This window comes from Streptomyces sp. NPDC051940 (assembly GCF_040680895.1).
Classification (GTDB): Bacteria; Actinomycetota; Actinomycetes; order Streptomycetales; family Streptomycetaceae; genus Streptomyces.
The window spans coordinates 1-85,397 of record NZ_JBFAXR010000017.1 but is presented as its reverse complement, the minus strand read 5'-3'; the positions used below and the strand labels follow the sequence as shown (position 1 = coordinate 85,397).

The window sequence follows — 85,397 nt, the reverse complement described above, 5'->3', positions numbered from 1 at the left end:
TCGGGGGGGGGCGCGCCCCGCGCGCGCGCGGCCCGGGGGGGGGCGCCCGCGGGGGGGGGGGCGCCCCCCCCCCGGCCGCGCCCCCCACTCCCGTGGGGTTACGCCGAGGGGGTGGTCGTCAGGGTCCACGCCCAGCGGTACGTGCCGGCGCCGAGCCGGTAGCCGGGCAGCGTGTCCGGACCGCAGGACGCGGTGCCGACGCCCCGGTGGGCGGCGTCGACGTGCACGACGCAGGTGGCGCGGGGGGCCAGCTCGTCGTGGTGGGTGGCGGCGGTCAGGTCGGCCGCCCGGTAGCGGGTGACCGAGACCTGGCGCGGCTCGTCGAGGGTGATCCGCAGCGTGCCGTCCAGGGTGAGGTGGCGTACGCCGTGCCGGCCGCCGCTCTCCTGGGGGCGCAGGTACGGGGTGAACAGGTCGTCCACGGCGGCCTCGTGGTGCCCGACCGGCCCGCCGTGGCGGCGGTCCGGGTAGGTCTCCCAGGGGCCCTGCCCGTACCAGGCGAGCCGGTCGTGGCGGGCGGCGGTCTCGAAGACCGAGCCGATCCGCGGCACGTCCGTCAGGCCCTCGGGCAGCTCGGCGGTCTCCTCGACGAGGATCCCGTCGGGCAGCGGGTGCAGCACCTGGGTGTGGACGACCGGCCCGGCGGCGGTCTCGTAGCTCGCGACGACGGTCTGCCGGCCGTCCTCGTCCCGGTGGTACGACAGGGGCTTGCGGACCAGGGCATCGAGCCCGAGCTTGCGCCACCGCTCGGCGAACCCGCCGAGCTCGTCGTTGTCCGTCGGCGCCCGCCACAGCGACAGCACGGGCGGCGCGGCCAGCGCCGGGTGCACCAGCAGGGCCTGCTCGTCGACGTCGGCCGGCTCGCCTCCGGCGGCGGGCGCGGCGAAGGACGGCGCCCCGCCCACCCGCACCTGCGGCGTGCACACCTCGAACCCGGCGGGCGCCCACGCCTCCTCGGCCGCGGTACGCACCCGCAGCGTCAGCCACGCCTCGCCGTCGTGCCCGTCGAGCAGCCCCGCCGGTACGGCGATCGGCGCGCTGCCGCCCGCCGGCACGGACGGCAGCTCGGCCGGCACGGGCTCCCGGTCGGCGTCCTCGCCCGCGACGGACAGCACCCACTCGGCGGTCAGCCACGACAGGTCGCGGAAGTGCTGCCGGTTGTGCACGGACAGGGTGTCGCCGTCGCGGGTCAGCCGGACGGGGGCGGCCAGCTCCCGGTGCTCGTACATCACGGGCTTGGGCGTGCGGTCCGGGAAGACGACGCCGTCGGCGATGAACGCGCCGTCGTTCGGCGTGTCCCCGAAGTCGCCGCCGTACGCCCAGCGATGGCCCTCGCCGGCGGCCCCGTCCGCGTACAGCCCGGCGCCCGCGGGTCCGGCCGGGCGGCCGTCGTCGAGGCGCTGCAGGATGCCGTGGTCCCAGAACTCCCAGACGAAGCCGCCCTGCAGGCCGGGCGTGGACTCGATGGCGGCCCAGTAGTCGGAGAGGGTGCCGTTGCTGTTGCCCATGGCGTGCGAGTACTCGCACAGGATCAGCGGCTTGGTCTGCTCGCCGGAGACGGCGTGCGCGACGATCTCGTCGATGGACGCGTACATCGGGCAGATGATGTCCGAGACGCTGTCCTTCGCGGTCCAGCCGGCGGTGCGCACCGCGCCCTCGTACTGGATCGGCCGGGTCCTGTCGTGGCGGCGCACCCAGCCGGCCGCGGCGTCGTGGTTGGCGCCGTAGTCGGACTCGTTGCCGAGCGACCAGACGATGACCGACGGGTGGTTCTTGTCGCGCAGCACCATCCGGGAGATGCGGTCGGTGAACGCGCCGAGGTAGCGCGGGTCGTCGGCGATCTCGTGCGCGTGGTCGTGCGACTCGATGTCCGCCTCGTCGACGACGTACAGGCCCAGCTCGTCGGTGAGGTCGAGGAGGGCGGGGTCGTTGGGGTAGTGGGAGGTGCGCACGGCGTTGAAGCCGAAGCGCTTCATGGCCACCAGGTCGGCGCGCAGGTCGTCGTACGACAGGACGCGGCCGGTGAGCGGGTGGAAGTCGTGCCGGTTGACGCCGCGGATGTACACCCGCTCGCCGTTGACCAGCAGATCCCGGCCGCGTATCGCGACGTCGCGGAAGCCGATCCGCTGGTACGACGTGTCGGCGACGGACCCGTCGGCGCGGTGCAGGCGGACGGTGAAGCCGTACAGGTGCGGGGTCTCCGCCGTCCAGGTGCGCACGTCGGACACGGTGGCGCGCAGCCGGGCCTCGCCGAGGAAGTCCGACACACGGCCGTACTCGGCGCACTCCGCGGCGAACTCCTCGTCCTGGCCCAGCTCGCCGACGCCCTCCAGCTCGCCGGTGACGTACCAGCCCTCGGGCAGGGCGCCGTCGTCCGCCACGCGCACCCGCACCTCGGCCAGCAGCTCGCCGTCGGCGGGGGCGGTGATCCTCACGTCGTCGAGGTGGAGGGGGTCGGTGGCGCGGAGGTACACGGATCGCGTGATACCGCCGTGCCACCACTGGTCCTGGTCCTCAATGTGCGAGGCGTCGGACCATTTGACGACGGTGAGCCGGAGCGTGGACTGCTCCCCCGGCCGCACCGCGTCGGTGATGTCGAACTCGCTCGCCAGATGCGAGTCCTTGCCCATGCCCACCGGCCGGCCGTCGACCTCGGCGAGCAGCACGCTCTCGAACGCGCCGACGTGGAGCACGACGCGCCGGCCCGCCCAGTCCGCCGGGACGGCGACCTCGCGTTCGTACACACCGGTCGGGTTCTCCGCCGGGGAGGCCGGCGGGAACTCCGGCCACGGCATCTGGACGTTGGTGTAGTGCGGCAGGTCGTCGGTGCCCTGCATGGTCCAGCAGCCGGGCACCGCGGCCGTACCCCAGTCCTCGGACAGGGGTGCGTCCGGTGCCGGCTTCAGCTGGAAGCGCCAGTCGCCGTCGAGCGGCAGCCGGGCGGTGTCCTCCCGGCGCACGGCGTGCATCGGCAGCCGGCGCCAGGACGTCAGCTCCGGGGACTCCCAGGGGCGGGCGGGCATGGGCGGGTGGTGCATCAGTCGTTGCTCCCTCGGCTCTGCGGGCGGCCCGTCACCGGATGGCGCCCTTGGCCAGGTCGGCGATGAAGTGGCGGGCCGCGAAGACGAACATGATCAGCAGTGGTATCAGGGCGAGCAGGGCCCCGGCCATGACCATTCCGTAATCCGTCATGCTGTGCACGCCGTTGAGCTGGGACAGGGCGACCTGGAGCGTGACGTTGTCCGGGTCGGTGAGGGCGATCAGCGGCCAGGCGTAGTCGTTCCACTGGCCCATGAAGGTGAAGATGCCGAGGAACGCCAGGCCCGGGCGGACCACGGGCAGCGCCACGTGCCAGTACTGGCGCAGGAAGCTGCACCCGTCGAGGCGGGAGGCGTCCATCAGCTCGTCGTGGATGGCGCCCTTCATGTACTGGCGCATCCAGAAGATGCCGAACGCGTTGGCCGCGGCGGGCACGATCAGCGCGGTGAGCGAGCCGATCCAGCCCAGCTTCGCCATGATCACGAACTGCGGGATGGCGGAGAGCTGCGCGGGCAGCATGAAGATCGCCATCATCGTCCCGAACAGCACCTTGCGGCCCGGGAACTCGAACTTGGCGAAGACGAACGCCGCGAGCGAGTCGAAGAACAGCACCAGCACGGTGACGCTGACCGCGACGATCAGCGAGTTGAGCATCGAGCCGAAGAAGTCGACGTTGTCGAAGAGGTTGCCGACGTTCTCGCCGAGGTGCGAGCCGGGCAGCAGCTTCGGCGGGTACGAGAAGATCTCGCTGGTCGTCCGGGTGGCCATCACGATGGCCAGGTAGAACGGGAATACCGAGCACAGGACGCCGATGATCAGGCCGGCGTGCAGCGTCGCGCCGCGGGCCGCGGCACCTTTCGTCTTGGGCATGACGGCCTCCTAGTCCTTTTCCCGGCGCTGGACCAGGCGCCAGTTGATGATGGAGAAGACGACGACGATCATGAAGATCGCCCAGGCGATGGCCGCTCCGTAGCCGAAGTCGTTGTTGTCGAAGGTCTGCTGGAAGAAGTAGAGGACCACCGTCTGGCCGGCGTGCTCGGGGCCGCCGGAGAAGGTCGATCCGCCGTTGTTGGCGCCCAGCAGCACCTGGGACTCGGAGAAGGACTGCAGACCGGTGATGGTGGAGACGACGATGGTGAAGAGGATGACCGGGCGCAGCATCGGCACGGTGATCTTGAAGAAGGTCTTCACCGGCCCGGCGCCGTCGACCTTCGCGGCCTCGTACAGCTCGCCCGGGATGGTCTGCAGACCGGCGAGGTAGATGATCGCGTTGTAGCCGGTCCACTGCCACGTCATCAGCGCGGCGACGGCGACCTTGATGCCCCACGGCTCGTTGAGCCAGGCCACCTCGCTGATGCCGACGGCCTTCAGGGCGCCGTTCATCAGGCCGAAGCTGGTGGAGAAGATGGAGCCGAAGATGATCGCGACGGCGACCACCGAGGTGACCGACGGCACGAAGTAGGCGAACCGGTAGAAGCCCTTCAGCCGCACCGCGGAGTTCAGCATCACGGCGCTGATCAGCGCGATGAAGAGCATGGGGAGCGTGCCCATGGCCCAGATGATGAGCGTGTTGCCGACCGCGTCCCAGAACTGGGTGTCGGTGAGCAGATAGCGGAACTGCGACAGCCCCGCGTACTCCATGTCACCCAGCCCGTCCCAGCGCTGGAAGGCCAGGAAGAGTGAGAAGCCGGCCGGGATCAGGCCGAAGCAGAGGAAGAGCAGATAGAACGGGGAGATCGCCGCGTACAGCCGCCAGTGGCGGCGCAGCGCGCCCTCGGGACGGCGGCCGGGGGCGGGCTCGGGCGGCCGGGGCGCGGCCGCCGCCGCTGCGGCCGGAACGGTCGTGGTCTCGGCCATGGCTCAGCTCACCCCCAGGTGGTCTGCGATACGTCGGCACTGGCTCATGGCGTCCCGCCACGCCTGCTTGCGGTTCTTGCCGGAGATGGAGACGGAGGTCAGCTCGTCCTTGATCGGTGCGCCGAGCGCCACGTCGTACGGGCTGTTGTAGGCGACGGGGATCTGCTGCGCCGCGGGTCCGAAGACGTCGATGGTGACCTGCCCGCCGAAGAACTCGTCGGGCTTGCGCATGTCGGGCATGCCGAACGAGCCCGGGGACGACGGGAAGAGCGAGGCGTCGACGAACCCGCGGGTCTGGTTCTCCGGGCTCAGCAGCCAGGTGATGATCTCGAAGGCGGTCTCGGGCTCGCGGCAGTACCGGGTGATCCCGAGGAACGAGCCGCCGTCGTTGGCGGGCTTGTCCGGCATGGCGGCGACCCGCCACTTGCCCTTGGACTTCGTCAGCTGCGACTTGAAGTCGCCGGCCACCCAGGAGGCGCCGAGCTGGCTGGGCAGATGCCCCTCCTCCAGCGCCGCGTTGATGTCGACGGTGCCGGACTTGTACGGGGAGTCGATGCCCCGGTCCATGCACTCCAGGGCCAGGTCCCAGGCGCGGGTGATGTGCTCCTGGTCGCCGATGAAGCGGCGGTCCTTGTCGACGTAGCGCGCGGTCGACTGGCCGACGGCGAGGCCGAAGATGGCCAGCGGGTCGTTCACCATGTAGGCGCCCTTGACCCGCTTGACCAGCTGCTCGCCGGCGGCGAAGTAGTCGTCCCAGGTGCTCATCGCGGCCGCGACGTCGGCCGGTTCGGTGGGCAGGCCGGCCTTGGCGAACACGTCGGGCCGGTAGTAGTGCACGCACGGGCCGGTGTCGATCGGGAAGCCGATCTGGCGGCCGTCGTCGGCGGTGCCCTGGTTCCACTTCCAGTCCAGGTACTGGCTCTTGAGCTTGTCGGCGCCGAGGGTGTTGAGGTCGATGAACTGGTCGGCGTTGGGCAGCAGCGAGGCTATGTCCTCGCCCTTCAGGCCGGTGATGTCGGGCGCGTGGGCGCGGGCGGTGAGGGTCGTCAGCAGTTTGGAGCGGAAGTAGCCGCCGATCTGGGTGGCCTTGAGGTCGACCTGGGTGAAGCGCTTGGCGGCGTCCGCCACCAGCGCGTCGCTCAGCCCGCCGCCCCAGTACCAGAGCGTCATGTTCCGCCCGGTTGATCCGGCCGGGACGCTGCAGCCGGCGGCCGCGCCGCCCAGCAGTGCGGCCGAGGTGGTTGCCAGGCCCGCGCGAAGCAGTCCTCTGCGCGAGAGGTGCACTGCTCCCACCGCCTTTCGGTGTCTCGTCGTTGAGTGGATCGGGGGTGTAGCCGTGGGGGGTGGTCCTTCGGGTGTTCGGGTCCTTCGGGTGTTACAGCGGGGAGACCGGTGCCTCCGGTGGAGGCGGACCGGGGTCGGTGGGGATGCGGTCGGCGAGGAAGCCGTAGGTGCGGAGGAGGTCCGCGGCGGCCGGGTCCTGCGACACCTGCCGCCACCACGCGGCGACCCCGCCCCAGCCGGGCGCGCCCAGGGCGCCGCCGTGCCGTCGTACGGAGAGCCCCGAGGCGAGCACCGCGAAGCGCAGCCGCTCGGCGAGGGGCCAGCCGGCGAGGGTCGCGGCGACGAAGCTCGCGCCGAAGACGTCGCCGGCGCCGGTGGCGTCCAGGACATCGATGTCGAGCGCGTCGGCCTCGGCGTACTCCCCCGTCGTCTGGTCCACGGCGATCGCGCCGTCCCGGCCTCGGGTGACCACGGCGACGGGCACCAGCTCCGCGAGCACGCGCAGGGCGGCCTGCGGGGTGTCGGTGCGCGTGTACGCCATGGCCTCGGCCTCGTTGGGCAGGAAGGCGTGGCACAGGGTGAGCTGCCGCAGCACCTCCGGGGACCACTGCCGGGTCGGGTCCCAGCCGACGTCGGCGAAGATCCGGGTGCCGGCCGCGGCAGCCTTGCCGAGCCAGTCCTGCGGCTCGGCGCCGATGTGCACGAGCGCGCTACGGGCGGCAGGGGGGTCGGTTATCAACTGGTCCTGGGTGTACGGCGGTTCGTGGCCGTTCGTCACCAGGGCCCGGTCGCCGCCCAGCGCCAGCGAGACGGTGACGGGGGTGTGCCAGCCGGACGGGGCCGTACGGGACAGCGAGAGGTCGATGCCCTCCCGGGCGGCGAGCACCTCGCGGCAGTAGCGGCCGTAGAAGTCGTCGCCGAAGACGGTGGCCAGCGAGGTGCGCAGACCGAAGCGGGAGGCGGCGACCGCGAGGTTGGCGATGCCGCCGGGTCCGCTGCCCATGCCCCGGGTCCAGATCTCCTCGCCGGGCACGGGCGGCTGCCCGAGGCCGGTGAAGATCAGGTCGTAGAAGAGCAGACCGGTGAGCAGGACATCGGGGGCGTCGTCGCCCGTCGTCCGGCCCGGGGTGGGGAGCGGCTCGCTCACGAGCGCGTCCTCTCGTCAAGAGTGTGCAAGTTCTGACACTGGATCGTGGGGCAAGTGAGCAAACTTTTCAAGACTCGTTCATCAGCGAACGTAGATTTGAAGGATTTTGCAGAGTAGTGTTCACGCCATGCTGGCAGAGCGACGACACCAACTGATCCTCCGGGCGCTGCGCTCCGGAGGGCCCGCGTCTGTGGCCGACCTCTCCTCCGAGCTGGGCGTGAGCGCCGCCACCGTGCGCCGCGACCTGATCAAACTGGAGGAGGACGGGCTCCTCACCCGGGTGCACGGGGGCGCGGTGGTGGAGGAGGGCGATCAGCCCTTCGCCGAGGTCGCCGAGGTCCGGGTCGCCGAGAAGGACGCCGTGGCGGCCCGCGCCGCGGAGATGATCGAGGACGGCCAGACCGTCCTGCTCGACATCGGCACGACCGCCTACCGGCTGGCCCGGCAGCTGCACGGCCGCCGCCTCACGGTCATCACCAGCAATCTGGTGGTGTACGAGGAGCTGGCCGAGGACACCGGCATCGAGCTGGTCCTGCCCGGCGGGGTGGTGCGCCGCGAGTACCGCTCGCTGGTGGGCTTCCTCACCGAGGACAGCCTGCGCCAGCTGCACGCGGACTGGCTCTTCCTGGGCACGAGCGGTATCCGCCCCGGCGGCCAGGTCATGGACACCACCGTGGTCGAAGTGCCGGTGAAGCGGGCGATGATCGCCGCGGCGGAGCAGGTGGTGCTGCTCGCCGACGGCACGAAGTTCCCCGGCCACGGCATGGCCAAGGTGTGCGGTCCGGAGGAGCTGGACGTAGTAGTGACCAACGCGTCCGCGGACGCGGCGACCGTCGCCGCGCTCACGGAGGCAGGCGTAAAGGTGATCACAGCGTGAAACTGACCATTCTCGGCGGCGGGGGCTTCCGGGTGCCGCTCGTGTACGGGGCGCTGCTCGGGGACCGGGCGGAGGGCCGGGTCACCCACGTGACCCTGCACGATCTCGACAGCGGGCGGCTCTCCGCGATCGCGCGGGTGCTGGCCGAGCAGGCCGCCGGCGTGCCCGACGCGCCCGCCGTGACCGTCACCACCGACCTGGACGAGGCGCTGCGCGGCGCCGACTTCGTCTTCTCCGCCATCCGCGTCGGCGGCCTGGAGGGCCGCGCCGCGGACGAGCGGGTGGCCCTGGCCGAGGGCGTGCTGGGCCAGGAGACGGTCGGGGCGGGCGGTATCGCGTACGGGCTGCGCACGCTGCCCGTCGTCGAGCACATCGCGCGGCGGGTGGCCGACGTGGCCCCGGACGCGTGGTTCATCAACTTCACCAACCCGGCCGGCCTCGTCACCGAGGCCATGTCCCGGCATCTCGGCGACCGCGTCATCGGCATCTGCGACTCCCCCGTGGGCCTCGGCCGCCGCGTCGCGCGGGTCCTGGGGGCGGCGCGCCCGCAGGACGCCTGGATCGACTACGTCGGCCTGAACCATCTGGGCTGGCTGCGCGGCCTGCACATCGACGGCCGCGACGAGCTGCCGCGGCTGCTCGCGGACCCGGCGCTGCTGGCGTCCTTCGAGGAGGGCAAGCTCTTCGGCGCGGAGTGGATCCGGTCGCTGGGCGCGGTGCCGAACGAGTACCTGCACTACTACTACTTCAACCGCGAGGCGGTGAAGGCGTACCGGGAGGCGGCCCGCACCCGCGGCGCGTTCCTGCGCGACCAGCAGGCCGGCTTCTACGACCGTATGCGGGACCCGTCCGCGCCGGCGCTCAGGGCCTGGGACGACACCCGGGCGGAGCGCGAGGCGACGTACATGTCGGAGAACCGCGAGGCGGCGGGGGCGGGCGAGCGGGACGAGGCGTCCCTCTCGGAGTCCGGCGGCTACGAGAAGGTGGCGCTGGCCCTGATGCGGGCGATCGCCCGCGACGAGCGCACCACGCTGATCCTCAACGTCCGCAACCGGACGACGCTGTCGGCCCTCGACGCGGACGCGGTCATCGAGGTCCCGTGCCTCGTCGACGGCAACGGCGCCCACCCGGTGTCGGTGTCCCCGCTGCCGACGCACGCCACGGGGCTGGTGTGCGCGGTCAAGGCGGTGGAGCGCGAGGTCCTCGAGGCGGCGGCCTCGGGCTCCCGCACGGCGGCGGTCAAGGCGTTCGCCCTGCACCCGCTGGTCGACTCCGTCGGGGTGGCCCGCCGCCTGGTGGCCGAGTACCGGGAGGTCCACCCGGGCCTGTCGTACCTCAGGTAGGCCACCCCCATGCCTGAGCTGTCGCCCGGCGCCCGGCACAGTCGGCGCTGCGCGCCTCGTCCTCAAACGCCGGACGGGCTGGAACGGGGCCCAGTCCCGCTCCTTGCCTGCGGCGCACGCAGCGAACGGCTGGCGCCCCGGTGCGAGGGCGTGGGCACTGGCTTTGGCGAGGGCTTGGGCAAGGACTTGGACTTGGACTTGGGCCAGGCCTTGGGCCAGGGCTTGGACTTGCGCCAGGGCTTGGACATGGGCCAGGGCTTGGACTTGCGCCAGGGCTTGGGCTTGGACATGGGCCAGGGCTTGGACTTGCGCCAGGGCAAGGGGCCCAAACCCAGCCCGGCCGGCCACCAGGCGCCAGGGCAAAGGTCCCACACCCAGCCCGGCCGGCGCCTGAGGCCGAGGCGCGCAGCGCCGATGACACCCGCCACCAGGCACCACGGCAAGGACCCGAACCCCAGCCCGGCCGGCGTTTGAGGCCGAGCGCCGCCAGGCGCGATGCGGGTGCAGCCCGCAACGGGGGCCCGGGGGCGGAGCCCCCGCAGCGCAACGCAACCACGAACCCGAAAAGAGAGCACCGTGCATGACGAGCGCCGCCGCATCGAAGAGCGCGTAGAACGCATCCACGACCAGCGCATCAAGCCCGCGATCTACTCCGCCACCACCCCCCTGACCGTCGAGGCCTGGCAGGCCCCGGGCGAGCCCGTACCGTTCGAGGAGGCGGCGGCCGCCCCGTACGAGCCCTTCGACATGGGCACCCCGTGGGGACCCCCGTGGGGCACCACATGGTTCCGCATGCGCGGACAGGTGCCCGCCGCATGGGCGGGCAAGCGCGTCGAGACGGTCATCGACCTCGGCTTCGTCGGCGACTGGCCCGGCAACCAGGCCGAAGCCCTCGTCCATCTGACCGACGGCCGCCCGCTGAAGGCCGTCAACCCGCAGAACCAGTACGTCCCGGTGGCCCGCGCCGCGCAGGGCGGCGAGGAGGTCGACTACCTCGTCGAGGCCGCCTCGAACCCCGACATCCTGGCCAACGACTTCATCGGCCCCACCCCCCTCGGCGACCGGCTGACGGCCGGCGACAAGCCGCTGTACACCTTCCGGCGCGCCGACCTCGCCGTCCTCGACGAGGAGGTCTGGCACCTATCCCTCGACGTACAGGTGCTGCGCGAGCTGATGCTGGAGCTCGACGCCCACGACCCGCGCCGCCACGAGATCATGACGTGTCTGGACCGCGCCCTGGACGCGCTGGACCTGGACGATGTCTCCGGCACCGCGGCCGACGCCCGCGCCGTACTGAAGACCGCCCTGGACAAGCCCGCGCACGCCAGCGCCCACCGCATGTCGGCCGCCGGCCACGCGCACATCGACTCCGCGTGGCTGTGGCCGATCCGCGAGACGAAGCGCAAGACGTCCCGCACGTTCTCCAACGTCACCGCGCTCGCCGAGGAGTACGAGGAGCTCGTCTTCGCCTGCTCGCAGGCCCAGCAGTACGAGTGGGTCCGCGACAACTACCCGCACGTGTGGGCCCGTATCCAGCAGGCCGTGAAGAACGGCCAGTGGGCGCCGGTCGGCGGCATGTGGGTGGAGTCGGACGGCAACCTCCCCGGCGGCGAGGCGATCGCCCGCCAGCTGATCCACGGCAAGCGTTTCTTCATCGAGCACTTCGGCATCGAGACCAAGGGCGTGTGGCTGCCGGACTCCTTCGGCTACAACGCGGCCTACCCGCAGCTGGCACGGCTGGCCGGCAACGAGTGGTTCCTCACCCAGAAGCTGTCGTGGAACCAGACCAACAAGCTCCCCCACCACTCCTTCTGGTGGGAGGGCCTGGACGGCACGCGCATCTTCACCCACTTCCCGCCCGTCGACACTTACAACGCCGAGTTCTCCGGCAAGGAGATGGCGCACGCGGTGCGCAACTACCAGGACAAGGGCGCCGGTACGCGCTCCCTGGCGCCGTTCGGCCACGGTGACGGCGGCGGCGGCCCCACCCGGGAGATGATGGAGCGGGCCCGGCGCCTCGCGGACCTGGAGGGTTCGGCGCGGGTGACGGTCGAGCACCCGGACGTGTTCTTCGCCGAGGCGGCGAAGGAGATCCCCAAGGACCAGGTGTGGTCCGGCGAGCTCTATCTGGAGCTGCACCGCGCCACGTACACCTCGCAGGCCCGCACCAAGCAGGGCAACCGCCGCAGCGAGCACCTGCTGCGCGAGGCGGAGCTGTGGGCGACGACGGCCGCGCTGCACGCGCCGGGCTACCGCTACCCGGCGCAGGAGCTGGACCGCCTGTGGAAGACGGTCCTGCTGCACCAGTTCCACGACATCCTGCCCGGCTCCTCCATCGCCTGGGTGCACCGCGAGGCGGAGGCGGAGTACGCGCGGGTGGCGGCGGAGGTCGGCGCGCTGACCGCCGAGGCGCTGGACGCGCTGGCCGGGGCGGGCGGCGAGGGCGGGCTCGCGGTGTTCAACACCAGCCCGCGGGACCGCGCCGAGGTCGTCCGCGTGCCGGAGGGCGCGGCGGCCGACGGGCAGCAGCTCGCGGACGGTTCGGTCGCCGTGTGGACGGAGGTCCCGGCGAGCGGAGTCGCCCCGCTGGGCGCCGCGCGCACCTCCCCGCAGCCGGTCACGGTCGACGGACGGGTCCTCGACAACGGACTGGTACGCGTCGAGCTGGCGGAGGACGGCACGCTCGCGTCCGTACGCGACCTGGTGGCGGACCGCGAGGTGCTGGCCGCGTCCGGCAACGCACTGCGCCTGCACAGCGATCTGCCCAACTACTGGGACGCCTGGGACATCGACAAGCACTACAAGAACCGCTTCACCGACCTCACCGCGACCGACTCGGTGACGGTCGCCGAGGACGGTCCGCTGCTGGGCGCGCTACGCGTGGAGCGTTCCTTCGGCAAGGGCTCGCGGATCACGCAGACCGTCGTCGTACGGGCGGGCAGCCGCCGTATCGACGTCGAGACGGAGATCGACTGGCACGAGGCGGAGAAGATCCTCAAGGCCGCCTTCCCGGTCGACGTGCGCGCCGACCACTCCCGCGCGGAGATCCAGTTCGGCCATGTGCAGCGCCCCACGCACACCAACACCAGCTGGGAGGCCGCCCGTTTCGAGGTTTACGGCCATCGCTGGGTGCACGTCGGCGAACCGGGCTACGGTGTCGCAGTGATCAACGATTCGACGTACGGCCACGACGTCTCGCGCACCACGCGCGAGTCGGACGGCGGTACGACGACGACGGTCCGCCTCAGCCTGGTCCGCGCCCCCCGGGTCCCGGACCCGGAGGCCGACCAGGGCCGGCACCGGTTCACGTACGCGCTGCTGCCCGGCGCGACGGTGGCGGACGCGGTCGCCGAGGGCTACGCCCTCAACCTGCCGCTGCGGGTGGCCGCCGCCGCATCGGCCGCCCCCGTGATCACCTCGGACGATCCGGCGGTGACGGTGGAGGCGGTCAAGCTGGCCGACGACGGCTCGGGCGACGTGGTGGTCCGGCTGTACGAATCGCAGGGCGGCCGCGCGCGGGCGCGCCTGCGTCCCGGTTTCCCGGTGAGCGGAGTGCGGGTCACCGACCTGCTGGAGCGCCCGCTCGCGGGAGAGTCCGCGGAGGTGTCGCATAGTGGAGGGGAGGAACTCGCCGTGGCGCTACGGCCGTTCCAGATCCTCACGGTCCGGCTGACACCGGCGGGCTGAGAGGCCGAGGGCCCCGCCCGGTTGCGCTCCCTGTGGGCCGGGTGGGGCCTTCGTGTGTCTCTGCTGTGGCGCCGTCACGCCCCACCGCACGGCGTCGTCCGTTTCGCGGCGTCCAGCCGCGGGAGCGCCCGTTGGGCGGGGCTGTAGGGACCGCGGGCAGCGGCGCAGAGGGTGCGGTGCCAGACGGACGGGGACAGGCTGAGCGTCAGGGCGACCTCCTCGCTCGCCAGCCTCAGCGCGGTGCCGGCGACCTCCGCGGCCCGGAGCGTGGTGTATCCCGGGAACTCCAGGAGGCCGAGCGGCTTCCCCGTCGCCGGGGCGAACAGCCGGACGTCGTCGACCGCCGCGGCGACCAGCGTTCCGTCGGCCGCCACCCCCAGCAGTCCGGTCGCGTCCGTTAGGGGCCGGGTCTGCCCGTCGCGGGCCTCGTCGTCGACCCGCCACCAGGTGACGCGACGGTCGCCGAGGGCGCCGAGCGCCGCGAGCCGTTCACCGTCCGGGGAGAACGCCACCCAGCGCTCCGCCGGGTCGTCGCCGTTCGTCAGCGGCGCGTTCCCGAGGCGCGCCGTCTGCGTGCCGCGCCGCAGGTCCCACACCTCGATGCGGCCCCGGTCGCGCCAGTCGTCGGTGACCACCGCCACCTGGTCGCGGTGGCCTGGGCGGGGCGTGAGCCGGCCGGGCACCGAGAACTGCGCCGGTTCCCGCGGGGTCCGTTCGAGGCGGATCGGGCCGCCGTTCTGCAGACCGGTGCGGGGGTCGACGCGTACGAGCGAGTCGCCTACGCACAGTACGGCCAGCGAGCCGCCGGCGGTCTGGGCGACGTCCTGCGGCCGGTTCCAGACGGTGCCGTCACCGCGGCCGCAGTCCCAGGTGACGGGGGTCCTGGCGAACGTGTCCGCGTTGTACAACATGGCGTCCGGCATCGTCCTCGACCAGAGGAGCAGTGCGTCGGCTCCCTTCCGGGTCACCCACAGCAGACCCAGTTCGAGGTCCGTGTCCTCGGCGGTCCCGGCCTTCAGCGCCCGAGTGCTGTGCACCGCCCGGCCCCGGATCCGTACCTCCAGCCTGTTCCGGTGCAGGCGTGCGACGCCCGCCCCGTCCGGGGCGAGGGCGAAGGTGGTGGGGCCCGGCGCCGCTTCGCGGTCGGGCGCAGGTGCGGGGAGCGCGCGGGCGTACAACAGGGAGTCACCGACAGCCGCGAGCACCGTGCGGGGTCCGTCTCCCCCACCGGTCACCACGAGTTCCGCGGCGTCCGGCCGGCCGGGCAACGTGGCCGTCCGGTAGCGGGTGCCGTCACGGACGTCGAGGAGGGTGACGCGTCCGTGGCCGCCGCCCCGTTCCGACTCCGTCGTGCTCACGTCCGTCAGATGCGTGCCGGTCAGGTCGTGGAACAGGGGCGCGCCGTGGAACGCACCCGCGCGCGGTCCGTCCGCGCCGGGAGTCACGGCATACCACCGCCGGCCGCCCGCACCGCCGAGCAGGACGCCGCGGCCCCGGTCCACGGGGGTCGGCGTGCTCTCGGGCACCGCGCCGTACACCTGGCGTACGAGGGCGCCGGTGGCCGTGGTGTGGACGGTGAGGTAGGCGTCGTAGCGCGGGTCCTGCCCGCCGCGGACCTTCCGGCTGACGGCCACGGCGACCTGGTCCCCGTCGCCCAGCAGCCAGGCGGCCACCGGCCCGTACGAGGTCACCGGCCGCTGGGAGACGGGCAGGCTCCGCCCGGTGTCCGTCCGCCACAGCCGCAGCAGCCCCTGGCGTCCGTCGTCCTGGGGGCGGGGTGTCACGAAGCCGAAGGCGTGCAGCAGTTCGCCCCCGTCGTCGGAGAAGTCGAGCTGGGGGTGGTACACGTCGCCCAGGCCGGACAAGGGGCCCGACAGACGGCGCGGGGCGCGGCCGGGGTGGGTCAGGTCCCAGAGCAGGACGTCGCCGTCCGGCATCGTCACGGCGTAGCGCCGGCCGTCGTCGCTGACCGCGTGCCGGACGTCGTCCACGCGCCGGCCGCCGGGGAAGCCCTTCAGCCGCACACCGCGCGGCGTGCCGCCGAGCGCCCCGGTCACCACCGACGCCTCGACGGAGGCGCTGCCGTCCGGCAGGGACACCACGACCAGGGTGCGGCCGTCCGGGGTGGCGGCCGTCCGCTGGGCCGCGCCCCGCCAGAGCCCGCTGTACGAGGCCGTGGTGTCGTGCGCGCGGACGTACTGCTCGAACAGCGCCTGCCGGGCTTCCGGGGTACGGTCCGCCGACCAGGCGGCGGCCGCGTAGCGGAGCGCGCTGTCCGGTGACCGCCCGCCCGTCTCGACGGCGAGTTCGGCCAGTTCCACGGAGGCCGCCGTCCGCAGCTGCCGGTCGGCCTCGCGGCCGTCGAGGTACAGCTTCACCGCCCCGCCGGTCACGAGCAGCGCCAGGGCGGTGATCAGGCCGACGACGCCCCGCAGCCGCCGCAGTCCGCGCCGCTGCCACCGGGCGCCCGCCGCCAGATACGCGCGCTCGCCGGTGGTGAGGTCCTGCGGCCGGGTCCGCAGCCACTCCAGGCCCTGCGCCAGGCGCACCCCGTGCGGGAGCATCCCGGCGGGGCGGCCGGCCGCCTCCCACTCGGCGGCGTCCTGGGCGGTGCGCTCCTGCCAGGCGCGGAACTCCGCGCCGTCGGACAACCAGGCGGCCAGGCGCGTCCATTCGCGCAGCAGCGCCTCGTGGACGACCTGGGTCGTGCCGCCGGACGTGCCGGGGCCGGTGACCCGATCCGTACCGCCGGACGTGCCCGGGCCGGTGACCGTCCCCGGCCCGGACTCCGCGCCCGTACCGACGTCCCACACGAGGAGCCGTTCCCGGGCCAGTGCCCGCGCGAGCTCCTGCTGTTCCACGGGAAGCTCCGCCGTGGCGACCGCGCTGCGGACGAACCCGCCCCCGCCGTCCGGCCGGGCCAGCCGCTGGAAGAGGCGGCGCGCGGTGTCGGGCGGTACGCCCGTCTCCCGCAGGCACGCGTCGAGCGTCTCCTCGGCGTACGCCCCCAGCGCGCCGCCGACGAGGCCGATCTCCTCGTACGCCGCGTGCGTGAGGGTGTGGGCCTTGCGGCGCTGCCACAGCTGGGTGAGCGTGAACTGCAGCAGCGGCAGGCACCCCGGCTCGTCCACCGCGTCGCGCACCACCCGGGCCGCCAGGCCCGCCTGCAGCCGCAACCCGGGTACGGCGCGGACGGGTTCCTCCACCGCCCGCGTCAGCGCCTCGGCGGTCATCGGCGCGAGGAACGCCACGGCGCGCGCCAGCGGCGCGGTGGTGTCGGCGGCGGTGAGCGCCTCGAGGGTGGCCGGCCGTGCGGTGAGGACGACGCGCAGACCGCCGCCCTGTGCCGGGTCGGGCGCGGCGGCCAGTGCGGACAGCACCCGGAAGGCCCGCAGCGCTCCGTGCGGGGAGGCGACGGCGTACTCCTCGAACTGGTCGAGGAGCAGCACGGCGCCCCGCGCGCCGAGTTCGTCGCGGAGCAGTCCGCGCAGGGCGAGCCGTTCGCCGTCCGCCCCCGCGCACGCCGTACGGACCGCGGCGGCGCGTTCCGCGCGGGCGGATCCGTCGGGTGCAGCGGCGTGCCAGGCCGCCGCGACGGCCTCGGCGACCCAGGCGTCGGCGTCGGCGCCCGGCTGGGGCACGCGCAGCACCGACGGCGCTCCCCGGCGCCGCAACTCCGCGAGCAGGCCCGCCCGCAGAAGGGACGACTTCCCGCTGCCCGAGGGGGCGGTGACGACGGTGACGGGCCGCTCGGCGAGCGCCCGGCCCAGCAGCCGCAGTTCCTCCTCCCGGCCGTGGAAGTAGCGGGCGTCACCCTCCTCGAACCGTTCCAGGCTGCGGAACGGGCACGGGAGCCGCGCGTCCGCCCCGAGCAGCCGCTCCGCCGGGATCAGATAGGCCGTGCCGCTCACCCCGCGCCGGCCGCGGGTGACGAGCATCCCGACGACCGCGTGCCGCCGCACGTCCCACACCGCGGACCCGCTGAACCCGGGCCCGATCGGCACCCCGTGCGCCGCCAGGTCGAGCTGGAGCCGGTCGGCGCGCTGCCGGCCGCGCAGCACCCCGGTGGCGTTGACGCCGCGCGGCGCACCCTCGGGGAAGCCGAACGCCCGGATCTCCCCGCCCCATTCCTCGCCCGTGCCGTCCGCGAGCGGCAGCGGCAGCGTGCCCGGCACGGGCCCGGCGAGGCGCAGCACGGCGATGTCGTCCTCCGGCCGCCACTCCTCGACCTCGGCGGCCACCGCCGTACCGGGGTCCACTCCGCCGAGCAGCGGGAAGTCGACGGTGACGGGACGCGTGGGCCGGCTGCCGTCGGGCTCGCACACGACGTGCACGCAGGTGCACACCAGGCGCTCGCCGATGAGGAACCCGGCCCCCGCCACCTCGCCGCCGGGTTCGAACACCCGCGCCGCGCCCCGCTCGTACAGCGCCCGCGCCGGCAGCTCCTCAGACGTCATCGGCGCCGCTCCGCCCGCTCGCGGCCTCCCACTCCACGCCGACGGTGAAGTGGGCCTCCGCCGCGGTCCGGGCGACCACGGCCCCGGCCTCGGCGGTGACCTTGACGCCGAACTCCAGGCTGATCCGGTCGGGCCGGCGCGGCAGTCCGCGCAGCGAGTCGACGAGGTCCTGGACGGCGGGCCGGACCCGGTCCACGGCGTCCCGCAGCGAATCGGCGGCGTCCCCCGCGGCGTGCGCGGCGCGCGGTCGCCCGATGGGCTCGTACGCGTCGTCGTCGGCCGCGGGACGCGGGTGGGCGGGGGCGGCCGTCTCCACGCGGAGGAGCGTGCCGTCGTCGAGTTCGAACGGGGTGGATGTCGCCATGGAGCGCCTGGCCTGCCCTCGGGGTGATCGTCGGTGGGGACAGGTCGGTCAACGAGCGCCCCGGGAACGGGAGTCGGAGCCGACCGGAATCGACGACAGGCGGTCCGGTCCCGCACGCGGCCGATCGGAATTCTCCGGTATCCCGGCGCAACCGGTCCGTGCCCGACGGCGTCGCCACTTGATGCCGGCCCCGACCGGGCCGCACGTCCGCAGGCGCAGGGGGCACACGCATGTCAGGTTCCAGGTCTCTGCCGCTCCTTCCCGACGACCCGGACCGGCTGGGGCGTTACTGGCTCGCCGCCCGGCTCGGGGCGGGCGGGCAGGGCGTGGTGTACGAGGCGTACGACGACGCCGGTCACCGCGTCGCCGTCAAGGCGCTGCGGCCCGCGCTCGCCGCCGCCGACGGGATGCGCGACCGGCTGGCGCGCGAGGTCAGGGCGGCGCGCCAGGTGGCCGCGTTCTGCACCGCGCGGGTGCTCGACGCGGACCTGGACGGACCCCGCCCGTACATCGTCAGCGAGTACGTACCGGGACCCAGCCTGCGCCAGGCCGTGGAGCGTGACGGGCCGCTGGAGGGGGCGGCGCTGCACCGGGTCGCGCTGGGCATCGCCACCGCGCTGGCGGCCGTGCACGCGGCCGGCGTGGTGCACCGGGACCTCAAACCGGACAACGTGCTGCTGGCCGACGGCCCCCGCGTCATCGACTTCGGCATCGCGCGCACCGACGACATGACCCGCACCGAGACCGGGGTCATGGTCGGCACGCCCTCCTACATGGCGCCCGAGACCGTGACCGGTGGCCGGGCGGGACCGGCCGCGGACATCTTCGCGTGGGGCGCGGTGGTGCTGTACGCGGCCACCGGCGAGGATCCGTTCCGGGGGGCGTCGGCCATGGAGTCGGCGCTGCGCGTCGTGTCCGAGGACCCCGATCTCGGCGTACTGCCCGAGGACCTGCGGGCGCAGGCGGCCCGCGCGCTGGCCAAGGACCCGGCTGAGCGGCCGTCGGCCACGGACCTGCTGACCGGGCTGCTGGGGCTCCAGGGCTCCGCGATCACCCCGCACGAGGGCTTCGGGCCGCCGCGGTTCAGCCGCTTCACCGAGGCGACGAAGGACCTGCGCCGCCGGGAGGACGGGCCCGACCCGCGCATGCCGGACCCGGCCGGGGCGGCGCCCGTCGACCCGCTCCCGGGCCCGGCCGTCGACCTGCCCGCGATGGCGGCGGCCGCCCAGGCGGCGGCGGGCCCGCTGCTCCCGCGGAGCACGGCCGCCGACGATCCGGTGCTCGGTGAGCGGGCCGAGGAGGTGTACGCGGCGCTGGACCCGTCGAGCCGCGAGGCGGTGCGGGAGCTGCTGCTGCGCCTGGTGGCGCCCGGCACGGAGCCCGACGGCTCGGAGGACGCGATCCGGGCCGTGGGCGAGGAGGAGGTCCTGGCCGGCCGGACGGAACACGAGTCGGCGGCGCTGGCGCACGCGCTGCGCTCCTTCGAGGCGGTCGGCGTGCTGCGCCGGTCCGGCGGCCGGATCCGGCTGGCCGCCCCGGCCCTCCCGCGCGCGTGGCCGCGGCTGCGCCGCTGGGTGGACCTCGACCGCGCGGCCCTGCGCGAGCGGCTGCGCCTGCTGGAGTCGGCCCGCGGCTGGGACACGGCCGGGCGCACCCCGGAGCACCTGCTGACCGGCACCGGGCTGCGGGCCGCGGCGGCCTTCGTCCAGTCCGCGCCGCGGCATCTGCGGTCCAGCGAGCTGGAGCGGACCTACCTCGCCGCCGCACAGACCGCGCAGACCCGGCGCAGGCGCCGGGTCCGGCAGGTCAGGGCGGGGGTGGCGCTGGCGGTGGTGCTGACGCTGCTCGGGTTCATCGCCCTGCAGCAGTTCAACAACAGCCGGCTCGCCGACGAGCGGGACCGGGCCGAGAAGCAGGCCCGCGCCGCCAACCTCGCCTCGCTGGCGAGTGCGCTGCGCCTCGACGACTCCCAGGCGGTGCAGCTGTTCAGCGTGGCCGCCTGGCGGCAGTTCGAGTCGTACGAGTCGGAGTCGGCGCTCCTCACCACGCTCGGCCAGCTCCCGTACCAGGCGAGGCGACTGCCCGGCGGGGCCGATCCCCGTGGGGTGCGGGTGACCCAGAGCGGTGGCGACGTGCTGCTGGGCGATGAGGACTTCACGCTGTGGGACGCCGGAACGGGCGAGCGGTTCGACGTCGTCACCGCGGCCCGGGACGCCGGTCTGAAGGGGCTCGCGGACCTGTCCACGGACCCCGACACGAACGATCCCTCCCCGGCCATGACGCCGGACGGCAGGGTGTTCGCCGCCGTGACCGGGGACGGCATGCTCGAGGCGGTGGACATGGGCTCCCGCAATCCCGCGTTCGAGAGCTTCGAGGTGGGGAAGGGCATACTGCGCGACCTCGCGCCAGGGGCGCGGTACGCCGTCGTCCAGCGGGGCGACGACGTGTTCGCCGAACAGGCCGAGGTGGACGTGTGGGACACGGCGACGGGACGCCGCTCCGGACCGTTCCGGGCGGGCTCCGACAACCCTCCCGCCGTCTCACCCGACGGGCGGTACCTGGTCGACTGCACGCGGGACCCGGCGGGGGGCGTGGTGACCCGGGCGTGGTCGGTGGCCACACGGAAGCCGGCGCTGCGGGACGCGGTCGCAGGCGTCGGGTGCGAAAGACCCGTGTTCTCTCCCGACGGCCGGTGGCTGGCCCTGACCGACTTGGAGACGGTGGTCGTCGACCTCTCCGCCGAGGGGGCCGGCGCCCGCTCGAGCCCGTTCGAGAAGTACAGCGTGGACACGGTGGTGTTCAGCGAGGACAGCCGCTACCTCGCCTCGCTCGGCGCGTCTCAGTTGGGGCTGGCACGTCCCGGCGAGGCCAAGGCGTACTTCACCTACCCCTTCGGTTCGGACGACGAACGGCTGGAGTCCGTGGGCATCGGCCCCCGGGGCGGCTATCTGCGTGCCGCCACCGACACGGGAAGGCTCGTCACCATTCCGGTGGACGCCCCGCAGGACGTGGTCCCCGCGGATCCTCCGGTCGAGGTCCTGGCGGCTTCCCCGGTTTCCGGACTGGCGGCCGTGCGGCCGCGGTCCGTCGAGTCGGAGGCCGAGGGTTCCGAACGTCCCACGGCCATCGGCGTACGCGACACCGACGACGGCGCGTCCGTCGGCTCGCCGCTGGACGTGCTGGGCTGCACCTGCGTCGACCAGGTCGGCGCCTTCTCCGCGAACGGCCGCTATCTGGCGTACGGCGGAACCTCCGCGCAGGAGGAGTACTCGATCACCGTCCGCGACGTCAGGGCGGACCGGACCGTCGAGGAGCCGGTCGTGTACGGCCCCGACGGGGCCGGGGTGAGGGACGTGGCCGTCTCGTCGGACGGGCGGACACTCGTGGCGACCGTGGAGACGGAGGACGGTGCGGAGCGGTCGCTGAAGACCTGGAAGTCCCCCTACTCCCGCTACGGCGCCGACGAGCCGGAGATCAAAGCGGACCGGGAGGACCGCAACGTCTCCGGCAGCGTGGCGATGAGCCCGGACGACCGCTGGGTCGTGACGTCGTCCGGCGTCCTGGTCCAGCTCGACAGCGGGCTCATCCGCAGGGACGTGTTCGGCAACGAACCGATCCGTGCCATGGCCTTCGCCGACGACAGCGCCCGGCTGGCGCTCGCCCGGGTCTCGGGAGCGGTCGACGTGTACGACACGGGGACCTGGCGACGGCTGCAGACGCTGCCCGCCGCCGCGCACGAGGGCGGCGACGTCGAGGAGTCGGAGGGCCACGGTCTGCTGGACTTCTCCCCCGACGGGTCGACACTGGCCGAACTGCGGGACGGCGCCGTGCAGTTGTGGGACCTGGCGGCGGGCCGCACCCTCGGTCCCACGCTGGCCCTGTCGGGCGCGGCCCTGGAGACCACCGACCTGGCGTTCTCCCGCGACGGGGCGTCCATCGTCCTCTTCGGCGGCAGCGCGCTGGCGTACCGGCTGGCGATCGCGCCGGAGAAGGTGGCGGACGCGATCTGCGAGCGGCTGCTCGGCCAGCACGGGGGCCGTGCGGGGCTCGACCGGTATGTCGCGGACATGTGGCGCCGCTACATCCCGGACCAGCCGCAGGTGGAGGTGTGCCCGGGCCCGGGGCGGCGGGACTGACGCCGTACGACGCGGGTGGCCCTTGGTAGCCCCCGCAACGCCCGCAGGCGGTGGGTGTGGTGCTCAGTCGCCCGCGAACGCCCGCAGGCGGTGGGCGATCGCGGCCGCCTCGCCGCGGCTGGACGCGCCCAGCTTCGCCATCATGTTGGAGACGTGCACGCTCGCCGTCTTCTGCGAGATGAACAGCTCCTCGGCGATCTGCCGGTTGCTGCGGCCGTCGGCGACCAGCCGCAGCACCTCCCGTTCGCGGGCGGTGAGGCCCGCCGCCGCCAGCGGGTCCGGGGCGGGGGCGGCGCTGTCCGGGCTCCCGGAGAGGGGGATGCGGGCGCGGGCCGCCAGGGCCTCGACGTCCCTGCGGCGCGGGACCGCGCCGAGGCGGACGGCCAGGGCGTGCGCCCCGGTCAGCAGCCGGGCCGCCTCGTCGCGCACGGCCGGGTCGCCCGTGCGCAGCAGCGCCTCCGCGCGGCGGTGGTCCAGGCGTGCCTGGATGTGCGGGTGGGCGCCGGGGGTGAAGGCCGCGGCGGCCGACGCCCACAGCGCCGGGTCGTCCGCGCCGCGGGCGGCGGCGAGTTCGGCCGCCAGCCACGGCAGCAGCGCGCGCCAGCCGGGGTCGAGGCCCCGGTCGGCCTCGGCCGTGAGCCGGGTGAGCAGCGCGCCGTGGACCGCGGGGTCGATACCGGGCAGGCCCGCGGTGTCGGCGGCGATCTGGGCGGCGTTGATGAGCAGTTGGGTGACGTACCCGTCCTGCCCGGGCAGCGGCAGCAGGTCGAGCGCGGCGTCCAGCATCGTGAACGCCTCGGCGTGGCGGCCCCGGCCGGCCGCCGCGCACATCTCGACCGCGGCCAGCGGCAGTTCGTACTGCGGCTCCGCCAGCCGGCCCACCCGCTGCCGGGCGGCGGCGACCAGGGCGGGGACCGCGTCGTAGTCGCCGCGGCAGGCGGCGATGCGGGCGGCGAGCAGATCCATGGAGGCGCGGCTGCGGGCCAGGGCGCGGGGGCGCCACTCGGCGATCAGCTGCCCGGCCCGGTCCCACTCCCCCAGGCAGAACAGCGATTCGGCGGTGTTGGCGGCCGTGAAGGACGCCGAGCCGGTCAGCCCGCGGCGGCTCAGCTCCTCGACGCCCTCCAGCCCGGCCCGTACCGCCTCGGCCGAGCGGCCGAGCTGCTGCAGCGCGTCGGTGAGGTTGACGTTGGCGCTGCCCAGCAGTTTGGGCGCGTCGGCACGGGCGGCGGCCTCGCGCAGCTCGTACAGCGCGGCGATCGCCTGCGGATCGCCGGTCTGCACCCGCAGGTGCGCCAGCGTGGCGCGGGCGGTGAGCTCCAGCTGGGCGGCGCCCATCCGGTGGGCGTACGCCACGGCGCGCTCGGCGAGTTCGACGGCCTCCGCGTCGGCGTGGCGGGTGCGCCGCCACGACGCGAGCCGGTTCAGCAGGTCCGCGTGCACCGGGGCCGGCGGGGTGTCCCGTACCAGCTCGTGGGCGCGGTCGAGTTCCGCCCGGCCGTCGCCGGCGCCGTGGAACGCGGTCAGCCGCGAGCACTCCATCCAGAACCAGGCGGCGCGGTGCGGGTCTTCGCCCCTGTCGGAGTCCGGGCCGCCCGGCTCGTCGATCAGACGCAGCGCCTGCCGGACGAGCCGCAGTCCGCGCTCGGCCGCCCATTCGAAGAAGGCGGCGCGTACGGTCTCCGCCAGGAGGTCCAGGTACTCCGGGCCCGCGCCCGGCTCCCGCCGGGGGTACGACTCGAGGGTGGAGTGCCAGACGAGACGGCGGCGCGTCTCCTCCGGCACCCGGTCCCACAGCTCCAGCGCCCGCTCCAGCAGGTCGAGCTGGCCGTCGTACACGCGGCGTTCACGCATCCGCGTCACCGCGTCGAGGATCGCGGGCAGCGCCCGCTCCGGCTCGCGGGCGTGGTACCAGTAGCCGGCCAGGCGCACGTGCCGCTCCTCGGGGCGGACCAGGGCGGGGTCCGCGGCGAGGGCCTCGGCGTAGCGGCGGCTGAGCCTGCGGCGGTCGCCCGGCAGCAGGTCGTCGAGCACCGCCTCGCGCAGCAGGGCGTGCCGGAAGGCGTAGCCGTCCGTGCCGGGGGTCCGAACGGGGGTCAGCACGCCGGCGGAGACGGCGGAGCGCAACGCGTCCAGGAGCGCGTCCTCGGGCAGGCCGGCGACCGCGGCCAGCAGATCGTGTTCGGCCACCGCGTCCAGGGCTGCGGTCCGCACCACCTCCCGGGCGGCACCGGGCAGCGCCTCGACTCGCAGCAGGAGCAGTGAGCGCAGCGACTCGGTCAGGCCGGGGCCGGCGGCCAGCTCCTCGACGAGGAAGGGGTTGCCCCCGGAGCGCCGGTGGACGGCTTCGGCCACGTGCCGCTCGGGGGCGGTGCCGCCGCCGATGCCGGTCAGCTGGGCGTGGACCTCGTCGGGGGTGAGCGGGGGCAGTTCGACGCGGCGGACGACGCCGCGCAGGCGCTCCAGCTCGGTGAGGAAGCGGCGTGGTTCATGGCCCTGCAGGGCGTCCGTGCGCACGGTCGCCAGGATCAGGAGGCGGGCGGCGGGCGGCAGGTTGCGTACGAGGTAGCCGAGCAGCTCGCGCGTGGGGCGGTCCGCCCAGTGCAGGTCCTCCAGGACGAGTACGACGTCGCGGTCGGCGGCCGCCCGGGCCAGCAGGCGTACGGCCGCCTCGAACAGCCGGGTGCGGTCGCCGGGTTCGGGGGTGTCGCCGTCCGCAGGGTTCCCCAGCTCCGGCAGCAGGCGGGCCAGCGCGCCGTCCGCGCCGCCGGCGGCCTCGCCCGCCCGGCTGCCCATCGCGCCGCGCAGGGCCCGCAGGGCGCCGGCGAAGGGCGCGAACGGCAGCGCCTCGGCGCCCTGGTCCAGGCACGCGCCGACGGCGACGACCGCCCCGCCGCTCCGGGCCCGCGCCGCGAACTCCCGTACCAGCCGCGACTTTCCGGCCCCGGCGTCCCCGGCCACCAGCACCACACCCGGCTCACCCGCCCCGGCCCGCGCGAACGCGGCACGGATCACCTCGAGCTCGGCGACGCGACCGGCGAACAGGGGACTTATGTGAGCGGTGTCCACGAAAGGGGATGATGGCACAGCCGCGATCTCCCGGGGGCCGCCCCCCGGACCCGCGCCGAGCCGAGAGGCCGCACGCGCCACAGCCGGGCATTCAGTCCGGCCACGCATCGGCAGACGCACATCGCCCTGCGAGGCGGGGCGGCCATGCGGCGCAGTCGCCCCGGCGCCGCCACCGCGCTCCCCTTCCGCGGACGCGCGCACGCCGCCAGGCGCGGGAGCGCGCCGACCCCGGCGGAGCGCGCCCGCCCGGGAACGGGGTGAGGCGTGCGCCGATCCGCCGCCGGGCACGGGCGGCGCTCCCGGGAGGCACGTGCGCCACAGCCGCCCCGCGGCGCACCACCGGACGCCCGGACCCGCGCCCCCGGCGCCCGCATATGCCCGTGGCCACTGCCGATTGGCGGAGAGTGTGCCATCCGGGCCCGCTGGACCCGTGGGGTTGCTATCACTGGCTGCAACCGGTCATCGCAGCCCGGAAGGGGAGTCACCGTGTCGTCACGGCAGCCGAAGCACCACACGGGGAACGTACCCCCCGAGACCGGCGAACTCGTCGGCCGCGAGCGGGAGCTGGCACGTCTGCAGAGCCAGATGGAGCGCAGCCGGGTGGTGACCCTCACCGGCCCCGGCGGCGTCGGGAAGACGAGGCTCGCGCTGCACGCCGCGCGCCGGCTGAGGTCCGCGTTCCCGGACGGCGTGTGGTGGATCGAGCTGTCCGGCCTGCGCGACGGGGCGCTGCTCGCGCACACCATCGCCGAGGCGCTGCCGCTCGCCGACCAGTCGGCCCGGCCGATGACCGGCGTACTCGGCGACTACCTGAGCGAGCGGCGGCTGCTGCTCGTGCTGGACACCTGCGAACACCTCACGGACGCGTGCGCGTTCACCCTCGGCCTGCTGCTGCGGGCCTCACCCGGGACACGCGTGCTGACCACCAGCCGCCGCCCGCTGGGCATGGCGGAGGAGGACACGCTGGTCATGGAGCCGCTGCCGGTGCCGGACGAGCACCCCTCCGTGGTGGAGGCGGACGCCATGGTGCTGCTGGCCGAGCGCGCGGCCGAGGCAGTGCCCGGCTTCGCGGTCACGCCCGACAACCGCGCGGACCTCGCGCAGCTGTGCCGCCGCCTGGAGGGGCTGCCGCTGGCGATCGAACTGGCCGCGCCCCGGCTGCGCGACATGTCGCCCACCGACCTCGCGGCCCGGCTCGAGGACCGCTTCGCGGTCCTCGGCGACACCGGCGGCCCCGTGCACGACGCGGACCCCCCGTGGCACCAGGCGCTGCGCACCGCGATCGGCTGGAGCCACCAGCTGTGCACGCCGGCCGAACGGCTGCTGTGGGCCCGCCTGTCGGTCTTCGCGGGCACCTTCGACGCCGAGAGCGCCCGTCTGGTGTGCTCCGACGCGCATCTGACCGGTGAGGACGTGGAGCGCCTGCTGCCCGGTCTCGTCCGCAACTCCCTCGTCACCTGGGTGCCCACGGCGGCCGGCGAGCGCTACCGGATGCTCGACACCATCCGCGAGTACGGCGAGGGCTGGCTGCGCCGGCTCGGCGAGGACGCGGAGTTCCACCGCCGCCACCGCGACCGCTATCTGGCCCTGGCCCGGGAGGGCAACGCGGCCTGGCTGGGCCCGGACCAGTTCTCCTGGTACGACCGGGTGCACGCCGAGGCCGGCAATCTGCGCGTGGCCCTGGACTTCACCCTCGCCCAGGCGGACGGCGGCCCCACGGCCCTGGAGTTCGCGGGGGACCTGTACTTCCTGTGGTACGCCTGCGGGCTGGCCAGGGACGGCCGCCACTATCTGGAACGCGCGCTGTCCGCGCATCCGGCCCCGGGCCCGGAACGGGTGACGGCCCTGTTCGCGCTCGGCCTGGTGCTGACGGAGCTGGGCGACGTCGCCGTCCTGCAGGAGCGCTCCGCGCAGCTCACCGCGGCCGCCTCGCACTACGGTGCCACCGAGGCGGACCTGGCGACCTGCGTCGCGATCTGCGCGGCGGCCCTGCGGGGCGATCCGCTGGCGGTGCTGTCGCTGGCCGACGCGCATCTCGCCGAGCACCAGCACGACGACCGCTTCACCGTGGCCGGACTGACGGCGCTGGCCGTCGGCTCGCACGCGCGGATCGCCATGGGCCGGTCCGAGGAGGCCCTCGGCGTCCTCGACGAGCTGCGCGCCGTCTGCGACAAGGCCGGCGAACGGTGGATGCGCGCGTGGGGCGACTCCCTGCGCTCCCAGGCGGAGCTGGCGCTGGGCCGCTTCCCCGACGCGCGGCGCTCCGCGCGGGCGTCGCTGGAGGTCAAGCAGCGGATGCACGACAGCTTCGGCATCGGCATGTGCATGGAGGCGCTGGCCCAGGCGGCGGTCGCCGTCGGCGAGGGCGACCACGCGGCGTACCTCCTGGGGGTGGCCCAGCAGCACTGGGACACCCTCGGCCGGCCGCAGATCGGCATACCCACCTGGGTCGCCGCCCACGAGGAGTGCGAGCGCCAGGTCCGCGAGGCCCTCGGCGAGCTGGCGTACGGCATCGCCTTCGACGCGGGCTGCGCCGCGGAGGCGGACACGGGTGTCGCGCTCGCTCTGTCGGGGACGGGGGAGGAGGACGCGCCGGAGTGACGCGGGCGGGTCCGAGGCGGGGGCCAAGGACGAACTGAGACGGGGACCAAGGGCGATCTGAGGCGGCAACCGAGGACTTCTCCCCATGTGGGTGAGGCGCCGCGCCGCCACCCTGTGACCATCACAACCACCCACGTCACAGGGGAGAACGACCGTGTCCGACACACCGTCCGAATCCGAGGCGCCGCGGCGCTGGGCCGCGCTGTTCTTCATCGGTCTGGCACAGCTGATGCTCGTACTGGACGTCACCATCGTGAACATCGCGCTGCCCTCCACCCAGGCGGACCTGGACATCGGGGACGGCGACCGGCAGTGGGTGATCACCGCGTACACCCTCGCCTTCGGCGGGCTGCTGCTGCTCGGCGGCCGGATCGCCGACCTCGCCGGGCGCCGGCGCTCGTTCGTGATCGCGCTGGCCGGGTTCGCCGCCGCGTCCGCCCTCGGCGGGGCCGCACCGGACTTCGCCACGCTGCTCACCGCCCGGGCCGCGCAGGGCGCGTTCGCCGCGCTGCTGGCGCCGACGGCGCTGTCGCTGCTGACCATCAGCTTCACCGAGGCGAAGGAACGGGCGGCGGCGTTCGGCGTCTTCGGCGCCATCGCGGCGGGCGGCAGCGCCGTCGGGCTCGTCACTGGAGGGGCGCTGACCGAGTATCTCGACTGGCGCTGGTGCCTGTACGTCAACGTGCCCATCGCCGCCGTCGCGGCGGCCGGCTGGTGGGTGCTCCCCGCGGACACCCGCGTGCGGCGCGGCTCGCGGATCGACGTGCCCGGCGTGCTGCTCTCCGTCAGCGGTCTGACCGCCGTCGTCTACGCCTGCAGCGAGGCCGAGTCCGAGGGCTGGGGCTCGCGGCTGGTGACCGGGCTGCTCGTCCTCGGCGTGGTGCTGCTGACGGCGTTCGTGCTGTACGAGCGCACCGCCCGGCATCCGCTGCTCCCGCCGCGCATCCTCACCAGCCGCACCCGCGGCAGCGCGTATCTGGCGGTGGCGCTGGCGATGGTGGGCATGTTCTCGATGTTCCTGTTCCTGACGTACTACATGCAGGTCGTCAAGGGCTACTCGGCGATGCGGACGGGCGTGGCGTTCCTGCCGATGACGGCTGGCGTACTGGCCGGGGCGGGCGGACTGGCCACCCGGCTGCTGCCCCGGGTGCCGCCGCGCGCGCTGATCGCGCCCGGGCTGCTGCTGGGCGCGGCGGGCACGGGGTGGCTGGCGACCGTGGAGGCGACGACCTCGTACGCGGCGGGGGTGCTGCCCGCGCAGCTCGTACTCGGCGTCGGGATGGGCATGGTGATGGCACCGGGCATGAACTACGCCACGCACGGCGCGACGGACGACGACGCGGGCGTCGCGTCCGCGACGGTCAACACCTCGCAGCAGATCGGCGGCTCGATCGGTACGGCGATCCTGAACACGGTCGCGGCCAGCACCACCGCCGGCTACCTCGCCGACCGCCTGCCGGGGGCCGGTGAGCTGCGCGAGCACGCCGCGCCGGGCACCCCGGTGCCGCCGGTGGTCAAGGACGCGCTGGTGGAGGGCTTCGGCGACGCGTACGCGATCGCGTCGGCGGTGCTGCTCGCGGCGGCGGTGGCCGTCGCCGTCCTGATGAACACGCCGCGCCCGCGCGGCGAGCAGGCGGCGGAGGGTGTCCGCCCGGCGCTGGCGCACGTGGGCTGAGGGTCCGGGGCGCTCGGCCCATGCGGGCTGGGCGTTCCGGCGCCCCCAGGGCCGTCAGTCCCACAGCCTCCGCTCGTCGCCCCGCGGATCGTTTACGACCCCGGACGCCGGCTCGTCGAAGACCATCACGGGCCGGCGCACGGGGTCGTACGGCTCCCAGCCCGGATCCCCGTCGGCCGCGAACCGCACCCACGCCCCGTGCATCCGCCGCGCCAGCTCCTGCGGCGCGCCCCCGCCGGTGAGGCCGCCGGTGGCCGGGGCGGCGAGGGTGTCGAAGACGAAGCCGAGCTCCAGGGCGTGGCAGGCGCCGAGGTTCTCGTGCGCGGTCCGCCAGGCGAACTCGTACATGAACGTGCGGGCGGGACCGCCGGCCCGGGCCTCGGCCATCCGGATCGACGGGATACGGAAGTAGCGGTCGGTGAGCACCGCGGCGAGGACGTCGCCGGGCGAGTCGTCCGGCCGGGCGGCGCCGTACACGGCGGCCGCCTCCGGTCCCGCCAGGGCGGCCAGGGCCTGGGCGTCGACGAACCCCGTGACGCCGCTCGGCACCAGGAACAGCCGCTGCTCGTCCGTCGTGGTCCCGGTCAGCAGGGTCACGTCGCGGCCCGCGCCGGCCGCGATCGCCTCCAGCGGCGGACGTTCGAGGAACGCCCCGTCGACGACCGGCGGGAACGCCATCGCCGCGGCCACCACGCTCGGCCCGAAGCGCTCGGCGTCGCGGTGCACGGCCAGCTCACCGGCGACGGTCTGCTGCGCCTGGACGACCCGCTCCGGCGGCAGCTCGGCGAACGCCCGCGCCGTCGCGTCCACGCCCAGCAGCTTCGCCGTCTCCCCGATCACCAGCCGCGCGTCCTGCGCCCGCACCACCCCCTGCCCCGCACCACTCTGGGTCACGGCCTGCCGGAACAGGCCCGCGGACTCCCGCATGGACAGCAGCGCGGTCACGCTCATCGCGCCCGCCGACTCCCCGGCCACCGTCACCCGCCCGGGATCGCCGCCGAAGGCCGCGACGTTCTCCTGCACCCAGGCGAGCGCGGCCAGCTGGTCGGCCAGCCCCCGGTTCGGCGCGGCGTCGGGGAAGAGGCCGAAGCCGGGGACACCGAGCCGGTAGTTGAGGGAGACGAAGACGACCCCGTCGCGGGCGAAGGCCCGGCCGTCGTACGTCGGCACCGCCGTCGACCCGTTGCGGAAGGCACCGCCGTGGATCCACACGAACACCGGCAGCCCCGAGCCGCCCGGATCGGGCGTCCAGACGTTCAGGTTCAGGAACTCCTCGCCCGGGATGTCCGGGTCCGCCAGCAGCTGGTCGTACGGGGGCTGGTACGGCGGTTTGGGCGCTGTCGGCCCGAACTCCGCGGCGTCGCGCACCCCCTCCCACGTGGGCGGCGTGCCCGGTTCGCCGTACAGCGCCGCGCCCACGGGTGCGGGGGCGTAGGGGATGCCGCGGAAGACGGCGACGCCGTCCTCGACGCGGCCGCGCAGGCGGCCCTGCTTCAAGGTGACGACGGCGTCCATCGCGTTCCTCCCAAGGCAGATCGCGTTCCTTCCGCGACAGATGGACGCTCAACGTACCGGCCGGTCGGTCTGCTGCACCAGGGGTGTGCGCGGACCTGGTGGCGCGGGGCCTGCCCCTGCGACATCCCCTGCGACCTCGAGCGCACCGCCTGCGACACCGGGCTCGCGCTGCCCGCGGGGTGCCCTCCCTGGCGAGCGCGCTGCCCGCGGCGTGCCCTCCCTGGCAAGCGCACCGCCCGCGGCGTGCCCTCCCTGGCGAGCGCACCGCCCGCGGCGTGCCCTCCCTGGCGCCACTTCCCTCCCGCACCTTGCCGCCGCCCGTGCCGCCCTGCTGGGATGCCTCAGAGCAACTCGGCGGAACGGCACCGGACTTCGCCGGTGGTGTACCGCGCACATCCGTCGCGACCACAAAGGGGTGGGGACCATGCAGGCCGGCCGACGCAGACCCGGGGCGCGCGCACTCGGCGCGCTCCTGTCACTGTTCGCCTTGCTCACCGGGCTAGCGGGCGCCGCGCCCGGCCACGCCGCCGACCCGCCGGCGCACGCGTCGCGCCTGGTGGGCACGGCCTCGTACAACCTCTATCTCGGGGCCAACCTCCAGCCCCTCTTCGGCGCCACGAGCCAGCTGGAGCTGATCCAGCGCGCCGGCCAGGTCTACAAGGACATGGAGGCGACCGACTTCACCGAGCGCGCCGGCGCCGTCGCCGACCTGCTGGCGGAGCGCGCGCCCGAGGTCGTCGGGCTGCAGGAGGTCGCCCTGTGGGAGAAGGGTCCGCTGAACGGCGACGTCGCGGTCACCTACGACTTCCTGCAGTTGCTGCTCGACGAGCTGGCCGCGCGCGGCACGCCGTACCGGGCTGTCGCCGTGAACGCCAACTTCACCGGTCAGCTGCCGATCTCCGCGACCGAGCAGGCGCGCTTCACCGACCGTGACGTGATCATCGTCCGCGAGGGGCTGCAGGTCTCGCGGCTGCGGACGGCGAACCCGCAGTCCCACACCTTCTCCGTGAAGCTGGAGATCCCCAGCGCGATCCCCGGTCTCACCTTCACCGTGCCGCGCGGCTGGTCCGCGGTCGACGTCACGGTGCGCGGCAAGACGTTCCGCTTCGCCAACACGCATCTGGAGGCGTTCGGCCCGGCGGCCGTCCGCAACGCGCAGGCCCAGGAGCTGGCGGCGGCGCTCGGCACCTCGCCGCACCCGGTGGTGCTGGCCGGCGACCTCAACTCCCGTCCCACGGACACCGCGGGCGCCTACGGGACCATGGCCGCGGCGGGCCTGGCGGACGCCTGGCTCGGATCCGGCGGCGACCCGGACGGCGGCTGGACCTCGGGCCAGACGGACTCCCTGCTGGACCCGAGCCGCATCACGCACCGCATCGACTACGTCCTCGCGGATCCGGACGGCATCGGCTTCGTCTCCGCCGAGGTGATCGGCGAGGAGGAGTCGGACCGCTCGTCCCCGACGGGCTTCTGGCCCTCGGACCACGCGGGCGTGGTGGCGGTCCTGCGGCTGGCGAAGCCGTAGGACGGCACGCGCCGTGACCTGGGCCGGGTGGCGCGTCCGCGCCGCCCGGCCCGGGTCACGGACGCCGCCCGTCAGGCATCACCCGTCACCGTCACCGGTCACCCGGCGGCCAGGAACTCCCGCAGTCCGTCCACCTCCCCGTCCCGCAGTGCGTCGAGGAACCGCCCGGCCAGCTCCCTGCGCTCCGCCCCGTCGGCCTGGAACCGGGGCCGGCCCGCGTCCATATGGCGACGCGCCCGCACCGCGAGTTGACGGCAGGCCGCCTCCGAGCGGCCCAGCGCCGCGGCGATCTCCGGGAAGCCGAAGGCGAACACCTCGCGCAGCACGAACACCGCCCGCTCGAGCTCGGACAGCCGCTCCAGCAGCACCAGCGCCGCGGCCGACACCGAATCCGCGAGCTGCACCGCCTGCTCCGGATCATGCGGGGAGCCGGACGCAGGCGGCACCGCCTCGGGCAGCGGCGACCCGAGGCACTCCTCCCGCCGCCGCCGGTCCGCGCGCAGCATGTCGATCGAGACCCGGGTGACCACGACCGACAGGTACGACTTGGACGACCGCGGCTCGGTCGGCGCAGCCTGCCACCGCAGCCAGGACTCCTGCACGGCGTCCTCCGCCTCACCGCCGCAGCCGAGTATGCCGTGGGCGATCGAGAGCAGCAGCGGCCGCAACGACTCGAACTCCTCCGTCCTCCGGCTCCGGCCGGCGCCTCTTCGAGGCATGACGGAGGTATCGGCGGCGTTCAAGGGCATGGCACTGTCCCGTCTGGTGAAGACTGTGGAGAGCGCCGGCCGGGCTCCTCCATGATCTGCCGGACGCGCTCGCGGGAGCAATGACAGTCGGGGAAAGACCCGTTCAGCCAGGCTTAACGGCCGCCGTCGAGCCCCGACCGACCCCCCGTCACGGGCCGAGGGCTCCGTGCTACTTCTCCGCAGAAGGTGCGGGCGCGACGGCGGGCGACTCCGTCCCCGTGCGCAGCTGAAGCCACAGGCCCACGATGGCCGCGGTCTGGGCCACGACGAACGCCAGCCCGGTCTGAGCGGCACCCAGCCGGTAGACGGAAACCAGTGGGCTCCAGAACGTGGCCCAGGAGGGCCGCTGACGGCGCAACGCCCGTCCGTCCATGAGGATGCCGGTCACCGTCAGCCCGATGATCAGCAGCCCGGTGACGCCCCAGCGGTAGGGCGGCTCCGGCTGGTCGAACACATGGCAGAGAAATCGGTCGACCACCATGGCCGAGGTGAACGCGGCGGCGACGGACAACACCTTGACCGGCCCCCGCTTGCCCGGCAGTTCCCGCCAGAAGAAGCCGAGCAGGAACCCACTGGCCGCCCAGGGCAGTGCACAGAACAGGAGGTTGTACACCAGCCACATGGGCCCGAACCACCCTTGGAGCTGGTCGACCCACCACGATCCCCCGTAGTTGCCGTAGACCAGATAGGCGATCACAGGCAGCCCCAGGGTGGTGGTCAGCACGGCCGACTGGATCCCGTTCTGCCAAGGGGTGGGCCCCGGACCGACGTTCAGGGAGACGTCGACCGGCGTGACGCCGGCGGGCATGAGCCAGTCCTGGGTGCTCACCGTTTGACCGGGCTGAGCGGACTGACCGGCCACCAGTGACAGCGCGGTCGGGTTGCGCGGAGGCCAACGCGACAGGTCGCGCAGCTCGGCCTCGAGGTTCTCGCGCTTGACCGAATAGGCTGCCGCGTTCATCTCGGCCGTCACCCGGTGCTCGGCGTCCAGTTTGCGGCCTTCCTGCTCCAGCGCGTGATAGCGCAGCGCGACCGCGTGCAGATCGCCTCTGACGGACTCGGTGCTTCCCGCGATAAGTTCGGCAAGCGTGGGCCCCGCAGCGGTCGCCGCGGACGCGGTGACCAGGACCTGCTGGTCGAGCAGTACGCGGCGCCGGTTGAGCCGCATGACGCCGAGCAGAACGATCGCGGTCAGCAGGGGGATCAGAGGCGAAGGGATGCCCACGAACGTGTCCGGCCAGTCCTGCAGCGCGATACCTCCCAGCAGCACCACGAGTACTCGGACAGAGTCGCTGACGCGGGCGCTCGCCGGCAGGTCGCGCAGTACGGGGACGGCGGCCACCAGGATCACCAGCCACCACATGTAGCGGATGCTGTCGTAGAAGTACGACGGGAAGTCCAGGGCATGGGGGAGCAGGGACGTCACGACATCGTCCATGAGCCAGTTCCGCTGCCGCTCGCTGTCGACCGTGTCCTGGAAGTGCATCGTGGCGGTCAGCGCGGCGGCGGCAACGCCCAGGACGATCGGGACGACCAGATGCCGGCGCAGCACGGGCCGGTCCCGCACCGTCCTCCACACGCGCAGACTCAGCGCGAACACTCCGGTGAAGGTCAGTCCGGCAAGAACGGTACCCGCGGCCAGGGCCCCGTTCACGGAAGGGCCCTCGAAGCGGAGGAGCAGTGGCGCCGCGGGAACCACAGGGATCAGGCCCGCCAGCAGTCGGCGACGTCGAACGGCATAACCGGTCGCCCCCAGCCAGGCGATGCCGCAACTGACCGCTGCCCAGCCGGCGGCGACCCACGTCTGATACGAGAACGGACCGGCGCGAGGAGGTCGCTCCGTACTTCCTGCAGCGCCCAGATCATCCCGAAGTCGAGCAGATTGCACACTGCGATGACCGCCTGGATGCCCACGGCGGCGGAGAGGACCCCGACGTGGGGTGGCCCATAGCCACGTCTGCGCTCCCGGATCCGGCTCACGGCGTAGGCGACGGGGACGAGGAGCAGACAGGCGGTGTGGGCCGCCAGGACGTACACGTTCTGGGGATACTCTCCCCACAGGGCCATCGCCCGGATACGCCATGGTGCGGACAGGCTGAGGTCCAGGGTCCCACCGTCGTCGGATCGCAGCGAGGACCAGATGTATTCGGCGTCGGTGGACAGGTCGTCGGGCGCGGGATCCGCCGTGAGGAGATCGTTTCCGTCTCGTACGAGCATCACCTTCCACGTCGCCGACGTCAGTGCCGGCGGCGGTTCGAGGGACAGCTCGTAGCCGTGGGCGTCCAGCCCGATCCGCCAGGGCCCGACGTCGTGGGACGACTCGTCGACGATCGTCAGGCGGACGGTGTCCGTGACCGTGATGGAACCGCCCTCGGCGACGACGACCGGCAGGTTGTCACGCTCTTCCGCGTAGCGGGGTTCCGTCCCCTCACCATCGGCCACGAGACAGCGCATGGCCTCGCGGTAGGCGGCGGAGCGCGGCGAGAAGAAGAGCCCTTCGGCGAACAGCCAGGATTTCGGGATCCTCATCACGGTCTCCGTGACGACCGTCCCGTTGTGACTCCCCCGCTCGAACAGTTCGACACGAGACGACACGGGGCTCGCGTTCAGCGAGACGGCGTCGCACGGATCGGTGTCGTCGGCGGACGCGGCCGGGGTGCCGAGGAGTGCGACCATCGCCGTGGCGGCCAGAACGAGAAACCTGCACAGCCCACGCGCCCCCGCCCGAACCATCCGCCCCCCAACATCGCTTATCGGTGCGGGAATCGTACTCCCGTACCGGCAGCGGTCGTTGAGCAGGGCGAGGCGGGCTCGGCACTCGATACGGGATCCATACGCCGCCGATACGTGGTCGCTGGTAGAACCGCTGGGGATACGTGGACTGAGACGGGAGCGGCATGCTCGACGGGTGGCATGGGTGGGTCGGGACGATCACCGGAGTGGTGGTCATCACCGTGGCCGCGCTGCCGGTGGCCGCGGCGACGGTGTGGGTGCTGGCGCGGCGCCGGGTCGGCGGTGGTGCCCCGGCGTGGCGCACCTCCGTGGCCGAGGTCGGCATCGTCTACGGGACCGTGCCCTGGGTTTGGATGATCATGCTGCGGGGCGACGAGGACGGCGCCGTCGTCAGTCTGGTGCCGCTGCGGGACCTGGTCACCGTCCTCACGGACACCCCGGTGGCCGCGACGGTCCAGGTCGTCGGCAACCTGCTGGTGTTCGCCGCGTTCGGCTTCCTCGCCCCGCTGCGCTTCGCGGCACTGGCGTCGGTGTCGCGCATCCTGGCGCTCGCGGCCGGGGGCTCGGTCCTCGTCGAGGTCGCGCAGTATGTCCTGCGGTTGGACCGCGTGTCGTCCGTGGACGACGTCCTGCTCAACGCGGCCGGCGCCGGGCTCGCCGCCATGGTCTCGCGCCGCTGGTGGCGCGCCCCGGCCGAGGCACCGGCGGACCGGTCCACGGCCACGGCGGCCGGTTGACACCGTAACCGTCCGCCGTGGCCCGGACCCGCCCCGACGGCGGGTACCCGCACGCCCCCTTACGCCGGTTCCGCCGCCGTGAGGCCGAGGGCCCAGTACGCGGCGTAACGGCCGCCCCGGCGCAGCAGCTCCTCGTGGCCGCCCTGTTCCACGATGCGGCCGCCGTCGAGGAAGGCGACCTGGTCCGCGCCGCGTACCGTGCGCATCCGGTGCGCGACCATCACCACCGTCCGGCCCGCCATCAGCCGCTCGATGCCCGCGTGCACGGCGGCCTCGCTGACCGGGTCGAGGGCCGACGTCACCTCGTCCAGCAGCACGATCGGCGCGTCCTTGAGCAACGCCCGCGCGATCGAGACGCGCTGTCTCTCCCCGCCGGAGAGCAGGGCGCCGCCCTCGCCGACGTGTGCCGCCCAGCCGCCGGGCAGCCGCTCGACCACCTCGTCGAGCCGGGCCGCGGCGGCGGCCGCGCGCAGCTCGGCGGCGGTGGCGTCCGGGCGGCCGAGGCGTACGTTGTCCTCAATGGTGCCGGCGAAGAGATAGACGTCCTGGAAGACGATGGCGGTCTGCCTCATCAGCTCCTCCGCCGCCATGTCCCGGACGTCGACACCGCCCACCCGCACCGCGCCCGCGTCCACGTCGTAGAAGCGGGCGAGCAGCCGCAGCAGCGTGGTCTTGCCCGCGCCCGACGGTCCGACGACGGCGAGGCGCTGCCCCGCAGGGACGGACAGCGACAACCCGTCGGCCACGGTGCGCTCTCCGTACCGGAAGGTGACGGCGTCGAACTCCACTCCGTGGCCCGCCGGCCGGCGCGGCTCGCGAGGCTCCGGCAGCGGCTCGGTGTGCAGAACCTCGTCGAGGCGGGCGAGTTCCGCGCGGGCGGCGCGCAGGCTGCCGCCCAGCTCGGCGAGCGAGAGCAGCGGGTCGGCGCAGCGCGCGGCGAGTACGAGGACGGCCAGCACCTCGGCGGCCCCGACGTCCCCGCCGACCGCGAGATACGCGCCGAGGGCGAGCAGCGCCGTGAAGCCCGCCTGCACGGTGACCGCGAGACCGAGCACGCCGGGCAGCGCCGACAGGGTGGAGCGGCGGGACGCGCGCTGCAGACCGGCCAGGGAGTCGTCCAGGAGGCCGAAGCGCTCGGCGGTGCGGCCACCGGCCCGCAGCACCGGCTGGGCCTGCACGTATTCGATGACGCGGCCGGTGGCCTCGCGCTCACGGGCGACGCGCTCGGTGTCGGTGGCAGTGGTGGCGCGGGCCGTGCGGCGCTGGACGAGTGCGACGACCGGGACGGCGGCCAGGGCGGCCAGGCCCAGCTGCCAGTTGCAGACGAGCATCACGGCGACGATCGTCAGCGGGGTCGCGACGGCGGAGACGTACGGCGCCAGCAGGTGCGCGATGACGCTCATCGCCTGCAGCACGCCCTGGCTCGCCAGCACCGACACCTCGCCGACGCGGTCCGGCCGGTACCAGCCGATGGGCAGCCGGGCGAGATGGTCGCCGAGCCGGTAGTACATGCCGTGCAGCATCGTGGTCCCGGCGCGGAAGCCGGACCGGTCGCTGACGTAGCGCAGGGCGGCGTAGCCGGCGACGGCGGCGCCGAAGCCGAGCAGCCAGGGCCAGGCGTCGTCCGGCGTGTCGCCGAGCAGCGCGCGCAGCACCGGGACCAGCAGGGCGTACGACAGCCCCTCGGCGACGGCGGTCGCGGTCATCAGGGCGACGGTGCGGCGCACCCGCCCTGCGTACTCGTGGCCGAGCACGCGCAGCAGCATGCTGATCATCGGGTTCCGTCTCCTTCGGTGGCGCCGGTGTGCAGCCGCCAGAAGGCGGCGAATTCCCCGTCGGCTGCGAGCAGTTCGGCGGGCGTGCCGCGCTCGGCGATCTCCCCGTCGCGCAGCATCACGACGGTGTCGGCGTCGGCGATGGTCTCCATGCGGTGGGCGATGACCAGGGTGGTCCGCTCGCCCCGGGTGTCCATCAGGGCCTCGCGTACCGCCGCCTCCGTCTGCGGGTCGGCGAAGGCGGTCGCCTCGTCGAGGACCAGGACGGGGGCGTCGGCGAGCAGGGCGCGGGCGATCGAGATCCGCTGCGCCTCGCCGCCGGAGAGCCGGGCGTCCTCGCCGATCACGGCGTCGTAGCCGCGCGGCAGTTCGAGGATCCGGTCGTGGATGTTCGCCAGCTTCGCGGCGCGTACGACGGCGTCGGGATCGGCGTGCGGCACGGCGAGGGCGATGTTGTCGGCGATGGACGCGCGCAGCAGCCGTACGTCCTGGAAGACGAAGGACACCCGCCGGTACAGCTCGCCGCTCCCGACCTCGCGCAGGTCGACGCCGCCGAGCAGCACCGATCCGTGGTCGGGGTCGAAGAACCGGGGCAGCAGCTGCACCAGCGTCGACTTGCCGCTCCCGGACGGCCCGACGACCGCGGTGACCGTCCCCGGCTCCAGCACCAGGTCGACGCCGCGCAGCACCTCGCGGCCGGCCTCGTAACCGAAGCGGACGTCGCGCAGCTCCACCCGGTGCCCCTGCGGCGCGACGGGCCGCGCGGGCTCGGGCAGCGCCGGCTCGGCGAGCACGTCCCGGATCCGGCCGACGGCGCGGCGCGCGGCCTGCAGATCGTCGAAGCCGTGCCCGAGCGCGGCGACCGGCGCGGTCAGCCCGAGCCCGAGCAGCAGGAACGGCAGCAGGTCGGCCGGTGCGAGCCCGCCGCCGGTGATCCGGTACGCCCCGCCGGTCAGGACCGCCAGCAGCACGAACGGCGGTGACAGCGCCACCTGCATGCCGGCGGCGACCCCGGACAGGCCGCGCACCATCGCGTAGAAGGAGCGGGTGAAGTCGTCGACCGCGCTGCGGAACTCGCGGTGCGCCCGGTCGGCGCCGCCGAAGGCCTTCACCACCGCGATGCCCTGCACGAACTCCACGACCGAGGCCGAGATCCGCCCCATCGCCGCGTCGAACTCCTTCTGTTCCCGCAGCCTCGTCGGAGTCATCATCAGCGGCACCAGCGCGACGGCGAGCAGCACCGGGACCAGGGTGATCAGCGTCAGTCGCCAGTCCACGGTGAAGAGATAGACCAGCGAGACCACGGGCACCACGAACGCGGACACCATCTCGCCCGGCGTGTGCGCGATGAACGGGTGGACGGCGCTGACGTCCTCCCCGACGAGCTTCGCCAGCTCCCCGCTGCGCCGCCGCGCCAGCCAGCCGATCGGCACCCGTCCGAGGCCCGCGGCCAGCCGCCGCCGCAGCGCCAGCTGCACGCGGGTGTCGAGCAGATGCCCGACCCCCGACGACGCGGCCGTGAACAGCAGCCGTACCAGCAGGCCGGCCGCGCCCACGGCGACGACGGTGCGGACGTGCCCGTGGTCGGCGGGGCCGGGCGCCAGCAGCGTACGGCCCAGCTCGACGACGGCGAGCAGCGGCGCGAGCCCGGCGAGGGCGCCCACGACCTGCAGGACGACGACGGCGGCGAAGCTCCCCGCGTACGGGCGCAAGAGGCCTGCGGCACGCGGGGGTTCGGCGGTCTCGGTGACAGTCATGGGCGACAGCCTTACCGCCGTGGCGGCCCGGCGGATTGGAGAAATGTTCCTGTCGGCGCTCCCACCTGCGCACGTACCATGGCGGCATGCCGACTGCCGAGCTCGAACCCGTCTGGGACCTCGCCCGCCCGGCCGGGCCCAGCCGCGTGCCCGGCGTGGTCGTGTCCGGCTTCCGCGACCGCGGCCCGGCTCCGGTGGACCACCGCCTCGACCCGCACCCGGTGCTGACGCTGGCGCTGGCCTGCGGCGCGGGCGGACCCGTCATCCACGACGGCACCGGACGGCGGCAGTCGGGAAACCTGGTCACCGGTCTCGGCTTCGGCTCCGGCGGCGCGGCGCGCATCCGGGCCGCGCGCGTGGAGTGGATGCAGGTGCGGCTGTCCCCCGCCATCGCGCGCACGGTGCTCGGCGTGGAACCGGCGGACCTGGAGGGCACCGTGGTGTCCCTCGACGACCTGTGGGGCCGGCGGCGCTCGGCCCTCGTCTCCGAGCAGCTGGGCGAGACCGCGTCCTGGGAGCGGCGCTTCGCGCTGGTGGAGGAGCTGCTGGCGCGCATGTCCGCCGACGCCCCGGCCATCGACCCGGAGCTGGCGTGGGCATGGGACCGGATCGTCGCCGACCGGGGCCGGGTACGGATCGACGGGCTGGCCGCCGAGCTGGGCTGGAGCCGCAAACGACTGTGGGCGCGCTTCCACGCCCAGATCGGGCTGCCGCCCAAGCGCGCGGTGCGGCTGGTGCGCTTCGACCGGGCCGCCACCTGCCTGGCGGTGGGCCAGGAGGCGGCCCGGGTGGCCGCCGAGTGCGGCTACACCGACCAATCCCATCTCCACCGCGACGTGGTGGCGTTCACGGGCGTGACTCCGGGCTGCCTCGCCGGCGAGACTCTGGTGCAGGCCGACGATCTGCCGTGGGCGGACCAGGTGCCGCGGGTCGGTGGAGACGTCACCCAACGGTGACTGCACGGCGGTTGCGCCACGGTTGACTGTTCATTGACAGGCGTAAAGCGCATCCCTACTGTCCCTCGCGTCAGCGGTCCGCAGGACTCAGTGCCCCGGAGGACGCCATGGCAGCAGCGGTCGTCGTCAGTCACCGTGCGCTCGACGGTGCGGCGTATCGGCTGGAGAGCGATCTCGACCTGCGCGAACCCTTCACCTCCGCCGTCGAGGTGCTCGTCGGCGGGCGGCTCGTCGAGTTCACCGCCGGGCCCGTGTCGCTCGGCGAGAGCGTCGCCGCGTCGCTCGGGGTCACGGCGTACGACAGCGAGCTGACCTTCCAGGGCGGGACGCTCCTCACCGCCGTCACCGAGGAGCGCGAGCCCCGGTCCGGGCTGCTCGAGCGGCCGTTGCTCGTCGTCTGGCGCGGGCGGCGGTACGCCATGGTGACGCGGCTGTACGGACTGGACACCGCCAGCGTGCTCGCCCTGCTGCGCACCCTGCGCATCACCGAGACGGGCGCCGGACTCGTCCTCGTCCCCGACGCGGCCGCCGGCAGCGGGTTCGCCGGCGCGGCCACGGTGACGAAGGAGGTGCCGGGGCTGGGCCTGGTCGAGTTCACCCGGCGCGGCAAGGGGCACGGTGACCAACTGCCGCCGTGGAAGGGGGTGGCGGTCGGCTCCGGGGAGCTGTTCCGGGACACCCTCTCCGACGGCAGCCCCTTCTTCGTCCTGAACGCCCCCGAGGTCTGGGCCACGGTCGTCCCCCTGTCGGACACCGCCGTGGAGCGGGTGCCCGAGCTCGTCGGGCGGCTCGCGCTGCGGCTCGGGGACTGAGGGGCCGATGAGCGGTTTCCCCGGCGCGCTCGCCGCCGCCGTCGTCGCGCTCAGCCTGCTCGCGGGCGCCCTGTCGCACCTCTCCCGGCCGTCGGCGCTCCCCGAGGCGCTGCGCGCGCACGGCGTCCTGCCGCCTCGCGCCGCCGGCACCGCGGCCCTCGCGGTGCCGGCGGCGGAGGGCGTGCTCGGGGTGGCGTGCGTCGTGGCGTGGCTGGGCGGCGGCCGCCTCTGGCCGGCGACCGTACTCGCCCTGGGATCCGGCCTGTTCCTGGTGTACGCCGGTTACGCCCGGCATGTCACCGCCACCGGCCGCCACGGCCCCTGCGGCTGCTCGCGCACCGCGCTGCCGATGAGCCGCTGGGTGACGCGCCGCGCCGTGGCCCTCGCCGTACTCGCCGCCGCGGCCGCCGCCCAGGCGGCCGGCGCGGGTCCGCCGGACCCGCGGGACCTCGGCGGGGAGGCCCTCGCGACGCTGCTGCTGGCGGCCCCCGCCTGCGCACTCCTGCTGTGGACCCTCCCCGCCGCCATGTACGAACCGTCCCCGCCCTCCGAAGGAGCCGCCCGGTCATGGACTTCACCACCAGCGCCCTGATCGCCTCCTGGGCCGCCATCCTGCTCCTGGCCCTGGTGGTGTCCGGACTGGTCCGCCAGGTCCACCAGCTCTCCCGGACGCAGCCCCAGCGCCCCGGGCGCGTCGGGCTCACTCCCGGCGCGGACGCGCCCGGACTGGCCGGCGTACTGGAGCCGGGCCGCCCCGGCGTGCTGCTCTTCCTCGACGCGGACTGCCGTACCTGCGCGTACGTGCTCGGCGAGGCCGGCGCGTGGTCGGCCCGCCACGGCTCGGACGCGGCCCAGGTACGGGCCCTGTACGCGGGTGCGGCACCGTCGGGCGGCGACGGTGCCGTATCCGTGCTCCCGGTCCTGCCGCACCGCGCCGACCTGTTCGAGGCGTACGACGCGATCGCGACCCCCTTCGCGGTGGCGACGGACGCCGAGGGCCGGGTCGTGCGCTCCGAGCCGCTGGGCTCGGCCACCGCCCTGCTGCACCTGCTGGACGACCTCCACCCCGGACAGCTGAGGAGCACCCCATGACCGCGCTCGACGACGTCCCCCTGCTGCGCCGCCCCGGCTCGAACGCCCGCCGGCGCTCCGTACCGCGCACGGGCTCCGCGCTCGGCGCCGCCCTCCCCCGCCGTACGGTCTTCCAGGCCGCCACCGCCGCCGGCTTCGCGGCGCTGGGCGTGTTCTCCGCGGCCCGGGAGGCGTACGCGGACGGCTACGACATCTGGACCGGCGCCTGCCCCTCGTACGCGGTGGACCACAACTGCTCGCCGGGCTGCGGCCCGAGCACCGTCTACACGGACGCGTGCGTGACGTCGGGCACGAACACCGGCTTCCACAAGAACGACGGCGTCACCTGGACGCTGCGTCCCAACCAGTGCTACTCGGGGACGTACGACGGCTGGCTGTGGCGCTACTCCGGCGCCTGCGGCACGTGCGGCTGCGGTATCGAGCGCCGCTGCCACGACGGGTACCGCAACACCGGCTCCGGCTGGGTGAAGTCGATCTGCCGCTGGACGACGGACTGCGACTGCGCCGGCACGGTCTCCTGGCCGACCATCGCCCGGGGCGCGACCGGACCCGACGTGTACACGGTGCAGCACCTGGTGACGTACCACGGCTTCACGACCACGGCGGACGGCATCTTCGGCGCGAACACCGAGGCGCGGGTGTCGGAGTTCCAGACCTCCCGCGGCCTCAGCCCGACCGGCAGCGTGGGACCGGCGACCTGGCCGGTGCTGGTGGTGACGGTGCGGCGCGGGGATGTCAACGCGGCGGTGCGCGGCGCCCAGTGGCAGCTGAACAAGCACGGCTACGGACTCACCGTCGACGGCAACTTCGGCACGCTGACGGAGACCGCGGTCAAGGGCTTCCAGTCCGCGAACGGCCTCACCGCCGACGGCGTCGTCGGCTCGACGACGTGGCGCTACCTCACCGGGACGGCGTGAGTGGCGCGCACCACCACCGCCCGCCCCCGGCTCACCGACCCGGCGCTGCCCGTACTGCTGCTGGGCACGGCGGCCGTCGTCGCGGCGCTGTACGCCCCGCTGCTCACCTGGGCGGTGACGGGCGGCCTCGCGGGCTACTCGCTGTCCGGCTCCGTTTGAACGCGTAACAGCGCCTTCGCGCTGGCCTCGCCAGGTTGGCGGGCTCTGCATCAACGGGCACGGATCCTGGGTGTCTTCACCCTGGGCCTGCTGCTGGGGGCGACCCTCTCGGCGACGGTCCTGTGGCTGCTGTCCGGTCTCTTCGCGCCGCTCCCGGCGGGGGTGCGGTACGGGCTGATCGTGGCCGGCGCGCTCACGGCGGCGCTGCGCGACTCGGGCCGGCTGAGCCTGCCGCTGCCGCAGAACGCCCGGCAGATCCCGCAGGACGTACTGCGGCGCCATCTGGTGCGAGGCACCCTGCAGTTCGGCTTCGAGCTGGGCACGGGCGTGCGCACGTACGTCTCGGCGAGCGCCCCGTACGCCCTGGTCCTGGCGGTCCTGCTGGCGGGCGGCCCGCCCGCCCCGGCGCTGGCCGCGGGGCTCGGCTTCGGCGCCGGACGGGCACTGACGCCGCTGATGCGGCTGCTGTCCGGAGCGGGCGGCGCCTGGGACACCCGGCTGGTGGACCGGCTGCCGCTGCTGACGGTGGGGAGCGCGCTGCTTGCGGCGGCGGGCTTCGCGGTGCTGGGGATCACCGGGGGCTGACGGCGGGCTACGCCGCCCGGGTGACGCCTGTACGCCCACGGGATGACCACCCTCCGTACGGTGCAGGCGAGTTCGCCACGGCGGCGGACGCGGCGCGGTGCGGGCCGTTCCTAGCATCGGGAGCTCCCGAGCGATCGGGCTCCCGAGCGAGAGGAACGGAACCCATGGCTGAACTCCCGCGCAGGCGGCTGCTGCAGACCGCCGCCGTCGCCGGCGGAGCGCTGTTACTGGGCGCGCCCGCCACGGCCGCCGCGGACGACCCCGCGGACGTCGACCTCCACCTGCCCGCGCCCACCGGCCCCCATCCCGTCGGCGCCACCGTGCTGCACCTGACGGACACTTCGCGCCCCGACCCCTGGTCGCCGGAGTCGGACACACGCGAGCTGATGGTCACCGTCTGGTACCCGACGCGCGAGCGGCGCGGGACGCGCACCCGGTACATGACGGCGGAGGAGTCGCGGCTGTATCTGGAGGGCAAGCGCGCACCCGACCTGCCGCCCGCCGTGCTGAGCACGGTACGCACCCACGCGCTGGTGGACGCGCCGCCGGCCGGGCGCCCCGGCAGCCGCCCGCTCGTGATCCTCTCCCCCGGCTACACCCAGCCGCGCGTCACCCTCACCGCACTCGCCGAGGACCTCGCCAGCCACGGATACGTGGCGGCGGCGATCGACCACACCGGCGAGACCTACGCCGTGACCTTCCCCGACGGCCGGGTCGCGGGCTGCTCGGCGTGCGCCCTGGACGGCAGCCGGGAGTTCATGACCCGGGTGCACCGCAGCCGCGCGGCGGACGTGTCGTTCGTCATCACCAGGCTGACGGCGCCCTCCGGCTGGCGCGGCGCCCGCCTGGTCGACGCGTCCCGGATCGGTATGTCGGGCCACTCGGCGGGCGGCGCGAGCGCGATCCCCGCGATGCTCGACGACCCCCGGGTGCGTGCCGGCGTCGACATGGACGGCAGCACGTCGGACCTGATCCCGGCGGGCGGGCTGGACCGGCCGTTCCTGTTCCTCGGCACCCGGGCCCACCACTCGCCGGGCGGCCCGGACGAGTCGTGGGACCGGGACTGGGGACGGCTGACGGGCTGGCGGCGCTGGGTGACCGTGGACGGCACGGAGCACACGTCGTTCAACGACATCGCGGTCCTCGCCGACCAGCTGGGCCTCGACTACGGGGCGACGACGCGGGGCATCCGGGCGGTGGAGGTGACGCGCCGCTACAACCGGGCGCTGTTCGACCTGCAGCTGCGCCGGCGTCCGCAGCCCCTGCTGGAGCGGGCGTCGGCACGGTATCCGGAGGTGGAGATCGCCCGGCGGTGAGGGTCCCCCGGGTCACCCGTCTGCCGCAGTCCACCGGCGCCCGGCGACCGCCCGGCGGCTACGGTCACCGTATGACCAGTCGCGCACCCGGTCCGCGGTGACCCAGCGGATCGGCGCCCCGGACGGCGGGACGACCCGTCCGGGGCGGCGTGCGGCCGAGGCGTTCGAGGCGGTGGTCGCCGACAGCGCCGCCCAGGCCGCCCGGGCGGCCGAGGGGCACGCGGCGGGGGTCTTCGTGCACGCCCCGGACGGGCGCTCCCTGGTCCTGGTCGCCACGGCCGGTCTGCCGGCCCAGCTGCTGCACACCTGGTGGCGCATCCCGGTCTCCGCCGCCCTGCCCGTCGCGGAGTGCTACCGCACGGCGCGGAACATCCAGGTCACGGACACCCGCGACCGGCTCCGCCGCTATCCGCAGCTCGCCACCGAACTGCCCTACGCCTTCGGTTCGGTCTACGAGCCCGTCCTGGTCGCCGGCCGGCCGGTGGCCGTGCTGGCGGTGATGCGGCCCGAGTTCCCCGGCGGGATGGGCCAGGTGGCGCACTCCCGGCTGACGGCCGTGGCGGCGGCGCTGGGCGCGGCCCTCGCGGACGCCGACCTCGCCGCGCGGGTGCGCGAGCACGCCCTCGCGCCGGTCAGCGCGCCGATCCCGCCGGACGCCTCCCAGCCGGACGTGGAGGCCGCCGACCGGCTGCCGGAGGGGGTGCTCGCCCTCGACCAGGACGGCCGGCTGACCTACGCGAACCCCGCGGCGGCGGCGCTGCTCGGCGCGGGCGGCGCGGAGCTGGCGGGCCGCCGCCCCTGGGAGGCGCTGGGCTGGCTGTCCGACACGGCGTACGAGGAGCGCTACCGGGCGGCCCTGATGTCGCAGCGCACGGCGACCCTGGTCGCCCGCCACGCCCGCGGTCAGTGGCTGCGCTTCGTCCTGTACCCGGACCGGGCCGGGCTGACCGTCCGGATCACGCCGGTCGGCCCGCCGCGCAACGGGGCCGTCATGCCGGCGCCCCCTACCGAGTCCCGGGTGCGGCCCGGCGCGCTGTCGCTGGTGGTGCGGATGGCCTCCTCGCTGACCGAGGCGGCGAGCGTGCGGGAGGTGTGCGAGGCGCTGTCGGACGGCCTGCTGCCCTCGGTCGGCGGCCAGGAGATCGCCGTCTACACGGTGCGCCGCAACCGCATGTACCTCACCTGGCAGTCGGGCTACCCCGAGGACTTCCTCGAGCAGTTCGAGGGCGTCAGCATCACCGCGGACCTGCCGGGCGTGCAGACGATGGTCCAGGCGGAGCCGCGCTTCTACGAGTCGAGGGAGCAGCTCTCCGCGGACTACCCGCACATCGCCGTGGACCGGATGAGCGCGTGGGCGTTCCTCCCGCTGATCGCGTCGGGCCACCCCCTGGGCTCGTGCATCCTCGGCTTCGCCACCCCGCGCGTCTTCTCCGGGGACGACCGCTCGGCGCTGGAGGCCGTCAGCGGACTCGTCGCGCAGGCGCTGGACCGCGCCCGGCTGTACGACGCGGAGTCCGCCCTGGCGCGCGGACTGCAGGACGCGCTGCTGCCGCGCCGGCTGCCCACGGTGCCCGGCCTCGCGTGCGCCGCGCGCTATCTGCCGGGCACGCGGGGCATGGACATCGGCGGCGACTGGTACGACGTGATCGAGACGCCCGTCGGGGTGGCCCTGGTGATCGGCGACGTCGAGGGGCACAGCGTGGCGGCGGCCGCGGTGATGGGCCAGCTGCGCAGCGCGGTGTCCACGCTGGCCTCGAGCGTGCACTCGCCGCACGACGTGATGCGGCACACCAACCGCCTGCTGCACGAGCTGGACCCCGAGATCTGCGCCAGCTGCTGCTACCTCCTCCTCGACCCCGCCACGGGCCGCACCCGCGCGGTGCGCGCGGGCCATCTGCCGCCGCTGATGCGCCATCCCGGAGGCGGCGTCGAACGGCTCGAGCTGGCCGGCGGCCCGCTGCTGGGCGTCGCTGCCGACTCCGACTACCCGGTCACCGAGTTCACGATGCCGCCGGGCGCGGCGCTGCTGCTGTACACGGACGGCCTGGTGGAACGCCCCGGCCAGGACATCGACCGCGGCATCACGTGGCTGCGCTCGATGCTGGCGACGGCGCCGCCCGACATCACCCTGCAGAACCTGGCGGACCGCATCCTCCACGACGCGGACCTCGCGTCGGAACGCCCGGACGACGTGGCGGTCCTCCTCGCGGCCCGGTCGACGGCGCTGGGGGCGGGGGCGCTGCCGGGGAGCGGGTCGCTCGCGGGGTGAGGCCCTCCCCGTCAGACCCAGCCGTGCACCGAGCGCAGATGGGCGAGCACGGCCAGGACCCGCCGGTGCCCGTCCTCCCCCTCCGGAAGCGACAGCTTCATGAGCACGCGGCGCACATGCGCCTCGACCGTCCGCTCGCTGATGACCAGGCGCTGCGCGATCCCCGTGTTCGTGAGCCCCTCCGCCATCAGCTCCAGTACGCGCCGCTCGCGCTCCGACAGCCGCCCGACGGGGCCGTCGGTCACCGGCGTGACCAGGCGGGCGATCACCTTGGGGTCCAGCGCGGACCCGCCCCGCGCGACCCGTTCGGCCGCCGCGAGGAACTCCCGTACCTCCAGCACCCGGTCCTTCAGCAGATAGCCGAACCCGGCCTGGGCCACCAGCCCGGCCATATGGGCCGTCTCGATGTGCTGCGACAGCACCAGCACTCCCGTTCCCGGGAAGCGCTCCTTGATCTCCCGCGCCGCCTCCGTGCCCTCGAAGGTGTACGTCGGCGGCATCCGCACGTCGAGGACGACGAGATCGGGGCGGTCCGCCCCGAGCAGCGCGCCGAGCGCCGTCGCGTCGCCCAGCGTGGCGACGACCTCGTGGCCGCCGTCGGCGAAGAGCCGTGCGAGCCCCTCGCGCAACAGCACCTGGTCCTCGACGATCACGACCCGCAGGGCGGCCGGCACCGGCTCTACAGCACGCATGGGAACTCCGCTCGCAGCCTCGTGCCGCCCCCGGCGGCGCTGTCGATGCGCAGGCTGCCGCCGTGCGCGGCGACCCGGTCGAGGAGCCCGGTCAGGCCCGTGCCACCGCGCGGGGCGGCCCCGCCGACGCCGTCGTCGGCAACGCTGACGACGAGCTTGCCGTCCTCCCGGGCGGCGCGCAGCGCGATGCGCCGTGCCCCGGAGTGCTTCACGGCGTTGGTGAGTCCCTCGCAGGCCACGAAGTACGCCGCCGTCTCGAGCTGCGCCGGGAACCGCTCGCCGGTGGTGAGGAGTTCGACGGGCACCGGTGAGCGCGCCGCGAGCTCGCTGAGCGCGGCGCGCAGGCCCGCGTCCAGCAGGGCGGGCCGCAACCCCTGCGCCAGTTCGCGCAACTCGCCGATGGCCAGGGCGATCTCGGCGATCGCCCCGTCCAGGGTCCCGGCCGCCTCCGGGGCCCCCGGGCCGAGTTCGTGCTGGGCGTGGCGCAGTGCCAGCCCGATGGAGACGAGCCGCTGCTGCGCGCCGTCGTGCAGATCCCGTTCGATGCGCCGCCGCTCGTCGTCGGCGACGGCCACGATCCGGGCCCGGGACGCCTCGACCTCGCGCAGCCGGCGGCGCAGTTCGACGCGCAGCGCGGTCATCTCGATCGCCAGACCGGCCGCGTCGGCCAGTTCGGGCACCAGAGCCCGCCGTTCCTCCCCGGACGGCCCGTACACCACCTCACCCAGCACGACCCCCGCCCGCCGCAGCGCGTACCTCTCGCACCCCGCGTCCTCGCCGGCGGCGACAGCGTGCCCGGACTCGTCGACCTGCGGCTCGCCCGGCTGCGGGACGAAGCGCAGGCCGAGCCCGGGGTCGCCGACGGCGGTCCGCAGCACCCCGGCGATCTCCTCCGGCTCGCGCCGCCCGCCCCGCAACTCGTCGAGGAACACCGCGACGTGGCGCAGCGCCGCGTACCGTCCGGGCCGGAACCGGCGGTCGACCCGGCGCTGCAGCCGCCGCCGCAGCGGCTGGAAGACGGCCGCGGCGGCGAGGGTCGCACCCGCGGTCGCCCACGCGGAGCCCCGGCCCGCCAGGGCCCCGAACACCAGCGTGGCAACGCCGAACACGGCCGCGAGGGCGGCGGTCAGCGCCCCGTACGCCACGGCGCGGCTGATGACGAGGTCGAGGTCGTACAGCCGGTAGCGCAGCAGGGCGACGGCCATCGAGACCGACCAGGCGGTCAGCGCCACGGCCGGCAGGGGGCGTACGGCTGGGGCGGAGCTCCACAGCGCCGCGCAGGCCGGCAGGAGCAGCATCACCGCGCCCCCCGACACGACGAACCACTTCAGCTGCTGGCGCTCCACACCCGTCGCCCGCAGGAAGCGGCGCACGGCCGCCGCGGCGGCGACGGCCATCGCCGCGCCCAGGACGCTGATCCCGACCGCGAACATCGCGGCGGCGGGCAGCCCTTCGACCGCGAGCGGGTTATGCCCGCCGGGCATCACACGGGCGGTGCCCGGGTCGAGGGTGAAGCCGACCTCGGCGACCGCGGTGGCCGCGACGGTGACACCGACCAGGGCGCGCCGGCCGCGGCCGGTGAGCCGGTCGCCCGGGAAGACCAGCAGCAGGAGCACGATCACCGGCCCCTGCGGGAGGAAGCCCGCCGCCTGGATCCAGTCCGCGGCGGCACCGCCGGGCCACCCCTCGGCGGCGGCGCGCAGCCCCCACCCCTGGGCGAGCTCCGCGGCCAGGGCGTTCTCGACGCCGGCGGCGCACAGCAGCACGCCGACGAGGTGCCGGGGACGCCGGGTGAGGACCAGGGCCCCGGCGCCGGCCAGACCGACGGAGAAGAAGGGGTACAGCAGCGTGTCGTACCAGGGCTCCAGCCCCCAGGACAGGGCGACGGAGCCGGCCTCCGCGAGCACGGTGATCAGGAGGACGGCCGCGGGCAGGGGTCGCAGCGCCGGCAGCCTCACAGTTGAGGATTGTCCGGCCGCCACGGGCGCCGTGGCAAAGGTGCGAGCACCGCAACCGCGTTACGTGCTGCCACCTAGCGGAGTTGAGTGACGGTGCCGACGCCGGACCCGGCCCCGCGGCCGTACGTTCGGCCCACGACCGACGGCGCCGGCCGCAGGACCGCCTCCGGCGAAGGACCGCGCAGCACGTCCTCGGCGCCGCACCCGAAAGGAGCCGGCCCCATGACCGCTCGCTCGACCTTCGACCGGATCGCGGCGTGCGGAGGCGTCGCCTTCGCGGTGCTCGCCCTGTCCACCGTCGTGATCGCCCCGCCACCGCCGGCCCTGGACGCGTCCGCCGCCGACATCCGCGAGTACCTGGCGGACAACTCCGGCCGGTTCGGTGCCAGTACGGCCGTGATGGTGCTCGCCGTCCTCGCCGTGGCGGCCGTCTTCGGATACGTCCACCGACGGCTGGCCGAGAAGGACGAGGGCACCGCGGCGCCGGGCGTCTTCCAGACCGCCGCGGCGGCGACGGTCACCCTCGCCCTCGCCGGGGCGCTGCTGCAGGGCCTGCTGGCCCGGCACAGCGCCGGGTTCGACGATGCGACGCTGCTGGCGGCGCACCGGACGTACTCGCTCATCGCGTTCGCGGGCCCGCCGCTGCCGCTGACCGTGGCGCTGCTGGTGGCCGCCGAACGCACCCTGCGGAGCGGTGTGTTCCCGCGCTGGACCGGCTGGGTGGCTCTCGTCTCCGCGGCCGGCGGCCTGACCACCGCCCTGATCAACGTCTCCACCTCGACGACGTCCCCGCCGGTGCTGGACTTCGGCAGCTTCCTGCTGAGCTGCGTCTGGTTCACCGGCATCTCGGTGAGCGCGTTCCTGACCCCCCGGGTCAGCCCGGCGACGGCGTGAGCGGCGCCCGCCGCAGCGGGTAGAGCAGGAAGCAGGCCAGGGCCGGCACCAGGATCAGCGGGCAGACCACGCCGAGCAGGAGGCGTACGCCCGTGACGACCGATTCGGGCTGGGTGTCGGCCCCCGCCACGTAGCCGTACGCGGAGAGCACCACGCCGAGGACGACCGCCTGCAGGGACGCCGACCACTTCACGACGAAGCCGTTCATCCCGAAGTACATCCCCTCCCGCCGCGCCCCCGTACGCCGCTCGTCGTCGTCGATGACCTCGGCCAGCAGGATCTCCAGCAGCATGAGGATCCCGGCGATACCCACCCCCAGCAGGGCGGTCGTGGCGACGGTCGCCACCATCGACCCCGCCACCAGGAACAGCGGGAAGACCGCCCCGTACACGGCCACCACCGCCAGCACCGTACGCCCCGGCCCGAGGCGCCGCGTCAGCCGCGCCCAGACGTACACGAGCGGGATCGCGGTGACGAAGACCGCGCCGAGGACGACCGTGTTCGCCGAATCGGGCTCGTGCAGCGCGTACTTGGTGAAGAACGGCAGGCTCGCCTGCAGGATCGCCACCGTGAGCTGCAGCAGGAAGCTCCCCGCGACGTACGTGACGAAGGCCCTGTTGGCCAGCGTGTAGCGGATCGCCGGGAGGAGCGGGACGGTGGCGGGAGCCGCGGCGGCGGGGTCCGCCGCCGGAACGCCCCGCAGCGACTCGGCCACGGAGCCGAGCGCGAGCAGGGCGAGGAGGGCGCCCATGGCGGCCCAGCCCACGCCGCCGTACAGCAGCGGCGCCGCGGCCACCCCGGCGATCATGCCGACGATGCCGTACATCTGGCGCCAGGAGGCGGCGGTGGCGCGGGCCGCGACGCTCGTGAACAACTCCGGGAAGAGAGCGGAGTAGTTGAGGGCGACCATCACGAACAGCACGTCGAAGACGAGCACGACCGCCAGGAAGTACCAGAACAGCGCGGTCGGCCCGGACACCGGCGGCGTCCACACCAGCACGAAGGCGGCGGCCAGCGGCACCATCCCGAACGCGATGTACGGCAGGCGCCTGCCCCACCGGGACCGGGTCCGGTCCGAAAGGTGGCCGAAGAGGGGGTTGAGCACGGCGCTGAGGACGCCGTGCACCACCATCGCCGCCCCGATCAGCCCGGGCTCGACGCCGAGGTGGTCGACGTAGAAGAAGGTGGCGTACGTCGCGAAGGTCTGGGCGAGCAGCTGGACGCCGAGGTTGCCGGCGCCGTACGCGCGGTGCGCGGCGGGCGCCGCGCCGGCCCGCCGGCCGACGGCCGTCGTCATCCGCGGGAGGCGCGCTGCAGGGCGCGCAGGTCGAGCCAGTTGATCAGCTTGATGCCCTCGGCGTCGAGCACCCCGCGCACCTCGGGGTCGGTGAACAGGTCCAGCTCCATGGCGCGCTTGGCCCAGTGCGGCATGATCGAGCGCAGCTCGGACGTCGCCCGGAAGGGGTGGATGAAGATCTCGGTGACGCCGGGGCGCAGCGCGCGCAGCAGACCGGTCATCTGGTCGCGTACGGCGGTGTAGTCCTCGCCCTCGGCGAGTTCGAACGGCAGCGTCCACAGCCGGTCGATGATCTCGACGCCCTTGGCGTCGGCGAGTTCAGCGCGGGCCCGGGCTATGGGCTCGAGCTCCGCGGGGGCGCCGGTCCCCTCCAGCGAGCGGGGCAGACGGAACGGCAGGCCGAACTCGGCGCACACGTCGAGGGTGAGTTCGAGGAAGTCGCGGCCGGTGGCGAGGCCGTAGAGGCTGCCCATGTGGTTGTCGGCGTGGGAGGGGTCGAGGCCGAGGTCGATCGCCCGGCGGATCTGGTGGGTGATCTCGGTACGGACCTCGTCCGCGTCGGCCTTGCGCTCGAAGGTCTCGCAGTCGCGCGGGAAGTAGCCGGCCTCGTCGACCAGCGACGCCACCGATCCGTCCCGGGTCACGGGACCCCACCGGTAGCCCTCCCACTCGCTGGTCAGCGTGAGGTGCACACCCACGTCGTACCCGCCCTCGCGGGCCTGCGCGACGGCCGCGGGCGCCCAGGGGCAGGGCGTCATGAGGGTGGCGGAGCTGATGGCGCCAGCCTGCAGCAGGGAGGTGATGCCGAGGTTGGCGGAGCGGCTCATGCCGTAGTCGTCGGCGTTGACGATGAGGAGCCGGTCGTCGGCCGCGTGGCCGAGCCTGGTGGCGAGCATGGACATGCGGGGGCCTTCCGAGGGGGGTGGGTGGTCGGTGGTACGTACGGCTGCTAGGGCCTGCCCGGCGGGTCCGCGGCGACGGCCGCGGTGAACACGGCGTCGCGGGCCCGCAGCCGGGCCTCCCACAGGGCGCCGCGCAGCACGGGGTCGGCGGCGACGCCGCTGAGGGAGAGCGGGATCACGAGCGGTGCGGCGTCACGCCGCAGCACCGCGCGCACGGGTTCGAGCAGGGCCTCGTCGCTGAAGGGGCCGCCGAGGACGACGAGTTCGGGTTCGACGACGAGGGCGACAGACGCGACGACCAGGGCGAGCCGCTCCGCGACCCGCTCCAGCACCGCCCGGCCGCGCGGGTCACCGGCCCTGGCCAGGGCGAACACCTCCGCCGGTGACGGCGGCAGCCCGGCGGCCTCGGCGAGGCCGGGCAGCTCGCTGCCGGTCATCACGGGCTGCCCGGGCGTCGTCCCCGGCCCGGGCAGATACCCGACCTCGCCGGCGCCGCCCGCGACGCCGCGGTGCAGGCGGCCGCCGATGACGAGCCCCGCCCCCAGCCCGTCGCCGTGCCCGAGCAGCACGAAGTCGGCCACGTCCCGGCCGACGCCCTCGTGCATCTCGGCGACGGTGGCGAGGTTGACGTCGTTCTCCAGCCGCACGGGTACGGGGAGTTGTTCCTCCAGCGCCTCGACGAGCGCGAGCCCGCGCTCCCCCGCCGCGCCCCCGGGCAGCCCGGGCGCGGGCAGCCGCACGGTCCGGTGGTCGCGCCCCACGATGGCCCGCACCCCGACGACGGCCTGCCCGACGTCACGCAGGTCGACCCCGGCCTCGTCGGCGCACCCCCGGGCCGCCCGCACGACGGCTTCCGCCAGAGCCTCGCCGTCCCCGATCCGCACAGCGACGCGCGCGAGCTCAGCACCCCGCATGTCGCTGACGGCGGCGGTGACCCGGTGCCGCCCGACGTCGACGCCGAGGGCGGCGGAGCAGTCACCGGGTATCTCGAAGAGCGTCGCGGCCGGCCCCCGCCGACTGGTGTCGAGCCCGGCCTCGGCGACGACACCCTGCGCGACGAGGCTCTGCAGGGTCTGCGTCACGGTGGTCTTGGACAGCCCGGTGGCCCGCACGATCTCGGGCCGCCCCAGCGGCCCCAGCCGCTCGACGACCTGCAGCACGGCCCGCGCGTTGAGCACCCACAGGGCCCGCTGGGCCCCGCCCTGAACGGTCACGCGCAAGCCTCCGACGGTCACGGAACGCAAGTAGGCCGGAAAGTTCCCTACCGGGAGGGGACGATAGGCCGCCGGTGCGAGGCGAGGCAAGAGGGATGCCGGAACGGAATCCGACGCGGCGCACCGCCGGCGCAGACCCCCGTGAGGGACCCGTACCGGCGGTGCGCCGTACCACCACGATCAGCGGGGGCCTAGGGAGCCGTGCCCCACACCAGCGTGCCGCCGACGTACACCCCGATCTTCGGAGCGTCCGCGAAGGACGTGGCCGTACCCCGGCTGTAGTCGTCGGCCTCGTTGAAGTTCGACCAGTCCGCGCGGTGCAGCCGCAGCTGGATCTCACCCGTCGAGGCCCCGGCCGCCAGCGAACCGGACGACAGCGCGACCCGGAGGTAGTGGTCGGCACCCGTCGCCGAGCCGTTCGTGCTCACGCCGTGCGTGAGGTTCGAGCACCCGAGCTGCGCCCAGTCGCACCACGTCGTGTACGACGAGGCGCTGTCGGCGAACCAGTACCGGATCTCCACCCCGGACAGCGACTGCGCGGCGGTCCCCGTGTTCACCAGCTGCAGGGACATCCGGATCGCGTTGTCGGTCAGCGACGTGTCCGAGGTCTTGTACTGCACCTTCAGCGTCCCGCTGCCGGTCCCACCGGTCGTGGTGGTCGCGCTGACGGCCGAGGACTGCGCCGACGCGTTCCCGGCCGCGTCCCGCGCCCGGACCCGGTAGCTGTACGTGGTCGAGGCCGAGAGCCCCGAGTCGGTGAAGGACGTCCCCGTCGGCGAACCGACGAGCACCCCGTCGCGGTACACGTCGTACGCCGACACGCCCACGTTGTCCGTGGACGCCGTCCACGACAGCGACGCGGAGGAGGAGTTCGTCCCCGTCACCTGCAGCCCGCCGGGAACGCTGGGCGCCGACGTGTCGGGCCCCCCGCCGCCCAGCGGCGGGTACGCGTTGGCGAGCAGCATCTGGAACTGCGCCGGGAACCAGTGACCGGCCAGCGGAGCGCCGTCCTGCGCACCGGTCGGGTTGTTGCCGTTGCGCGCGTTGCCCCCGTAGTCGGGGTCGCACATCTGGTCGAAGCCCTTGCCCTCTTCGTTGTCGATCGGCTCGCTGGAGCCGTCCGACTCACCCGGGGGCTTGGCCCACACATACGCGTCGATGCCCGCGGCCGGGGCCGCCTTGGGCCGCTCGCCGATACCCGCGCCGAGCTGGTTGCACCAGTTGCCGGCGTGCAGGCGGCGGTCGACCCGGGCGCCGTTGACGTAGGTGTCGACGTTGGTCGTCGGGCCGGGGGCCGTGGGCCGGTTGGGTCCGCCCCAGCCGTTGCGGGCGGTGTCGATGAGCATGCCGATGTTCGACGGGAACCCGCCGCGCGAGATCGCCAGATCGCGCAGGGCGACGGCGAACGACTGCTCGTCGACGTAGAAGTTCCAGTCGACCCACTTCGACTGCCGCACGGTCGTGCCGTTCACCGTGTCGGTGACCTTGAAGTTGGGCTCGATCAGCGCCGAGTAGTTGGCGGTGTTCACGGCGAAGCCGTGTACGTCGTTGACCGTGGCGCCCTCGCTGGTCGCGGCGGCCTTGAACTCGTCGACGGCGGGGCCCAGGTTGGTGTCCCAGCCGAGCCAGCCGTGGTGGCCGGCGTCGATGTAGTTGTAGACGTTGCCGATGTCGCCCAGCTTGTTCAGCGCGTAGCCCACGCCCTTGCGGTAGTTGCCGTTGGCCTTCATCACCCGGCAGGCGTCGGTCGCGCCGGCCTGCTGGTCGGCGTTGGTGACCATGTTGGGCAGCGAGTCGGGTTCGATGAGGGCGACGATCCTGAGGTTCGCGTACTTGGTGTCCCCGAGGATGGCCGCGATGGGGTCGATGTACTGGGTCTTGTACCTGTCGAGCTCGGTCGGGCCGAGTTCGCCGTTGGAGGCGAGCGCGGCGCAGTCCCGGCCCGGCAGGTCGTAGATGACGACCTGGAACAGGGTCGCGCCCTGGGTGAGCGCGGTGTCGAGGTGGGCGCGCAGGCCGCGGGCACCGGTGGTGCCGTTGATCGCGGCGATGCGGTCCATCCAGACGAAGGACGGGTTGTTGGAGACCGCGCTGCCGCCGGGCTCGCCGGCGGCCTTGGCCGACCAGTCGGGGTTGACGTACGGGGTGGCGCCGACGTACGGGTTGTCGACCCTGGCCGCCACGGCCTCGGTGGCCGGCAGGGCGACGCTCAGCGCCGCTCCCAGCGCCAGCGCGGGGATCGCGGCGGCGAGTCTGCGGCGGATCCGCCGGGCGGGTCCGGTCCGGGTGTTCCCTCGTGTCTTCATTGCGGCTCTCGTGCTCCTCTCGGGTGGGTACGAGCTGTACGGGCGGGCGTCCGGTGGCGGGCACGGGGCAGCGGGCAGGCGGCCCGCCGCCGGACGCGTTGCCCTCCCGGGGGCCTCGGGCGGGGACGCCCCCGGGAAGTGGGGGGTGTCTAGGGCGCGGTGCCCCAGACGAGGGTTCCGCCGACGTAGACGCCGATCTTCGGGGCGTCCGTGAAGGAGGTGGCGGTGCCGCGGCTGTAGTCGTCGGCCTCGTTGAAGTTGGACCAGTCGGCGCGGTGCAGCCGCAGCTGGATCTCACCGGTCGAGGCCCCGGCCGCCAGCGAACCGGACGACAGTCCGACGCGCAGATAGTGGTCGGCGCCGGCGGCGCTTCCGTTCGTACTCACGCCGTGGGTGAGGTTCGAGCAGCCGAGCTGCGCCCAGTCGCACCAGGTCGTGTACGACGAGGCGCCGTCGGCGAACCAGTAGCGGACCTCGACCCCGGACAGGGACTGCGCGGCGGACCCGGTGTTCACCAACTGCAGCGACATCCGCACCGCGTTGTCGGTCAGGGAGGTGTCCGAGGTCTTGTACTGCACCTTCAGCGTCCCGCCGCCCGTCCCGCCGGACGTGGTCGTCGCCGTGACGGGCCCCGCGGCCGGCGAGGCGTTCCCGGCGGCGTCCCGCGCCCGGACGGTGTAGGCGTACGCGGTGGAGGCGGTCAGCCCGGTGTCCGTGAAGGACGTACCGGTCGGGGATCCGACGAGCACCCCGTTGCGGTACACGTCGTACGCCGCCACACCCACGTTGTCCGTGGACGCCGTCCACGTCAGCGACGCGGACGAGGAGGTCGTGCCGGTGACGCTCGGGGCGCCGGGCGTGGTCGGCGGCTGGGTGTCGCCGCCGGTGCCGCCGCCCTCGGTCGCCGCGAAGGAGAAGGAGTTGACGCCCAGCCCCTGGCCGCCCTGCCAGATCTCGAAGCCGGCCTCCGCGTCGATCAGGTAGTGCGCCGGGTTGATCTGGCCGCGCCCCACCGCGTCGTCGACGAGGTCCTTCACGTCGAGGTCGGTGACGGAGGTCGCGCCGCCCTGCAGCACATAGCTGATGACCTTCCAGCCGGAGGCCCCGGGCCCGGTCCACACGTCCCAGGTGCGGCCGTCGGCGGTGAACGTCGCCGTCCGCGAGCCGATGGGCTGGACGCCGCCGCGGTGGTTGATCCAGATCATCACCTCGGTGCCGTCGGGCTGGTCGTCGGTGACGGGCGTGGAGTTGAACCACAGGTCGTACGCGGCGTTCCAGGCGCCGGAGGCGACCTGGGTGGTGGACCAGGACGACACGGCGCTGCCCAGCTTCGACACCTGCACCGGCAGCCCGCTGTTCGCGGTGCACAGCCCCCAGTGGCAGCCCTTGTAGCTGGACGGGTAGGTGGCGGGCGGACCGGCCGTGGTGAGCGAGAAGTTCGCCTCCGTCAGGCTCCAGGCGCCCGTGGCGGGGTCGACGCTGACGCACTGGCGGGAGCTGGAGTTCCACTCGTTCTGCTGGTAGATGTACGAGCCGCCCTGCAGGTCCGTGGTCCCCCACTGGGTGCAGTCGGTGACCGGCGCGGCCGTCGCGGAGCCGGCGCCGGCGGTGAGGGACAGCCCCGTCAGAAGCAGCCCCGCCGCCGTCCCGGCGAGTGCCCCGCGCGCCCATCGGCGCATACGGCCCGTCACGGCTCGACCCCCCAGGCGAGCTGGCCGGCCGCGTACGCGGTGATCTTGGACGCGTCGGCGAAGGAGGAGTTCGTACCGCGGCTGTAGTCGTCGGCCTCGTTGAAGTTCGACCAGTCGGACTTGTGCACGCGCAGCTGGATCTCACCGGAGTCGGCCCCGGCGGCGACGCTGCCGGCGCCGGCGGTGAAGCCGACCTCCACGTAGTGCGACGCGCCGGCCTTCGGGGTGCCGAGCGCCACCACCCGGTGGGTGACGTTGGCCGAGCCGAGCATGGCCCAGTCGCACCAGGTGGTGAAGGTGGAGGCGCCGCCGTCGGAGGTGAAGTAGTAGCGCGCGGTCACGGTGGAGAGGCTGAGGGCGCCGCCGCCGGTGTTGCCCACCTTCAGCGACATGCGGATGGAGTTGTCGGTGGCGTTGGAGTCGTTGTTCTTGTACTGGACCTTGACCCCGCCCGTCCCGCCGCCGGTCTTCGTGGTGCCGGTGACCTCGGCGGACAGGGCGGAGGCGTTGCCGGCCGCGTCGCGGGCGGCGACCTGGTAGCGGTAGGCGGTGGCGGCGGAGAGACCGGTGTCGGTGTAGCTGGTGGCGGTCGGGCTCGCGACCGGGGTGCCGTCGCGGTAGACGTCGTACGCCGCGACGCCGGTGTCGTCGGTGGAGGCGGTCCAGGACAGGGAGACGCTGTTGGCGGTGGTCGCGGTGACGGCCAGCCCGGTGGGCACGGTAGGCGCGGTGGTGTCGCCGCCGCCGGGACCGCCCTCGTCGCCGAGGAGTTCGGCGTACGCGGCGAAGGACAGCGCGAGCGCCGCCTGCGCCCAGAAGCGGTGGTACGTGAAGACGGGCGGCGCGCCGCCGTCGAGGTACGCCTGCACCTTCGGCCAGTCGGCGTGCTGGCGGAACCAGGGCCGCATCCCGATGAACGTGGTGCCGGAGCGCAGCGCCACGCCCTGCGGCGAGGTGCCGGTCCAGCCGGCCGGGAAGTAGACCTCGTCGTCGAACCGGTTGTAGTCGCGGCGGGTCTCGGGCACGGCGATGCCCTTGCTGTCCGCGTGCAGCGCCATCGCGTCGAGCAGCGACTTGGCGAGCCCCGCGGCGCCGGTGTTGCCGGACTTGGCGGCGTAGTAGATGAGCGTCATCGCGAGCGCGGCGCCTACGCCGACGTCGTCGCCGTAGTCCACGACGGACACGTGCAGGCCGGTGTTGGCGCCGGGGGTGGTGGGGTTCCAGGTGTCGGGGGCGCCCGTCCAGCCGAGGGTGGAGGGGAAGCGGTAGCTGCCGTCGGCGCCGACGGTGGTCTGCGCGGAGGCCCAGGCGACCCACTTGTCGAGCAGGGCCTTGGCGGTGGCGTTGCCGGAGACGTAGTAGTACTGGGCGACGCGCTCCATGCCCCAGACCTGGAAGCCGAACCAGTTGTTGCTGGGCGGGTCGTGGTAGACGGGCTGCCAGTCGTACGCCATGCCGTAGAAGGTGGGCGTGCCGGCGGGCGGGGTGCCGTACTGGCCGTCCCAGCTGTTGGCGCAGCCGCCGGCCAGCGCGCCCTCGGCGGACTGCAGCCAGCGCAGGAACTCCAGCTGCCGGGCGAGGGACTTCTGCCAGTCGCCCTTGGCGGTGGGCGACTTGGGGGTCAGGGCGGGGATGGTGGACAGCGCCCAGGCGGCGAGCGGGTTCTGGTAGCCCTGGTGGGCGACGCCGTCGCCGATACGCCAGGACCAGCCGCCGCCGGTACCGGTGGAGCCGCCCCAGGCGTAGTACCAGGAGAGCAGGTAGTGCTGGGCGTCGCGGCCGGTGGCGGCCTGGCAGCCGGTCGGGCTGGTGCAGTTGCCGATCTTCTTGAAGTACTTGTCGAACATCGCGTAGCGCAGGTAGTCGCCCATCTTGGCGGCCTTCGCCACGGAGGCGGAGACGGCGCTCGCCTTCCCCTGCTCGGTGGCCCACCGGAACGCCCAGTAGGCGGCCTGCACGGCGCGCGCGTCGGCGTCGGGGGCGTTGGTGTACTTCCACTGGCGGGCGTACGAGGCGTCCTTCACGAACAGGTCGAGATAGCCGTTGGTGCCGCCGTACTTGAACAGGTCGGTGGTCGGCTGCGGGACGGTCTCCCAGACGGACTCCTGGGCGCCGCGCTGGTAGCTGTTGATGAACGAGGCCATCGTGCCGGGGCCGAGTTCGTCGCCGGTGCCGGGCTTGTTGCCGAAGCCGTAGACGTTGTCGAGGTCCATCAGCCAGTGCATGCCGTAGATGTCCATCGTCCCGTAGGCGGAGGCCAGTTCGGAGGCGATGGGGTCGGCGCCGACGGAGACGGAGGAGTCGAGCTGGGAGGGGTAGGAGGTGACGGCCGGGTGCTCGGGGGCGTAGGTCGCCGGGGAGGAGGGGTTGTACGAGCTGTTGGTGGGCTGGTCGACGTGCGGGGGGATGATCGACGCCTCGGCGATCTCCCAGGACCGGTTGAAGGGGGTCCAGTCGCCGGTCACCCGGCCGTAGGCGGCCTCGAGCCAGATCCAGAAGCTGAACGCCTCGGAGGTGGTCTGGTGGCCGTGGTCGGGGGCCTCGACGATCAGCGTCTCGACGCTGTGGTAGGGGATGCCGTCGGCGCTGAAGTAGCCGTTCGCGGGGTTCTTGATCTTGTTGTACTGGGTGAGGAAGGCCTGGGTGTACGGACCGTCGGCGGCGGCCGCGGCCGCCTCGGGGGCTGCGGCGGTCCCGGCGGCCTCCGCGGCGGGAGCGGCCGCGCGGGCGAGCGCCTGGCCGGCGCCGAGGGCGAGCAGGGCGCCCCCGGTGGCCGCGGCGAAGCTGCGCCGGCTGACCAAAGGGGACTTATCGGGCGTCTGAGGGTCGGGCACGGGTCCTCCAGTGAAGGGTGGGGCGTGCGGGTGCGTGGTGCGGCGGTGCTCTTGCCGTGCTGGCCGGCGCGGGGGCGTACGCCGGGACGGGCGGCCGGCGTCGGAGCGTGCGCCGGTGGTGGGCGCCGGCGTTGGAGCCTCGCCGGTGGTGGGTGCCGCCGCGCCGGGATGCTCCCGGTCGCCGGCGCGGCGGCACGGCTGGGCGCTCCCGGCTCCTTGGGCGCCGGGGGCGGGCGGGTCGGGCTAGGGGGCGGTGCCGTAGACCAGCTGTCCGTCGAGGTGGACGGTGATCTTCGGGTTGTCCGCGAAGGCGGTGTTGGTGCCGCGGCTGTAGTCGTCGGCCTCGCTGAAGTTCGACCAGTCGGTCTTGTTGAACCGCAGCTGGATCTCACCGGTGGCGGCCCCCGGGGCGAGGGTGCCGGCGGTGGCGGTGAAGCGCAGTTCGAGGTACCGGTCCGCACCGGGCCGGGCGGCGGGGAGCGCCGCGACCGTGTGCGTCATACGGCTGCAGCCCAGGACGGCCCAGTCGCACCACGTGCTGTAGGTGGTGGCGCCGGACTCACCGGTGAAGTAGTACCGGACGGTGACGCGGGAGAGATCGATGCCAGCGGTCCCGGTGTTGACGACCTGCAGCCCCGGCTTGATCGAGTTGTCCGTGGCGTTGGGGTCGTTGTTCTTGTACTGGACCTTGAGCTGCCCGCCGGTCCCGCCGCCCGGCTGGGTGGTGGCGCTGACGGCGCCGGACAGGGCCGAGACGTTCCCGGCGGCGTCCCGGGCGCGGACGGTGTAGCTGTACGCGGTGGCCGGGGCCAGCCCCGTGTCGGTGAAGGACGTACCGGAGGCGGTCCCCACCTGCGTACCGCCGCGGAGGACGTCGTAGCCGGTGACGCCGGTGTCGTCGGTGGAGGCGGACCAGGACAGGGAGACGCTGCTGCTGGTCGTCGCACCGACCGTGAGCCCGGCCGGGGTGCTGGGCGGGGAGGTGTCGACGGGGGCGGTGTAGCCGAGGGCGCGCCGGATGGTGTCGAGCAGGGCGGCCTTGGGCTGCAGACTGCCGTCCCAGGGAAGGGCGGAGCCCTGGCCGGAGAAGGTGCCGGGGATCCACGAGTACTTGTCGGTGTAGTCCCAGACCGTCATCCCGGTGCAGCGGGTCACGGCCATGCACGCCTCGATCACGCGGCGGTAGTAGTCGGCCTGGGTGGCCTCCTTGGCGGCGTCCGCGGGCAGCACCATCCGTACGTCGAGCTCGGTGATGTGGACGTCGAGGCCGAGGTCGGCGAAGCGCTGGATGTTCTGCTGCATCTGGCCGGGGAAGCCGTACTGGATCGCCAGGTGCGCCTGCAGCCCGACGCCGTCGAGCGGTACGCCGGCGGCCTTCAGGTCGCGGGCGAGGGCGTAGAGGGCGTCGCTCTTCGCGCCGATGCCCTCGACGTTGTAGTCGTTGATGTAGAGCTTGGCGGTCGGGTCGGCGGCGCGGGCGGCGCGCAGGGCGTGGGCGATGTAGTCGCGGCCCATGGCGTTGTAGAAGGGCGAGGTGCGGTAGGTGCCGTCCTCGTTGAAGGGTTCGTTGACGACGTCCCAGGCGAAGACGTCGCCGCGGTAGTGCCCGGCGACCTGGGCGATGTGGTTCTCCATCGCCGGGCGGACCTGGGCGGCCGGGAGGGCCGACACCCAGCCGGGCAGCTGGCTGTGCCAGACGAGGGTGTGCCCGCGCACGAGCTGCCCGTGCGACTGGGCGAGGTCGACGATCTGGTCGCCGCCGGCGAAGGTGAACTGGCCCTGGGTGCGTTCGGTGTTCTCCCACTTCATGGAGTTGCCGGGGGTGATCTGGCCGAACTCGCTGCCCAGGATCTGGGTGTAGGGGGTGTCCGAGAGCTCGCCGTTGTCGGTGGCGGAGCCGAAGAAGCGGCCCTTGGCGGCGGCGAGTTGGTGGAGAGTGGGGGTGGCCGCGGCCGCTTCGGCCGTGGGGGTGGCGGCGGCCGCCTCCGCCGCCTCGGGGGTCGCGGCGGTCGCGGACCCCGCGGTGCCGCCCACGGGAAGGGCGAGCGCGAAGGCCATCGCCACGGCGGCGGCCATCGCACGTCCCGTACTCCCGCGGCGCCCGGCACCGGACGTCGAGCGTTGCACCAGCGTCATCGCCGGCTCCTTTTCTCCAAGCGGGTGGAGGCACGCGTTCCGGTCCGGCCCACACCCCGTCCCGGGGGTACGGCGAACACGGTCGACACATGCGGAGGCCTCACGCCGGGCGGCGCGCGAGTCCACTCCTCCCCGCGGCTCTGGTGGGGGGGATGTTGCAAAGCCTTGAAGCCTTGGGAGCGCTCCCACAGTGCGGGATGGGCTGGTACCTGTCAAGGCTTCTCACGCAACTCGCGCGTTACCTGCGGCGATTGCCGCCGCCGCGCGTTCATGGCCGGTTCACGCCACAGCGCGACACCAGAAGTCGTAACCTGGGCGCGCTCCCCAACGTCAAGCATTGAAGCGGACAGGGGTTGCGGTTTGGGCTCCGCGGGGTTACTTGAGGCACCGTCCTGCGGAGGGTTTGCTACGCCCGGTGCGGTTTGCGCCGGGGATGAGCCGTCACAGGTCCCACCGCCGGCCTGCTGGCGGGCCACGCGGTCCCACGGATACCGACGGTGCTCAGCAGCGGTCACCCCTCCGTGCTCACCTTCTAGAGGGCGCCTCCGGTTCACCGCCTCCCGGGTCCGCGACACGCACCACCAGAGGTACGGGGGCCTCTTCGCGGCGCTCGGGGTCCGCCCCGGGATTCTGGACCGGCTCACGGATGAGGCCGGCCGGCTCACCCGGCGGCCGTTCTGCCTGCTCCACGCGGGCCTGCACGACTATCTGCGCTACAAACGGGTCCAGTCCGTCTACACCGACGTGGTGCGCCAGGGCATGGCACTCGAGTCGGCCGCTCCGCTGGTCCGTCCGGCACGGACGGCGCTCGCCGCACGAGCGGTCCACCAGGCGCTCATCCAGGCCGCCCCCGCCCTGGGCCTCCTCGCGGTGCCCTCCCCCTCCGCCATCGCCTCCTCGTACGAGAAGTGGCTGCTCGGGGACGAGCTGGGGAGCGTCCGCCCGGATGGTTGAGCCCGAAACCTGACCCACTTCAGCCAAGTAGTGCATAGGGCACAGCCGTTGGCCGCCGGGGGACGCTGTTGATGCAGTCGGAAGGGACTAAGTTTGTTCTGTGCTGAACGGAGACTCTTCCATGTGGAAGGCGAACGGCAGGAAGCCGAAGCCGCAGCAGATCGCTGACACGCTTCGGATGGAGATCAACGACGGTATCTACCCGGCCGGCGCGACCTTGCCCACCCAGGAGCAGCTCGCCGAACGCTTCGGCGTGTCGCGGCAGGTGGTCCGTCAGGCGATCGCCGAGATGACGCGTCTCGGCCTCGTACGGATCAAGCAGGGCAGCGGCACGGTCGTGTTGGACTCCACCGCGCCCACGAAGCCCTCGATGGTGCACCTGGCTCCGTACATCCGGTCCGCCTTCGAAGCCCGTGAGGTCACGCTGGACCTGTTCACCCTCACGGCCGAGTCGATGGACACCCACATCCGCACCCAGGTCGCGCGGATCCGCGACAACGAGATCGAGCCGCCCGAGCGCATCACCGTCCGGGTGATGCTGCCCAGCACGGACGCTCTTCTCGCCTTCCCCCGTTCGGTGGACGACCCGAGCGACACCCGCCCGCTCGAGCGCCACCGGGAACTGACCGGCCGCCATGCACCGTCGCTCGTCGAGGCCCTGACGAGCCTGCAGGACCTCAACCTGGTGAGCGAGGTGTCCGCGCGCGTCCGCACGGTTCCTCTGACGCCGTCCCACAAGCTCTACATCCTCAACAAAGAGGTCGTGCTGCACGGGCTGTACCGGCTGGTGGAGCACCCAGTGACCTACAAGGGCGACACCCTTCACGTGCTGGACGTCCTCGGCCTGGGTTCGACTCTGTTCCTGTACACCACCGGTGACGCGTCCGGCGCCGGGATCAACGATCCCGACTTCGTCGAAGAGGCGCAGCGATGGTTCGACTCCTTCTGGGACCACCTCGCCACCGACGCCCCGTTCATCCGCTGACCCCCGACAACTCCCCCACCGCCCCCACCAGCAGCGGTGCCACCACCCGTCGCGCCCAGTCCCGTTGCTCCTGTGAATGGCGCCGTGGGATCGACTCGACCAGCATGATCAGGTACAGGTACGCGCTGTACAGCGCGAGCCGAGTGCGGACCGACCGGGTGAAGCGCAGTGGGGATCCGGCCGCCTCCCCGTATCCGGCGAGGAAGTCCGTGTCGTCCTCGATGTCGCCGAACAGCGCCAGTGACACGAAGTCCGCCACCGGATCCCCCCAGAACATCCGCTCGCCGTCGATGATCCCGCCGAGGGTGAACCCGCCGGCGCCGGAGTCCCGCAGCAGCACGTTGCCGTCCCACAGGTCGAAGTGCACCAGCGCCGGGCGGGTCACCTCGTCGAGCACGGGCATCGCCGCCCCGAGCACCTCCCGGCACCGCTCCACGCTCACCGGCAACTCCGCCCCGTACCGCACCGCGTCGTCGAGGACGGCGTCGGTCATCCCCGCGAACGCCTCGCGCCACCCCCCGGCCAGCGGCGCGAACGGCTCGCCGGGGTAACCGAACGCCGGCCCCGTCACCGTGTGCAGCCGCGCCACGTACCGCCCCAGCTCCCGGCGCAGCCGGCGCCGTTCCGCGTCCGGTACCGCGGGCGCCACCGTGTGCCACGGCACGCCCGGGCACGCCGTCATGACGAGATACGGATCCGGGCCGTCCACGACGTGCCGTACCAGACGGGGCACCGGTACCTCCGGCAGACCGGCCGCCGCCTCGTAGAACGTGGCCTCGCCGTGCAGCAGCCGCCGTTCGTGGGCGAGCCCCGGCTGCGATCCGGGCGGCGGGAGCTTCACGACCCACTGCCGCCCGTCCTCGAGATCGGCCTGGAAGACCGTGTTGTACGTACCGCCGTCCAGGCTCTTGTACGAAACGACGCCCCCGTCCGCCCCGAGCGCGGCGGCCACCGCCGCCTCGGCTCCCCGCAGTTCCGGATCCTTCACCGCGCAGCCACTCCCCGACTCGACGACCCTCACGACACGCTGGACTACGCCCCGAAGGACGCCTCCCACCGCTCTTCCCCGTCCTGCATGCGGTCGGTACGGACCAGACCGACCGCCCCCGCGACAGCCGCCGACGCCGCGTGACCGGGGTGGACATGCGCGTACACCTGGCCCACCCCCCGCGACCGCAGCCAGTCCACCAGCCCCCGCGCCGCCTCGGTGGCGATCCCCCGGCCCTGCCAGGGCGTACCCACCACCCACGCGATCTCCGCCCCGTCCCCGGTGATCGTCGCCTGCACCGTGCCGGTCAGACAGCGCTCCTCGTCCAGCCGGACCACCCAGTTGCCCCAGACCACGAACGGGTCGGGGGACCCCGCGACCAGCCGGGCGTAACGCGCGCGCAGCTCCTCCCGCGTCAGGGGGACGCCGCCGATGAACGCGTGCAGCGCCGGATCACCCAGCACCTCCGCCATCTCGTCGGCGTGCTCCACCGCGAGCGGCAACAGGCTCAGCCGCCGCGTCCGGATCGCCTCGATGTCCACGCGCACCCCTCGTCATGATCACCCGTGCCCGCGCACGGCCCGCACGAGCGTACCCGCGCACTCCACCGGAGGATTGCCCCCCGGGGTGCCCGCTGCCGATGATGAAGGCTTACGCCGAGGGGGGAGCGCATGGCCGAGGAACTGGTGCGGTTCGAGCTGGGGGACGGGGCGGCCGCCGTGTACGTCGAGCTGGCCGAGGACGACTCCGGCGTGGAGCGGGTACGGCGGCGCGCCGACGGTACGCGGACCGAGGCCGTCGCGGGCTTCGAGGCGGGCCTGGACCAGATCCGCGACGTGGCCGGCCGCACGCTGGAGCGGATCACGTCGATGGCACGGTCACCGTCTACCGTCGAGCTGGAGTTCGGGGTGAAGTTCAACGTCGAGGCGGGCGCGGTGATCGCCCGTACCGGCGTCGAGGGCCATCTGAAGGTGAAGGTGGTGTGGGAGAACGACGCCCTCGCGAGGCGCCCGCAGCCGGAGGAGGAGGACGCACCGCCGCCGGCCGCACCGGAACCGGAGCCCGCCCCGCCGCCCCTCAGCACGCCCGCGGATCCGTCGACGTCACCGACACCGGATCAGGCGCACTGACGGCGGCAGGATCAGACGCGCTGACGGCGACCGGATCAGACGCACCGACCGCCACCGTGTCCGCCCCACCAACCCCCCGCGGCTCCGGCGCCCTGCCGACCGGCCCTCCGTCGCGGCCCGGCCCCCCGTCCCCGACCCCACCGGCCTCACCCCGTACCGACGCCCGCACGGCCGCCTGCGCCACCGCCCCCGACGGCACCCGCTCCGCCTGGCTCTTGTACAACGTCACCCGTCCCGCCACCCCCTGCGCACACAGCACCGCCAGCAGCCCCGGCCCCAGCAGCGCGGCGTTGCCGAACATCTCCGAGGTCATCACCAGCACCCCGAGCGGCGCACGGGCGACGGAGCCGAGGCAGGCGGCCATCCCGACCGCGACGAGGACGAGCGGGGTGCCGGGGGCGATGCCGAGCGGTTCGGCGAGGCGCCACACCAGCGCCCCCACCCCCGCGCCCACCACCATGCACGGCCCGAAGATGCCGCCCGAGGCGCCGGATCCGACGGTGAGGGCCGTCCCCGCGATCTTCGCGAAGGGGATCGCGATCACGACGAGGAGCGGCAGGTCCCTCAGCACCCGCTCCTGCGTCAGCCCCTCCATCAGCCCGTACCCGGTGCCCAGCACCCCCGGCACCAGCAGCCCCAGACCGCCGACGAGCAGCGCGGCGACCGTCGGCGCGGCGATACGGCTCCACGCCCTGCGTGCGCGCCGTTCCACCCGGTTGTGCACGGCGTAGAACGACCAGGCGTAGAGCCGCCCCGCGCCGCCCGCGACCAGCCCCACCAGGGCGATGAGGGCGATCCCCGGCACGCCGCCGAGGCTCTGCGGCGCGTGGGCGCCCAGCACCGGCTCGAAGCCGTAGCAGGCACCGAACACCAGCCAGCCGGCGACCGACGCGATGAGGGACTTCGGCAGCACGCGGGCGTCCATGCCCCGGCGGTACAGCAGCTCCGCGCCCAGCAGCGCCCCGCCGAGGGGTGCCTTGAAGATGGCGCCGACGCCGGCGGCGAGGCCGATCACCAGGGCGGTACGGGCCTGTTCGCGCGTCATTCCGGTACGGCGCGCGATGACCGAGCCGAACGCGGCGGAGATCTGCGCGGCCGGTCCCTCCGTACCGGCGGATCCGCCGGAGCCGATGGTGACGGCCGACGACACGAGCTTGACCACCGTCACCCGTCCGCGCATCCCGGTCGGGTCCTTGTGCGCGGCCGCGATCGCCGAGTCCGTACCGTGGCCGCGCGCCTCGGGCGCGAGCCACACGGCGAGCGCCGTGGCGACGAGGGCGCCGCCGGCCGCGACGAGCGGCACGATCCACGGGCGGTCGGATCCGGTCAGCGTCCGGAAGCCGCCCTCGGCGGTGGTCCGGTAGGGCTGGTATCCGGCCACGCCCTCCAGCAGCCAGCCGGTGCACAGGTGCAGCAGCCCGAAGAGGGCGGCGGCGCCCAGTCCGGCGACGACGCCGATGAAGGCGGCGGGGGCGATCCAGCGGAGCGTCGAGTCGTCGGAGTCGTCACCTGGCAGGAGCCGTGCGGCACGCGCCCGTAACGGCCGGCGCCGCGAGCTCTCTTCGCCGTCATACGACACCGCGTCTCCCCCGCAGGCTTCTGTCGGCCGACACCTCCGCACTATGAGGGTGACGGCCAACTGTTCGATGGTCAACCGGGCAGCCGGTGAATCGGCCACCTGTCGGCCGCCCCGGTAAGCGGGCATCATAACGGCCGCCAACGCCTTTGCCGGGAAGCCCGTCAAGCCTGATTCGCCCGCTGCCCCCAATGGGGTGACGTGGATATGCTCAGATCAAACCGGCATGGCGACAGGGGGCTGAGTGCGATGTCACACGGGGGCGGTGCGGGCGTGGCCGACATTCCGGATCTGACGGGGGTTCCGCTCGAGGAGATCCTCGACGGCACCAGTCCCGCCCTGTCCGCGGCGCTGCGGCGCGTCCTCAGCCATCTCGCCGGCGAGGAGGCCCCGGTCGCGGCGTACGACTCGGGAGGCGACCCCAACGAGGGCCCCCGGCGCGGCGACGGCGCCGCGTTCACCCGCGCCGGCCCCCCGGACCCCGGGCACCGCGCCGCCGCCTCATGACGGCCCCCGCCGGCGCCGCCCCCGGCCGGTGGCCCGACGAGCTGCTCGACGTCGCCGCCCTGCGCGCGGGGGGTGAACGCCCCCTCCCCTTCCGGGAGTTCGTGATCAAGGTGCACAGCCGGTGCAACCTGGCCTGTACCTACTGCTACGTCTACGAAGGCGCCGACCAGCTGTGGCGCTCCCAGCCGCACACCATGGCGCCCGGCACGGTGCGGCAGCTGTGCCGGCGGATCGCCGAGCACGCCGAACGGCACCGGCTGCCCTCGCTCCGCGTGATCCTGCACGGCGGGGAACCGCTGCTGGCGGGAACCGCGTTGCTCCGGGACCTCACCCTCACCCTGCGCCGGCTGCTGCCGGACCGCACCCGCGCCGAGGTCGTGATCCAGACCAACGGCCTGCTGGTGGACGACGACGTGCTGCGCCTGTGCCACGAGGCGGACATCCGCATCGCCGTCAGCCTCGACGGGCCGCCCCGGGTGCACGACAGGGGGCGCCGCGACCCGGCCGGGCGCGGCAGCCACGCCCGCGTCTCCGCCGCCCTGCGCCGCCTCGGCGGCCCGGAGCACCGCGACGTCTGGGCGGGCATCCTGTGCACGGTGGACGTCACGGCGGATCCGCTCGAGGTGTACGAACACCTGCTGGCGTACGAGCCCGAGGCGATCCGTCTGCTGCTCCCCCTCGGCAACTGGACGAACCGGCCGCCGCAGCGCACCGACGACCCCGCCCACATCCCGTACGGGCGGTGGCTGGCCGCGGTGTTCGACCGGTGGTACCACTCCCCCGGACCGCCCGTACGTATCGCGTTCTTCGAGTCGGTCCTCGATCTGCTGCTCGGCGGCGTCTCCCGTACCGAGACCATCGGCGGCGCGCCGTCGCAGCTCGCCGTCGTCGACACGGACGGCTCGCTCACGCTCTCCGACCAGCTCAAGTCGGCGTTCGAGGGGGCCGACCGCAGCGGCTACGACATCCACCGGCACCCGTTCGACGCGCTGCTGGACCATCCGGGCCTGGTGGCCCGCCAGTCGGCCGCGCGCGGACTGGCCGCCGCGTGCAGCACCTGTCCGGTCGGCGCGGTGTGCGGCGGCGGCCACTACCCGCACCGCTACCGGGCGGAGAACGGCTTTCTCAACCCTTCCGTCTACTGCCCGGACCTGATGGCGCTGATCCGGCACGTGGCCGGCGTGGTCCGGGCCGACGTCACCAGGGCCACGGGGGCCGGGGAGCCGGCCGAGCAGCGCGGGTCCGGGGAGCCGACCGAGCCCGGCGAACCGACCGAGCAACCCGGGACCCGCCCTTGACGTACCCGGGCCGGGCCGCCGCGCCCGCACTGCCGCTGCCGCGCGCCCTGTGGCGGCAGGCGGCGCGCGGGGTCCCCGACGCCGGCACGCTCCGGCTGCTGCGCACCGCACGCACCGGCCGGAACCTGCTGCTCCTGCGCGCCCTGCACCGGACCCGCACCGGCGGTCCCGGCGGCCGGCTGCCGGGCATCGACCTCCTCGCGGCCGTACGCCGCCACGCGCCCGCCGTGTTCGACTCCGTGCTCTCCGACCCCGCCGCCGGGGCGGCCCTCGCCGAGGCCGTACGGACCGGCCGGCACGGCGCGGTGGCCGTGCTCGCGGCGGCCGCGGGGCACCGCTCGGGGCTGGCGTTCCGGCTGGACGTCCCCGTGTCCGGCGGCATGCTCGTGCTGCCGGGGCTCGGCCACGCGGTCCTGGGCGCGGACGCCGGCGCGACGGCCCGGGTGGAGCGGGGCGCGGGCGGGACGGTCGTCCGGTGCGGCTCGCAGGTCGTCCCCGTCCCGGACGGCCCCGGCTGGACGCCCGTGCCGCGTCTCCGGTTCGCCGCGCACGGCGCCGAGTTGGCCGTACGACTGGAGCGGCACGGGCCCGAGGGCCTCGGCACCGCGGGGCCGTCGGGGCCCGAGGTGGTCGCGGGCTGGCGCGGCCGGCTCGGCGCCGCCTGGGAGGTGCTCGCCGCCCGCCATCCCGACCGGGCGCGTGCCGTGGGCGGTACCGTCCGGGCGGTGCTGCCCCTGGACGCCGCGCGGTCCGCTCCCGGCGGCGGGCAGCGCCTCGGCGCGTCCGTCGGCGACGCGTTCGGGCTCGTGGGCCTCGCGCCGCTCGACGATCCGGCGGGTCTCGCCGCCCTGCTGGTGCACGAGGCGCAGCATTCGCTGCTGTACGCCCTGCAGGACCTCACCCGGCTGATCGACGCCCCGCCGGGCGCCCGCGCCCCCGCTCCGTGGAGCGACCGGCCGCGGCCGCCCTCCGCGCTGCTCCAGGGGACCGCCGCGTTCCTCGTCACGGCCGGGTTCTGGCGTACGGAGGCGGCACTCGGCAACCCCCGGGCCCCGGCGCCGTACGAGCAGTGGCGCCTGACCGCCCGCCGCGCCTGCGACGAACTGGCCCGTGGCGGCTGGCTCACCGACCACGGCCGGCTGCTCCTGGACGCGATACGGACGGTCCTCGACGAGTGGGACGCCACCCCGCCGCCCGTCAGGGCCCGCTAGATGGGCGGCGGTTCGATATCGCACTCCGCCCGCAGGCCCGCCGCCGCGGCGCGGCTCTCCGGGTGTTCCGGTCCCAGCGTCGCGAGGTAGCGGCGCTGCACGGACGCCAGCAGCTCCTCGCCGCCCTCGTCGTCGCCCGTCGCGATCATGTCGAGGGCGACGTTGGTCAGGGCCGCCAGCGTCGTGGGGTGGCGGTCGCCGTAGCGGGTCTGCAGGCCGCGGGCGCACTCCTCACCCAGCGAGCGGGCCGCGCCCGGATCGCCGTCCCAGGAGAGGTCGGTGGCGAGGTTGACGCGGGCGAGCAGCAGCCAGGGGTGGTCGTCGGGGAGGGCGCCGGTCAGCGCGGACACGGTCTCCTCGTCCACCCGGCGGGCCTCGGCACGCCGGCCGGCGGCACGCAGGGCCGCCCCGTGGTTGACGCCGGCGACCGAGGAGAGCGGGTGCCGGGGGCCGAGGACGGCGTGGTAGCGGCGCAGCGCGTCGGCGCCGTGTTCCTGCGCCGCCTGCGGATCGCCGGTCAGCCGCAGGTCGTTGGCGATGTTCGTGAGGGCGGCCAGGGTGTCGACGTGGTCGGGGCCGAAGTGCCGCTGGTACAGCTCCAGCACCTCCTCGGCGAGGGCCAGGCCCTGGCCGAACTCGCCGGCCTTGCGGCAGGTCACCGCCATGTTCTTGATGGCGCGCAGGGAGTGCGGGTGCTGGTCGCCGTACTCGTCGCGGTAGCGGGCGAGGGTGGAGGTCTGCAGGACGAGCGCGTCCAGGTAGCGGCCGCATTCACGCAGGTCGCGGGCCACGTTGTTGATGGAGAAGAGCGTGGAGCGGGCGGTGGGCCCGAGGAGTTCGAGCCGGGCCTCGTGGACCCGCTCGTCGATGGCGAGCGCGTCCTCGTAGCGGCCGTTGACGCGCAGGCTCACGCCGTAGTTGTGGCCGACGGCCAGCGCCCACGCGGGGTGGGGTTCGGCCAGCCGGGACACGCGTTCGTACGCGTCGCGGTCGAGTGCCAGCGCGTCGCTGAAGCGGCCCGCGGCCCGCAGGTCGGCGGCGGTGGCGCCGGCCACGGTGAGGGTCTGCTGGTGGTCGTCGCCGACGGTGGCGCGCAGCCGTCGCAGGATGTCCTCGTTGGCCCGCCGGGAGGCGTCGAACTCGGCGAGCTGCCAGTGCGCGCTGGCCTGCACCCGGCGGGCCCGCAGGGTCTGCAGATGGTCGGGGCCCAGCGTGGCGGTCCAGCCGCCGACGATCTTCCGGGCCAGCTGGACCGTCCCGCGCAGGTCGCCGCGGGCGACCAGGTAGCCGAGGATGCCCAGCGCGGTGTCGCGGACGTGCTCGTCGCCGCAGCGCAGCAGGCCCGAGGGTTCGAGGTGGGGCAGGATGTCGGCGTAGCCGCGCCAGTTCTCCGGGCGCTGCGAGTCGCCGGGGTCGTGCGCGGCGAGGATCTGGTGGACGTGGTGGCTGAGTTCGGTGCGCCGCTCGTCGGAGAGCTCGTCCTGCAGTACGCCGGCGAGCAGCCGGTGCACCTGGAGGGTGCCGGTCCCGGGGTTGACGGTCAGCAGCGAGTACTGGTTGATCGCGAGTATCGCCCGGCCGCGGGCCAGCTCGTCGCGGACGACCGCGGCGACGTCGTCGGGCAGCGGCAGCCGCCGGGCGTCGCGCAGGAAGGACTGGGCGATGGGTTCCGGGCCGAAGAAGGCCAGCAGCCGCAGCAGTTCCAGCGCCTGCGGGTGCTGCTCGCGCAACAGCTCCATGGAGGTGCGCCAGGTGGCCGCGACGGGTGCGACGCCGGAGGCGGCGGGTTCGGCCAGCACCTCGCGGCGGCGGTTCTCCAGCAGGTCCAGATAGGCGCCCGTGCGGATGCCGGACTGGGTCTGGGCCGCCGCGGAGTGCTCCAGGGCCAGCGGCAGGTCGCCGAGCGACTCGGCGAGCCGCTCCGCCTCCTCCCGGGTGGCCCACGGTGTGCGCTCGCGCAGGAAGCCGATGCTCTCCTCGCGGGTGAACACGTCCACGCGCAGCGCCTGTACGCGCCCGGACCAGCCGGAGTGGCGCGAGGTGACCAGAACGTGTCCGGCCCCGTCCGGTACGCCGAGCAGCGAGGGGATGTACGGGATGACGTCCTGGGGCGCGCCCGCGTTGTCCATGACCAGCAGCCAGCGTTTGAACGGGGTGCCGGTGGCCATCGCGGCCAGCACCCGCTCGACCGGGTCGCCGGGCCCCTCGGCCGCCGCCCCGAAGTCCGCGACGAGCGAGGCGAGCTGCTGGCGGATGACGGCGGGCTGCTCGGCGTCGATCCACCAGATCCGCTCGTACTCCGTGTGGTGGCGGTGCACGTACTCCACGGCCAGCCGGGTCTTGCCGACGCCCCCCATGCCGTACAGGGCGTACGGCAGCACGGCCACCCGGTCGTCGGCGTTCAGCATCCGCCGCAGCTCGTCGAGCTCCTCCTCCCGGCCCGTGAAGTGGGGCGCCTGCGGCAGCGGCATGGCCCGGGGCAGCCGGCCCGGCAACGCGATGCCCGCGGGCGGTGTCCTCGGTCCCGTCGGGCCGGCCGGCGGCTGGGTGGTGGGGGAAGGGGCGGGATCCATCGGCACTTCCTCCGTGTTCCGGGCCGGGTCCCCGGCCTGAGCGACGGGGGCGGGGGTGGTGCTGGGCGAACCCTGGGAGTTCTGCCCAGGAGATCCCGGATCACCCCTTTCCGCCGGTTGCGTAGGGGTGACGGCCTGCTCCCGCGCACGCTTCAACGCCCCCGCGTAGGGCGGTCCCAGCGCCGCCAGCGCGGGCGCCGCCGCCGACAGCAGCTCGCGGTCCGCGGCGGCCAGCGCGGTCGCGTCGAGGTCCGCCGGGGTCGTGAGGAGCGTGCCGAGGAGGCCGGGGCGTGCGCCCAGGGCGCGGCCGGCGATACCGGAGACCTCCTGCAGGGTGCGCAGGGTCTCCGTGCGGCCGAGCCCGCGCAGCAGCTGGTCGCGGACGCCCTCGGCGAAGTCGTACGGCGGCTGGTCGCCGTCGGTGTCGGTGTCGGTGTCGGTGTCGGTGCGTACGGTCAGCAGGCCGCCGAGGAGGATCTCCGCGAACGGCAGCGGTCCGGCCGCCCGCCCCAGCAGGCGCTGCACCGCGCCGACCGCCTGCGGCCGCAGCGGCACCATCGCGAGGCGGGCCGCGAACCGGCGTGCCTGGGGCGAGGCGTGCCGCAGGAAGCGGCCCACCGCCTGGTCGGCGGTGACGGGGCGGGCCCGGACGTCCGGGGTGAGCGGGGGCAGGCACTCCTGGGCCAGCCCCTCCTCGCCCACCAGCAGGGCGGCCACATCGCTGTGCCGGGCAGCCTCGCCGGTGACCAGGCGCGCCCACCCCGCGAACCAGGCGGGCTCCAGCTCCAGCACGGGCACGGGCACGAACGGGGTGCGCTCCCAGCGGCGGTTGCGCCGCTGCAACAGCAGCGCGTTGGGCAGGCCGGGCGCCACCGCGCGCACCCGGATGTCGCGGGGCACCGCCTCGCACAGGTCCCAGAGCCGGCTCGGCAGCGGCTGGAGTACGGCGACGGGTGCGTGGCGCGCCCACCGGTGCAGGAGCCGCGGCAGGGTGCCGGAAGCCCACGACTCGCCCACGCAGTCACTCAGCAGCAGCACCAGTCGCCGCCCCTGGGGGTGGAACAGCTCGCTCGGGGCGCGCACGGTGCCGCCCCGCTCGGGCTGCAGCCGCGCCGACTTCCCGCCGGGTACGGTCAGCCGCCACACCCGTACGTCGGCGAACGCGCCCTGGCGGCGCAGCAGCTCGGCGAGGTCCGCCGCCACGTCCTGCCAGACGGACATCGACACGCTCTGCTCGACGACGAGGGCGACCTCGAACCAGCGGTCCGGTACATCCGTCAGCACGGGGCTCCAGCGGCCCAGCTCGGCCGAGCGGACGGCGGTCGCCTCCTCGTGCAGCACGTGTCTGCGGCCCGTGCGGATACGGCGGTTGAAGGGGCGCAGGGCCCGGGCGAGGCGCAGCGGGTCGCGCAGGATGCCGGGGCGGGTGTCGGTGTCGAAGAGGGCGGGGACCGCGCCCCTCGTGAGCGAGGACGGGAGCGGGTGGCGGGGTGCGGAGTCGGGGCTGTCGAACCCGGGGAGCGGCTCGAGGCCGGGGGCGTCGTACGCGACCGAAGGCTCACCGTCGTACGGACCGGGCTCGTCGTCGGTGTGCGCGATCCCGTCGGCCTGCTCGTCGTACCACGGAGGCGGCGTTTCAGGCGGGGAGCCGGGGCTGGGCTCCGGTGGGGCGGCGGGGGCGGAGTCCTGTGCCCCGGGCGGCGGCTCCGGCCAGGGCCGGAGCTCGTTCCGTAACGCGGCCTCGCTCGCCCCGACCCGGTCGGCCAGCCACAGCGCCTCCGCCCATTCGCGGGCCGTCGGCGCCGGGCCTCCCGTCCGGCCGGTCATGGCGAGGTGTCCGTCGCCAGGCTCCGCCACAGGGCGGACCGCAGCCGCGACCACGACGCCTCGTCGGCGTCCGCGGCGCCGTTGGTGAGCATGTGCACGGTGTTGAGGAGCTGGTCGGCGGCCAGCGAGCCGTCGCCGCGCTCCTGCAGGAACGAGCGGATCAGCTGCCGGGTACCGGCGTCCGTGCGGGGGCCGAAGTGCGACTCGATCATCGCGGCGAGGCGGTCCTCGTCGGGCGCGGCGAGTTCGACCTCGAGGCAGCGGCGGCGGAACGCGGGCGGGAACGCGCGTTCGCCGTTGCTGGTGATCACGACGACCGGGAACTCGGAGCAGCGGACCCTGCCGTCGCGCACCACGACGGGATCACCGTGGTCGGCGGTGCCGACGCTCGCCTCCCTGCGGGACTGGCCGAGCCGTTCGAGTTCGCGGATGCGGAACTCGCCCTCCTCGAAGATGTGCAGCAGGTCGTTGGGCAGATCGACGTCGCTCTTGTCCAGTTCGTCGATCAGCAGCACCCGGGGCCGCCGCCAGGGCAGCAGCGCGGTGCCGAGCGGGCCGAGGGTGAGATAGCGGCCCACGTCGGGCAGCGGTCCGCGCTCCGCGCCGGGGCCGGTGCCCACAGGGGCGTCCTGGACCCGGCCGATCGCGTCGTAGTCGTACAGCCCGTCGCGCAGCGTGGTGCGGCTGACCACGGGCCACCACAGCACGCGGCCCAGGCCCAGTTCGGCGGCGATCTGGTAGGCGAGGCTGGACTTGCCGGTGCCGGGCTGGCCGGTCACCAGCAGCGGGCGTCTGAGCTGGAGGGACGCGTTGATGACGTCCACCACGGCGTGGTCGAGCGTGCCCGCGCGCCGGGAGCCCAGTTTGCGGTCCACGTCGGCGGAGTCGGCCGGCAGCGGGATGGCCAGCGGCGGGCTGTCGGTGTCCGGCCGGAAGCGCCGCCAGGGCGGGGGCGCGGGCAGCGGGGGCAGTTCGTCGGCGGGCGTGTGGTACGCGCCGTTGTCACGGAACACCCACCAGGAGGGAGGTCGGGGATGCCGCTCCTCGCGCAGGTCGGTCGTCTCCCCGGTCATGGATTGCCACCCCCGGTCCGCGGATGCCCCAGCACGGGCTCCGCCCCCTCCAGTCCGTCTCGGCTGTCCCACACTAGAGTTATGTGCCGATGCAGGTCCAGCGTCCTCGTGCCATTGACCGAGCCTCGTAACATTCGTACCCGCTCGGGCAGCGCCTCCAACCGTCCGCCCAGCCGGTTCCACAGCTCGGGCCGGGCGTCGGCGTGCCGGCCGCTGCGGCGTACGGCGATGATCGCCGGGATGCCGACCTCCAGCAGGACGTACACCGGATCGGCCGTCAGATCGCCCTCGTAGGGCGGCGGTTCGAGCAGCACGAAGCACACCGGCGTGTCGCTGTTGCGCAGTTCGCTGAGCAGGTCGCCCGGCGCCGGGATCCCGCCCGGCGGGACGCACCGCACGGCCGGGGCGTCGAACTCCCCGTCGGGGTGGGACTCCAGCCAGGTCAGCCGGCGGCGCAGCGCGGGCCACCAGTGCGGGTTGCGGAACCGGTCGCTGCTGCGCACCAGCACGGTGTGGTCGGCGCCGATCGGGCGCGCCACCGACCCGGACGGCCGGATCGCGAACTGGTCGACCTCCAGCCACAGCAGCGGCCGGGGCAGCACGAACTCCACCCGCAGCCCGGCGCTCAGCTCACCCAGCCGGGTCAGCGCCTGCTGGTGCACCGTGGCGACCTTCGCCTCCAGGGCGGCCCTGGACGTCACATGGCAGTCGGCGAGCAGCACCGGCAGGGCCTCCCCCGGCGTCACCAGGCTGGCGCGGAGGTGGAACCGGTTCCCGACCGGCGTACGGCCGTCGATCTCCACCAGCAGGCGCGACGGCTCGAACGGCCGCCCGCTGCGGGCCGACTCGCGGGCGCGCAGGCCCAGCAGCCGCTCGCGCGGGCAGCCGAGGCGGCGCGCGACACGGTCGTTCCACGTCCGCAACTCGTCCTCCAGCAGCGGGTCCTCGCGTACGGCGGCGGCCTCGACGAAGGCGAGCAGCGGATGCACGCCGTCCGGCGGCATCAGGACGTCGTCGAGCGCGTCGAGCAGCGCCGCGGTGCCGGCCCGCGCGGGCAGCGGCGGGGACACGAAGCGCAGGGCGAGGGCCGCCAGCGACGCCGTGCAGGTGCGGGCGTCGAGCAGGGCGAGCAGCTGCTCGCGCTCGTCCGGGGTGAGCAGGCTGTCCGGGTACAGCAGCCGGTACAGCTCCTCGACCCGCGCCCAGGGCAGGCTCTTGGTCTGCTCGGCGCCGAGCGCGTCGAGGAAGCACCGCAGCCCGCCGGGGAAGCGGTCGCACAGGTCCAGGGTCGCGTGGACGTCGTGGAACAGGGACCCGGTCTCCTGCAGGGGCCAGACGCCGTACCGCTCGGTGAAGATCCGGGCCGCGTGCCGCAGCGTCGCCCCGCGGCTGAGGGTGGACGTGCGGATGATGTGGGAGGCCAGTTCGGAGAGCGTCTCGGAGCGCGAGGCTCCCGGGCCGCTCACGGCTCGGGCTCCGCGCGCAGCTGCGCGACCACCCGGTCGAACTCCCGCATCGGCAGTGACTCCCGCTCGTACCAGCGCAGCGCGGCGGCGAGCCGTTCGACGCCGTCGGCGTACTGCAGGCACGTCTCGACGATGCTCCGCACGTCCTCCATCAGCACGGTCGAGCGCTGGGCGATGGCGAGGATCTCGTCGCCGGTCTCCCGCAGCACGCTCTCGCGGCGCTGCGGGTCGCGCATGCTGGGCACGCGGATCAGGGCGGTGGTCAGCTCGCGGTCGGCGCCGCGCGGCCAGCCGGCGTCGCGGCCGGGACCGGCCGGCACGGCGTCGCCCAGCAGCGGGCAGTAGCGCACGATCGCCTCCACCGGGATCATCCAGGCGACGCCGGACTCGGACGAGCGTGGTGCCGCGACAACGATGCCTAGGACGTCGCCGTTCTCATCGGTGGTTCCCGCCCCGCTGTACCCGCCGCGCACCCAGGGCCCCAGGGGTTCCCGGCCGCCGAGCTGGATCCAGTCGGGGCTCAGCCCGCCCGCGCCGATGAGGCGGGCCTCGACCCACAGGCCGGGGCCGGCGGCGGTGGACTGGCCGAAGACCTTCACGGCGCGGCCGCGGGCGGGGCCGCAGCGGCGCAGCCGGGCCGGTGCGCAGTCGGCGGGCGGCCGTCCATCCAGCTGCAGCACGGCGACGTCCGCGCGCTCGCCGTCCGGCGGGGCCCAGCCCTGCGGCAGTACGGCGGCGTACGACGGGTCGTCACTGCGGGATCCGGGATGGTCGACGGTGACCGTCCGCCCCTGCGGGCTCTCCCCCTCCTCCAGCCCGAGCGCGGCCTGTACGACGTGGGCGCACGTGAGCACCCGGCCGCCGCTCACCAGGACACCCGACCCCTGTGGTGCGCCGTCCGCGCCGAGAATCCGCATCCGCCAAGAGTCCTCGATCGCCTGCGCCACACCGCCCCCGTTCAACTCCGCCGTGTACATGATGTTGACAGACAACCACAGCCGGTGACAGCGATCCGCCCGAACCCGGAACCCGATCGTCCCTCGACGCGACTCGTCCGCCTCCCGTCGCACTGCGCGACGGGGCTCCGCCCCGAGACCCCGCGGGGGCGGGGCGGTTGGGTGGGCCGCGTGTCGGTGGGGGCGCTTAGGCTTGGGCGGTGTTGGACCGTATGACTGATCCGTTTCGCGGAGAGATCCCCTTGGCCGCCGTCCCGATTCCCGTCATCCTGCTCACCGGCTTCCTGGGGTCCGGCAAGACCACGTTGCTGAACCGGCTGCTGCGCGCCGGGGGCGGTACCCGGATCGGGGCCGTCGTCAACGACTTCGGGAGTATCGAGATCGACGCCATGGCCGTCGCCGGGCAGGTCGACGCGATGGTCTCCCTCGGCAACGGCTGCCTGTGCTGCGCGGTCGACGCGAGCGAGCTGGAGGCGTGTCTGGACCGGCTCGCGGCGACCGGGCGGATCGACGTGATCGTCGTCGAGGCCAGCGGGCTGGCCGAGCCCGTGGAGCTGGTACGCATGGTGCTGGCCGGGGAGAATCCGCGGCTGGTGTACGGCGGGCTCGTCGAGGTGGTCGACGCCGCGGAGTTCGACGCCACCCGTGAGCGGCATCCGGAGATCGACCGGCATCTGGGCGTGGCCGACCTCGTCGTCCTCAACAAGGCGGACCGCGTCGGGCGCACGGCCCTGGACCGACTCCGCGAGACAGTGGCGGCGCTCAGCCCGGGCACCGCCGTCGTGGAGACGGCGTACGGCCGGGTCGACCCGGCGCTGCTCTTCGACCCGCGGCCCCGGCGGGACACCGCCACGCGGCAGCTGTCCTTCGCGGACATCCTGCGCGAGGAGGAGGACGACCACGCCGACCACGCCCACGCCCGGTACGACAGCGTGGCGTTCACCTCGCACGAACCCCTCGACCCGCGCCGGCTGATGGCCTTCCTCGACCGCCGCCCCGAGGGCCTGTACCGCGTCAAGGGCCACGTGCACTTCGCCGCACCGGGCGACGAACGGAAGTTCGGGCTGCACACCGTCGGCTCCTTCCTGCGCTTCACACCCGCGCCCTGGGCCGCGGACGAGCGGCCACAGACGCGGCTGGTGCTGATCGGCACGGGCATCGACGCGGACCGCGTACACAAGGAGCTCGACGCCTGCCGCGCGGACGCCGACCTGGACCGGGAGACGGCCGAACGCGGGATGTGGGGCGTACTGCGCTTCGTCCAGCCGGCGCAGGACCAGGCAGCGGCACCCCCCGCGCCGTGAAGCAGACCTGGGGGCGCCCTTAAGAAAACCTCGATGGCCCCGCGCCCCGATCTGCGGCAGATTCTCCTGTGGCGGCCCCCGTGCGAGGGCCACACCCCACCCTTACGCGACTTGCCCGTTTTATCGTGTTTTCCTCGGAGAGGAACACGCGCGCGGACGACGGCGCGGACAACCGAACGACAGGAGCCCATACGGTGAAGGCGCTGGTCAAGGCCGAGGCGGAGCCAGGACTGTGGCTGACGGACGTGCCGGAACCCGAGATCGGGCCCGGTGACGTGCTCATCAAGGTGCTGCGCACCGGTATCTGCGGCACCGATCTGCACATCCGCAAGTGGGACGGCTGGGCCCAGTCGACCATCAAGACGCCGCTGGTCGTCGGGCACGAGTTCGCCGGCGAGGTCGTCGCGACCGGCGCCGCCGTCTCCGACATCGCCGTCGGCGACCGCGTCAGCGGCGAGGGGCACCTCGTGTGCGGCAAGTGCCGCAACTGCCTCGCCGGCCGCCGCCACCTGTGCCGCGCCACCGTCGGCCTCGGCGTCGGACGTGACGGCGCGTTCGCCGAGTACGTGGCGCTGCCCGCGTCCAACGTGTGGGTGCACCGGGTGCCCGTGGACCTGGACGTCGCCGCGATCTTCGACCCGTTCGGCAACGCCGTGCACACCGCGCTGTCCTTCCCGCTCGTCGGCGAGGACGTGCTGATCACCGGCGCCGGCCCGATCGGCCTGATGGCCGCCGCCGTCGCCCGGCACGCCGGTGCGCGCAACGTCGTGATCACCGATGTCAGCGAGGAGCGCCTCGCCCTCGCCCGCAAGATCGGCGTCAGCCTGGCGCTGAACGTCGCCGAGACCTCCATCGCCCAGGGCCAGCGCACGCTGGGGCTGCGTGAGGGCTTCGACGTGGGCCTGGAGATGTCCGGCAACCCGATCGCGATGCGCGACATGCTCGCGAACATGACCCACGGCGGCAAGATCGCGATGCTGGGGCTGCCGGCCGAGGAGTTCGCGGTCGACTGGGCCCGGATCGTCACCTCGATGATCACCATCAAGGGCATCTACGGCCGGGAGATGTTCGAGACCTGGTACGCCATGTCGGTGCTGATCGAGGGCGGCCTCGACCTGTCGCCGGTGATCACCGGGCGGTACGCGTACACCGACTTCGAGGCCGCCTTCGACGACGCGGCGAGCGGCCGCAGCGGCAAGATCATCCTCGACTGGACCGCCTGACCCGCCCGACCGGGACCGGACGCCCCGCCACCGGACCGTCCGATCCCCAGCGACCGCACCCTCCGCCTCCCCTAGCCGGCAAGGACCCGACATGTTCGACTCCGTACGCCCCCAGCTCCAGGCCACCCTCGACGAGATCACCGCGGCCGGGCTGCACAAGCCCGAGCGCGTCATCGACACCCCGCAGTCCGCGTCCGTGCATGTCTCCGCGGGCGGCCGCCCCGGCGAGGTGCTGAACTTCTGCGCCAACAACTACCTCGGCCTCGCCGACCACCCGGACGTCGTCGCCGCCGCCCGCGAGGCGCTGGACCGCTGGGGCTACGGCATGGCCTCCGTGCGCTTCATCTGCGGCACGCAGGAGGTGCACAAGGAGCTGGAGGGCCGGCTGTCGGCGTTCCTCGGCCAGGAGGACACGATCCTGTACTCCTCCTGCTTCGACGCCAACGGCGGCGTCTTCGAGACCCTGCTCGGCGCCGAGGACGCGGTGATCTCCGACGCCCTCAACCACGCCTCGATCATCGACGGCATCCGGCTGTCGAAGGCCCGCCGGTTCCGCTACGCCAACCGCGACATGGCGGACCTGGAGGCGCAGCTGAAGGCGGCCGTGGAGGGCGGGGCGCGGCGCAAGCTGATCGTCACCGACGGTGTGTTCTCCATGGACGGCTACGTCGCGCCGCTGGGCGAGATCTGCGATCTGGCGGAGCGGTACGACGCGATGGTCATGGTCGACGACTCGCACGCGGTCGGCTTCGTCGGCCCCGGCGGACGCGGCACGCCGGAGCTGCACGGTGTGCTGGACCGGGTCGACATCATCACCGGCACGCTGGGCAAGGCCCTCGGCGGCGCGTCCGGCGGCTACGTCGCGGCCCGCGCGGAGATCGTCGCCCTGCTGCGCCAGCGCTCGCGCCCGTACCTCTTCTCCAACAGCCTCGCGCCGGTGATCGCCGCGGCGTCGCTGAAGGTGCTGGACCTGCTGGAGGCCGCGGGCGATCTGCGCGAGCGGCTGGCCGCGAACACCAAGCTGTTCCGCTCGCGGATGACCGAGGCCGGCTTCGAGATCCTCCCCGGCGACCACGCCATCGCCCCCGTGATGATCGGCGACGCGGCGGTGGCGGCGCGGCTGGCGGAGCTGCTGCTGGAGCGCGGCGTGTACGTGATCGGCTTCTCGTACCCGGTCGTCCCCCAGGGCCAGGCCCGGATCCGGGTCCAGCTGTCGGCGGCGCACTCGACCGAGGACGTGAACCGGGCGGTGGACGCGTTCATCGCGGCCCGGGAGGCGATGAACGTCGAGGACGCCGGCGCGCGCTGACCCCTCAGTCCTCGTCGTCGGCCGCGTACTCCCAGGTCAGGAAGTCGCTGTCCGGCCCCGGCGGGACATAGCAGTCGAGGATCTCGCCCGTCTCCAGGGCCTTCGCCGCATGGTGGAGGAGGGAGGCGGGCGAGTCCCACATGGGGTGGGCGGTGGGATGGGGCGCCTCGCCCTCCCGGTCGTGCTGGCCGATCCGTGCCGCGGCACCCCGCCGGGTGTCGACGTAGAGGCAGCCGCCGGAGCCGTCGGCCGCGAAGGGCACGTACCAGGGCCGGAACGCCTTCGACGGGGACCGCGACCAGACCGAGGTCTTGATCCGCCACATCTCGGCGACGCCCTCCGCGCCGAGCGGCGTATGGACGGGCGGCAGGCAGAACGCGCCGCCTCCGTCGTGGCGGCCCAGCGAGGCGGCCAGCTCGGCGGGCAGCGGCAGACCGAGCAGCCGGCTCAGCTCGGCCAGCTGTCCGGCGGTCGCGGGCGCGGCGAGCTGGTGCAGCTGTCCGCGCGCGGCGAGCCAGGTCTCGACGCGTGCCCACGAGTCGGCGACCGGCGGTACGGGCATGGCTGGCTCCTCGGGTACGGGCCGGGGCGGTGCCGTACGTCCTGGACCCGCCCCGCGCGGGCGCGGGCCGCGACACGGTCAGGGACATCGCGTCCCTG

56 protein-coding genes and 3 pseudogenes are annotated in these 85,397 nt (G+C 74.1%); 27 read left to right on the top strand and 32 right to left on the bottom strand.

Features of this window, described 5'->3' with window-relative positions:
- Window positions 1-98: 98 nt before the first annotated feature.
- From AB0M28_RS10205 to AB0M28_RS10185, 5 genes are all read right to left on the bottom strand, one after another.
- Window positions 99-3,038, bottom strand: coding sequence for a glycoside hydrolase family 2 TIM barrel-domain containing protein (locus AB0M28_RS10205; protein WP_365400774.1), 2,940 nt, complete (start codon window positions 3,036-3,038; stop codon window positions 99-101).
- Window positions 3,039-3,072: 34 nt separating this feature from the next.
- Window positions 3,073-3,909: a carbohydrate ABC transporter permease gene (locus tag AB0M28_RS10200; protein WP_365400771.1), complete on the bottom strand. Its 837-nt coding sequence runs from the start codon at window positions 3,907-3,909 to the stop codon at window positions 3,073-3,075.
- A 9-nt stretch (window positions 3,910-3,918) separates the two neighbouring features.
- Complete coding sequence (locus tag AB0M28_RS10195; protein WP_365400768.1) at window positions 3,919-4,896, bottom strand: sugar ABC transporter permease; 978 nt, start codon at window positions 4,894-4,896, stop codon at window positions 3,919-3,921.
- Between the two features lie 3 nt (window positions 4,897-4,899).
- Window positions 4,900-6,180, bottom strand: coding sequence for an extracellular solute-binding protein (locus tag AB0M28_RS10190; RefSeq protein ID WP_365400787.1), 1,281 nt, complete (start codon window positions 6,178-6,180; stop codon window positions 4,900-4,902).
- A 91-nt stretch (window positions 6,181-6,271) separates the two neighbouring features.
- On the bottom strand, window positions 6,272-7,327 hold the full coding sequence (locus AB0M28_RS10185) for a carbohydrate kinase family protein (protein ID WP_365400765.1): 1,056 nt from the start codon (window positions 7,325-7,327) through the stop codon (window positions 6,272-6,274).
- A gap of 127 nt (window positions 7,328-7,454) precedes the next feature.
- On the opposite strand from AB0M28_RS10185, the gene AB0M28_RS10180 reads away from it, so the two are divergent.
- The 3 genes from AB0M28_RS10180 to AB0M28_RS10170 all read left to right on the top strand — a co-directional run bounded on the left by AB0M28_RS10180 (window position 7,455) and on the right by AB0M28_RS10170 (window position 13,234).
- A complete protein-coding gene (locus AB0M28_RS10180; RefSeq protein WP_365400762.1) occupies window positions 7,455-8,204 on the top strand; it encodes a DeoR/GlpR family DNA-binding transcription regulator in 750 nt (249 codons plus the stop codon).
- Complete coding sequence (locus AB0M28_RS10175; protein WP_365400758.1) at window positions 8,201-9,547, top strand: 6-phospho-beta-glucosidase; 1,347 nt, start codon at window positions 8,201-8,203, stop codon at window positions 9,545-9,547. Before AB0M28_RS10180 ends, AB0M28_RS10175 begins: the two co-directional genes overlap by 4 nt.
- Before the next feature lie 576 nt (window positions 9,548-10,123).
- Complete coding sequence (locus AB0M28_RS10170; protein ID WP_365400755.1) at window positions 10,124-13,234, top strand: glycoside hydrolase family 38 C-terminal domain-containing protein; 3,111 nt, start codon at window positions 10,124-10,126, stop codon at window positions 13,232-13,234.
- A gap of 74 nt (window positions 13,235-13,308) precedes the next feature.
- Here AB0M28_RS10170 and AB0M28_RS10165 read toward each other — a convergent pair whose 3' ends face one another.
- The gene (locus AB0M28_RS10165; protein ID WP_365400752.1) at window positions 13,309-17,691 is read right to left on the bottom strand and encodes a serine protease; all 4,383 of its coding nucleotides are present in this window, start codon (window positions 17,689-17,691) and stop codon (window positions 13,309-13,311) included.
- Complete coding sequence (locus tag AB0M28_RS10160) at window positions 17,681-18,055, bottom strand: CU044_2847 family protein (RefSeq protein ID WP_365400749.1); 375 nt, start codon at window positions 18,053-18,055, stop codon at window positions 17,681-17,683. The genes AB0M28_RS10165 and AB0M28_RS10160 overlap by 11 nt, the downstream gene beginning before the upstream one ends.
- Window positions 18,056-18,285: 230 nt before the next feature.
- On the opposite strand from AB0M28_RS10160, the gene AB0M28_RS10155 reads away from it, so the two are divergent.
- Complete coding sequence (locus AB0M28_RS10155; RefSeq protein ID WP_365400746.1) at window positions 18,286-22,191, top strand: protein kinase; 3,906 nt, start codon at window positions 18,286-18,288, stop codon at window positions 22,189-22,191.
- Between the two features lie 63 nt (window positions 22,192-22,254).
- On the opposite strand, the gene AB0M28_RS10150 is transcribed toward AB0M28_RS10155, so the two are convergent.
- A complete protein-coding gene (locus tag AB0M28_RS10150) occupies window positions 22,255-25,260 on the bottom strand; it encodes an AAA family ATPase (RefSeq protein WP_365400743.1) in 3,006 nt (1,001 codons plus the stop codon).
- A 486-nt stretch (window positions 25,261-25,746) separates the two neighbouring features.
- Between AB0M28_RS10150 and AB0M28_RS10145 the strand changes: the two genes are divergently transcribed.
- On the top strand, window positions 25,747-27,861 hold the full coding sequence (locus AB0M28_RS10145; protein ID WP_365400740.1) for an AAA family ATPase: 2,115 nt from the start codon (window positions 25,747-25,749) through the stop codon (window positions 27,859-27,861).
- 154 nt (window positions 27,862-28,015) lie between these two features.
- On the top strand, window positions 28,016-29,536 hold the full coding sequence (locus tag AB0M28_RS10140) for an MFS transporter (protein ID WP_365400737.1): 1,521 nt from the start codon (window positions 28,016-28,018) through the stop codon (window positions 29,534-29,536).
- A gap of 54 nt (window positions 29,537-29,590) precedes the next feature.
- Here the strand turns inward: AB0M28_RS10140 and AB0M28_RS10135 are convergent, their stop codons facing one another.
- Entirely contained in the window at window positions 29,591-31,051 is a 1,461-nt protein-coding gene (locus AB0M28_RS10135; RefSeq protein ID WP_365400734.1) for a carboxylesterase family protein, read from the bottom strand.
- A 487-nt stretch (window positions 31,052-31,538) separates the two neighbouring features.
- Between AB0M28_RS10135 and AB0M28_RS10130 the strand changes: the two genes are divergently transcribed.
- Window positions 31,539-32,576 carry an endonuclease/exonuclease/phosphatase family protein gene (locus tag AB0M28_RS10130; protein WP_365400731.1) on the top strand — a complete coding sequence of 346 codons (1,038 nt, stop codon included), beginning with the start codon at window positions 31,539-31,541 and terminating at the stop codon, window positions 32,574-32,576.
- Window positions 32,577-32,680: 104 nt separating this feature from the next.
- Here the strand turns inward: AB0M28_RS10130 and AB0M28_RS10125 are convergent.
- The 3 genes and pseudogenes from AB0M28_RS10125 to AB0M28_RS10115 form a co-directional block, all read right to left on the bottom strand.
- Window positions 32,681-33,295, bottom strand: a pseudogene (locus AB0M28_RS10125) (sigma-70 family RNA polymerase sigma factor); the annotation flags it as partial.
- Window positions 33,296-33,494: 199 nt separating this feature from the next.
- Window positions 33,495-35,024, bottom strand: coding sequence for a DUF6185 family protein (locus tag AB0M28_RS10120; protein ID WP_365400728.1), 1,530 nt, complete (start codon window positions 35,022-35,024; stop codon window positions 33,495-33,497).
- Between the two features lie 5 nt (window positions 35,025-35,029).
- On the bottom strand, window positions 35,030-36,001 hold the full coding sequence (locus AB0M28_RS10115) for a DUF6185 family protein (protein ID WP_365400725.1): 972 nt from the start codon (window positions 35,999-36,001) through the stop codon (window positions 35,030-35,032).
- A 263-nt stretch (window positions 36,002-36,264) separates the two neighbouring features.
- On the opposite strand from AB0M28_RS10115, the gene AB0M28_RS10110 reads away from it, so the two are divergent.
- Entirely contained in the window at window positions 36,265-36,795 is a 531-nt protein-coding gene (locus AB0M28_RS10110) for a VanZ family protein (RefSeq protein WP_365400722.1), read from the top strand.
- 59 nt (window positions 36,796-36,854) lie between these two features.
- On the opposite strand, the gene AB0M28_RS10105 is transcribed toward AB0M28_RS10110, so the two are convergent.
- Entirely contained in the window at window positions 36,855-38,570 is a 1,716-nt protein-coding gene (locus tag AB0M28_RS10105) for an ABC transporter ATP-binding protein (RefSeq protein WP_365400719.1), read from the bottom strand.
- Window positions 38,567-40,234: an ABC transporter ATP-binding protein gene (locus AB0M28_RS10100; RefSeq protein WP_365400784.1), complete on the bottom strand. Its 1,668-nt coding sequence runs from the start codon at window positions 40,232-40,234 to the stop codon at window positions 38,567-38,569. Before AB0M28_RS10100 ends, AB0M28_RS10105 begins: the two co-directional genes overlap by 4 nt.
- Before the next feature lie 179 nt (window positions 40,235-40,413).
- On the opposite strand from AB0M28_RS10100, the gene AB0M28_RS10095 reads away from it, so the two are divergent.
- The 9 genes from AB0M28_RS10095 (at window position 40,414) to AB0M28_RS10055 (ending at window position 48,433) form a co-directional block, all read left to right on the top strand.
- Window positions 40,414-41,283, top strand: a complete 870-nt coding sequence (locus AB0M28_RS10095) for a helix-turn-helix domain-containing protein (RefSeq protein WP_365400716.1) — start codon at window positions 40,414-40,416, stop codon at window positions 41,281-41,283.
- A gap of 107 nt (window positions 41,284-41,390) precedes the next feature.
- On the top strand, window positions 41,391-42,095 hold the full coding sequence (locus AB0M28_RS10090) for a hypothetical protein (protein WP_365400713.1): 705 nt from the start codon (window positions 41,391-41,393) through the stop codon (window positions 42,093-42,095).
- Window positions 42,096-42,102: 7 nt separating this feature from the next.
- Complete coding sequence (locus AB0M28_RS10085) at window positions 42,103-42,687, top strand: MauE/DoxX family redox-associated membrane protein (protein ID WP_365400710.1); 585 nt, start codon at window positions 42,103-42,105, stop codon at window positions 42,685-42,687.
- Window positions 42,663-43,187 (top strand): hypothetical protein, encoded by a 525-nt coding sequence (locus AB0M28_RS10080; RefSeq protein WP_365400707.1) that lies wholly within the window; start codon window positions 42,663-42,665, stop codon window positions 43,185-43,187. The genes AB0M28_RS10085 and AB0M28_RS10080 overlap by 25 nt, the downstream gene beginning before the upstream one ends.
- Window positions 43,184-44,104 (top strand): peptidoglycan-binding protein, encoded by a 921-nt coding sequence (locus AB0M28_RS10075; RefSeq protein ID WP_365400705.1) that lies wholly within the window; start codon window positions 43,184-43,186, stop codon window positions 44,102-44,104. Before AB0M28_RS10080 ends, AB0M28_RS10075 begins: the two co-directional genes overlap by 4 nt.
- Complete coding sequence (locus AB0M28_RS10070; RefSeq protein ID WP_365400702.1) at window positions 44,105-44,263, top strand: hypothetical protein; 159 nt, start codon at window positions 44,105-44,107, stop codon at window positions 44,261-44,263.
- A 180-nt stretch (window positions 44,264-44,443) separates the two neighbouring features.
- Window positions 44,444-44,848: a hypothetical protein gene (locus tag AB0M28_RS10065; RefSeq protein ID WP_365400699.1), complete on the top strand. Its 405-nt coding sequence runs from the start codon at window positions 44,444-44,446 to the stop codon at window positions 44,846-44,848.
- Between the two features lie 164 nt (window positions 44,849-45,012).
- A complete protein-coding gene (locus AB0M28_RS10060) occupies window positions 45,013-46,164 on the top strand; it encodes an alpha/beta hydrolase (RefSeq protein ID WP_365400696.1) in 1,152 nt (383 codons plus the stop codon).
- 97 nt (window positions 46,165-46,261) lie between these two features.
- Window positions 46,262-48,433, top strand: a complete 2,172-nt coding sequence (locus AB0M28_RS10055; protein ID WP_365400693.1) for a SpoIIE family protein phosphatase — start codon at window positions 46,262-46,264, stop codon at window positions 48,431-48,433.
- Between the two features lie 11 nt (window positions 48,434-48,444).
- Here AB0M28_RS10055 and AB0M28_RS10050 read toward each other — a convergent pair whose 3' ends face one another.
- The gene (locus AB0M28_RS10050) at window positions 48,445-49,125 is read right to left on the bottom strand and encodes a response regulator transcription factor (RefSeq protein ID WP_365400690.1); all 681 of its coding nucleotides are present in this window, start codon (window positions 49,123-49,125) and stop codon (window positions 48,445-48,447) included.
- Window positions 49,113-51,083, bottom strand: coding sequence for a histidine kinase (locus AB0M28_RS10045; protein ID WP_365400687.1), 1,971 nt, complete (start codon window positions 51,081-51,083; stop codon window positions 49,113-49,115). The genes AB0M28_RS10050 and AB0M28_RS10045 overlap by 13 nt, the downstream gene beginning before the upstream one ends.
- A 222-nt stretch (window positions 51,084-51,305) precedes the next feature.
- On the opposite strand from AB0M28_RS10045, the gene AB0M28_RS10040 reads away from it, so the two are divergent.
- A complete protein-coding gene (locus tag AB0M28_RS10040; RefSeq protein WP_365400684.1) occupies window positions 51,306-51,977 on the top strand; it encodes a hypothetical protein in 672 nt (223 codons plus the stop codon).
- Here the strand turns inward: AB0M28_RS10040 and AB0M28_RS10035 are convergent.
- The 8 genes and pseudogenes from AB0M28_RS10035 to AB0M28_RS10000 all read right to left on the bottom strand — a co-directional run bounded on the left by AB0M28_RS10035 (window position 51,958) and on the right by AB0M28_RS10000 (window position 64,357).
- On the bottom strand, window positions 51,958-53,274 hold the full coding sequence (locus tag AB0M28_RS10035; protein WP_365400681.1) for an MFS transporter: 1,317 nt from the start codon (window positions 53,272-53,274) through the stop codon (window positions 51,958-51,960). The genes AB0M28_RS10040 and AB0M28_RS10035 overlap by 20 nt on opposite strands.
- Entirely contained in the window at window positions 53,271-54,176 is a 906-nt protein-coding gene (locus tag AB0M28_RS10030) for a polysaccharide deacetylase family protein (protein ID WP_365400678.1), read from the bottom strand. The genes AB0M28_RS10035 and AB0M28_RS10030 overlap by 4 nt, the downstream gene beginning before the upstream one ends.
- A gap of 47 nt (window positions 54,177-54,223) precedes the next feature.
- Complete coding sequence (locus AB0M28_RS10025) at window positions 54,224-55,390, bottom strand: ROK family transcriptional regulator (protein ID WP_365400782.1); 1,167 nt, start codon at window positions 55,388-55,390, stop codon at window positions 54,224-54,226.
- A 191-nt stretch (window positions 55,391-55,581) separates the two neighbouring features.
- Window positions 55,582-57,696, bottom strand: coding sequence for a glycoside hydrolase family 6 protein (locus AB0M28_RS10020; RefSeq protein ID WP_365400676.1), 2,115 nt, complete (start codon window positions 57,694-57,696; stop codon window positions 55,582-55,584).
- Window positions 57,697-57,845: 149 nt separating this feature from the next.
- A pseudogene (locus AB0M28_RS10015) lies at window positions 57,846-58,592 on the bottom strand (cellulose binding domain-containing protein); the annotation flags it as partial.
- 24 nt (window positions 58,593-58,616) lie between these two features.
- Window positions 58,617-59,375 (bottom strand): annotated as a pseudogene (locus AB0M28_RS10010) (hypothetical protein); the annotation flags it as partial.
- An 8-nt stretch (window positions 59,376-59,383) separates the two neighbouring features.
- A complete protein-coding gene (locus AB0M28_RS10005) occupies window positions 59,384-62,146 on the bottom strand; it encodes a glycoside hydrolase family 48 protein (RefSeq protein ID WP_365400779.1) in 2,763 nt (920 codons plus the stop codon).
- A gap of 318 nt (window positions 62,147-62,464) precedes the next feature.
- Window positions 62,465-64,357: an endo-1,4-beta-xylanase gene (locus tag AB0M28_RS10000; RefSeq protein ID WP_365400673.1), complete on the bottom strand. Its 1,893-nt coding sequence runs from the start codon at window positions 64,355-64,357 to the stop codon at window positions 62,465-62,467.
- A 759-nt stretch (window positions 64,358-65,116) separates the two neighbouring features.
- Between AB0M28_RS10000 and AB0M28_RS09995 the strand changes: the two genes are divergently transcribed.
- Together AB0M28_RS09995 and AB0M28_RS09990 are read left to right on the top strand one after the other, a co-directional pair.
- Complete coding sequence (locus AB0M28_RS09995; RefSeq protein WP_365400670.1) at window positions 65,117-65,311, top strand: hypothetical protein; 195 nt, start codon at window positions 65,117-65,119, stop codon at window positions 65,309-65,311.
- A 121-nt stretch (window positions 65,312-65,432) separates the two neighbouring features.
- Complete coding sequence (locus tag AB0M28_RS09990) at window positions 65,433-66,296, top strand: GntR family transcriptional regulator (RefSeq protein WP_365400666.1); 864 nt, start codon at window positions 65,433-65,435, stop codon at window positions 66,294-66,296.
- Here the strand turns inward: AB0M28_RS09990 and AB0M28_RS09985 are convergent.
- Together AB0M28_RS09985 and AB0M28_RS09980 are read right to left on the bottom strand one after the other, a co-directional pair.
- Window positions 66,286-67,284 carry an aminoglycoside phosphotransferase family protein gene (locus tag AB0M28_RS09985; protein WP_365400663.1) on the bottom strand — a complete coding sequence of 333 codons (999 nt, stop codon included), beginning with the start codon at window positions 67,282-67,284 and terminating at the stop codon, window positions 66,286-66,288. The two genes, AB0M28_RS09990 and AB0M28_RS09985, sit on opposite strands and share 11 nt — an antisense overlap.
- A 44-nt stretch (window positions 67,285-67,328) precedes the next feature.
- Window positions 67,329-67,826 carry a GNAT family N-acetyltransferase gene (locus AB0M28_RS09980; RefSeq protein WP_365400776.1) on the bottom strand — a complete coding sequence of 166 codons (498 nt, stop codon included), beginning with the start codon at window positions 67,824-67,826 and terminating at the stop codon, window positions 67,329-67,331.
- A 129-nt stretch (window positions 67,827-67,955) separates the two neighbouring features.
- On the opposite strand from AB0M28_RS09980, the gene AB0M28_RS09975 reads away from it, so the two are divergent.
- Window positions 67,956-68,414, top strand: a complete 459-nt coding sequence (locus AB0M28_RS09975) for a CU044_2847 family protein (protein ID WP_365400661.1) — start codon at window positions 67,956-67,958, stop codon at window positions 68,412-68,414.
- On the opposite strand, the gene AB0M28_RS09970 is transcribed toward AB0M28_RS09975, so the two are convergent.
- Window positions 68,362-69,993, bottom strand: coding sequence for a chloride channel protein (locus AB0M28_RS09970; RefSeq protein WP_365400658.1), 1,632 nt, complete (start codon window positions 69,991-69,993; stop codon window positions 68,362-68,364). The two genes, AB0M28_RS09975 and AB0M28_RS09970, sit on opposite strands and share 53 nt — an antisense overlap.
- A gap of 270 nt (window positions 69,994-70,263) precedes the next feature.
- Between AB0M28_RS09970 and fxsA the strand changes: the two genes are divergently transcribed.
- From fxsA to AB0M28_RS09955, 3 genes are read left to right on the top strand one after another with little or no spacing between them, the layout of a single operon-like run.
- A complete protein-coding gene (fxsA, locus tag AB0M28_RS09965) occupies window positions 70,264-70,497 on the top strand; it encodes an FxSxx-COOH cyclophane-containing RiPP peptide (RefSeq protein ID WP_365400655.1) in 234 nt (77 codons plus the stop codon).
- Window positions 70,494-71,795, top strand: coding sequence for an FxsB family cyclophane-forming radical SAM/SPASM peptide maturase (locus tag AB0M28_RS09960; RefSeq protein ID WP_365400653.1), 1,302 nt, complete (start codon window positions 70,494-70,496; stop codon window positions 71,793-71,795). Before fxsA ends, AB0M28_RS09960 begins: the two co-directional genes overlap by 4 nt.
- A complete protein-coding gene (locus AB0M28_RS09955) occupies window positions 71,792-73,006 on the top strand; it encodes an HEXXH motif-containing putative peptide modification protein (protein WP_365400650.1) in 1,215 nt (404 codons plus the stop codon). Before AB0M28_RS09960 ends, AB0M28_RS09955 begins: the two co-directional genes overlap by 4 nt.
- Here AB0M28_RS09955 and fxsT read toward each other — a convergent pair.
- From fxsT to AB0M28_RS09935, 4 genes are read right to left on the bottom strand one after another with little or no spacing between them, the layout of a single operon-like run.
- Window positions 73,003-77,406 (bottom strand): FxSxx-COOH system tetratricopeptide repeat protein, encoded by a 4,404-nt coding sequence (fxsT, locus tag AB0M28_RS09950; protein WP_365400647.1) that lies wholly within the window; start codon window positions 77,404-77,406, stop codon window positions 73,003-73,005. The two genes, AB0M28_RS09955 and fxsT, sit on opposite strands and share 4 nt — an antisense overlap.
- A complete protein-coding gene (locus AB0M28_RS09945; protein WP_365400644.1) occupies window positions 77,403-78,479 on the bottom strand; it encodes an AAA family ATPase in 1,077 nt (358 codons plus the stop codon). Before AB0M28_RS09945 ends, fxsT begins: the two co-directional genes overlap by 4 nt.
- A complete protein-coding gene (locus AB0M28_RS09940; RefSeq protein ID WP_365400641.1) occupies window positions 78,476-79,945 on the bottom strand; it encodes a hypothetical protein in 1,470 nt (489 codons plus the stop codon). Before AB0M28_RS09940 ends, AB0M28_RS09945 begins: the two co-directional genes overlap by 4 nt.
- Complete coding sequence (locus tag AB0M28_RS09935) at window positions 79,942-80,937, bottom strand: trypsin-like peptidase domain-containing protein (protein WP_365400638.1); 996 nt, start codon at window positions 80,935-80,937, stop codon at window positions 79,942-79,944. Before AB0M28_RS09935 ends, AB0M28_RS09940 begins: the two co-directional genes overlap by 4 nt.
- A 176-nt stretch (window positions 80,938-81,113) precedes the next feature.
- Between AB0M28_RS09935 and AB0M28_RS09930 the strand changes: the two genes are divergently transcribed.
- From AB0M28_RS09930 to AB0M28_RS09920, 3 genes are all read left to right on the top strand, one after another.
- Window positions 81,114-82,205 (top strand): GTP-binding protein, encoded by a 1,092-nt coding sequence (locus tag AB0M28_RS09930; protein ID WP_365400635.1) that lies wholly within the window; start codon window positions 81,114-81,116, stop codon window positions 82,203-82,205.
- 194 nt (window positions 82,206-82,399) lie between these two features.
- The gene (tdh, locus tag AB0M28_RS09925; RefSeq protein ID WP_365400632.1) at window positions 82,400-83,428 is read left to right on the top strand and encodes an L-threonine 3-dehydrogenase; all 1,029 of its coding nucleotides are present in this window, start codon (window positions 82,400-82,402) and stop codon (window positions 83,426-83,428) included.
- Window positions 83,429-83,519: 91 nt separating this feature from the next.
- The gene (locus AB0M28_RS09920; protein ID WP_365400629.1) at window positions 83,520-84,737 is read left to right on the top strand and encodes a glycine C-acetyltransferase; all 1,218 of its coding nucleotides are present in this window, start codon (window positions 83,520-83,522) and stop codon (window positions 84,735-84,737) included.
- A 4-nt stretch (window positions 84,738-84,741) separates the two neighbouring features.
- Here the strand turns inward: AB0M28_RS09920 and AB0M28_RS09915 are convergent, their stop codons facing one another.
- Window positions 84,742-85,299 (bottom strand): SMI1/KNR4 family protein, encoded by a 558-nt coding sequence (locus tag AB0M28_RS09915; RefSeq protein WP_365400626.1) that lies wholly within the window; start codon window positions 85,297-85,299, stop codon window positions 84,742-84,744.
- Window positions 85,300-85,397: the final 98 nt, after the last annotated feature.

Coding starts and splice junctions, on each gene's coding strand:
- AB0M28_RS10195 (WP_365400768.1), bottom strand. CDS start 4,896: ATGGCCGAGACCACGACCGTTCCGGCCGCAGCGGCGGCGGCCGCGCCC.
- AB0M28_RS10075 (WP_365400705.1), top strand. CDS start 43,184: ATGACCGCGCTCGACGACGTCCCCCTGCTGCGCCGCCCCGGCTCGAAC.
- AB0M28_RS09915 (WP_365400626.1), bottom strand. CDS start 85,299: ATGCCCGTACCGCCGGTCGCCGACTCGTGGGCACGCGTCGAGACCTGG.
- AB0M28_RS10050 (WP_365400690.1), bottom strand. CDS start 49,125: ATGCGTGCTGTAGAGCCGGTGCCGGCCGCCCTGCGGGTCGTGATCGTC.
- AB0M28_RS10035 (WP_365400681.1), bottom strand. CDS start 53,274: ATGACGACGGCCGTCGGCCGGCGGGCCGGCGCGGCGCCCGCCGCGCAC.
- AB0M28_RS10020 (WP_365400676.1), bottom strand. CDS start 57,696: ATGAAGACACGAGGGAACACCCGGACCGGACCCGCCCGGCGGATCCGC.
- AB0M28_RS09960 (WP_365400653.1), top strand. CDS start 70,494: ATGACGGCCCCCGCCGGCGCCGCCCCCGGCCGGTGGCCCGACGAGCTG.
- AB0M28_RS10115 (WP_365400725.1), bottom strand. CDS start 36,001: ATGGTCGCACTCCTCGGCACCCCGGCCGCGTCCGCCGACGACACCGAT.
- AB0M28_RS10090 (WP_365400713.1), top strand. CDS start 41,391: ATGGCAGCAGCGGTCGTCGTCAGTCACCGTGCGCTCGACGGTGCGGCG.
- AB0M28_RS09920 (WP_365400629.1), top strand. CDS start 83,520: ATGTTCGACTCCGTACGCCCCCAGCTCCAGGCCACCCTCGACGAGATC.
- AB0M28_RS10085 (WP_365400710.1), top strand. CDS start 42,103: ATGAGCGGTTTCCCCGGCGCGCTCGCCGCCGCCGTCGTCGCGCTCAGC.
- AB0M28_RS10080 (WP_365400707.1), top strand. CDS start 42,663: ATGGACTTCACCACCAGCGCCCTGATCGCCTCCTGGGCCGCCATCCTG.
- AB0M28_RS09945 (WP_365400644.1), bottom strand. CDS start 78,479: ATGACCGGGGAGACGACCGACCTGCGCGAGGAGCGGCATCCCCGACCT.
- AB0M28_RS10135 (WP_365400734.1), bottom strand. CDS start 31,051: ATGGACGCCGTCGTCACCTTGAAGCAGGGCCGCCTGCGCGGCCGCGTC.
- AB0M28_RS10000 (WP_365400673.1), bottom strand. CDS start 64,357: ATGACGCTGGTGCAACGCTCGACGTCCGGTGCCGGGCGCCGCGGGAGT.
- AB0M28_RS09975 (WP_365400661.1), top strand. CDS start 67,956: ATGGCCGAGGAACTGGTGCGGTTCGAGCTGGGGGACGGGGCGGCCGCC.
- AB0M28_RS10200 (WP_365400771.1), bottom strand. CDS start 3,909: ATGCCCAAGACGAAAGGTGCCGCGGCCCGCGGCGCGACGCTGCACGCC.
- AB0M28_RS09995 (WP_365400670.1), top strand. CDS start 65,117: ATGGCACTCGAGTCGGCCGCTCCGCTGGTCCGTCCGGCACGGACGGCG.
- AB0M28_RS10205 (WP_365400774.1), bottom strand. CDS start 3,038: ATGCACCACCCGCCCATGCCCGCCCGCCCCTGGGAGTCCCCGGAGCTG.
- AB0M28_RS10160 (WP_365400749.1), bottom strand. CDS start 18,055: ATGGCGACATCCACCCCGTTCGAACTCGACGACGGCACGCTCCTCCGC.
- AB0M28_RS10060 (WP_365400696.1), top strand. CDS start 45,013: ATGGCTGAACTCCCGCGCAGGCGGCTGCTGCAGACCGCCGCCGTCGCC.
- AB0M28_RS10165 (WP_365400752.1), bottom strand. CDS start 17,691: ATGACGTCTGAGGAGCTGCCGGCGCGGGCGCTGTACGAGCGGGGCGCG.
- AB0M28_RS09930 (WP_365400635.1), top strand. CDS start 81,114: ATGACTGATCCGTTTCGCGGAGAGATCCCCTTGGCCGCCGTCCCGATT.
- AB0M28_RS10030 (WP_365400678.1), bottom strand. CDS start 54,176: ATGTCCATGCTCGCCACCAGGCTCGGCCACGCGGCCGACGACCGGCTC.
- fxsT (WP_365400647.1), bottom strand. CDS start 77,406: ATGACCGGCCGGACGGGAGGCCCGGCGCCGACGGCCCGCGAATGGGCG.
- AB0M28_RS10155 (WP_365400746.1), top strand. CDS start 18,286: ATGTCAGGTTCCAGGTCTCTGCCGCTCCTTCCCGACGACCCGGACCGG.
- AB0M28_RS09990 (WP_365400666.1), top strand. CDS start 65,433: ATGTGGAAGGCGAACGGCAGGAAGCCGAAGCCGCAGCAGATCGCTGAC.
- AB0M28_RS10040 (WP_365400684.1), top strand. CDS start 51,306: ATGACCGCTCGCTCGACCTTCGACCGGATCGCGGCGTGCGGAGGCGTC.
- AB0M28_RS10105 (WP_365400719.1), bottom strand. CDS start 38,570: ATGATCAGCATGCTGCTGCGCGTGCTCGGCCACGAGTACGCAGGGCGG.
- AB0M28_RS10095 (WP_365400716.1), top strand. CDS start 40,414: ATGCCGACTGCCGAGCTCGAACCCGTCTGGGACCTCGCCCGCCCGGCC.
- AB0M28_RS10180 (WP_365400762.1), top strand. CDS start 7,455: ATGCTGGCAGAGCGACGACACCAACTGATCCTCCGGGCGCTGCGCTCC.